The 115,343-nt window shown below is 37.8% G+C and carries 110 protein-coding genes, 16 tRNA genes, 3 rRNA genes and 1 riboswitch (1 of these 130 cut by a window edge); of the genes, 99 read left to right on the top strand and 30 right to left on the bottom strand.

The window, feature by feature from the left end:
- The 8 genes from FH508_RS20940 to FH508_RS20905 all read left to right on the top strand — a co-directional run.
- Positions 1-833, top strand: partial view of a lipoteichoic acid synthase gene (locus tag FH508_RS20940; protein ID WP_173479624.1) — the 3' portion only. The gene continues 1,114 nt to the left of window position 1, outside the view; only the last 833 of its 1,947 coding nucleotides appear in the window; its start codon lies beyond the left edge, outside the window; its stop codon occupies positions 831-833.
- Between the two features lie 402 nt (positions 834-1,235).
- On the top strand, positions 1,236-2,189 hold the full coding sequence (locus FH508_RS20935; protein WP_139860058.1) for a tRNA dihydrouridine synthase: 954 nt from the start codon (positions 1,236-1,238) through the stop codon (positions 2,187-2,189).
- Positions 2,190-2,321: 132 nt separating this feature from the next.
- Positions 2,322-3,953: a nickel ABC transporter substrate-binding protein gene (nikA, locus tag FH508_RS20930; protein WP_173479623.1), complete on the top strand. Its 1,632-nt coding sequence runs from the start codon at positions 2,322-2,324 to the stop codon at positions 3,951-3,953.
- A gap of 17 nt (positions 3,954-3,970) precedes the next feature.
- The gene (nikB, locus tag FH508_RS20925) at positions 3,971-4,915 is read left to right on the top strand and encodes a nickel ABC transporter permease subunit NikB (protein ID WP_173479622.1); all 945 of its coding nucleotides are present in this window, start codon (positions 3,971-3,973) and stop codon (positions 4,913-4,915) included.
- A complete protein-coding gene (gene nikC, locus FH508_RS20920) occupies positions 4,912-5,745 on the top strand; it encodes a nickel ABC transporter permease subunit NikC (protein WP_173479621.1) in 834 nt (277 codons plus the stop codon). Before nikB ends, nikC (FH508_RS20920) begins: the two co-directional genes overlap by 4 nt.
- A gap of 16 nt (positions 5,746-5,761) precedes the next feature.
- Complete coding sequence (gene nikD / locus FH508_RS20915) at positions 5,762-6,571, top strand: nickel import ATP-binding protein NikD (protein WP_173479620.1); 810 nt, start codon at positions 5,762-5,764, stop codon at positions 6,569-6,571.
- 47 nt (positions 6,572-6,618) lie between these two features.
- Positions 6,619-7,440, top strand: a complete 822-nt coding sequence (gene nikE / locus FH508_RS20910; RefSeq protein WP_173479619.1) for a nickel import ATP-binding protein NikE — start codon at positions 6,619-6,621, stop codon at positions 7,438-7,440.
- 61 nt (positions 7,441-7,501) lie between these two features.
- Positions 7,502-8,743, top strand: coding sequence for an MFS transporter (locus FH508_RS20905; RefSeq protein ID WP_173479618.1), 1,242 nt, complete (start codon positions 7,502-7,504; stop codon positions 8,741-8,743).
- A 434-nt stretch (positions 8,744-9,177) separates the two neighbouring features.
- Here FH508_RS20905 and FH508_RS20900 read toward each other — a convergent pair whose 3' ends face one another.
- Positions 9,178-9,378, bottom strand: coding sequence for an alpha/beta-type small acid-soluble spore protein (locus FH508_RS20900; protein ID WP_173479617.1), 201 nt, complete (start codon positions 9,376-9,378; stop codon positions 9,178-9,180).
- A 191-nt stretch (positions 9,379-9,569) separates the two neighbouring features.
- Between FH508_RS20900 and FH508_RS20895 the strand changes: the two genes are divergently transcribed.
- From FH508_RS20895 to FH508_RS20885, 3 genes are all read left to right on the top strand, one after another.
- A complete protein-coding gene (locus tag FH508_RS20895; protein ID WP_173479616.1) occupies positions 9,570-10,070 on the top strand; it encodes a YehS family protein in 501 nt (166 codons plus the stop codon).
- A gap of 152 nt (positions 10,071-10,222) precedes the next feature.
- Positions 10,223-10,417 carry a hypothetical protein gene (locus tag FH508_RS20890; protein WP_173479615.1) on the top strand — a complete coding sequence of 65 codons (195 nt, stop codon included), beginning with the start codon at positions 10,223-10,225 and terminating at the stop codon, positions 10,415-10,417.
- A gap of 190 nt (positions 10,418-10,607) precedes the next feature.
- On the top strand, positions 10,608-11,303 hold the full coding sequence (locus FH508_RS20885) for a hypothetical protein (protein WP_173479614.1): 696 nt from the start codon (positions 10,608-10,610) through the stop codon (positions 11,301-11,303).
- A gap of 39 nt (positions 11,304-11,342) precedes the next feature.
- On the opposite strand, the gene FH508_RS20880 is transcribed toward FH508_RS20885, so the two are convergent.
- Positions 11,343-13,037: a methyl-accepting chemotaxis protein gene (locus FH508_RS20880; protein ID WP_173479613.1), complete on the bottom strand. Its 1,695-nt coding sequence runs from the start codon at positions 13,035-13,037 to the stop codon at positions 11,343-11,345.
- A gap of 333 nt (positions 13,038-13,370) precedes the next feature.
- Positions 13,371-14,366, bottom strand: coding sequence for a M23 family metallopeptidase (locus tag FH508_RS20875; RefSeq protein WP_173479612.1), 996 nt, complete (start codon positions 14,364-14,366; stop codon positions 13,371-13,373).
- 200 nt (positions 14,367-14,566) lie between these two features.
- Between FH508_RS20875 and FH508_RS20870 the strand changes: the two genes are divergently transcribed.
- The 3 genes from FH508_RS20870 (at position 14,567) to FH508_RS20860 (ending at position 19,241) form a co-directional block, all read left to right on the top strand.
- Positions 14,567-16,462, top strand: coding sequence for a PrkA family serine protein kinase (locus tag FH508_RS20870; RefSeq protein WP_173479665.1), 1,896 nt, complete (start codon positions 14,567-14,569; stop codon positions 16,460-16,462).
- A gap of 165 nt (positions 16,463-16,627) precedes the next feature.
- Positions 16,628-17,794 carry a sporulation protein YhbH gene (gene yhbH / locus FH508_RS20865; RefSeq protein WP_173479611.1) on the top strand — a complete coding sequence of 389 codons (1,167 nt, stop codon included), beginning with the start codon at positions 16,628-16,630 and terminating at the stop codon, positions 17,792-17,794.
- A 49-nt stretch (positions 17,795-17,843) separates the two neighbouring features.
- Positions 17,844-19,241, top strand: a complete 1,398-nt coding sequence (locus tag FH508_RS20860) for a SpoVR family protein (RefSeq protein ID WP_173479610.1) — start codon at positions 17,844-17,846, stop codon at positions 19,239-19,241.
- Positions 19,242-19,314: 73 nt separating this feature from the next.
- On the opposite strand, the gene FH508_RS20855 is transcribed toward FH508_RS20860, so the two are convergent.
- Positions 19,315-19,749, bottom strand: coding sequence for a hypothetical protein (locus FH508_RS20855; RefSeq protein ID WP_173479609.1), 435 nt, complete (start codon positions 19,747-19,749; stop codon positions 19,315-19,317).
- Positions 19,750-19,960: 211 nt separating this feature from the next.
- Here FH508_RS20855 and FH508_RS20850 point away from each other — a divergent pair, with 211 nt between their 5' ends.
- A complete protein-coding gene (locus FH508_RS20850; RefSeq protein WP_173479608.1) occupies positions 19,961-20,845 on the top strand; it encodes a radical SAM/SPASM domain-containing protein in 885 nt (294 codons plus the stop codon).
- Between the two features lie 322 nt (positions 20,846-21,167).
- Here the strand turns inward: FH508_RS20850 and FH508_RS20845 are convergent, their stop codons facing one another.
- Positions 21,168-21,557: a helix-turn-helix domain-containing protein gene (locus FH508_RS20845; RefSeq protein WP_173479607.1), complete on the bottom strand. Its 390-nt coding sequence runs from the start codon at positions 21,555-21,557 to the stop codon at positions 21,168-21,170.
- Positions 21,558-21,772: 215 nt separating this feature from the next.
- On the opposite strand from FH508_RS20845, the gene FH508_RS20840 reads away from it, so the two are divergent.
- Positions 21,773-22,441 (top strand): restriction endonuclease subunit S, encoded by a 669-nt coding sequence (locus FH508_RS20840; protein ID WP_173479606.1) that lies wholly within the window; start codon positions 21,773-21,775, stop codon positions 22,439-22,441.
- Positions 22,442-22,514: 73 nt separating this feature from the next.
- On the opposite strand, the gene FH508_RS20835 is transcribed toward FH508_RS20840, so the two are convergent.
- A complete protein-coding gene (locus FH508_RS20835; protein WP_173479605.1) occupies positions 22,515-24,188 on the bottom strand; it encodes a ribonuclease J in 1,674 nt (557 codons plus the stop codon).
- A 158-nt stretch (positions 24,189-24,346) separates the two neighbouring features.
- Between FH508_RS20835 and FH508_RS20830 the strand changes: the two genes are divergently transcribed.
- The 4 genes from FH508_RS20830 (at position 24,347) to FH508_RS20815 (ending at position 26,095) form a co-directional block, all read left to right on the top strand.
- On the top strand, positions 24,347-24,571 hold the full coding sequence (locus FH508_RS20830) for a hypothetical protein (RefSeq protein ID WP_139860655.1): 225 nt from the start codon (positions 24,347-24,349) through the stop codon (positions 24,569-24,571).
- 43 nt (positions 24,572-24,614) lie between these two features.
- On the top strand, positions 24,615-24,824 hold the full coding sequence (locus FH508_RS20825; RefSeq protein ID WP_139860652.1) for a hypothetical protein: 210 nt from the start codon (positions 24,615-24,617) through the stop codon (positions 24,822-24,824).
- A 568-nt stretch (positions 24,825-25,392) separates the two neighbouring features.
- Positions 25,393-25,581, top strand: coding sequence for a hypothetical protein (locus FH508_RS20820; RefSeq protein ID WP_139860650.1), 189 nt, complete (start codon positions 25,393-25,395; stop codon positions 25,579-25,581).
- Between the two features lie 157 nt (positions 25,582-25,738).
- On the top strand, positions 25,739-26,095 hold the full coding sequence (locus FH508_RS20815) for a hypothetical protein (protein WP_173479604.1): 357 nt from the start codon (positions 25,739-25,741) through the stop codon (positions 26,093-26,095).
- Positions 26,096-26,193: 98 nt separating this feature from the next.
- Here the strand turns inward: FH508_RS20815 and FH508_RS20810 are convergent, their stop codons facing one another.
- A complete protein-coding gene (locus FH508_RS20810; protein ID WP_173479603.1) occupies positions 26,194-26,478 on the bottom strand; it encodes a hypothetical protein in 285 nt (94 codons plus the stop codon).
- Between the two features lie 197 nt (positions 26,479-26,675).
- Between FH508_RS20810 and FH508_RS20805 the strand changes: the two genes are divergently transcribed.
- The 5 genes from FH508_RS20805 to FH508_RS20785 all read left to right on the top strand — a co-directional run bounded on the left by FH508_RS20805 (position 26,676) and on the right by FH508_RS20785 (position 29,838).
- Positions 26,676-28,148 carry a helix-turn-helix domain-containing protein gene (locus FH508_RS20805; RefSeq protein ID WP_173479602.1) on the top strand — a complete coding sequence of 491 codons (1,473 nt, stop codon included), beginning with the start codon at positions 26,676-26,678 and terminating at the stop codon, positions 28,146-28,148.
- A 320-nt stretch (positions 28,149-28,468) separates the two neighbouring features.
- Positions 28,469-28,678 (top strand): hypothetical protein, encoded by a 210-nt coding sequence (locus FH508_RS20800; protein ID WP_173479601.1) that lies wholly within the window; start codon positions 28,469-28,471, stop codon positions 28,676-28,678.
- 16 nt (positions 28,679-28,694) lie between these two features.
- A complete protein-coding gene (locus tag FH508_RS20795) occupies positions 28,695-28,898 on the top strand; it encodes a gamma-type small acid-soluble spore protein (RefSeq protein ID WP_173479600.1) in 204 nt (67 codons plus the stop codon).
- Between the two features lie 84 nt (positions 28,899-28,982).
- Positions 28,983-29,165 (top strand): cysteine-rich CWC family protein, encoded by a 183-nt coding sequence (locus tag FH508_RS20790; protein ID WP_173479599.1) that lies wholly within the window; start codon positions 28,983-28,985, stop codon positions 29,163-29,165.
- A 94-nt stretch (positions 29,166-29,259) separates the two neighbouring features.
- Positions 29,260-29,838: a DUF305 domain-containing protein gene (locus tag FH508_RS20785; RefSeq protein ID WP_173479598.1), complete on the top strand. Its 579-nt coding sequence runs from the start codon at positions 29,260-29,262 to the stop codon at positions 29,836-29,838.
- A gap of 530 nt (positions 29,839-30,368) precedes the next feature.
- Here FH508_RS20785 and FH508_RS20780 read toward each other — a convergent pair.
- The gene (locus FH508_RS20780; protein ID WP_173479664.1) at positions 30,369-30,980 is read right to left on the bottom strand and encodes a metallophosphoesterase family protein; all 612 of its coding nucleotides are present in this window, start codon (positions 30,978-30,980) and stop codon (positions 30,369-30,371) included.
- Between the two features lie 293 nt (positions 30,981-31,273).
- On the opposite strand from FH508_RS20780, the gene FH508_RS20775 reads away from it, so the two are divergent.
- The 9 genes from FH508_RS20775 to FH508_RS20735 all read left to right on the top strand — a co-directional run bounded on the left by FH508_RS20775 (position 31,274) and on the right by FH508_RS20735 (position 44,166).
- Positions 31,274-32,770: a class I adenylate-forming enzyme family protein gene (locus FH508_RS20775; protein WP_173479596.1), complete on the top strand. Its 1,497-nt coding sequence runs from the start codon at positions 31,274-31,276 to the stop codon at positions 32,768-32,770.
- Between the two features lie 147 nt (positions 32,771-32,917).
- Complete coding sequence (locus tag FH508_RS20770; protein ID WP_228134169.1) at positions 32,918-33,901, top strand: C39 family peptidase; 984 nt, start codon at positions 32,918-32,920, stop codon at positions 33,899-33,901.
- 103 nt (positions 33,902-34,004) lie between these two features.
- Positions 34,005-35,237 (top strand): carboxylate--amine ligase, encoded by a 1,233-nt coding sequence (locus FH508_RS20765; RefSeq protein ID WP_173479595.1) that lies wholly within the window; start codon positions 34,005-34,007, stop codon positions 35,235-35,237.
- Positions 35,234-35,935 (top strand): cysteate racemase, encoded by a 702-nt coding sequence (locus tag FH508_RS20760; RefSeq protein ID WP_139860129.1) that lies wholly within the window; start codon positions 35,234-35,236, stop codon positions 35,933-35,935. The genes FH508_RS20765 and FH508_RS20760 overlap by 4 nt, the downstream gene beginning before the upstream one ends.
- Before the next feature lie 146 nt (positions 35,936-36,081).
- Entirely contained in the window at positions 36,082-37,230 is a 1,149-nt protein-coding gene (locus FH508_RS20755) for a DEAD/DEAH box helicase (protein WP_139860131.1), read from the top strand.
- 1 nt (position 37,231) lies between these two features.
- Positions 37,232-38,461 carry an aminopeptidase gene (locus FH508_RS20750; RefSeq protein WP_173479594.1) on the top strand — a complete coding sequence of 410 codons (1,230 nt, stop codon included), beginning with the start codon at positions 37,232-37,234 and terminating at the stop codon, positions 38,459-38,461.
- Positions 38,462-38,494: 33 nt separating this feature from the next.
- On the top strand, positions 38,495-39,427 hold the full coding sequence (locus FH508_RS20745) for an SGNH/GDSL hydrolase family protein (RefSeq protein WP_173479593.1): 933 nt from the start codon (positions 38,495-38,497) through the stop codon (positions 39,425-39,427).
- A gap of 504 nt (positions 39,428-39,931) precedes the next feature.
- Positions 39,932-41,089, top strand: a complete 1,158-nt coding sequence (locus FH508_RS20740; protein ID WP_173479592.1) for an exonuclease SbcCD subunit D — start codon at positions 39,932-39,934, stop codon at positions 41,087-41,089.
- Positions 41,086-44,166, top strand: coding sequence for an AAA family ATPase (locus tag FH508_RS20735; RefSeq protein ID WP_173479591.1), 3,081 nt, complete (start codon positions 41,086-41,088; stop codon positions 44,164-44,166). The genes FH508_RS20740 and FH508_RS20735 overlap by 4 nt, the downstream gene beginning before the upstream one ends.
- A gap of 106 nt (positions 44,167-44,272) precedes the next feature.
- Here the strand turns inward: FH508_RS20735 and FH508_RS23995 are convergent, their stop codons facing one another.
- Positions 44,273-44,395 carry a hypothetical protein gene (locus FH508_RS23995; RefSeq protein WP_255639590.1) on the bottom strand — a complete coding sequence of 41 codons (123 nt, stop codon included), beginning with the start codon at positions 44,393-44,395 and terminating at the stop codon, positions 44,273-44,275.
- Positions 44,396-44,426: 31 nt separating this feature from the next.
- Entirely contained in the window at positions 44,427-44,759 is a 333-nt protein-coding gene (locus FH508_RS20730) for a magnetosome magnetite crystal formation protein family (RefSeq protein WP_139860517.1), read from the bottom strand.
- Between the two features lie 128 nt (positions 44,760-44,887).
- A riboswitch (TPP riboswitch) is annotated at positions 44,888-44,995 on the top strand.
- 120 nt (positions 44,996-45,115) lie between these two features.
- On the opposite strand from FH508_RS20730, the gene thiT reads away from it, so the two are divergent.
- The gene (gene thiT / locus FH508_RS20725) at positions 45,116-45,676 is read left to right on the top strand and encodes an energy-coupled thiamine transporter ThiT (RefSeq protein ID WP_139860519.1); all 561 of its coding nucleotides are present in this window, start codon (positions 45,116-45,118) and stop codon (positions 45,674-45,676) included.
- 246 nt (positions 45,677-45,922) lie between these two features.
- A complete protein-coding gene (gene map, locus FH508_RS20720; RefSeq protein ID WP_139860520.1) occupies positions 45,923-46,678 on the top strand; it encodes a type I methionyl aminopeptidase in 756 nt (251 codons plus the stop codon).
- Between the two features lie 33 nt (positions 46,679-46,711).
- Here the strand turns inward: map and FH508_RS20715 are convergent, their stop codons facing one another.
- Positions 46,712-47,425, bottom strand: a complete 714-nt coding sequence (locus FH508_RS20715) for a hypothetical protein (protein WP_173479590.1) — start codon at positions 47,423-47,425, stop codon at positions 46,712-46,714.
- A 206-nt stretch (positions 47,426-47,631) separates the two neighbouring features.
- Here FH508_RS20715 and FH508_RS20710 point away from each other — a divergent pair, with 206 nt between their 5' ends.
- Together FH508_RS20710 and FH508_RS20705 are read left to right on the top strand one after the other, a co-directional pair.
- Positions 47,632-48,456 carry a polyphosphate kinase 2 family protein gene (locus tag FH508_RS20710; protein ID WP_173479589.1) on the top strand — a complete coding sequence of 275 codons (825 nt, stop codon included), beginning with the start codon at positions 47,632-47,634 and terminating at the stop codon, positions 48,454-48,456.
- A 113-nt stretch (positions 48,457-48,569) separates the two neighbouring features.
- On the top strand, positions 48,570-49,160 hold the full coding sequence (locus tag FH508_RS20705) for a GNAT family N-acetyltransferase (RefSeq protein ID WP_173479588.1): 591 nt from the start codon (positions 48,570-48,572) through the stop codon (positions 49,158-49,160).
- A gap of 265 nt (positions 49,161-49,425) precedes the next feature.
- On the opposite strand, the gene FH508_RS20700 is transcribed toward FH508_RS20705, so the two are convergent.
- Positions 49,426-50,175, bottom strand: coding sequence for a class I SAM-dependent methyltransferase (locus FH508_RS20700; protein WP_173479587.1), 750 nt, complete (start codon positions 50,173-50,175; stop codon positions 49,426-49,428).
- 141 nt (positions 50,176-50,316) lie between these two features.
- On the opposite strand from FH508_RS20700, the gene FH508_RS20695 reads away from it, so the two are divergent.
- Positions 50,317-51,393 carry a helix-turn-helix transcriptional regulator gene (locus FH508_RS20695; RefSeq protein WP_173479586.1) on the top strand — a complete coding sequence of 359 codons (1,077 nt, stop codon included), beginning with the start codon at positions 50,317-50,319 and terminating at the stop codon, positions 51,391-51,393.
- A 121-nt stretch (positions 51,394-51,514) separates the two neighbouring features.
- On the opposite strand, the gene FH508_RS20690 is transcribed toward FH508_RS20695, so the two are convergent.
- The 3 genes from FH508_RS20690 to FH508_RS20685 all read right to left on the bottom strand — a co-directional run bounded on the left by FH508_RS20690 (position 51,515) and on the right by FH508_RS20685 (position 53,770).
- Positions 51,515-52,075, bottom strand: a complete 561-nt coding sequence (locus FH508_RS20690; RefSeq protein WP_173479585.1) for a beta-class carbonic anhydrase — start codon at positions 52,073-52,075, stop codon at positions 51,515-51,517.
- A 182-nt stretch (positions 52,076-52,257) separates the two neighbouring features.
- Positions 52,258-52,392 carry a hypothetical protein gene (locus FH508_RS23990; protein WP_255639589.1) on the bottom strand — a complete coding sequence of 45 codons (135 nt, stop codon included), beginning with the start codon at positions 52,390-52,392 and terminating at the stop codon, positions 52,258-52,260.
- Between the two features lie 142 nt (positions 52,393-52,534).
- Positions 52,535-53,770 carry an aminopeptidase gene (locus tag FH508_RS20685; protein ID WP_173479584.1) on the bottom strand — a complete coding sequence of 412 codons (1,236 nt, stop codon included), beginning with the start codon at positions 53,768-53,770 and terminating at the stop codon, positions 52,535-52,537.
- A gap of 198 nt (positions 53,771-53,968) precedes the next feature.
- Here FH508_RS20685 and motA point away from each other — a divergent pair, with 198 nt between their 5' ends.
- Entirely contained in the window at positions 53,969-54,772 is an 804-nt protein-coding gene (gene motA / locus FH508_RS20680) for a flagellar motor stator protein MotA (protein WP_173479583.1), read from the top strand.
- Positions 54,756-55,532, top strand: coding sequence for a flagellar motor protein MotB (gene motB, locus FH508_RS20675; RefSeq protein WP_173479582.1), 777 nt, complete (start codon positions 54,756-54,758; stop codon positions 55,530-55,532). The genes motA and motB overlap by 17 nt, the downstream gene beginning before the upstream one ends.
- A 64-nt stretch (positions 55,533-55,596) precedes the next feature.
- Here motB and FH508_RS20670 read toward each other — a convergent pair whose 3' ends face one another.
- Positions 55,597-55,818 (bottom strand): DUF1128 domain-containing protein, encoded by a 222-nt coding sequence (locus FH508_RS20670; RefSeq protein ID WP_173479581.1) that lies wholly within the window; start codon positions 55,816-55,818, stop codon positions 55,597-55,599.
- A gap of 180 nt (positions 55,819-55,998) precedes the next feature.
- On the opposite strand from FH508_RS20670, the gene FH508_RS20665 reads away from it, so the two are divergent.
- Together FH508_RS20665 and FH508_RS20660 are read left to right on the top strand one after the other, a co-directional pair.
- A complete protein-coding gene (locus FH508_RS20665; protein ID WP_173479580.1) occupies positions 55,999-56,325 on the top strand; it encodes a YtxH domain-containing protein in 327 nt (108 codons plus the stop codon).
- Between the two features lie 24 nt (positions 56,326-56,349).
- On the top strand, positions 56,350-57,273 hold the full coding sequence (locus FH508_RS20660; RefSeq protein WP_173479579.1) for a YihY/virulence factor BrkB family protein: 924 nt from the start codon (positions 56,350-56,352) through the stop codon (positions 57,271-57,273).
- A gap of 244 nt (positions 57,274-57,517) precedes the next feature.
- Here the strand turns inward: FH508_RS20660 and FH508_RS20655 are convergent, their stop codons facing one another.
- Together FH508_RS20655 and FH508_RS20650 are read right to left on the bottom strand one after the other, a co-directional pair.
- Positions 57,518-59,422: a heavy metal translocating P-type ATPase gene (locus FH508_RS20655; protein WP_173479578.1), complete on the bottom strand. Its 1,905-nt coding sequence runs from the start codon at positions 59,420-59,422 to the stop codon at positions 57,518-57,520.
- Between the two features lie 343 nt (positions 59,423-59,765).
- Positions 59,766-61,307 (bottom strand): fumarate hydratase, encoded by a 1,542-nt coding sequence (locus FH508_RS20650; protein ID WP_173479577.1) that lies wholly within the window; start codon positions 61,305-61,307, stop codon positions 59,766-59,768.
- Positions 61,308-61,533: 226 nt separating this feature from the next.
- On the opposite strand from FH508_RS20650, the gene FH508_RS20645 reads away from it, so the two are divergent.
- A complete protein-coding gene (locus FH508_RS20645; RefSeq protein WP_173479576.1) occupies positions 61,534-62,334 on the top strand; it encodes a YwqG family protein in 801 nt (266 codons plus the stop codon).
- A 42-nt stretch (positions 62,335-62,376) separates the two neighbouring features.
- On the opposite strand, the gene FH508_RS20640 is transcribed toward FH508_RS20645, so the two are convergent.
- On the bottom strand, positions 62,377-62,562 hold the full coding sequence (locus tag FH508_RS20640) for an SE1561 family protein (RefSeq protein WP_173479575.1): 186 nt from the start codon (positions 62,560-62,562) through the stop codon (positions 62,377-62,379).
- A gap of 367 nt (positions 62,563-62,929) precedes the next feature.
- Here FH508_RS20640 and FH508_RS20635 point away from each other — a divergent pair, with 367 nt between their 5' ends.
- The 3 genes from FH508_RS20635 (at position 62,930) to FH508_RS20625 (ending at position 64,883) form a co-directional block, all read left to right on the top strand.
- A complete protein-coding gene (locus FH508_RS20635) occupies positions 62,930-64,111 on the top strand; it encodes an MFS transporter (RefSeq protein ID WP_173479574.1) in 1,182 nt (393 codons plus the stop codon).
- A 197-nt stretch (positions 64,112-64,308) separates the two neighbouring features.
- Positions 64,309-64,665: a hypothetical protein gene (locus tag FH508_RS20630; RefSeq protein WP_173479573.1), complete on the top strand. Its 357-nt coding sequence runs from the start codon at positions 64,309-64,311 to the stop codon at positions 64,663-64,665.
- Between the two features lie 14 nt (positions 64,666-64,679).
- Positions 64,680-64,883, top strand: coding sequence for a hypothetical protein (locus FH508_RS20625; protein ID WP_173479572.1), 204 nt, complete (start codon positions 64,680-64,682; stop codon positions 64,881-64,883).
- Positions 64,884-64,922: 39 nt separating this feature from the next.
- Here the strand turns inward: FH508_RS20625 and rlmD are convergent, their stop codons facing one another.
- The 3 genes from rlmD to FH508_RS20610 form a co-directional block, all read right to left on the bottom strand.
- On the bottom strand, positions 64,923-66,302 hold the full coding sequence (gene rlmD / locus FH508_RS20620; RefSeq protein ID WP_173479571.1) for a 23S rRNA (uracil(1939)-C(5))-methyltransferase RlmD: 1,380 nt from the start codon (positions 66,300-66,302) through the stop codon (positions 64,923-64,925).
- A 72-nt stretch (positions 66,303-66,374) separates the two neighbouring features.
- Entirely contained in the window at positions 66,375-67,193 is an 819-nt protein-coding gene (locus FH508_RS20615) for a polysaccharide deacetylase family protein (RefSeq protein WP_173479570.1), read from the bottom strand.
- Between the two features lie 83 nt (positions 67,194-67,276).
- Positions 67,277-68,176 carry a TIGR01777 family oxidoreductase gene (locus tag FH508_RS20610; protein ID WP_173479569.1) on the bottom strand — a complete coding sequence of 300 codons (900 nt, stop codon included), beginning with the start codon at positions 68,174-68,176 and terminating at the stop codon, positions 67,277-67,279.
- 100 nt (positions 68,177-68,276) lie between these two features.
- Here FH508_RS20610 and recX point away from each other — a divergent pair, with 100 nt between their 5' ends.
- From recX to FH508_RS20595, 3 genes are read left to right on the top strand one after another with little or no spacing between them, the layout of a single operon-like run.
- On the top strand, positions 68,277-69,080 hold the full coding sequence (gene recX / locus FH508_RS20605; RefSeq protein WP_173479662.1) for a recombination regulator RecX: 804 nt from the start codon (positions 68,277-68,279) through the stop codon (positions 69,078-69,080).
- Positions 69,077-69,406, top strand: a complete 330-nt coding sequence (locus FH508_RS20600) for a YfhH family protein (protein ID WP_173479568.1) — start codon at positions 69,077-69,079, stop codon at positions 69,404-69,406. The genes recX and FH508_RS20600 overlap by 4 nt, the downstream gene beginning before the upstream one ends.
- Positions 69,407-69,676: a YfhJ family protein gene (locus tag FH508_RS20595; protein ID WP_173479567.1), complete on the top strand. Its 270-nt coding sequence runs from the start codon at positions 69,407-69,409 to the stop codon at positions 69,674-69,676.
- 60 nt (positions 69,677-69,736) lie between these two features.
- Here FH508_RS20595 and FH508_RS20590 read toward each other — a convergent pair whose 3' ends face one another.
- Positions 69,737-70,723 (bottom strand): metal-dependent hydrolase, encoded by a 987-nt coding sequence (locus FH508_RS20590; RefSeq protein WP_173479566.1) that lies wholly within the window; start codon positions 70,721-70,723, stop codon positions 69,737-69,739.
- Between the two features lie 285 nt (positions 70,724-71,008).
- Here FH508_RS20590 and mutY point away from each other — a divergent pair, with 285 nt between their 5' ends.
- The 18 genes from mutY (at position 71,009) to FH508_RS20500 (ending at position 90,870) form a co-directional block, all read left to right on the top strand.
- Positions 71,009-72,040, top strand: coding sequence for an A/G-specific adenine glycosylase (gene mutY, locus FH508_RS20585; protein ID WP_173479565.1), 1,032 nt, complete (start codon positions 71,009-71,011; stop codon positions 72,038-72,040).
- 95 nt (positions 72,041-72,135) lie between these two features.
- Positions 72,136-72,318, top strand: coding sequence for a gamma-type small acid-soluble spore protein (locus tag FH508_RS20580; RefSeq protein ID WP_173479564.1), 183 nt, complete (start codon positions 72,136-72,138; stop codon positions 72,316-72,318).
- A 297-nt stretch (positions 72,319-72,615) separates the two neighbouring features.
- Positions 72,616-73,167, top strand: coding sequence for a nucleoside tri-diphosphate phosphatase (locus FH508_RS20575; protein ID WP_173479563.1), 552 nt, complete (start codon positions 72,616-72,618; stop codon positions 73,165-73,167).
- Between the two features lie 227 nt (positions 73,168-73,394).
- Positions 73,395-75,140 carry an ABC transporter ATP-binding protein gene (locus FH508_RS20570; RefSeq protein WP_173479562.1) on the top strand — a complete coding sequence of 582 codons (1,746 nt, stop codon included), beginning with the start codon at positions 73,395-73,397 and terminating at the stop codon, positions 75,138-75,140.
- A 335-nt stretch (positions 75,141-75,475) separates the two neighbouring features.
- Complete coding sequence (locus FH508_RS20565) at positions 75,476-76,489, top strand: ABC transporter ATP-binding protein (protein ID WP_173479561.1); 1,014 nt, start codon at positions 75,476-75,478, stop codon at positions 76,487-76,489.
- Positions 76,464-77,444, top strand: a complete 981-nt coding sequence (locus FH508_RS20560) for an ABC transporter ATP-binding protein (RefSeq protein WP_173479560.1) — start codon at positions 76,464-76,466, stop codon at positions 77,442-77,444. The genes FH508_RS20565 and FH508_RS20560 overlap by 26 nt, the downstream gene beginning before the upstream one ends.
- Before the next feature lie 31 nt (positions 77,445-77,475).
- Complete coding sequence (locus tag FH508_RS20555) at positions 77,476-79,092, top strand: ABC transporter substrate-binding protein (protein WP_173479559.1); 1,617 nt, start codon at positions 77,476-77,478, stop codon at positions 79,090-79,092.
- A 248-nt stretch (positions 79,093-79,340) separates the two neighbouring features.
- Complete coding sequence (locus FH508_RS20550) at positions 79,341-80,345, top strand: ABC transporter permease (protein WP_173479558.1); 1,005 nt, start codon at positions 79,341-79,343, stop codon at positions 80,343-80,345.
- 15 nt (positions 80,346-80,360) lie between these two features.
- Positions 80,361-81,254, top strand: a complete 894-nt coding sequence (gene nikC / locus FH508_RS20545) for a nickel transporter permease (RefSeq protein WP_173479557.1) — start codon at positions 80,361-80,363, stop codon at positions 81,252-81,254.
- Positions 81,255-81,703: 449 nt separating this feature from the next.
- Positions 81,704-82,318 carry a TerD family protein gene (locus tag FH508_RS20540; RefSeq protein ID WP_173479556.1) on the top strand — a complete coding sequence of 205 codons (615 nt, stop codon included), beginning with the start codon at positions 81,704-81,706 and terminating at the stop codon, positions 82,316-82,318.
- A gap of 24 nt (positions 82,319-82,342) precedes the next feature.
- Positions 82,343-82,924: a TerD family protein gene (locus tag FH508_RS20535; RefSeq protein WP_139859557.1), complete on the top strand. Its 582-nt coding sequence runs from the start codon at positions 82,343-82,345 to the stop codon at positions 82,922-82,924.
- A gap of 37 nt (positions 82,925-82,961) precedes the next feature.
- Positions 82,962-83,537 carry a TerD family protein gene (locus tag FH508_RS20530; protein ID WP_139859559.1) on the top strand — a complete coding sequence of 192 codons (576 nt, stop codon included), beginning with the start codon at positions 82,962-82,964 and terminating at the stop codon, positions 83,535-83,537.
- 150 nt (positions 83,538-83,687) lie between these two features.
- Positions 83,688-84,902 carry an HpcH/HpaI aldolase/citrate lyase family protein gene (locus tag FH508_RS20525; RefSeq protein WP_139859560.1) on the top strand — a complete coding sequence of 405 codons (1,215 nt, stop codon included), beginning with the start codon at positions 83,688-83,690 and terminating at the stop codon, positions 84,900-84,902.
- Positions 84,859-86,220 carry a phosphoribosyltransferase family protein gene (locus FH508_RS20520; RefSeq protein ID WP_139859563.1) on the top strand — a complete coding sequence of 454 codons (1,362 nt, stop codon included), beginning with the start codon at positions 84,859-84,861 and terminating at the stop codon, positions 86,218-86,220. Before FH508_RS20525 ends, FH508_RS20520 begins: the two co-directional genes overlap by 44 nt.
- On the top strand, positions 86,220-87,320 hold the full coding sequence (locus FH508_RS20515; protein WP_139859566.1) for a cysteine protease StiP family protein: 1,101 nt from the start codon (positions 86,220-86,222) through the stop codon (positions 87,318-87,320). Before FH508_RS20520 ends, FH508_RS20515 begins: the two co-directional genes overlap by 1 nt.
- 12 nt (positions 87,321-87,332) lie before the next feature.
- Positions 87,333-88,151, top strand: a complete 819-nt coding sequence (locus tag FH508_RS20510) for an HAD family hydrolase (protein ID WP_139859568.1) — start codon at positions 87,333-87,335, stop codon at positions 88,149-88,151.
- Between the two features lie 20 nt (positions 88,152-88,171).
- Positions 88,172-89,803, top strand: coding sequence for a YceG family protein (locus FH508_RS20505; protein WP_173479555.1), 1,632 nt, complete (start codon positions 88,172-88,174; stop codon positions 89,801-89,803).
- Between the two features lie 26 nt (positions 89,804-89,829).
- Complete coding sequence (locus FH508_RS20500) at positions 89,830-90,870, top strand: toxic anion resistance protein (RefSeq protein ID WP_173479554.1); 1,041 nt, start codon at positions 89,830-89,832, stop codon at positions 90,868-90,870.
- 59 nt (positions 90,871-90,929) lie between these two features.
- On the opposite strand, the gene FH508_RS20495 is transcribed toward FH508_RS20500, so the two are convergent.
- Positions 90,930-92,018, bottom strand: a complete 1,089-nt coding sequence (locus FH508_RS20495; RefSeq protein ID WP_139860018.1) for an FUSC family protein — start codon at positions 92,016-92,018, stop codon at positions 90,930-90,932.
- A 508-nt stretch (positions 92,019-92,526) separates the two neighbouring features.
- Between FH508_RS20495 and FH508_RS20490 the strand changes: the two genes are divergently transcribed.
- Entirely contained in the window at positions 92,527-93,024 is a 498-nt protein-coding gene (locus FH508_RS20490) for a phosphoribosylanthranilate isomerase (RefSeq protein ID WP_139860016.1), read from the top strand.
- 188 nt (positions 93,025-93,212) lie between these two features.
- Here FH508_RS20490 and FH508_RS20485 read toward each other — a convergent pair whose 3' ends face one another.
- Entirely contained in the window at positions 93,213-94,499 is a 1,287-nt protein-coding gene (locus FH508_RS20485; RefSeq protein WP_139860015.1) for a glutamate-1-semialdehyde 2,1-aminomutase, read from the bottom strand.
- Positions 94,500-94,630: 131 nt separating this feature from the next.
- Here FH508_RS20485 and bcp point away from each other — a divergent pair, with 131 nt between their 5' ends.
- The 4 genes from bcp (at position 94,631) to FH508_RS20465 (ending at position 97,210) form a co-directional block, all read left to right on the top strand.
- Entirely contained in the window at positions 94,631-95,107 is a 477-nt protein-coding gene (gene bcp / locus FH508_RS20480) for a thioredoxin-dependent thiol peroxidase (RefSeq protein WP_173479553.1), read from the top strand.
- On the top strand, positions 95,104-96,048 hold the full coding sequence (locus FH508_RS20475) for a D-2-hydroxyacid dehydrogenase (protein ID WP_173479552.1): 945 nt from the start codon (positions 95,104-95,106) through the stop codon (positions 96,046-96,048). Before bcp ends, FH508_RS20475 begins: the two co-directional genes overlap by 4 nt.
- A gap of 116 nt (positions 96,049-96,164) precedes the next feature.
- Complete coding sequence (gene perR, locus FH508_RS20470) at positions 96,165-96,608, top strand: peroxide-responsive transcriptional repressor PerR (protein ID WP_173479551.1); 444 nt, start codon at positions 96,165-96,167, stop codon at positions 96,606-96,608.
- A 236-nt stretch (positions 96,609-96,844) separates the two neighbouring features.
- Entirely contained in the window at positions 96,845-97,210 is a 366-nt protein-coding gene (locus FH508_RS20465; RefSeq protein ID WP_173479550.1) for a hypothetical protein, read from the top strand.
- A 64-nt stretch (positions 97,211-97,274) separates the two neighbouring features.
- Here the strand turns inward: FH508_RS20465 and FH508_RS20460 are convergent, their stop codons facing one another.
- Positions 97,275-97,628 (bottom strand): YgzB family protein, encoded by a 354-nt coding sequence (locus tag FH508_RS20460; RefSeq protein ID WP_173479549.1) that lies wholly within the window; start codon positions 97,626-97,628, stop codon positions 97,275-97,277.
- A 149-nt stretch (positions 97,629-97,777) separates the two neighbouring features.
- On the opposite strand from FH508_RS20460, the gene FH508_RS20455 reads away from it, so the two are divergent.
- The 22 genes from FH508_RS20455 to FH508_RS20350 all read left to right on the top strand — a co-directional run bounded on the left by FH508_RS20455 (position 97,778) and on the right by FH508_RS20350 (position 107,528).
- Positions 97,778-98,662, top strand: a complete 885-nt coding sequence (locus FH508_RS20455; protein WP_173479548.1) for a nucleotidyltransferase-like protein — start codon at positions 97,778-97,780, stop codon at positions 98,660-98,662.
- Between the two features lie 348 nt (positions 98,663-99,010).
- A 16S ribosomal RNA gene (locus FH508_RS20450) occupies positions 99,011-100,562 on the top strand.
- Positions 100,563-100,872: 310 nt separating this feature from the next.
- A 23S ribosomal RNA gene (locus FH508_RS20445) occupies positions 100,873-103,800 on the top strand.
- A gap of 116 nt (positions 103,801-103,916) precedes the next feature.
- A 5S ribosomal RNA gene (gene rrf, locus FH508_RS20440) occupies positions 103,917-104,032 on the top strand.
- The 16S, 23S and 5S rRNA genes sit together here with 16 tRNA genes alongside, the layout of an rRNA operon.
- A gap of 18 nt (positions 104,033-104,050) precedes the next feature.
- Positions 104,051-104,127 (top strand) — tRNA-Asn (locus FH508_RS20435).
- Positions 104,128-104,132: 5 nt separating this feature from the next.
- A tRNA-Ser gene (locus FH508_RS20430) sits at positions 104,133-104,224 on the top strand.
- Positions 104,225-104,247: 23 nt separating this feature from the next.
- A tRNA-Glu gene (locus FH508_RS20425) sits at positions 104,248-104,322 on the top strand.
- A 20-nt stretch (positions 104,323-104,342) separates the two neighbouring features.
- Positions 104,343-104,418, top strand: a tRNA-Val gene (locus FH508_RS20420).
- A 25-nt stretch (positions 104,419-104,443) separates the two neighbouring features.
- Positions 104,444-104,518, top strand: a tRNA-Met gene (locus FH508_RS20415).
- A 6-nt stretch (positions 104,519-104,524) separates the two neighbouring features.
- Positions 104,525-104,600: transfer RNA gene (locus FH508_RS20410), tRNA-Asp, on the top strand.
- A 19-nt stretch (positions 104,601-104,619) separates the two neighbouring features.
- Positions 104,620-104,692: transfer RNA gene (locus FH508_RS20405), tRNA-Phe, on the top strand.
- 10 nt (positions 104,693-104,702) lie between these two features.
- Positions 104,703-104,778: transfer RNA gene (locus tag FH508_RS20400), tRNA-Thr, on the top strand.
- 9 nt (positions 104,779-104,787) lie between these two features.
- Positions 104,788-104,871, top strand: a tRNA-Tyr gene (locus tag FH508_RS20395).
- Between the two features lie 13 nt (positions 104,872-104,884).
- Positions 104,885-104,958 (top strand) — tRNA-Trp (locus tag FH508_RS20390).
- Positions 104,959-104,970: 12 nt separating this feature from the next.
- A tRNA-His gene (locus tag FH508_RS20385) sits at positions 104,971-105,046 on the top strand.
- A 36-nt stretch (positions 105,047-105,082) separates the two neighbouring features.
- Positions 105,083-105,158, top strand: a tRNA-His gene (locus FH508_RS20380).
- A 4-nt stretch (positions 105,159-105,162) separates the two neighbouring features.
- Positions 105,163-105,237: transfer RNA gene (locus FH508_RS20375), tRNA-Gln, on the top strand.
- A gap of 5 nt (positions 105,238-105,242) precedes the next feature.
- Positions 105,243-105,317 (top strand) — tRNA-Gly (locus tag FH508_RS20370).
- A 7-nt stretch (positions 105,318-105,324) separates the two neighbouring features.
- Positions 105,325-105,398 (top strand) — tRNA-Cys (locus tag FH508_RS20365).
- A gap of 51 nt (positions 105,399-105,449) precedes the next feature.
- A tRNA-Leu gene (locus tag FH508_RS20360) sits at positions 105,450-105,530 on the top strand.
- Positions 105,531-105,875: 345 nt separating this feature from the next.
- Positions 105,876-106,226 (top strand): VOC family protein, encoded by a 351-nt coding sequence (locus FH508_RS20355; protein ID WP_139860770.1) that lies wholly within the window; start codon positions 105,876-105,878, stop codon positions 106,224-106,226.
- Positions 106,227-106,439: 213 nt separating this feature from the next.
- Positions 106,440-107,528: an S-layer homology domain-containing protein gene (locus tag FH508_RS20350; RefSeq protein WP_139860772.1), complete on the top strand. Its 1,089-nt coding sequence runs from the start codon at positions 106,440-106,442 to the stop codon at positions 107,526-107,528.
- A gap of 37 nt (positions 107,529-107,565) precedes the next feature.
- Here the strand turns inward: FH508_RS20350 and FH508_RS20345 are convergent, their stop codons facing one another.
- Complete coding sequence (locus tag FH508_RS20345) at positions 107,566-108,309, bottom strand: arylamine N-acetyltransferase family protein (protein WP_173479848.1); 744 nt, start codon at positions 108,307-108,309, stop codon at positions 107,566-107,568.
- Positions 108,310-108,506: 197 nt separating this feature from the next.
- Between FH508_RS20345 and nagB the strand changes: the two genes are divergently transcribed.
- Positions 108,507-109,220, top strand: coding sequence for a glucosamine-6-phosphate deaminase (gene nagB, locus FH508_RS20340; RefSeq protein ID WP_173479851.1), 714 nt, complete (start codon positions 108,507-108,509; stop codon positions 109,218-109,220).
- A 100-nt stretch (positions 109,221-109,320) separates the two neighbouring features.
- Entirely contained in the window at positions 109,321-110,223 is a 903-nt protein-coding gene (locus FH508_RS20335; protein ID WP_173479847.1) for a S66 peptidase family protein, read from the top strand.
- 153 nt (positions 110,224-110,376) lie between these two features.
- Here FH508_RS20335 and FH508_RS20330 read toward each other — a convergent pair whose 3' ends face one another.
- The 3 genes from FH508_RS20330 to FH508_RS20320 all read right to left on the bottom strand — a co-directional run bounded on the left by FH508_RS20330 (position 110,377) and on the right by FH508_RS20320 (position 113,445).
- On the bottom strand, positions 110,377-111,951 hold the full coding sequence (locus FH508_RS20330; RefSeq protein WP_139860307.1) for a catalase: 1,575 nt from the start codon (positions 111,949-111,951) through the stop codon (positions 110,377-110,379).
- Between the two features lie 280 nt (positions 111,952-112,231).
- Positions 112,232-112,741, bottom strand: coding sequence for a hypothetical protein (locus tag FH508_RS20325; protein ID WP_173479846.1), 510 nt, complete (start codon positions 112,739-112,741; stop codon positions 112,232-112,234).
- 14 nt (positions 112,742-112,755) lie between these two features.
- A complete protein-coding gene (locus tag FH508_RS20320) occupies positions 112,756-113,445 on the bottom strand; it encodes a B3/B4 domain-containing protein (protein WP_139860311.1) in 690 nt (229 codons plus the stop codon).
- A gap of 59 nt (positions 113,446-113,504) precedes the next feature.
- On the opposite strand from FH508_RS20320, the gene queG reads away from it, so the two are divergent.
- Complete coding sequence (gene queG / locus FH508_RS20315; RefSeq protein WP_173479845.1) at positions 113,505-114,635, top strand: tRNA epoxyqueuosine(34) reductase QueG; 1,131 nt, start codon at positions 113,505-113,507, stop codon at positions 114,633-114,635.
- Between the two features lie 14 nt (positions 114,636-114,649).
- Positions 114,650-115,123, top strand: coding sequence for a tRNA (uridine(34)/cytosine(34)/5-carboxymethylaminomethyluridine(34)-2'-O)-methyltransferase TrmL (gene trmL, locus FH508_RS20310; RefSeq protein ID WP_173479844.1), 474 nt, complete (start codon positions 114,650-114,652; stop codon positions 115,121-115,123).
- Positions 115,124-115,343 lie beyond the last annotated feature (220 nt).

The following is a 115,343-nucleotide window of genomic DNA, read 5'->3' as shown; positions in this document are numbered from 1 at the left end:
CTAGTTATTATGATACAGCCTCTTCAGATAACATGGCTGAATATGGTTTATTAGATAAACCATTCTTTGAACAATCTCAAAGTCTTTTAAGTTCTTTACCACAACCGTTTTATACAAAGTTAATTACGGTAGGGAATCACTATCCATATAAAATGAATCAAGACTTAGTAACAATCGATAAAGCTACTACTGGAGATGCAAGTGTAGATAATTATTTCCAAACTGCACGTTATGCAGATGAAGCAATCGAGCAGATGTTCAATCAACTAAAAGAATCAGGCTTATACGATAATACGATGATTGTTCTTTATGGGGACCATTATGGTATTTCAGATAATCATAATGCGGCGATGGAACAAGTTATGGGTAAAGAAATTACACCATATGAAAGTGCTAATTTACAACGCGTACCACTATTCATTCATGTTCCAGGAATGCAAGGTGAAACAAACCATACTTATGGTGGACAAACTGACCTTCTTCCAACATTATTACACTTACTTGGAATTGATACGCAAAACTATGTTCAATTTGGTTCAGACTTATTATCAGAAGAGCACAATGAAATTGTACCATTTAGAAATGGTGATTTTGTAAGTCCTTCGATTTATTCAATTAATGAAAAATATTATGATAACAAAACAGGTTTACTATTAGATGATAGTCAATTAGAGTCTGCGAAAGCTATGAAAAAAGAAGTAGACTTTAAATTAGGCTTATCTGATAAAGTAGTGAATGGAGATTTATTGAGATTTTATACACCTACAGGATTCACGCCAGTAGATCCGTCTAAGTTTAACTACAGCAAAGATGAGAGTGTAGAATCTAAATAATGACTAGAGGGCAGTTCAAGAAGAGGTATTAGATATTAAAGCGTTTATAATAAGACTGCTTTAGGATATCTTCCCGTCTACTTGAATTGCCCTTTTTTATATGAATACACACGGGGCTCTTCCTATTTTAATTTTCGTGAAAGCATAAAAAGCAGACGGTTTAAAAGTGCAAACATGCATTTCTAATTGGCTATCTGCTTTTATTTCTAAGTATCAAAATAAATCAAAATGAAAATCTAGTTAAAGATGAATCTGTGTGAAGATAAATTAAAAAAGCTAGGTTATACTATAATAATGACTTGCCTACTTGAACTTACAACATGGCATAACTGTGTAACAAGTAGAAGCATTATAGGGAGCAGAATGGAATAGTGTCTCCCATTATGAGAGGATTTGAAGGATATGACAGATAATTTTTGGCGGGATTTACCGCGACCATTTTTTGTACTTGCACCAATGGAAGATGTGACAGATGTCGTGTTTCGTCATGTAGTAAGTAAAGCAGGTAGACCAGATGTATTTTTCACAGAGTTTACTAACTCGGATAGCTATTGCCATCCTGAGGGTCAGAAAAGTGTGCGAGGTCGTCTACTTTTCACTGAAGATGAACAGCCAATGGTTGCACATATATGGGGAGACAATCCTGAATATTTCCGACAAATGAGTATTGGAATGGCAGAGCTAGGCTTCAAAGGCGTAGACATTAACATGGGCTGTCCTGTACCAAATGTGGCAACGAGAGGGAAGGGTAGCGGTCTAATTTTACGCCCAGACGTTGCTGCGGAGCTAATCGAAGCAGCTAAAGCGGGCGGCCTGCCTGTAAGTGTAAAAACAAGACTAGGTTTCACTGAAGTAGATGAGTGGAAAGAATGGCTAACACATATTTTAAAGCAAGATATTGCCAATCTTTCTATCCATCTTCGTACGAGAAAAGAAATGAGTCAAGTAGACGCTCACTGGGAGCTAATTCCAGAAATAAAGAAATTGCGCGATGATATTGCACCTAATACACTTCTAACAATCAATGGGGACATTCCTGACCGTGAAACGGGCATGAAGCTTGTTGAACAATATGGTGTTGATGGGGTTATGATTGGTCGAGGTATTTTTAAAAATCCGTTTGCTTTTGAAAAAGAGCCGAAAGAACATAGTAGTAAGGAATATTTAGATCTTTTAAGATTACAGCTTGATCTTCAAGACAAATATTCGGAGGAGCTACCACGTTCAGTTACAGCACTACATCGCTTCTTCAAAATCTATGTTAAAGGATTCCGCGGAGCGAGCGAATTAAGAAATCAATTGATGAATACAAAGACAACAGATGAAGTACGCGCATTGCTTGATAGGTTTGAATAAAACGTGTGCCAGTCACTCAAACAATTTTGAATTGTTTGAGTGACTGGCACCTTTTTTTTCTTGACAAAAAAAAATCACGTTTTTAATATATAATTGATAATGATTATCAATATCAATGAGGAGGTAATTTTAATGCTTTGTGCAATAAATAAATCGGGAGTTTTTTTAACATCTTTGTTTATTTTGTTGCTGTCAACAGTATTGTTTGGTTGTACAAAAGCTAATGAGGAGACTACACCTGCAACGGGTGAGAGCGAAGAGGTACAAAATATACTAACGATGGCTTGGCCAAGAGATGTAGGTGAAATGAATCCACATGTTTATAACCCTACTCAATTATTTGCCCAGTCGATGGTGTACGAACCATTAGTAAGCTATCAAAGCGGTGGTGAGTTAAAACCGCATCTTGCCGAGGCGTGGGATGTGTCTGAAGATGGAAAAGTTTATACATTTCAACTTCGTAAAGACGTAAAGTTTTCTGACGGATCAGATTTTAATGCAGAAATTGTGAAAAAGAATTTTGATACGATTATGAACAATCTCCAATTACATAGTTGGTTGGGTTTTCTTTCTAAAATAGAGCGTACGGACGTAAAGGACGAAAATACGTTTCAAATAACATTAACCGAGCCGTATTATCCAACAATCCAGGAATTAGCCGTCGTTCGACCTGTTCGCTTTTTAGCTGAGGCTGGATTCCCGAAAGATTCCGATACTTCAAAAGGTGTTGAGCAAGCAATAGGTACTGGCCCGTGGATTTTGGATGAACATAAGGTTGATGAGTATGCAGTGTACAAACGGAACGACAATTATTGGGGTGAAAAGCCAAAAGTGGAGAAAATAATGGTGAAAGTCATTCCTGATACAGAAACAAGGGTACTTGCCTTTGAAAAAGGTGAGGTAGATTTAATTTTCGGTGAAGGGGTTATTAGTTTAGATTCCTTCTTACAATTACAATCGACTGGTAAATATAACACTAGTATTTCAGAGCCAGTTGCAACGAGATTATTGGTGATGAATACAAAGGTAGAGCAGCTGTCTGATGAGCGTGTTCGCCAGGCTTTACATTATGGGTTTAATAAAGAATTAATGGTTGAAGGAATTTCCTCAGGTTTAGAAAAAGTAGCAGATCGTATTTTATCAACGAATTTTCCGTATACATCCAACATTGAAGTGAAGTCGATTCAATATGATGTTGAAAAAGCCAAGTCTTTATTAGACGAAGCAGGCTGGATTCTTCCAGAGGGCAAAACAATTCGTGAAAAAGATGGACAACAGCTTGAAGTGGAAATAATGTACAATTCTGCGGAAACGATTCAAAAAGTAATGGCGGAAACGCTGCAATCAGAATGGACTGCCATCGGTGTGAAATTAAATATTGTGCCGCTAGAATTGGCAGAACAAATTCAAAGATTCAAAGATAATAATTTTGCAATTAATTTCTTTAGTAACTATGGTGCTCCTTATGATCCGCATACATTTATTAATATTGTCGCAACAGAAGGCTTTGGATTTAGTGAAGCCATATCTGCTTATCCGAACAAAGATGAATTGCTAAAACAAATGACAGAAGTTCCTAAAACTACAGATGAAAAAGAGCGTCAACAATTATACGCAGCTATTTTATCATCTCTACAAGATCAAGGAGCTCTTGTTCCTATTTCCTATTTAAGCCAGACAGCGGTCTATCAAAAGAACGTCTCAGACTTCACATTCCCTGCTAATCGAGACGAGCACCCATTCACAGGAATTAGCATTAAATAGTGAGCTAGGGGGATTTGATGGGTACTTATATACTTAAACGAATTACGTCGATTATTCCCGTTTTTCTTTTGGCTACACTTCTTACATCTGGAATGATCCACCTTTCGCCTGTAGATCCTGCTGAGGCGTATTTAGCAGCAGCTCATATTCAACCAACAGATGAAATATTAGCTCAAAAAAGACAAGAATTTGGCTTAGATCAACCATTTTATAAACAGTATATAAACTCTATTATAAAAATAATTCAGCTGGATTTTGGTAACTCATATGTTTCGAAAATGCCTGTTTGGGACGAGGTTACATCTAAAATACCAGCCACTATTCAGCTAGCTCTAGGAAGTTTATTAATAGCGGTGGTGTGCAGTGTTCCACTTGGGTTCTTAGCGGGTGTAAAGAAGAACAGCGTGATTGATTATATTAGTCGATTACTTTCGTATATGGGAGCATCGATTCCTTCTTTTTGGCTAGGATATATATTGATTTTTTTCTTTTCTGTCAAACTGAATCTATTTCCAGTGGAGGGCATTGGGACATGGCAGCATCTTGTTCTGCCCTCCATTACATTAGCTGTCCCTTTAGTGGCGATGTATACAAGGCTGTTGCGTGCAAGTGTATTAGAAAATTTACAGGAGCCATATGTATTATTCGCTCGGACGAGGGGGATAAAAGAAACAATCATTATGGCAAAGCATGTTTTAAGGATTGCGATTTCTCCAATGATTACTGGATTAGGAATAAATCTTGGAAAACTTTTAACTGGTGCAATTATCGTTGAAACGGTGTTTTCTTGGCCAGGGTTTGGTCGCTATTTTATTGAAGCGATCTTAAATCGTGATATACCGATTATTCAGTGCTATGTGTTAATTGCCGCTTGTTTATTTATTATTAGCAATTTAATCGTAGACCTTATTCAAATGTATATTGACCCCCGTATTTCAAGGAAAGAAGGGCGTCTTCAATGAGAATAAGAATACGTACATTGTTGAAACATCAGAAAGCAATTACTATTTGTTCAATTATGTTAGCTATCCTATTTATTATCGCAATCTTAGCTCCTTGGATAGCACCAAATGATCCTGTTGCGGTTAATTTAGCTTTTAAGCTACAATCACCATCTTGGAAGTTTCCGTTAGGAACAGATCATTTAGGAAGATGTAACTTGTCACGGATATTATATGGTGCCCGCATTTCATTGGGCTTTGCTATTCTTATTTTTATTTCTTCATTAGTTATTGGTTTAATAGTAGGAACCATTTCAGGTTATAAGGGCGGATGGATCGACTATATGTTGATGAGATTATGTGATGGTATTTTGGCATTTCCCAATCTCATTCTTATTCTTGGTTTAGTGGGCATATTTGGCCCAGGTCTACCACAAGTTATTTTAGCGTTAATGCTTGTGCAATGGGTATATTACGCCCGAATTTTCCGAGGAATGGTCCTTAGTCTGAAGGAGCAGAACTTTATTGCAGCTGCAAAAATTAGTGGCTCCTCGCAACCAAAAATAATTAAAAAGCATATTATTCCTAATGTTCTTCCGCCACTAGTAGTAATTGGTACATTAGAAATTGGCTGGGCTATTATCGACATATCGGCGCTATCCTTTTTAGGCTTTGGGGTACAACCTCCTTTACCAGAATGGGGAGCGATGATTCATGAGGGCAAAGCATATATTCGGACAAATCCTGAATTAATGCTGTATCCAGGCTTGAGCATTATGCTTGTGATAATTACTTTTAATGTATTAGGAGAAGCTTTAGCGGAACGTTACGGTATTAAACGAAGATTTTAAAAAGGAATGAGAAGGTTTGGAAGCTGAACAAAGCAAGGTATTAGATGTAAAAAATTTATATGTCAAAGTTAAAACCCAAAATGGCGATGCTATCCTCGTTCGAGATATAAATTTTGAATTGAATCGCGGGAGAATACTTGGACTTGTTGGGGAAAGTGGAAGCGGTAAAACAATCACCAGTATGTCTATTCTTCAGCTTTTGGATAAGAAGACAACTACCATTGTTGGTAGCGTTGCACTACAAGGAAGAGAACTGAATGGCTTAAATGAGAAAGAAATGCGAAAAATACGTGGTAAGGATATAGCATTTATTATGCAAAATCCTATGAATGCTTTTACACCTGTTTTTACTATCGGTCACCATCTAATTGAAACAATACGCTCTCATACACAGTGGAGTAAAAAACAAGCTAGAGAGCTTGCTATTGAGGCTTTGCAACATGTGAACTTACCTAATCCTGTAAATATTTTAAAACTGTATCCTTTTCAATTAAGTGGCGGTATGCTGCAGAGGGTGATGATTGCTACTGCTGCATGCTTACACCCAGCCGTTATTATTGCAGATGAACCAACAACTGCTCTTGATGTAAACAATCAGAAGAAGGTATTGCATCATTTAGATCAAATTCGGTCTGAATATGGCTCAGCGATTTTATTAATTTCTCATGATTTAGGTGTTATTTCAGAAATGGCCGATGAAGTAGTAGTTATGCAAAACGGCAAAATAGTCGAACAGGCTGATGTGTTCCAATTATTTAATAAGCCACAGTCTGACTACACGAAGAGGCTATTAAATGCGCGATCAATTTTTCATTTAGATGAATAAGTTTGGTTCTTGAATGAATAATGATGGACATTTAAGAGGGGTGAAACATGAGTTTATTACAAGTAAAGGATGTATCACATAGCTATGGATTCGAATTCCGCACCTTTTTCAAGTGGAACAATCGTCCTAAAAAAGTACTTTCTAGTATATCTCTTTCAATTGATGAGGGCATTTGCTTAGGCATGCTCGGGACGAGTGGTGCTGGTAAAAGTACTTTAGGAAAGGTGATTCTTGGTTTGGAACGGCCACAATATGGACAAGTACTGTTTCAAGGGTATGATATTTACACAGCAGATAAGCATACTCGTCGAAAAATTCGCCGAAATTTACAAGCTGTTTTTCAAGACTCTTACTCGTCCGTTAACCCTCGAATGACGGCAGAACGTATTATAGCAGAACCGCTTGAAAATTATGAAAAGCTTACAATAGCTGAGCAAATGCGATTGGTTATTGAATTATTGGAAAGGGTAGGGCTTAGTGAAAACGATTTAAAAAAATATCCACATCAGTTTAGTGGTGGCCAATTGCAACGTATTAATATAGCAAGGGCCCTTTCACTTAAACCAAAGCTAATTGTTTTGGACGAATCTGTCAGTAGTTTAGATATGGTGAATCAAACGCTTATTTTAGGGTTGCTTAGAGACCTCAAAAAGGATTTTGGATTATCTTATTTTTTTATTACACATGATATTAAAGCTGCCTGTGCAATTAGTGATACATTAGGCGTATTAGAAAAAGGACAATTAGTCGATTTATATACATCAAAACAACAATTTTTTACTGCAGATCACCCTGTTGTAAAGGAAATGATAGGCTCTATGCTGCCTGAGCATCCACAACATCGGTGCCAGTCACTAAAACAATTCTAAATTGTTTTAGTGACTGGCACTTTTTCATATATTTTAGTAAAAGCCAATAGGAGTAGATTTAATGGACAAACAAAATAGCAAATACAGGTGGATTGTATTTGTTGTTGTATTGTTTACGTATTTGTTAATGGCAAGTCAGCGAACAGCTCCTGGATTAATTACAGAACAATTAATGCGTGATTTTCATGTCACAGCATCAACGATTGGCTTGTTAACGAGTATACAATTTTTTGTATATACGAGTTTGCAAATTCCAATGGGGATTTTAGCTGATCGTTATGGCCCGAATTTTTTCTTAATTATTGGTGCGACGCTTACAGGTTTCGGCACAATTATTTATAGTTTTGGTACCCACGAATTTGTCTTATTCTTTTCCAGAATACTTACGGGAATAGGGGATGCGACCATATGGGTTAATATGGTGCTTATTTTAGCTCAATGGTTTTATCGAAAGGAATTTGTTCGGTTAATTGGCATAGCAGGCATGACAGGGAGCCTTGGTTTTTTATTAGCGACAGTTCCTTTCTCCGCATGGATAGATTTACTTGGTTGGAGAGCAGCATTTTTCTCAGCGGGGTTATTATTATGTATATGTGGCATTGTTCTTTATTTTGTACTTGTAAAAAAGCCGAAATTACTTTTTAAGGATGAGCAAGTATTGGTCACAGCAGAGGGGCAACGAGAAAAACCATTTGTTTTAGTGAAAAGAATATTTTCACATCCGCAAGCATGGGCTCTATTTTTTTGTCATTTCGGTGTTGTAGGTGGCTATGTAGGGTTTATTAGCTCATGGGCTGTACCATATGGGACGAATATGTATGACATGACACGTTCGGATGCAAGTCAATTCATTATGGTAGGTCTTATTGGGGCACTTATTGGAGCGCCTTTAACTAGTTGGATATCAAGTAAGGTAGAAACAATAAAAAAGCCATATATAATCGTTCATATTACCGTTTTACTCGGATGGTGTTCGTTCTTACTATTCAAAGGGTATCCTTCCTTGTTTCTGCTCATGCTATTATTTTTTATTATAGGCTTTGGATACGGTGCAAGTGCCCTAACGTTTGCGGCTGTACGACAATCATTCCCGTTAAATGAAGCGGGTATAGTTTCAGGGTTTGCGAATACAGGTGGTTTTTTAAGTGCTGTCTTACTACCGATTATTTTCGGATATTTATTGGATTATTTTCAATCTACTACAGGTAATTTAGCTAATGGCTATTACTATGGATTTTTTGCGCCAGTTATTTTCTCCATTATTGGTTTGTTTGGCGTGTTGTTCTTTAAAGAAAAGCGTTGAGAACTATGACCTCATAAGGGAAATGTATACCCATTTAGTATAAGTGAAAGATTATAATTTACGTTTATCGGGAAAAATGAAATTAATGTGAATTAAAATAACGCTGTAGTTGGTAAAATTATTATAGTAATAGAGCAGTTTAGTTGAAGAAATAGAAGTAGAAGGGTATTTTAAATAGGTAAACTAAAGTGGTGGAATTTTATCAATTTCATGCATAGCGAAAAAATTTTGTTCCACTTTACGTATGGGAAGGAGCAACAACGTTTTGGGTATAACTAGTATGGTCGGATACGTAATTATAGGTGCGTTACTTATTCTTTTATTAGTCTTCGTTATTGTTATGATTAACGGAGCGAAGAAAAGTAAAAAATAAAATTAAGTGCCAGTCACTAAAACAATTCAGAATTGTTTTAGTGACTGGCACTTTTTTTAATTTAGTAACCTTTTGCTCTTTTTTCAGCCATTTCTACTAGTCGTTTTGTGATTTCGCCACCAACTGAACCATTAGCGCGAGAAGAAGCATCTGGCCCAAGTTGTACGCCGAATTCTTGTGCAATTTCATATTTCATTTGATTGACAGCTTCTTGTACGCCAGGTACTTGGAGCTTATTTGAACTTCGATTGTTGTTAGCCATTTTTCTCACCTCCTTGTGCTATTAGAATGGTCGCAAGCATGTTTTTCATACATTTTAAAAGAAGGAAATGTGCAAACTATATACTATAGTTAGGAATAACAGGAAAGCAGCTAAAAATGCAATTTACTCTGTTATAATAAATCCTGGCTCTTAAAATTAAGGATTAGCTAGAAGATCAAGGAGGTTTTGATATGACGAATAATGATATTTTAATTCGTTTACGATATGCGCTAGATATTAAAAATACGGATATGGTGGAAATTTTTAAGCTAGGTGGTATGAAGTTTTCAAAAGAAGATATATTAAACATGCTTATAAAAGTTAAAGATGAAGCAGAAGAGGACATTCCTGATAATTACATCAAATGTAATAACAAAATGGTAGAGGCATTTCTAAATGGTTTAATTACATTTAAACGTGGTGCCCAACAATCTAAACAAGGGCAACCAGAAGGACCTCCAGCAGTAACAGGAAATGAAAGCCCGAATAATATGCTAATGAAAAAAGTGAAAATTGCAATGGCTTTAACTACCGAGGATATGCTGGATATTTTATATGAAGGTGGCGTGTCCGTATCGAAAGGGGAACTCGGTGCAATTTTAAGAAATCCTAGCCATCGTAACTACAAAGAATGCGGTGATCGATTTGTAAGGAATTTTTTAAAGGGATTAACATATAAATATAGAGACTAAGAAACAAACATTCCATAAATAAAAAATATATTGTAAAAGTACCATTTTTTTCTTTTATCCATTGCAATATGTGACGAAATTGTGTACACTTGAATTGACACAAAGTTGTCACAAAAGGGAAAAGAAATGTTCATGAACAGAGGGGTGCTTTTATGATATTTTTTGATCTTATTTTAATTGTTGTTTCTTGCATTAGTATTCCATTAATAGTAGCTATCATGTTAGATATTTTTTATGCAGAACACAAAAAAGTTCGTTTTTCATTACGCCGTACTTCAGTATGGTATATGTTTGTTTTTGCTCTATCCTTTATTCCATCTGTGTTACTCGTAACACAATTTACATGATTTTCTTTAATAAACATTTAGGGGTAAGTGTTTATTACTAGCTGAGCAGCGACACGTTTTATCACGTGTTGCTGCTTTTTTGTATTGTTCAGCTATTTAAATGAAGAATGAAAAGAGAGATGACTGAATAAGATTTCTAATATAAAGTTGTATTTTCCTATCTATTATTCATATTGAGGGTGGAATAATAATGAAAACAGTCTTTCTACTATTGTTAGGTATAATTTATTTGTTTTTAGCAAATGCAATGGAAGCTATACTCATTAAAAAAACCTATTTTTTAATTGGCATTGCTTTAGTCACAGTCGGGACAATTCGTTATATTAAATGGAAATATCATACTTATAAATTAATGACAGAGCTAAAAAGAGCAAGTGAAGAAGAGTTAAACAATATCCCCCATACACATAGCACAATCGCCAGTAACGGTTTACAGGCGTTATTGCTAAATGAGCATACAAAAACATTATTAGTGGCGATGAAAGAAGATTGGGAAGCGGAGTTGACCAAGAAGGAAGTCCAATTTAATGAAATTTATGAAGTAGCCATAATGGAAGACGGTCATATTATTGCGAGAACAAGTAATGGATTATTTAATGAATCTTTACTAGAGGAAGACCATCGCTCTTTAGGAGAGGAAGAGGATATGGACGAGGATGAATCGGAGGAAATAGAGGAGATTTCACACTTAGCTATAAAATTGGTAGTAGATAATATTACTGCTCCGATTATTGAATATGCTTTTTTGGAATTGGAGGATGCAATATCTAAAGAAGATGATTCGTATCTAGAAGCAATGGAGTTATGTGAACAATGGTTTCAAAAAATCAGTATTATTATAAAGCGCTATGAGTTGGAAAGGGTGCCTATTCGGCGTTGGCAGTAAAAAAAGCTATCCGCAAAAAATCGGATAGCTTTTTAACTGTTATAAAGTAAATTTTTGTAGTTGGGTATTTAGCTCTTCAGCCATTTCTGCAAGCTGATTAGCACTCTTTGTAATTTCATCCATTGTTGCCGCTGTTTCTTCGACAGTTGCAGTTGTTTGCTCTACGCCTGCTGCAGATTCTTGTGAAATAGAAGCCATTTCATCAATAGAGCCATTAATCATTTCGGAGTGTTGCGAAATTTTTGTTAAGTTATTGGAAATGACATTAATATTGTCATTCATATCTTCAATCGCTTGAGAAATTTGATCGAACGTGTTATTTGTTTGATCTAATTGTGCAGTACCTTTTCGAACTTCCTCGTAGCCTGATTGTAGAGAACTCGTTACATTTCCTGTTTCATTTTGAATACGATGAACAATTGTAGAAATATCAGTAACAGAGAATTGTACTTGTTCAGCAAGCTTACGTACCTCATCTGCAACAACTGCAAAGCCTTTGCCATGCTCTCCTGCACGTGCTGCTTCAATTGCAGCATTTAAAGCAAGCAAATTCGTTTGGTTTGAAATCTCATCAATTACTGAAACAAGCTTTGAAATTTCAGCAGACTGTTCGTTTAAGCCTTCTACCTTTTTTACAGAATCTAAAACAATGTCATTAATAGTCGCCATTTGTTTTGTTGATTGGACCATTAATTTTTTACCTGACGTTGTTAAGTCATGTACATGCCCAGAATGTTCTTTTAACTCCGCTCCTTCTTGTGTTGTTTCATGAATGTTGCGTTGGAAAGTTGTCATTGTTTCTGCTAAATCACTAGCTGTGGACGCTTGTGTTTCTGTTCCAGTAGCCAGCTCTTGCATAGTATATGAAATTTGTTCTGTACCTGTTTGAACTTCGTTAGCAGATTGCGCTAATTCTTCACTGCTAGCTGCAACTGTTTCAGAAACATTATGAATAGAGCTAATCGTTTCCTGTAATTTATCATTCAAGTCATTGGCAGAAAGCATTAATTGTCCAATCTCATCTTGATTAGTAACTGAAAACTTATCATGTCGCAAATTCCCATCAGCTAATTCTCTCATACGATTGGAAACAATTTTAACGGGTTTAGAAATGCGACTTGCTGTAAAAATTGCTAAAAGAATGCCTGCAATAATTAGAATGAGACTGACAACAGACCCAATTGATTTATTGTTTGAACTTGTTGATACGACATCATTGCCGACTTGCGTAATCGAGTCATAGCGTTTATCAGACACTTCTTCATAGCCATCACGAACTTCATTTACAAGTTCATTCATAGCTGTTAAATTTTCTAATGCTAATTGTTTGTCGCCCTTTTTATAAACTTCAAAAACTTCACTATTAACACGGTTGCTCCATTCACGTGCCATCACTACTAGTTCTTCACGTTCTGCTGTTTTTTCATATTGCTCCACGATACTGTTATTATCCTCAGCAATTTGACGGTACTTATTAAAAGTATCTATGTATTTTTCATCGCCTGTTACAACATAACTTAAAGCTGCAGATAATCGTACACTTATAGACATAGACAAATTTTTACTTGCTTCTAAAACAACTAAATCTTCTTTCACAAGTACTTTTGCTTGTTTCTCCATGTTCGTGTTCGAAAAATAAGTATAAGTAGTAAAACACACAAATAATACTAATAAAATGATAAATCTACTTAAAATGCGTGCTTTGATTGATTTAAACTGAAATAAAGGGTTCATTTTTTCCATCCTTTAACTTTTTCTATAGAACGAGTCCTATCTTTTTATTTTATTACTATTTCATAAGAAAAGTAGAATTTTTTTGTTGAAAATACTAAAAAAGGTTTTTTGGCATAATTAATTTACATTATTATTATATTTTTGTTAGATTGCTAAAGGTGTATATCTATTTGCCTATGTTAATGTCATTTTTAGAAAGTGTAAAATTATTAAATTCCTACATCTGTGTAGACTGTCCATAAGGGAATTTTCAAAAAAAAAAGCAAGCCCTTGTGGAGCTTGCTTCTGCATCGTATTAATATCTAATGCTAATACTTGTACTTTGTAAATGCATTATTGCTTATTCTTTTTGGCTTGACGTTCCCATTGTAAAAGGGATGGGTATGGATCAAATGCCCATTCTGTACGGCCATTAAATTTGTATATTCCATAATGAAGATGTGGTGGGAATTTCCCTGAAGTTCCTTCTTTCCCATAGCCAGAGCTACCGACATAACCGAGTATTGTACCTGGCTCTACAACATCCCCAACCTTAATGTCCTTATTATAGCTGCCAAGATGGGCATAATAATGATAAGAATTATGATTATCACGAATCCCAATTCGCCATCCACCAAATTGGTTCCAACCTTTGATTTCGACTACACCATAGGAAGTGGAAAGTATAGGTGTACCATAGCTAGCAAATATATCTGTACCTTCATGGATACGCCTACCGCCCCAGCCTCTGTTATCGCCCCAAGTACCTCTAAAGCTGTAATTGTAGCGAGTTGGAATTGGGAACGTATGTGCATCTAGCTCAGTTGTTTTGAAATGTTTATACAAAGTAGAAATTGTTACAATTTGATTAACCGCTTCTTCGCTTTTGTAGTATTCCCATAATGCCAATTTGAAGTCCTCGTCGGTAGAACCAAATTTACTTAAATAGCTTGCCATGGAGTAAATAACATCTACATCATCTTTAGGACTGGCGATTCCATCATTATTGCCATCAAGTCCCATCCCACCGAAGTAACTGATTGTTTCGGGTATCGTATCTTCCTTGACAGGATTTAATGCGCCTGACCAATATTCATCAGAAAATTGAATGGCAATGTAGCCATCTCGCTTAGGGATGTCTTTCCGAACAGATTGGAGATTGCGCTCATATTGGTCGATTGCTGCTAAAAAGTGCCATGGAATCAGTAATTCATCGTATTGTACATAATAAGACATACGTTGTTGTAATATTTCTTCATTACTAGGTCCTTCATTTGCCAAAGTAACTGTTGGGAAGAAATAACTCCACACTAGCGTACATGTCAGAAGGAAAATAAAATGACGACTCAAAATTGAACCTCCTTTCTACAGATTAGAATAACCGAAATTTTATATTTCATAAGTCCGCTGTCAATACAGTAATTGGCTTTTTTGTAGCAAGAAAAAAAGAAACAATAAGAAGAAACTTAATCAAAGAAAAAGTAATGGGTATCATAATGTCTTTAACTTCATACTATGTTATAAATCAAGCCCTGAATGGAGGGAAGGCTATCAACATTTTAGATAAAGTGAAGAGCTATCGCGAAGAAGAAAATCGACTGAAGTGGGAAGGTACATTTGCAGATTATCTAAGCATTCTGAAGGAAAGACCTGAAGTTGCTCAAACAGCCCATTCTCGCGTCTACAATATGATTAAAAGCGCTGGTGTAGAGGAACGCGATGGGCAAAAAATGTATCAATTTTTCGGGCAAGAAATTTTTGGGCTTGAGTCAGCAATTGAAAGACTGGTGGAGGAATATTTCCATCCAGCAGCGAGAAGATTAGATGTTAGAAAACGTATTTTGTTATTAATGGGGCCAGTAAGTGGAGGAAAATCAACGATAGTGACTTTGTTAAAGCGTGGACTTGAACAGTTCTCGCGTACGGAAGAGGGAGCAGTTTATGCAATTAAAGGATGTCCAATGCATGAGGATCCCCTGCATTTAATTCCACATCATTTACGGAACGACTTTTTTAAAGAGTATGGAATAAGAATTGAGGGCAGCTTATCGCCTTTAAATACGATGCGTCTTGAAAAAGAATACGATGGACGTATTGAAAATGTCATCATTGAGCGTATCACTTTTTCAGAAGACAGACGTGTGGGCATAGGAACCTTTACACCTTCAGATCCAAAATCTCAAGATATTGCGGATTTGACAGGTAGCATTGATTTCTCAACAATTGGTGTATTTGGCTCAGAGTCAGACCCTCGTGCTTATCGCTTTGATGGAGAATTAAACAAGGCAAACCGAGGGATGATGGAATTCCAAGAAATGCTGAAACTAGATGAAAAGTTTTTATGGAATTTATTATCACTGACACAGGAAGGGAATTTTAAGGCAGGAAGGTTTGCGTTGATTAGCGCGGATGAGCTAATCGTAGCGCATACGAATGAAACAGAATATCGTTCCTTTATTTCAAATAAAAAGAATGAAGCATTACACTCGCGTATTATTGTAATGCCAATACCTTACAATTTAAAAGTGAGCCAAGAAGAACTGATTTATGAAAAGATGATTAATGAAAGTGATATGTCCCATGTGCATATTGCGCCGCATGCATTGAAGGCCGCAGCAATCTTTTCGGTCCTAACAAGACTGGAAGTTCCGAAAAAACAAGGTGTGGATCTTATAAAAAAAATGCGCTTGTACGACGGAGAAAATGTGGAGGGATTTAATTCCGTTGACTTAGAGGAGCTTAAAAAAGAGTTTCCGAATGAAGGCATGAACGGTATTGATCCACGGTATATTATTAATCGTATTTCTTCAGCTATTATTCGAAAAGAAATTCCATCGATTAATGCGTTGGATGTTTTGCGAGCACTGAAGGATGGTCTTGATCAGCATGCTTCGATATCGCAGGAAGATCGTGAAAAATATATGAACTATATAGCTGTAGCAAGAAGAGAGTATGATGATATTGCTAAAAATGAAGTGCAAAAAGCGTTTGTTTATTCGTATGAGGAATCTGCAAAAACGTTAATGAATAATTACCTCGATAATGTAGAGGCATTTTGTAATAAGAATAAAATTTTTGACCGCTTGACTGGTGAAGAAATGAATCCAGATGAAAAATTAATGCGCTCCATTGAAGAACAAATTGGGATTTCTGAAAATGCGAAAAAGGCATTCCGTGAGGAGATATTAATTCGTATTTCGGCTTACGCGAGAAATGGTAAGCGGTTTGACTATAATTCTCATGATAGATTACGAGAAGCGATTCAGAAGAAATTATTTGCTGATTTAAAAGATGTTGTAAAAATTACGACTTCTTCAAAAATGCCTGATGAGTCACAGTTGAAAAAGATTAATGAAGTTGTGGCAAGACTTGTCGATGAACATGGCTATAATACAACGTCAGCAAATGAATTATTACAATATGTAGGAAGCTTACTGAATCGATAGTTTTCATTTTAGTGGCAGCCACAATTATGCACTAGCGTAATTGATAGACGTAATAGGAGTGTCCCAATTTAAGGGCACTCCTTTTATTTCTCTAAAAAAGTTCAATAAAGCGGATTACTAGCATAGTATAGAAAAAGCGAATTTGATAGATGGGTGAGGATAAAAATGACTGAAAACGAAAATAAGGGTTTTGTCATCTCTCAGGAAAATTGGTCCCTCCATCGTAAAGGGCACCAAGACCAGCAACGTCATATGGAAAAGGTTAAAGATGCGATTAAAAATAATTTACCCGATTTAGTCAGTGAGGAAAGTATTGTCATGTCCAATGGTCGTGAGGTAATTAAAATACCGATACGCTCCCTCGATGAATATAAAATTCGATACAACTACGATAATTCTAAGCATGTCGGTCAAGGACAAGGTGATAGTAGTGTAGGTGATGTTGTTGCGCGTGACGGTAGTAAACAGCCAGGCAATGGAAATGGGAAAGAAGCTGGTGACAAGCCTGGTCAAGATTATTATGAAGCAGAAGTAAGTATGGAAGAAATTCAAAGTGTGTTATTTAAAGAGCTGGAGCTTCCTAATTTACAGCAAAAAGAAAAAGCAGATATTAAAACCGAAAAAATTGAATTTAATGATATAAGGAAAAAAGGGCTTATGGGGAATGTGGATAAGAAGCGTACAATATTGAATGCGCTGAAACGCAATGCCATGGAAGGGAAAGCACAAATTACACCAATTCATAATGATGATTTACGTTTTAAAACATGGGATGAAGTGGAGAAGCCTGAATCAAAGGCTGTAGTCCTTGCAATGATGGATACGAGTGGTTCAATGGGTGCCTTTGAAAAATATTGCGCTAGAAGCTTCTTCTTTTGGATGACGAGATTTTTACGGTCGAAATATGAAACAGTTGAAATTGAATTTATAGCACATCACACAGAGGCAAAAGTAGTGACAGAGGAAGAGTTTTTCACAAAAGGGGAAAGTGGCGGAACGATTTGTTCTTCAGCTTATATTAAAGCGTTAGAGTTGATTCGTGAGAAGTATAATCCTAGTCGTTACAATATTTATCCAGTGCATTTTTCAGATGGTGAAAACATTTCAATGGATAATGAAAAATGTTTAAAGCTTGTTAATGAATTGATGGACGTCTCAAGCATGTTTGGATATGGCGAAGTCAATCAACATAATCGTTTTTCAACATTAATGTATACGTATAAAAAAATTGATGATCCAAAGTTTAGGTATCATATTTTAAAGAAAAAAGGCGATGTCTATGATGCCTTAAAGAGCTTTTTCCAAAAACATGAGTTGCAAAATGAAAATTAATATTAGGAAGGTGCGAAGCATTCATTTTTCCAGAGGAGGAGGTTGAAAAATGGAGAAGGAGCTTCACCGTGCGATTGATGAAATAACAGAAATTGCAACAGGGTTTGGTTTAGATTTTTTCCCAATGCGTTATGAAATATGTCCTGCAGATATTATTTATACATTTGGCGCATATGGTATGCCTACGCGTTTTTCCCACTGGAGCTTTGGAAAGCAATTTCATAAGATGAAGCTGCAATATGACTTAGGGCTAAGTCAAATATATGAGCTTGTGATTAACTCAAATCCGTGCTATGCATTTTTACTCGATACGAATACACTTACACAAAATAAGCTAATTATTGCGCATGTGTTAGCACACTGTGACTTCTTTAAAAACAATGTACGATTCTCGAATACAAGGCGAGATATGGTAGAGAGTATGACGGCAACAGCAGAACGGATTGCTGGCTATGAAAGGGAATATGGTAAGGAAGAGGTCGAACAGTTTTTAGATGCGATATTAGCTATACAAGAACATATCGATCCTTCTTTATTAAGAACAAAGCTGGCTTCTGAAGAGGAAGAACAGGACGAAGAAATTATTGCTACCAAATCTCCGTATGATGATCTTTGGAGTTTAGATAATAAGGAAAAAGAACAGCGGTCGGTACGTAGAAAAATCAAGCCGTTTCCAATGAAACCTGAAAAAGATTTATTGCTATTTATTGAGGAGCATAGTCGTGAACTAGAGGGATGGCAGCGGGATATTTTAACAATGATGCGTGAGGAAATGCTATATTTTTGGCCTCAATTAGAAACGAAAATAATGAATGAAGGCTGGGCATCCTTTTGGCATCAACGAATTATGCGTGAGCTGAATTTAACGACAGTGGAGACGATTGAATACGCTAAGTTAAACGCTGGTGTTGTGCAGCCATCCAAAACATCGATCAACCCTTATTATTTAGGCTTGAAAATATTTGAGGATATTGAAAAACGCTATAATAATCCAAGTGAAGAAATGCTAAAACGTGGAGTACTACCAAATAGCGGACGTGAAAAGATGTTTGAGGTGCGAGAAATTGAATCGGATATTTCCTTTATTCGCAACTATTTAACAAAGGATTTAGCAAAGCAAGAGGATCTATATTTGTTCCAGAAAAAGGGCAATGAATATCGTATTACAGACAAAGATCATGAAATGGTTCGTGATCAGCTTGTATCGATGCGCGTCAATGGAGGGTTCCCATATATCGTTGTGAAAAATGGCGATTATCTCCGAAATGGAGAGTTATATTTAGTGCATGGTTTTGAAGGGATGGAGCTAGATCCTCATTATTTAGAAAATGTATTGCCTTATATTTATCAATTATGGGGGCGTCCTGTGCATTTAGAGACATTTGTTGAGGGAAAACCGATGCTCTATTCGTATGATGGTACAAAAAATTATAAGCGCTCGGTCTAAAGCAAAACTTCTATCAGGTAGGATGAAAATTCCTATAGATAGAAGTTTTACTTTTTTTATTGAGGTAATTTTATTAATTGTTTTCAGTGGGTTCATCTTCAACTGTGCCTTGTAGCTCATCTTCAACATCTAGGTGTTGAGTTGAAGTTGAATGTATATCACTATCGATTACTAAACTATCACGAACTTTTTGCCCCTGCTGTCCACCAGCTTCATCGTTATTATTTCCTGCGATACCACTTCTGCCATTGCCATCCGCAAATTGCGATTTAAGATTTCTTGTTTGGCTATGGTTCAGCGCATTTTGCCCACCTTGGTTAGCATTTGTGCCAACCTCCTTATTGATTTGCCCACCACCTTCAGCTCTTTGTTCAAAACGGTTTTCTGTGTTGCCAATATTAAAGGTAATATTTATGGTAATGTCATTTTTCGCTTGATTATTAGAATGATTTCTTTCAGGTTCATTAGGATTATGAGAATTTTTGCGGGGATTATAAAAACCTGTCATAGTTTTCACTCCTTTCTTTTAAGTATTATTATTAAAGTATTAATTTCTTAGATGTTTACTTGTACGTGTAGCCTTATACTTAAAAGGAAATATTAAAGATATTATGGAAAGCTGTAGTTATTCAAAATGAATTTCTGCAAGACATAACGAAAATTTGTTAAAATGAATAAGATTATATGAATATCTATGGAACTGGAACGGTGAATAAACGTTGAAAACATTTAAAAAGGTATATATAGAAATAACAAGTGTATGTAATTTAGCTTGTAGTTTCTGCCCGCCAACTGAGCGCGCAAAAGGGCTTATCAAGGTAGAACAGTTTAACAAAATTCTTGATGAAATACGTCCTCATACTAAATACATTTACTTGCATGTGAAAGGCGAACCACTTTTACATCCTCGTATTAATCAGCTACTAGATGCGGCGCATGACAAAGGCTTTAAGGTGAATATTACAACGAATGGTACACTTATAAAAAAGAATCGTGAAAAGCTATTGGGCAAGCCTGCACTACGCCAAATTAATTTTTCGTTACATAGCTTTGATGGTCATGAGGGCTCTGAAAATCGAGAAAAATATTTAGGGGATATTTTAGATTTTGTGCGCGAAGCAAAAGAATTTAACACAATTATTTCGTATCGCCTGTGGAATTTACAGCAGGATCATGTTTCAGATCTTGCTGCTAGAAGAAACCGTGAAACATTAGAGATTTTAGAAAATGAATATCATCTTGATTTTCGCATTGAGGAGAAAGTTCAGCCAGGTAAGGGCGTAAAAATTGCGAACAATGTGTATTTAAACCAAGATCATGAATTTAGATGGCCAAGTTTACTTGCGCCAGAGGATGAAGGCAAAGGCTTTTGTCACGCATTACGCAGCCAAGCTGCCATTCTTGTAGATGGTACAGTTGTGCCATGTTGTCTTGATGGAGAAGGTGTTATTAATTTAGGGAATGTACATGAGCAGTCCTTTAGTGAAATTGTAGAAGGCGAGCGTGCCAATAATTTAGTCGATGGCTTTTCACGACGAGAAGCGGTTGAAGAGCTATGCAAAAAATGCGGCTATCGTCAGAAGTTCGGTATGGAAGGCGAATAGGGTAAAAGAGAAACAGTTGACTGCAAAGTTGATTTGCGTTGCAGGCCAATGAAAAGAGCAATGTGAAGATGGCCTTACAGCTTTCAAAATGCTTATCAAGTTGATTGAAGCAACGGGAATTTTTCCGCTTTAGGAGCCACTCTTATGCCGCGGGGCTATGCGGTGTGCCAGTCACACATACAATTTCTATGCTTTGCATTTGAAACTAACAAAGGAAAAATCCACGTAGACTCTCGCGGAAAGCGACCGTCCCTAACAAATATCTACTAACACTCTGTGAAAGGTGCAGACAAGTCCTGTTTACAGTCGAACAGCTCCAATGTTAATCAACATTGGAGCTGTTTTTCTTTGATTGAGCATCAATTGTATTTAAAAAATCTCTTGTGATGCGTACTACATATTTTACTTCGTCTAAATTGCGCTCTCTTAATAATGAGCGATGAATGTCGAGCATAAGATTTTTCTCTTCAATATCAGTAACACCCGATAATCTTTGGAAATTAAAAAGTTCCTCTGGTGCAATATCTAACGCTTTCATAAGCAACTCTAAAGTACTTAACGTAATATTGGATTGCCCGTGCTCAATATTGGAAATGCGACCTTTACTAAAACCTAACTTCCCCGTTCTCTCTGCTACTTCTTCTTGACTAAGCCCTTTGGAAACTCTAATGATACGGAGTTGTTCACCTACTAGCTTTAAAAAGTCTGACATATCACTCACCTCTATGTAAAAAGCTAGTGAAAAACAATGATTATGCATATACCATTAAAGTTATATAATGTAGATAATGTTACATTAAAATGGTACAATAATCATTATTAAAATGTTATGCAATAGAATTTCTAATTTTTTGGACCGTCTTCCCATGCATTTTTTGATTGGTTGTGTGGGAATTTGAAAGCTTTTTAAGAATGGAGGATTTAAACTTGTTGGAGCGTTATAGACTTGATGAAGTAGCTCTTATTGTTGCTAATTTAACAACACCAAATATTTCAGAGTGCTCAAAAATAGGTCAACCTCTTATTACTGCAGAAACTTTAAAAGGGTTAGCGCTTGACGGTGATGTTCGTAAATTAACTAATTGGAATGCAGTAGATAATATGCTTTTTACGTGTACGAAGGTGCCAGCAAAAACAATTATTCTTGCCCGAAATGACTTGGGTAGTGCTAAAAAATATATATTTCATTGTGAACAAGAAGTATATATTACGAATGATGTAGTTGCGATTATACCGAATGCATCCATTCTATTAAGTGAGTATTTATATTATTTCCTCCAATGGTATGAGCCAAAAACAGATTGGAGACAATTGCATCATATAAAATTAGATGTACCATCTTTAGAAATCCAAGAACATATTGTAAAGCTGCTTAAAACAAGTCAGCTTTTATTGAAAAATAAAAAATCATTGCTTGCTGTTGTCGAGGAGCTACCAATGCATTTTCAAAACATTTCAAAGCAAACTGAACAACATGCTAACCAACTAAAGGACGGGTTTGACCAACTTCAAACGTTATATCATTTGGCACTACACAAAATCTTTACTGGAGAGCTATTTCAGTTCCAAAATAAAAATTGTAAAAGAAAGACTTGAGATGACATTAAAAAATAAGTCGGTGTTAAAAGGAATACCGCAACACCGACTTGCTAACATAAACGATATGCAGTTAAATTTCAATTATAATAGGTAAAATCATCGGTTTTCGTTTCGTTTGCGCAAACAAATATTGACCAACGGCTTTTTTAATTTCGCGTCTTAAAACAAATAGTTGTTGTTTATTTACCTCTTGTAACTCGTTAATTGTAACTTTTACAAGATCATTCACTTTATGAAGAAGTTCCTCTGACTCTTTTGCATAAACAAATCCTCGTGATGTAGTATCAGGTTCTAAAATAATTGATCCATCTGTCTTGCTAAGTGTTAACACGATGACGAGCATACCATCCTCCGATAGTTGTTTACGATCACGTAATACAATGCCTTCAACTTCACCAATACCAATACCATCAACATACGTATCACCAGATGGGACTTTTCGTGTTTGCCTAGCTTTCGATTTTTCGATATCAACAACATCCCCATTTTTCATAATAAAGGTATGTCCTCTTTTGACACCGACAGATTCTGCTAACAAACGGTGCTGATGGAGCATGCGGAATTCTCCATGGATAGGTATAAAAAACGTTGGTTTCATAAGTGTCAGCATAAGCTTTAAATCCTCTTGATAACCATGTCCAGAAACGTGCATGCCAGTGTTACTGGATGAACCATAAATGACTTTGGCCCCAAGCTGAAATAAATTATCGACAATTCGCGAAACACCTTTTTCATTACCTGGTATTGGAGAGGCAGCTAAAATAACAGTATCGTCTGGCAAAATTTTTACTTCACGATGATTGCCACTAGCTAAACGAGAAAGTGCGGCTAATGGCTCTCCTTGACTCCCTGTACATAACACAACTACTTCCTCTGGTGGGAGATACTTCACTTCACGGGCATCAAGTAACAAATCATCGGGCATCGTTAAATATCCGCGCTCTAATGCAACATCTAATACATTGACCATACTACGACCTAACAATGCTATTTTCCGATTCGTTGCAATAGTGGCGTCTACAATTTGTTGAATTCGATTCACATTGGACGCAAACGTAGAAATGATTATTTTACGCTCAGCATGAAGAAAAGCCTCTTCAATATGATGCCCTACAAGCTTTTCTGATGGTGTTAATCCTGGACGTTCAGCATTTGTACTTTCAGAAATTAATAACAATACACCTTCAGATCCGATAGCTGCCATCTTGTGGATGTCAGCAAACTGATTATTTACTGGTGTTAAATCAAACTTGAAGTCCCCAGTATGCACAACATTGCCTTCAGGTGTTTTGAAAACAATACCTAAACAGTCAGGAATACTATGATTCGTTCTGAAGAAACTAACATCTATCTGTCCGAAATGTAGCGAGGAGTCAGAGCGAATCTCTATCAAGTCAGTCTCTCTTAGTAGCTTATGCTCTTTTAGTTTTAACTCAATTAGCCCTAATGTAAATCGGGTAGCGTAGATGGGCACATTAATTTTCTTTAAAAGGTACGGAATACCACCTATATGATCTTCATGCCCATGAGTGACAATCAAACCTTTAATTTTTTCTTTGTTCTCCTGTAAGTATGTGATATCAGGAATAATCAAATCAATGCCGAGTAGGCTTTCATCTGGAAACTTTGCGCCACAATCGACTATAAGTAAATCATTTCCGTACTGTACAACATACATATTTTTTCCGATTTCGTTAATACCGCCTAGGGCAAAAATGGATAATGCATTATTTGCTGCGTTCAATTGAATACCTCCGTTTAAACGTTTTCCGATACGTTTTAGTATTGCTCGCGTTTTCAATCTTATACTTTTGTGGGCCTTTAAAATGTTTCTTATATAACAGAGAATGACAAAAACAGCTATTGGATATGATAAGTGCATTAATGGAGGAGTGTTGGAGAATGAAGGAATTTAAAATAACCTATTTCTTTGATGAGATTCATTATGTTAGACGATTTATTCATATTGAATCACAAGAAAAAGCACAGCAATTGGTTAAAAGTGAACGCGATCAATATATTGCTTTTACAGATAGCAGAGGAATATATCATGAATTACACACAAGAAATGTTCGAGTTATCCAAGTTTCCGAGTATCATCGGGTTGATAAAACGAAGGACACATAATCTTAGTATGTTTACACACATTACTATAAAGGAGTGTGACAACATGGATAAAGAAAATGTGCCACCTGAGAAAAGAATGTTTATGAACTTATCAAGCAAAGACAAGCCTGATATGGTTGATTCGGATACCATTAGTATTTTTGATTTGCATGAAGATATGCAAACAGTCGATATTATTCCAATTGAAGAGCTCAATAAAAGGGTGAAACGAGAAGGCGATGAATTGATTGAAATGCAGCCAGATGAATTATAGAGAGGAAGAATGCGCTTTTGTCATTCAAATGAAGAACTAAGAGAAACCTAACATAAATGGCAGTGAAGTTTAACATATAAATAGCAAAAACGAAAACTGGACTTAAACTGTCCAGTTTTCGTTTTTTTATTTTGGGCGGCTCATCCTACTTCCGCATTAAAAGGCCAATTTTTTATCAAAAATAAAAAATTAAAAAGAGAAATATGATTTTAAATATAGTCAAAATTATATGATGTAAATATTATTTAAAAACTTTAAATAAAAATAATATTTAATTTTAATAAATAAGTAGTAATTTTGCCTTTTTAATTTTCTCAAAAAAAAGATATAGGGGGAAAAAATAAGATTCTTCCGTGCTATTAAAATAATATATAGTTCAGATAATTGCAGAAATGAAAAAATAACTGCAGAAAAATTTAAGGAAGGGGTCTAGTAATAGAATGAAGAAAAAAAGAAATAAATTTAAAAAACTACAATTTTTGCTGCTGCTGCTGCATTAGTAACACCAGCAATAGTAACTCCAATTAACGCGGAAGCCACTAAGCATAATCAACAGCGGACATTTGAAGTGAAAACAGACCTTCACATTTTAATGAGAATAGACGGTGAAAAGGTGACTGGTCAATGGTGTGGCAGAACGCTGCGTTTAGTCAATACAGCTGACGATAATGAATTTTATACAAATACATTACCGAATGAGCCTACAGTAGATAAAGAGGGAACATATTACATCTATGATTTAACAGACGCTGATTAAGGAGTAGATATTCATAAAAAGTTAAAATCAGGCGGTAAAATTACAATTCACAATAGTAATGGTATTACTGCTGTCCCTACTTTAGATTACTATACGGTAACATTTTATGGAGACAGTGAGTGAAGAGAACAAAATACAAGCCGAGGAGAACAAGTTATTGGCTGAAGAGAACAAGTTACAAGCTGAGGAGAACAAGTTACTGACAGAGCAGATCGAGGTAGTGGCTGAACAGTATTTGTTACAAGCCGAACAGAATGAATTACTAGCTAAACAGGATGAATTACAAGCCGAACAGAACGAATTACTAGCAAAACAGGATGAATTACAAGCTGAACAGAACGAATTACTAGATCAACGGAACGAGTTACAAGCTGAACAGAACGAATTACTAGATCAACGGAACGAGTTACAAGCTGAACAAGACGACTTACTGGCTCAACAAAAAGAGTTAATAGCTGAAAAGGATGAGTTACTAACGCTACAGAACGAGTTACTAACTCATCTAAACAAATAATATTTTTTGCAGGAAGCAAAGTTAAGGAACTAGCTATTTTTTAATGAAAGGGAAGACAGAGGTGGTAGCTCATTTGATGTCATTTAATCAATTACTGATCAAAAGGAAATCTTCTCTGTATGGAGCGAACCAGTTGCTGACAAAACAACAGTATCAGCAACCAAATCAACACAATCAATTGCTGTTACAACAAAACTACTTGTTGCTACAGCAAAATCACTTATTGACGTAACAAAACCAATTATTGAAGCAACAAAATCAGTTGTTGGTCCAACTACGGAATCCTTCACTGAGCCACCAACATCAGTTGCTGGCTCAGCGGTGGGAGTATGTGCCGTTGCAACTACAACAGGTGTCGATACAAAAGAAACGGTTGTTGGCACAACAACAGTATCAGTCGCTGACTAATCGGAAATATTTACGAGAAGAGCAGTATCAAATACTGATTTAACCTTCTTTTAATATTGTAATAAACTATTTTTAATATCCTTTACATAAAGACAAAGTCGATAATGGCTTTGTTTTTATGTTTTTTAAGAAACTTTAGTATTTAGATAAAATAAAAAGGAGCTGATAGATTATGGAAAGATTTTTAGATCGCCCAGAAAAAATACTGATTTATCTTTATTGTAAAAGCGGACAAGCGAAGATCGATGAGTTGGCAGAACATTTACAAGTTGGACGATCCACTATAGAAAAAGAACTTCATTTTTTAATGGAAACATTAAGTAACACAAGTTTTTTTATAAAATCTGGGGAAGTCCATTTGGATATTGTTTCTCCTTCACTAATTGATGATGCATTGAAGTTACTATATAAAGATAATGTATTTTTAAAAATAATAACAATAATCTTCGAAAAAAATGTATATTCTGTAAGTGAAATTACACAACTCCTCAATATGAGCAAATCTACAGTGTACCGTAAATTTAAAGTTATAAAAGAATGGCTACAAGAACATAAATTAAAATTAGTTACTACTCCAGTGCTAATGGTACAAGGTGATGAAAAAAATATTCGGAATTTAATGCAACAATTTTATGATTTTTACTTATCTCGTTCTTTATCGGAAATAAGATTTTTTAACAAGGAACTCTTTGTGAAGAAAATTGATGAAATTTGTATTATAAATAGTTTTAATTTGACACCACAAGGTCTACGAAAATTGTCCATTTCCATGGAAATTTTGCATATTAGAAGTCGACTTTCAAAGTATATACAATATGAAAGTTTCCCTACTGAAGAAAATTCTCTTTATATAAACATAACAAAAAAGCTACAATCATTTTTTCCTAATTATATGGATAAAAACACTAAACAATGTGAGTTTATTTATTATGCAACGAATTTATATAACTATTTAATACGCGAGAGAAAGCTCACTATAGGTGAAATTTATTCTTTAAAAGAAAGTAATTTGCGTTATAGTATGATTTTCGATTTTTTAGAGTATATATCCGAAAATTTTTATTTTGATTTCTCTTCTGATATAAGACTCGTTGAAGGGTTAAGTAGGTATACTGAACTCTACTATATTGATTTACGTTTAGGAACTAATAATAGGTTAAATGAGTTAAGTGGTTACATAAATATTTGTAAAGATCATCCTTTTTATTTTCTAGTGAAAGAAGCAGCTTTAAAGTTATTTAAGCAATATAATTTTCTCCCTGAAATTAAAGAAATTGATATATTTGCGCTGTACTACTTTCTTTCAATAAGTCAGCTTAGAATAAAAAAGATACAAACTGTCTCAATCGCTATTATAACGGAATCTGAAATTGAACAAGAAAGTATATTAGAATACTTAACGTTTAAATATGGGACAAATATACAAGCATACTCATTGAACTTATACGCTTTTAAAAAGAATATATTTTATCAAGAGTATGATTTGTTAATAAATATGGAAAATAACAATAGTCTTTTCAAAGGCGTTGAAAGCCTAACGATCTCTCCTTTATTAAGTAACGCCGATAAAAGTAAACTTGATTATAAAATAAACGAACTTTTAAATAAAAAAATGACTAAATATACTGATCTAATAGTATTTTAACGTAATCTCGATATGCCATTTACATTGGATTTATCCTAATGAATTTTAAAATTGCCTAACGCAATCTCAAGCTAGATGTAAAAGAGCAATTATCCCCTATTTTCTGTTTACTCTAATAGCCTTGCAATCTACACGAACAATGAATTTAGTCTTTATTCAACTTTCTGTAGTAGTCAATTTTTTTGATGATTTTTAAATCTAGAAAACATGGAAAGTTCACGTTATGCATGTTTTAAAATACTATAAGGTGGATAAACAATAAAGAAGTACACATAATCTATACACTTTTACACACATTAACGATAAAGGAGTTTGACAACATGAATAAAGAAAATGTGCCACCTGAGAAAAGAAAATTTATGAACTTAGAAAGTAAAGATAAACCCGACATGGTTGATTCAGATACAATCAGTATTTTTGACTTGCATGAAGATATGCAAACGGTTGATCCCATTCCCGTTGAAGAGCTCAATAAAAAGGTGAAAAGAGAAGGCGATGAATTGATTGAAAAGAAGCCTGATGAATTATAGAAAGGAATGAATTTGCTTGCAAAATAGGGATGAAGAGCAACTTACGGCGTCTGGTACGAATATTAATGATGTAAAACAGAAAAATGCAGAAGCAGGTCTATCCTATAATGAAGTGAAAGAGCTACTAGCTAAAACGGGTGGGTATGGTACTGGCAAATATAGTGATACAGATAGTGAAGAAGTGAGAGCGCAAAATAATCAATCAATGCGTAATATGTAATAGTGGAAGGAGTGCGAAATATAGTCTGTATTTCGTGCTCCTTTTGTTGTACATTACAACCATCGTAGAAAGGAGTGTCATGTAATGCAATATGAAGAAAAAAGTTGCCCTTTATGTGGGAAAGACAATCAATGTGGTGTAGCAGAAGGCCAGGATGCATGCTGGTGTATGAACGAAAAATTTCCTGAAGATATAATAGGGGCAGTCTCTAACGAACCTAAGAAGTGCATTTGTCAAAATTGTTTACTTACATATAAAAACATCTAGCTTTCTCTGTTTCATTATCTTGGTGTCTGTTGGTACAAATGTCTATCGCACAACAACCTACCTGGCATACATTACTCTGAAAGGAGTGTGTCTAATGTCGAAACCAATTCCACTTAGTAATGTAACTCAGGCATATTTAGAGGAAAACAAAAGAATAATCAATAAGATGATGCAAGGTATGACTTATGTAACAATAACATGTAGCATATCTGAAAATTTCATTAAACAGATTATTCCCCATCAAATAGCGGCAATTAGAATGTCAGAAAATGTGTTGCAATATACAACGAATATACCTGTTCAAAATTTTGCATTAGAAGTTATCCAAACTCATACTGAAATCGTCGAAAGTCTAGAAGCAATACAAAATAGATGCTGTATCGTACAAAATACAGAATATGAATTATATGAATATATGTGTACATTTAAAGAAATTGCTGAAACGATGTTCCAAGCATTATGCTCACCACCAACCTCTAATAGTATTAATATAAATTATCTTCAAGATATGATTATTCATCATCAAGCTGGTGTACGATTAGTGCAAAACGTTCAAAGATTCTGCATATGCCAAGAGTTAATTCCAATTCTTCAATGTATGATGCAAACATTATGTTGTCAACTTGAAGAAATGCAAAAATTACTTGATGCGCTACAAGATTGTGATTGTTAAAAATAAAACGCTAAAATTGTTCGCAATTTTAGCGTTTTATTTTGCTGATAATAGAATTAAATGGCTTCTTATGGACTCGTTCCAGCGGGCATTTAGCTCAAGCTACTCGTCCTAATAGAGTCGCCACTGTCGGCTAAAGTAAATGGCTTTTTTTATGGAGAAAGAATTGAAGTTCTCTATTTTTTGCATGGTTGTCCTAGAGGATTAATTTTACTGTGTGAAAGGTCGTTGCGAAATTATGTAAGTAGGTGGTGCTAGCAGATTGGAGTGGAAGGCGTGACATTTCTACAGGAACAGCAAGAGCGGAAAATTCATTTTTGTGGCGATTTGCTGCAAAAATTAGTTGGAGCCGTACCTGCGGAAAGGGAGCGTCTGGAACGGCAATCAACTTGCACTAAAAAAGGGTGGTACTAATAACTTGCAACACCTTGGCAGACATCAATGTCCGAGCCTTATTAGTTGTAGTTTCCCGCTGTTTGAGAAGTTATCCGTGTTTGAGGGACTTCTATTATTCTCTAAGTATCGGTCATTTAAATGCCGACTGCATCTTTAGCTTCGAAAGACGATGCACACATAAATGTGACAGTTCGTTTGTCACTATCATATAGACACCATTCACGATGATCAACTACTGAGCCAACATTGATGCGATATTGCTTTGCTTGCAACTCAATTGGTTCTCCAAAATGAATACGGATCGGCAACTTTTTATTTTGACGATATATTCCTGATTCATGACTATGTCCGAAAAAAAGAAGCTGCTTATCAATCGAAGGAAACTTCGGCTGCCAGGAAACACTCCATTGGAATTGGTGTCCATGAATTAGCATTGCCCCTTCAATATCCATTGTTTCAGGCAAAGTTATAAAGCGCTCAATTCCTGTAACGTGTGTAATGCGTTCTTCTTGATTGCCTCGAATAGACGGGAATGTCAGCAGTTTTTCAAAATCATCATCGATAATCGCAGCTTTTTGCAAAGGCAATCCTGATATTGTTTTTGCTTTTTTCTTACTTACTTTACATTCATATAAGTCGCCTAATCCTATTATTTCAGCATCTTTCGCTGTTTGTTGTATATGAGCTAATACTGATTTTGTATCATCAATATTAGAATGTAAATCTCCTAAAAGTGCATACAGCATAATAATCACGCCTTTCTTTTTCAAAATATTTTACAAGTATCATACACCTAACAGAATTTGATAGAAAAGTAATATGTATAAGAATATTTTGTGACACAACTTACATATTTTGAATGTGTGGGAAAATTGCTAACAAATAAGTTGCTTGATAAAATAGTTTGTGTAATCTAAATTTTCTGAAAAAAGTTAGTAGAATTGTATTTTAAAGCTTTTAATTAGCTTTAAAGCGTTTGATACGCTCGAAAAATCAAAAGCCGAGGTGTACGTAAGGACTAAAAATGAGGGGGTATAAGATGACGGTATTTATGACGGATATTTTACAAAAGTACGCTACAGAGCAGACGGATGCGATTGCAACGATTTATGAAGGTAAAAAGGTAACTTATGGCGAGTTTAATCAGTATGCAGAAACGTTTGCAGCCTATTTACAAGAGCAAGGCTATGAGAAAAATGATGTCATTGCGCTATATACACTTAATTCCGATTTGTTTTTAATTGCTTACATCGGTATCCAGCTAGCGGGTTATGTTGTGATGCCTATCAATACAAAGCTTGCAGCACGAGAGGTTGACTTTATCGTCAATCATTCACAAGCAAAAGGACTCATTTATGATGAGAGAATAGAAGAAGTACTAGCGGATGTTCCGTATTCATTTCAACATGTAATCGGATTGAAAGATATGAAAGAGGTTATCCAAAACTATAAAGGGCAAAGGAAGATACTACAATTACAAGCGAATGATACATCTGTTGTTATGTATACGTCTGGTACAACTGGGAAGCCAAAAGGGGTAATGCTGACGCATCAAAATATTGCTTCGACAGCGGATATTTGGTCAGCATCGATGAATATGACGAACGAAGACAGCATGTTTATTTGTACGCCTTTGTTTCATTGTGCAGGCCTCCATGTATTTGCGATGCCAATGTTCTATAAAGGCGGCGCGGTCATTATAGAGGAAAGCTTTTCACCGAAAAATACGTTACAACAGCTGATAAAAACAGAGGCTACTATTTTCTTTGGAGTACCTTCCATGTATACGATGATATTAAATACCCCTGAATTTAAGGATCATTCCTTTATGAATTTACGTTTATTATGTTATGGTGCAGCACCGATGCCATATGAGCTTGTGAGGCAAGTTAAAGAAGCATTGCCGAATGTAAAAGTTCAAAATCTATATGGTCAAACAGAAAATTCACCTGCTGCAACCTCTCTTTTAGATGCAGATGCATTAATCAAAATTGGTTCAGTCGGAAAGCCGTTAGCACAGACAGAAGTGCGTGTTGTAGATAGCTATGGGGAAGCTGTACCAGCGGGCGAAGTTGGTGAAATTTGCGTTAGAGGGCCACAAGTCATGAAAGGTTATTTACGCAATGATGAAGAGACCGCTCGTGCAATTCAGGATGGTTGGCTCTATTCAGGTGATTTAGGACGCTTTGATGAAGAAGGTTACTTATATATCGTCGATCGTAAAAAGGATATGATTATTCGCGGTGGGGAAAATATTTATCCGATTGAGATTGAAGAAGTGTTATATCAGTTGCCAGCCATTTTAGAGGCAGCTGTTGTTGGCTTACCACATGAAGTGTATGGTGAAGTACCAAAGGCATTTGTCGTCTTAAAAGATGGGCAACTGATAGATGAAGCATCCATATTAGCCTATTGTCGTTCGCAGCTTGCAAAATATAAAGTGCCTTACGAAATAGAATTTTTAGAACAGTTACCACGCAATGCATCAGGAAAGGTGTTAAAGCATACGCTTCGACCACAAATAGCAAAATCTTAAAAGTATAGGATTTTGTCAATCCATTGAAAAGTAGCAGGATAAAATATGAACACCTATTAAATTAGCGTATAATAAAGCTACGACAAATTGTAAAAATAGAATAGAAGATTATATATTTCTTCGAATGAGATAGGAGCGGAATTTGTCTTGTGGAGTGATTATAAACGACTTTTAATAGTGAGTATTATGATTATCATGCTACTTTCTGGTTGTAATCAATTAACACAGCAGAGTCGATCAAAGAATCAATTAACTGTTTTAACGGTAGAATTTAATAGTGGTGCACCAATTCCGAGTCTCTATATAACAATGACAGATACGGAAACAGGTAAGAAAATTGAAGAAGCGGTAGGCTCTGAAGAAGGAGAGGCTACTTTTTCAAACCTTGTAGAGGGTAGGGAATATACGATTACGGCAACAACGCTAAATAGCAATGGTGATAACGGCTATACGACAATTGAAAAATTTACGTATGATGTGACGAAGCCTTATTATCGACTGCCGACGCATTCCTCAAGAGCAGAGCAGGAGCTTGCTGTTCCTGTAATCATGCAAAAACCAGAGCTTCCACAAGGTTGTGAGATTACGGCACTAACAGCTGTTTTAAATTATTACGGCATGAATATTTCAAAGCTTGAAATGGCAGATAACTATTTGCCTAAGCAAAATATATATATATCAGCTAATCAACGCTACGGACCGAACCCAGCGCTTGCATATGCTGGTAATCCACGTGATAAGGCAAATGGTATGTATGTTTTTGCAGCACCCATTGTCAAAGCTGCGGAAGCTGCTATAGCAGATAAGCAGGCAAATTTACGTGTAACGGATATGAGCGGTGCATCTCAGAGTGAGATTTTAGAGCTTGTAGAGGAGGGAGTACCTGTAGTTGTATGGGTTACCCTTGATTTATCGACACCTAAAACATCTGCAAATAAAGGATGGATTTATGAAGGTGAAACGGAAAAACGTGAAGCCTACATCAACTTACATGCCGTCGTATTAACTGGTTATTCAGATCAGCAAGTTGTCGTTATGGACCCATTACAGGGCAATGTATCCTATAATGTTGACGAATTTTTCAAGAGCTATAAGGAGCTAAATATGCAAGCAGTAGCAGTTCATAAATAAGGAATGGCGCATGTTTCCTATAGAAAGGAATGCTATTGGAACGCAGTTTTGACTGTAGTAAAATATGTTACACTAATAAAAAAACTAAAGTGAGTTGAGTAGAATGGCCATTGAGCACGCTTTTTTACCAGTTTTATTGGGCGATGAAATGAATGCTTACGGCATGGCGCGAGCATTTTACGAGTCCTATGGCGTCAAACCACTTGCATTAAATCATACGAATATGGAAAAAATTCAACAAAGTGATTTATTAACTTTTCGTGAAGTACCAAGATTGCACATTGAAGAGCGCTTTGTTGTTGCTTTAAAAGCAATCGCAGAAGAGTTTACAGATAAAAAATTATTGCTTTTAGCTTGTGATGAGTTTTATGTAAAAAAAATTGTAAAGCATAAAGAGGAATTATCGAGTTTTTATGTAATCCCTTATGTCGATGAATCACTTGCCAATCAATTACTAACACGTGAAAGCATGTATCAGCTTTGTGCAGCATATGGCTTCCATTATCCTGCAATGCATGTTTGTACGGTAAATGATTATGAGCAATTGACGATGCCATTTGAATATCCTATTGTCATCAAGCCTATGAATATGACGAAGTACGCAAGTTGTATTTTCCCAGGTAAGAAAAAGGTTTATACTGCACATAATGAGGATGAAAAAGATGCTATTTTTCACGCGATATATAAGGAATCTGCCTATCGGGATGATTTAATGGTTCAGCAATATATTCCAGGTGAAGATGCCAATATGCGTGTTGTAAATGCTTATGTTGGACAAGATCACAAGGTCAAGCTACTATCAGTAGGAAACCCAATTTTAGAAGAACATTCACCTGATGGTATTGGACGCTATGTTGCCATTATGACGACTTACAACAAGGAACTAATGGATTGTGTTAAAACGTTTCTTGAGGCGTTGCCATTTCAAGGCTTTGCTACATTCGATATGAAATATGATGAACGAGATGGGCTGTATAAATTATTAAGTATGGAATTACATAATGAACTATCGAATTATTATGTGACAGCAAGCGGCTATAATTTAATGCAGTATGTAGCGGATGATTTTATTCGTGGAAGTAAACAGCAGCTAACATATGTGCAAAACAAGCACCTTTGGACGATCGTGCCAAATGGAGTACTATTTAAATACGTATTAAATGAACAACTTGTAATTGAAGCTAAAAGTCTGATTCGACAAGGGTTAGCAACGGATTCTATCTTTAATTATAAAGATATGAATGCGAAGCGTTGGTTGAATGTAACACTTGATAATTTAAGCTTCTATCGCAAATATAAGAAATATTTTAACAACAAAGGTCTGTCTAACTCATGAAAAAACAAACTTTAGGTATAATTGGTGGCGTCGGTCCACTTGCAACAATGTTTATCGGCGAAATGATTGTAAGACGTACGAAAGCAACAAAAGATCAGGAGCATGTACATACGATTATTGATAATGATACAAATATTCCTGATCGGACGGCTTTTATATTAGATAAAACAAAAGAAAACCCTGTTCCAGTTTTAATTGAGGATGCAAAAAAGCTAGCCTCTGTTGGAGCAAATTTAATTGCCATTCCGTGCAATACGGCACATACCTTTTATGATGAATTAGCACAAGGCTCTCCAATCCCTGTGTTACACATGATTCGTGAAACGGCGAAGCGTGCAAATGATTTAGGGGCAAAGCGTGTTGGTATTTTAGCCACAACGGGAACATTAACGTCACGTATGTATCAAGATGCATTAGAGGAGTTTGGCATAACACCCGTAATTCCCGATGATCAAATGAAGGAAAAAGTAATGGCGATTATTTACGATTATGTGAAGGCTGGTAAGGATGTCACACAGGAAGATTGGCTGCCTATCGAAGAAGCGATGCTAGCCCTGGATTGTGATCGTATTGTGCTAGGCTGCACAGAGTTGTCAATCGTCAATCGAGATTTAAAATTAAGTGACAAATATATAGACTCATTAATCGTCTTAGCTGAATGCGCTATTTTAGCGTGTGGCTATGAATTAGTGGAGTAACATTTGGCTCACCTGTTGTAATAGGTGAGCTTTTTTAATCCATGTCTAAAAATAAAAGAGTATCGCACAATATAAAGAAGGAAAATGCTTGTACACAGCTAGTGTGTTAAACTAATGTCAAGCAGGATAATAAGGTGGGAATTAACATGTCAGTAATAAATTTATTAAAAGAAGAATTACAAGCAAAATGGAACTTTGAAGAACCGATGAAAATTCAAGAAGAAATGATTCCAGCAATGCTTGAAGGCAAAGATATTGTAGCAGAATCACCAACAGGCTCAGGGAAAACATTGGCCTATGTGTTGCCTTTACTTAATAAAGTAAATGGATCGAAAAAGCAAACACAAGGATTGATTGTTGCGCCATCTCAGGAATTAGCAATGCAAATCGTTGAGGTCATTCGTGAATGGATAGCGGGAACTGATATTACAGTACAACAGCTTATTGGTGGTGCAAACTCTGCACGACAAATTGAGAAGTTAAAGAAAAAGCCAACAATTGTAGTTGGTACGCCAGGTCGCTTAAATGAGCTAGTGCGTTCAGGTAAATTAAAATTAAAAGAAATTGAAACAGTTATTTTAGACGAATGTGATCAGCTATTAAGCCGCGAGTATCGCGTCGTGGTGAAATCATTTATCGAAGGGGCAGCATTCGGTCGCCAAGTAGTTGTTGTTTCTGCCACAATTACTGAGGAAATTGAATTAGTCGCAAGCCGTATGATGTTTGAGCCATTGCGCTTTAAAATTAAACCTGAAGATATGGTAAAGTTCGGTAAAGTTGTGCATTCGTTCTTGAAAGTAGAAGAACGTGATAAAACAGACTTCCTACGTAGACTATCACATACAGAAGGCTTACGTGCCCTTGCTTTCGTCAATAATATCGATCAATTGTTAATGAAAGAAACGAAGCTACAATATCGTTCAGCACCAATTGTGACATTACATTCTGACATGAAAAAGGAAGAACGTAAAAAAGCGTTAGACGCATTCCGTAAAGGAGATGCGCGTGTTTTAATTGCCACAGATATTGCGGCCCGTGGTTTAGATATTGCTGGTTTAACACATGTTATTCATGTAGATGTTCCACGTACAATTGAACAGTATTTGCATCGCTCTGGTCGTACAGGTCGTGCAGGGGCAGATGGTGAAGTACTAACATTGCTTTCATACCATGATGAAAAAACTTATAAAAAGTGGACACGTGAAATTCCAGGCAAACCCGTGCAGAAAGTATGGCATGATGGCGAGCTCGTAGAAGGAAATTCAAAAACAATTGGGCAAAAGCGAGGGAAATAATATGACGTTTGAAGAAAAATTACAAGCATATGCAGAGCTAGCAGTTAAGGTTGGTGTCAATATTCAACAAGGGCAATACTTATTAGTGAATACATCGGTGGAAGCTTTAGACTTTGCTCGTCTAGTGGTGAAGGAAGCCTACAAAGCTGGAGCTGGTCGTGTTCATGTTAATTTTTCAGATGATGAAATGGACCGTGCTTATTTCGAGCATGCGTCTGACGAGGAATTTAATCGTTTCCCAGAATGGGTTGTTAAAATGCGTGATGAGCTAATCGAACGCAAAGGGGCATTGTTATGGATAGATGCTGCAGATCCTGACAAATTAACTGGTATTCCAGCCGACCGTTTAGCAACACATCAAAAGGTATCAGGCGCTGCATTGAAAAACTACCGTAATGCTGTCATGAAGGATTTAATCGCATGGTCTATCGTAGCCGTACCTTCTCAAAAGTGGGCAGAAAAAGTATTCCCGAATTTAGAAGTTGAAAAACAAGTACCAGCACTTTGGGAAGCCATCTTTAAAACGGTGCATATTGGTGAGGGGAATGCGGTTGAAAACTGGCGTACACATGTTGCAAATTTAGAATCGCGCGCTGCATTATTGAACAATAAAAAGTATGCAAAACTTCATTATACTGCACCAGGTACTGATTTAACGATCGCATTAGCACCTCAGCATAAATGGCTTACAGGTGGTAGTAAAACACCTGATGATACCATTTTTATCGCCAATATGCCGACGGAAGAAGTATATACGTTGCCAATGAAGCAAGGTGTAAATGGCTATGTTAGTAATACAAAGCCATTAGTATACCAAGGCAATATTATCGATGGCTTTAAGCTTACATTTGAAGAAGGAAAAATTATTGATGCACAAGCACAAGTTGGGCAAGATCTTTTACAAGAGTTAATTGCAGTGGATGAAGGTTCTTGTTATTTAGGTGAGGTAGCACTTGTTCCACATGAGTCCCCAATCTCGGCATCAGAAATATTATATTTCAATACATTATTTGATGAAAATGCTTCAAACCATTTAGCTATCGGTGAAGCTTATCCAACTTGTTTAGAAGGTGGAAGAGATTTAGAAAATGGTCAACTTGAAGCGTTAGGTGCGAACATTTCTGTTACACATGAGGACTTTATGATTGGTAGTGGCGAAATGGATATTGACGGTATTTTACCAGATGGTACTGTGGAGCCAATTTTCCGTAAGGGTAGCTGGGCTTTTTAATAGACTAACATTAATAAAATGTGAGGTGAGCAGATGAAACAACTATTGAGCCTAGTAAGTATAACGGTGCTTTCGTTGACACTTGGTGTTTCATCTGCTTTTGCACGGGCTGAAAATTATGTGGCGCTTGGCGATTCATTGGCAGCTGGTCAAACACCGTATCAGGAAATTGATGCAGGCTATAGTGATCTTATCGCGATGCGTTTAGGAAAGATGGGGCAGCTGAGTGCCTATACGAAAGAGCTTGCGTTCCCAGGCTTTACAACAGCGGATGTTTTAGAGCGAATAAAGTCAGAAGAGGCACGTACAATCTTAGCAAATGCTACACTTATTACGATTTCTGCAGGCGCCAATGATTTACTTCGTTTAGTGCAGGTCAACCCAACTGCTGGTACATTAGCGTTTTCACAGCTTCAAGTTGACTACGCTTTAAATATGGCACGAAAAAATATGGCGGATATATTGGCAGAGTTAAATTTACGTGCACCAAAAGCGAAGGTATATATTATGGGCTATTATTTTGCTTATCCAAATGTGCATGCAACACAAAAAGAGGGAACAAATGCACAACTCTTAAAGTTAAATACAATTTTAGAGCAACAAGCTGAGCAGGCAGGGATGACCTATATAAATGTCTACGATGCTTTTGGGTTGCAATCTAATCACTACTTGCCAAATATTGCAGATGTCCATCCTAATTTTGAAGGCTATCGGCAAATGGCGAATGCCTTTTTAACATCTTATAGTGGTAGCGATATGCTCGCAATCTCTACAACAGAATTACCAAATCCTAATCCAATGACATTTCAGGAAATCTTAGAAAAACAGGCTAAGTCTAAGGAAAAGTCAGAAGAAGCGAAACAGGAGAAAGTTTCAACTGCAAGAAACATTCAGGGCTTTATTGGCTATGCTGCTTTTATAGAAAAAGCCAAAGCTAATCAGCGCTCGCAACTAAGACAAATCTAGGACATGAAAGATACAAAAAGCTGTAACGTAAAAAAGTATGCTAAGTAAATGAACTGCCTCCTAATTAGGGTCAATTCAAGTAACTTAGCATACTTTTTTATTGCAGGACAGGTGACAGTCACCAAAACAATTCTGAATTATACGAGTGCCAGTCACTGACACAATTCTGAATTTTGCTAGTAGGGCATTTCTAATAACCAAGTAAAAATCCACGAAGACTGCTGGGGAACAGCACACGTTGTAAGACGCGACAGACCGCGCGACAGCGAGGGTTGCGGCTTACACTGTGCCCGCGGAAAGCGCAGTGGATTTTTACGAAATAGAAGGCTAAAACATTGTTAGGTGTTCCGAGCAAAGTGCCAGTCACCGAAACAATTCTGAATATTACCAGTGCCAGTCACAGAAACAATTGAGGCTTTTTCCATATAAAAGATGTTGCCTTAAAGCAAGAATATAGTTAAATGCATGATAAAATAAAAGAAAAAGACAGGAGGCGCAAATACAATGAAATTATTCCATACTGCCGATTGGCATTTAGGCAAGCTTGTACAAGGGATGTATATGACTGAGGACCAACGCTATATTTTACAACAATTTTTGCAAGCCATTGACGATGAAAAGCCGGATGCAATTATTGTAGCAGGCGATTTATATGATCGCTCAATGCCACCTGTAGAGGCGGTTAATTTACTAAATGATGTTTTAGCAGAAATTGTACTAGAAAAGAAAATTCCTGTGTTAGCGGTCGCTGGAAATCATGATAGTGCAGGTCGATTAAATTTTGGTAGTCGTGTTATGCGTGATAGTGGATTACATATAGTAGGTCAGTTCACAAAAGAACATTCGCCTATCGTACTAAACGACGCGTTCGGTGAGGTGCATTTTCATCTTGTACCGTTTGCAGAGCCAGCCTCCGTCCGTACTATTTTAGAAGATGATACGATTCAATCACATCAAGATGCGATGCAAAAAATTATCGCACATATTAAACAAACGATGGATACAACAAAGCGGAATGTATTTATTGGACATGCCTTTGTTACGAAATACGGCTATGAGGAAGAAAACACGAGTGATTCAGAACGCCCACTCTCTATAGGTGGTTCTGATTGCGTCGATGCAGCGCTATTTAAACATTTCAACTATACGGCACTTGGACATCTTCATAAATCCCATTTTGTATTGAATGAATCGATTCGATATGCAGGTTCGCCATTAAAGTACTCGTTGTCTGAACATCTACATGAAAAAGGCTTTTTAATTGTAGATTTAGATGCAAGTGGGCACGTTGAAGTCACTAAACAAAAATTAGTGCCAAGACGTGATCTACGAGTGGTAGAGGGCTCGATGGACGATTTATTAAAACGCCCACCATGCGAAGATTATGTTTTTGTGCGTTTAACAGATACGACGCCAGTTGCTTCACCGATGGAGCGAATTCGTACTGTATTTCCACATGCGATGCATATTGAACGAAAGGCGTCTCGCATGCAAGAAGACCGTGAAATACAAGCAATTGATATAGAAAAAGTAGAGGATATTGATTTATTCCGTGGCTTTTATGCTGATATTTTGGGTGAACAGCCCGATGCAGATACTGAGCGTCTATTTATAGAAATGTTACAGGAATTATTAGATGAGGAACGGGAGGCAGTGCGATGAAACCACTCAAGTTAACGATTACTGCTTTCGGACCTTATAAACATACAGAGGTTATTGATTTCCAACAGCTTGGTGAGTATCGGTTATTTGCTATATCAGGCAAAACGGGTGCTGGCAAAACGACAATCTTTGATGCCATTTGTTATGCACTCTATGGATCAGGGAGCGGAGAGGACCGTCAGGATACAGCAATGCTTCGAAGCGGTTTTGCTGCAGATGATGTATATACTTCAGTAGAATTAGTTTTTGAAATGAGAGGTAAAGTCTATCAAATTGTACGGCAGCCTGGTCATATTAAAGCAAAAAATAAAAGCGTTACAGGTAAAAAAGTTGAGTTAGCAGAAATGAAGGACGGTAAACTTGACTTTAGTATTGTAGAGAAGCAGCAAACAAATGAAGTAGATAAAAAGTTGTTGGAAATTATAGGGCTAACAAAAGATCAATTTAGTCAAATTGTAATGTTGCCTCAAGGAGAGTTTCGCAAACTTTTAACATCAGACTCTACCAATAAAGAAGTCATTTTACGTAAAATATTTAAAACAGATCGTTTCAGTGCGATGACTAAAAAGCTGGATATAAAAAGGAAAGAAGCAGAAAAGGATTTAGAACATGCCCAGCAATTAAAAGAGCACTTACTGGGGCAAATTGCAGGCGTTTTACCAGAGCGACCATCAACACTGTTTACTTGTATAAACAATAATACAGACAATATGCATCAGCTAAAAAATGCTCTAGAAGAGGAGCAATTCTATTATAATGCTAGTATTCGAACGGAACAAATGCGCTATGAAGAAGCTTATGCCAATCATCAAAAAGAACAAGAATATTACAGTATGGCAAAAGCGCTTAACGAACAATTTGATCAACAGGCACAACGACAAGCACGTTTGCAATTGCTGATGCAGCAACGAGAAAAATATACTTCGATGGAACAAGAAATACAGTTAGCGGAGCAAGCAAATCGTCTCATTATGCTCGAACAACAGTGTGTGGACTTGCGGACAGAACAAAATCGTAAAGAACAGCTTTATCAGCAGGCTACAATTAATCATCACAATGCAGTAGAACAGCTAAAGAAAGTGCAACAATTGTATACAGAGGAAGAAGCAAAAGAGCCAGAGCGTCAGCACATATTGCAACAGGAAATAGAGCTACTAGCGTTGGTGCCGAAATTTGAAGCATTTGAAAGTACCCAGCAAAATTTGGGGATAATTGAACAGCTTGTTGAAAGTTCAAAACGTGCAGTAGCTGATAATCTTGCTATTTTAGAAAAAGAACAGATGCTAGTTCGGCAATTAACCGCAACAATTGAGCAATATGAAAAGCAGATGGAACCTTATGCAGGCTATTTAGAACAGCTTCCTATACTTAAAGAACAAGTAACACTATTAGCTCAAATTGAAAAATATGAGCGAGCGTGTAAGGAAGCTGAGCGAGCTATGAATAATGCCCATGAGCAATACCAAGAAAGTAAGCAAGCGCTTCAAACAAAAGAGCAACAATGGATTACGGGACAGGCTAGCATATTAGCCGCTAAGTTGAAGGACGGAGATCCATGCCCTGTTTGCGGTAGTACAACACATCAACTCACACATAGAGAACCGTTAGAAGTAGTAGATGAAGCAGAGCTAGAATCTTTACGAACGATGACCAATGCAATGGAGCGTAAATATTTGGAGCAAGATGCGACGTTAAAAACAACTAAACAACTGCTTCAAGAGGCAACAGAGCAATTAAATGCTTATCATATTTCAATAGATAATCGATTAGAACTGACATCTTCTTTACATTTTATTGAACAACAAGTTACAGTTTTAAAAATAGTGAAGGATCAACTGTCTGTCGCACGAACTAAGCTAAAGGGACAACACGAAAAAAATGAACAGCTTCAACAAAAACAACTACAATTAGAGCAACATTTTGCAGAGCAGTCGAAAGAGTTAATAAAACAGCAAGCGATTGTAGAAGAACAGCAAAAGCAAATTCCGAAACACATACAGTCATTACAAGCGTTAAAACAAACGATTGCAGATGTAGGTTCGCAAAAAATGGCGTTACAGTCAGCTTGGAACGCGATTCAGCAAAATTTACAGGCGACTAAGGAAGCAACAAATAAGGCTTCTATGACAGAAGAACTTGCAAAAACAGCCTATGAGGAATTGCTAAATAAACTGAATGAAAAGCGTGAACAGTTTTTAGTAAGCATGAAAGATGTGGGGTTTGCAGCCTATGAAGAATACGCTGCTGCAAAGCGAAGTGATAGTGAAATCGAAGACTTACGGAAAGCATGTCGTGATTATGCCTTACAATCACATTCCTTACAGCAACAAATTGCAGATGGAGCAAAGCATCTTGAAGGAAAAGAAAAGCAAAATCTAGAGGAATTAGAGGAAAAGCTTGAGATGCTCCGTGCCACATATGAGGAAGCATTTAAAACTTTGCAACAGACGCAAAGCTATGCAAAGGCATGTGCTGATTTTATTGTTAAAGTAGAGGATACTGCAAAGGAAATACGTGTACTTGAACAAGAGGCAGGACGTGTAAAAGAGCTTTACACAGTGTTGAATGGCCAAAATCCGAAAAAACTTTCCTTTGAGCGATATATTCAAATTAATTATTTAGATAAAATCACTGCAGCAGCAAATATCCGATTATTCCACTTATCCAATGGACAGTTTGAATTGCGCCGTTCAGATCGATTAGAGAAGCATGCGAAGCAAAGTGGACTTGGCTTGGATGTCTATGATGCGTACACAGACCAATTAAGAGATGTTAAAACATTATCAGGTGGGGAGAAGTTTAATGCATCATTAAGTCTTGCATTAGGTATGGCGGATGTAATTCAAAGCTTCCAAGGTAATATTCGTATCGAAACAATGTTTATCGACGAGGGCTTCGGTTCATTAGATGAGGAAGCGTTAAATAAAGCAATTGACACGCTAATTGATTTACAAGACTCTGGAAGAATGATTGGCGTTATTTCACATGTAGCTGAGTTGAAAGCTGCAATGCCTGCAGTATTACACGTCGAAAAAACGTTGAGCGGACATAGCACAACCCATTTTGAAGTAAAATAAGTGCCAGGCACTCAAACATAGTAAAAACCCACGAAGACTCCTGCGGCTTACATTGTGCCTACTGGAAAGCGATGTGGGTTTTTACGTTATAGGAGCCCATTGGCTATTATTTTTTGTGTGTCGTTACGTTAGGTGTTGTTCCTTTTTTTGCTGCGACCACTTTTTTGACAATCGGAATAACGATGGGCGCTAATTTTATTGCAGTTTTAACTACCTTCGATACTTTCATGAATACGACAGCTCCTTAATACTAAAAATTTTTAACGAATAACTCGTACAGCTTGAACAATATTCCAAATGACAATGCCTAATGAAACTAGTAAATAAATGCCAAAAGATACAAACCATATGATAATAAATGTATTCCCATTAGAAGAAGGATCAAACGTGTTCAATGATATTGTAGAAAATACAAAGACGATAAAGAAAATGATACCGAAGATAAATGGTATTAAGTGAGATATAAGTGCTCTAATGGAATGTCTCTTGACATCACTATCTTTTGATACAAAATAAACGATTACTGGAACGATAAATGGTGCAAAAAAAATACTGAGATAACTAAAGGCAGATAAAATTTTTTGATTCTCCATAGTAGTCCCTCCTTTTAAATTATTTACGCATAGAAAACGCGAAAGTTTCAAAAAAATTAATGTGGAAAAGGTTGTAATTGCATAAGGGTTTACGTACAATGAGGATGTTCAACAAAATAATAAGATGTAACGACCACAAGGGGAGCTGATGATGTCAGCTGAGACTGGGCACGTAATGCCTTTACTCTTCGAACCTGTAAGTTAACGCTTGCGTAGGGATGTGGATAGAAACCGACACTTTTACGATGTGAGGCTCTGTCCTGGCATCGTTTTTTTATGCCAGTTGACATGCATATCAAAAAGATTTCTATTCCTGCTCTTGTATCCTACATCGGAACAAAGGAGAGAATAATAAAATGGACAAAAAAAGATTACTCATGTTGATGGAAATTGCAATTTTTGCAGCGCTAGGACTTGTACTCGATCAAGTTTCTTTTAAAGTATGGGCGCAAGGTGGCTCCGTAAGCCTAGTAATGATACCGATCATCTTAATGGCATTACGTTGGGGGCTCTTAGCTGGACTAACAACAGGTTTACTAATTGGAGTTATGCAAACGATGTTTGGCGCTTATATTGTGCATTGGCTACAAGGCTTACTAGATTACGGTGTAGCATTTACGGTCGTTGGTTTAGCGGCAGTAGTACGTGGACCTATATTTAAAGCGACAGCCGCTTTGAACAAAAAGAAAATGGCCCTTTACATTGTAATCGGTACAGTATTAGCAGGTTTCCTACGTTATTTAGCCCATACAATTGCAGGGGCTGTATTTTTTGCAGAATATGCAGGCGAGCAAAACGCATGGATTTATTCAATCATATACAATGGAACATACATGCTTCCAGCAACAATATTAACAGCGATCGTTGGTGTGATATTATTTACAGCTGCACCCCAATTAATGCAACGAAAATCATAAACACGATAAGACTGTCCCAAAAGTGAAAATAGTATGCTAAGTGTAACTTAGTGTGCTATTTTTTTTTATATTTCAAGACAATTGGGTCGCTGTTGTTAGTACCAGAACTTCTAAAAGGGTCTGTTTTTTACTTGTCTGGTACTTATGAAATAATGTTAGCATAGAATAATTAAAGCGTTTGGCGTTATGGACATATAAAGTTATGTTATATTAATGAATAGATATTAGATGAAAGGGACGTTATAAATGATTGTAAAAACGCAAGAAGAAATTGAAGCCTTTAAAAAAATTGGTCGCATTTGTGCAGAAATTCGTGAGGCAATGAAAGTAGCTACAAAACCTGGTGTGACAACACTTGAATTAGATGAAATTGCAGGCCGTATGTTTGCTGAAGCAGGAGCTATTTCTGGTCCTAAAGGTGAATATGATTTCCCAGGATACACATGTATTAGTGTGAATGAGGAAGTTGCCCATGGTATTCCAGGACAACGAGTTATTAAAGAAGGGGATATTGTCAATATTGACGTATCAGGTTCTCTAAATGGCTATTTTGCAGATACAGGTATTTCATTTGTAGTAGGTGAAGGGTACGAAGATAAGGAAAAACTTTGCCGCGTAGCAAAAAGTGCCTTTGACCGCGCTATGACAAAAGTAAAAGCTGGTTCTAAATTAAACCAAATTGGGAAAGCTGTAGAGCGTGAAGCTTATGCAAACGATTTAACTGTCATTATGAATTTAACAGGTCATGGTTTAGGGCGTTCATTGCATGATGAGCCAAACCATATTTTAAATTATTACGATGCTTGGGATTCAACAATTATGAAAGAAGGAATGGTGCTAGCTGTTGAGCCGTTTATATCAGCGAAGGCAGAACATATTGTTGAAGCTGGTGATGGCTGGACATTCGTTACACCTGACAAATCATTAGTTGCCCAAATTGAGCATTCTATTATTGTTACAAAAGACAAACCAATCATTTTAACTTCGTTAGATGAAGCATAAAATAAAGGCTAGATGAAAAAGCAGTTTACCGATTTATTTTCGGTAAGCTGCTTTTTTTTTAACAAATAGGATACCAACAATTAGGACACCACATAAAAATAATGCCGCTGTCGTCACAAGTAATTCATCAAGATGATTATGGAGCGCAATACCAATAAATGCCCAAATAAACACGCTAGGATAGACAATGTCGTAATAATGGTAACGAATATGTAAGGCGATAGCTACACTGATTGACAGTAAAATAACTGCCCAAAGTGGGTTGCTAAGTCCAAAACCATGCCATCCATAAGATGTTAATGTAAAACTTGCATTTGTCATCATGATAAATGTAGACCAGGCAAAATAAAGTGATATGGGTAGTCGGCCAGATAAAGTATTATTTGTATACGGATAAGTACTATAAAGTAAAAATAAGTACAATACTAATATGACAGAGCAGCAAATAAAGACTATGAATAATTCATAATGCCAAAATAAAATAGAGAGCGCCTGTAATATGCAAACATTGCTAAAGAGAACAGTCTGTTTAATAGATGTCTTTTGAAAATTCATAACTAACCAATAAGCAAGTAAAATGTAAATTAATATCCATATCATATAACTAATATTAATAGGTGCAAACATTACGGGAAAACGATTTGAGATTTCTAACGAAGATTGACCATTTATTTTTATAAAATAGGATGAAAAGGTTAGGATGAGTGAGACAATAAAGGTTATTGTCATTAAAATAATCTTAGGCAAGGCTTCCTCTCCCTTCGTGTTAAATTGTATAGGGAAAAGACAAATAAGTATATGACTGTCACATAATATCTATTTCATTATAGCGGAAAACCCTTACAATGTATCAATGAATTTGCTTTAAAAAAACTACAATTTACCATTTGAATATGCATCCAAATATTTCTTTAGTACAATAGAAATAACCAATTTGAAGGAGTGAAATTTTTATGGCCCAAAATCTTAAAAATCTTGACCTATCGATTGAACTAGACAAAAAACTGTATAAAAAGAAATTAAAAGTACTTCAATATGAAATGTTAAATGCACAGCAATTTTTACTAAACAATAAAATCGGACTTATTCTAGTATTTGAAGGAATGGATGCAGCGGGTAAGGGTGGTGCTATTAAACGTCTGATTGAACGTGTAGACCCAAGAGGTTATATAGTCCATCCAATTTCAGCTCCACAGCCTCACGAACTACGCTATAACTACTTGCAACGCTTTTGGAGAAAGTTACCACAGCATGGACAAATCGCTATATTCGATCGTTCTTGGTATGGACGAGTGCTCGTAGAGCGTATTGAAGGATTTGCAACTAAGGATGAATGGTCTCGTGCATATGAAGAGATTAACAACTTTGAAAAGATTTTAACTGCGGGAGACTACATTATTATAAAGTTTTGGTTACATGTTTCAGATGAAGAGCAGTTGAAGCGTTTTAATGAGCGCGCGCAGGATCCATATAAATCATGGAAGTTAACGGATGAAGACTGGAGAAATCGTGAGAAATCTCCTGAGTATATAGAAGCGGCAAATGAAATGTTTGCTAAAACAGATAAGAAAAACGCTCCTTGGATTTTGGTGGCAGGAAACGATAAAAAACATGCGCGAGTACAGGTGCTACAAGAAACACTTGCACATATTGAACGCGAGGCACAAAAAAGAGGTCTACATCTATCAAATGTATTGGATAAGTCCCATTTAGAGGATGAAGAATCTTCCAGTATTGAATTACAAATACATTCTAAAAGAACAAGTAAAAACAAGTAAATAAATTGATTAGTGCTGTGATAACAAGACAAGACTGTTTTAGTTGTAGCAGCATCTTTTTTTACATACAATGAATATGTATTTACATTTATCGGAAGGCTTGTGGGGGAGAAATGGTGCTTAAAATTTGGAATTTATTAAGGAAAAAGGGTGGAAATGTGGTATCGATTCAAGGAAGAAAATGCTACGTTCGCACATTCCAAGAAAAAGATGCACAAAGCTTAATGGGTCTAGTAAGTCGAAATAAATATTTTTGGTCTACATATGAACCGTTACAGCGTCCTGAATACTATACAGTTGAAGCACAATATAAAAAAATTCAAGAAAGTTTATATTTAATGAACTCGAAGAGAGAATTTACTTTTGGTATTTATGAGCTCGGTACAAATAATTTAATTGGGCATATTTCGTTGTATGCTATCAAGCGTTTACCGTATTCGAGTGCATTTGTTGGCTATGCAATGGATGAAATCTATGTTGGGAAAGGGATCGTTTCAGAAGCTGTAGAATTAGTTGTACAATTTGCCTTTGAACAAATTGGGTTACATCGAGTAGAGGCATATGTATCAACTGAAAATAGTGCATCTATTCGGGTCTTAGAAAAATCAGGTTTTCAACAAGAAGGTTTGTTAAGAAAATTATTGTATATTAACGGTCAATGGGTAGATCACTATATGTATGCCCGCTTAGAGCCAACAGTATAAATACGATATAAGCTATAAAAAGTGAAATGTGTTCGGGACAAAAGAGTAAAAAGTGTTAGATTGATGGCAGTCTAACACTTTTTTCTATGCCATTGTTGTGCGCTACGGCGGGCGCTTTCCGCGGGCACAGCGTAAGCCGCAACCATCGCTAACGCGCGGTTTGTTGCGTCTTACGTTTTGTGCGTTCCCGCAGGCCGCCTTCGCTGTCAACTACTCATTCTTTAATAAGTTCAAAGAACACATGCTCATTTGGCTCATCGACCATTCATTTAACAGCTTCGAATGTAATGACTTGATTTCGATTTGTTGGGTATTGCTGATAGCAATAGTCTGCTGAGATAATGATATCTTTAAAGCCAATTTGCATTAAAAGCCTTTTAAATTCATTGATCCCATACCATTTCAATGTGAAGATTTCAAATTCGCTGTCGATACAGGTACCATCTTTCCATTTATCATAGCGATGATGGGAAGTAGTCGTTTGTTTGATATGATTCATTTCAGATTGTGTTATTTGTAATGTAATCAATTCACCTTGTTTGTTTGTAAACGTTCGATAATGAGAGCTACCTTCGCTAAATTCTGGTTGTAAAAATAAATCGACTATTAATCTGCCATTTGGTTTTAAATGATGATAAAAATTAGCTAGTATATGCATAGCTTTGTCATCATCATCAATTAACAAAAATGTTCCTGCAGGGAGAATAATTGCTTCATAATGGGATTCTGACTGAAAGGTCTCCATATCGGCTAGAAAGATGTTTGCTTCTTTATTTGCCAGTGTTAAATTGTCTCGACAGTAAGTTAACATTTCTTCAGATAAATCAAACCCTTCGATTGACAACCCTTGCTCAAGTAATGGAATTAAAATACGCCCCGTTCCAACGGCTGGCTCTAATATTTTTCCTTTTACCTGAGAAAGTCTTTCGCTATAGTATTCAACATCTCCAAAAGAACTTCCAGTTGGTTTATCAAGGTTATAAACTTCTGCTGAAATAGAATGATAGGATTGCATATGTTCCTCCTATGAAATTATTTATTTTTCTATTTATAGAAATATTATACATAATTTAGTTGAAAGTATTTTAAAAAAACACAAGAAATATCATATAAAAGAAATGGATGCTATTTATAATTTTATTTGGGGGTGAGACAAATGGATGAACAGATCCAATTGATGATTGAGTGGATTGAAGGTAATTTAAAAAATCAATTCTCTTTGAATAAACTTGCTAATTTCATGGGCTATTCGCCTTACTATTGCTCTTTTAAATTTCACCAAGTAACAGGTATTAGTATACGACGGTATATTCATCTTAGAAGATTGTATTTATCTACAGAAGATTTGGCGATGAACAGGAGAATAGTGGACATCGCCTTTGAGTACGATTATTCTTCACAGGAAGCATATAGCAGAGCATTTAAAGCTATTTTTGGAATCAATCCTAAAGAATATCAACTTAACAAAATGCCTGTTCAGTCCATTGTTAAACTTACTATGAATAAAGACGGGAAATGGTGTGAAATGCATAGTAATCAAACAACTGAAATAGAAAGGTTACAAAATACGAATAAGGAGTTATTTGAGAGGGACGTACTTAACATTTTGAACGGACAAATGATGTATGAGGAATTTAAGAATAATAGGCTAATGGAAGATTGTGATTACGCTCCATTTAACGAAGCTATGTGTGTAAACGCTACTACAACACAAGTTTTTAGTAAAGCATTTATAAACGAGCGAGCTTATGGACACCATGATTCCGTAGAAAATTACATTCAAAAGGTTATTGCTCCATTAGAAAATCTTTTTAACAAAGAGTATAAATATATCGTTTTATGGTTTGGTGAAGACATGTTTTGCCAAATGAACCTCCTTACACTACTATCTTATCTTGAACAGTCAGGCTATAAGGGGAAAGTGTTCTTAAATAGTTTCAGAGAGGACGAGTTTAAAGTTAATCAAACGGAACTGCAATTAGGGCATTATAATGCAGTATACAAGGAGGTATTGAATAACCACAATAAGCCATCGAACGACGTACTACCTGTAATGTATCAGGCCATTAATATCTATTTGGATATGTTAAACGAAGATAATGCAGTAGTAAAATTTATTACCAAAAATAAAGACTTGCCAACAGCCGAATTGTTGAAGCAATGTTTTGTCCTATTTTCAACAGTAGGCTATGGTGATTTACAATATTTACAGCTTATCAATAAAATCAAATAGGATAAAAAAATGTGTCTATCATTCGACCTTTCGATACGATAGACACATTTTTTATTATATATTGAATGATTGTCTGCCAAAAGAACAGTGAGCTCTAAATAAGCTCAGTAATGTGTGTATATTATTTGCTACCATCGTCGATTAAATCAAGACGACCAGTATTCGGGTCAATTACTAAACCGTGAACAGGTACAGTTTGTACCATTAGTGGGTGATTACGAATGGTATCGACACTTTTCTTAACGCTAGTCGCTACATCGCCGAAACCACGTAAAAAGTCTTTTAAATCAATACCCGAGTATTCCATCATTTTAATCGTTTCTGGTTTAATACCTCGGTTAACCATTTTGCTAAGCATTGCATCTGGATCAACTGCGCTCATACCACAGTCGTAATGTCCAACTACGTACACCTCATCAGCTTGTAGTTCATAAACAGCAACAAGTAAACTACGCATTACTGCACCAAATGGGTGACTTACTAAAGCACCAGCACTTTTTACAATTTTTACGTCGCCGTTTCTTAAGTTCATCGCTTTTGGTAATAGTTCTACAAGGCGCGTGTCCATACAAGATAAAACAACGATACGCTTATCTGGGTACTTTGTTGTAATAAAAGGCTCATATTTTTTTTCTTGAACGAAATCTTCATTGAACTTTAAAATATCTTTTAACATTGTCATGAAATTTTGCTCCCTTCCCTACAGAAATATTTTAGAGCAAAAACGTAAATATGCAAATAATAATAACAATATTCATGCAATTTTATGAAAAAAAAAGAAGTTTGCTTAGTTAATTAGCGAATCCTAAGGCAATCCGTAAATGCAAAAAAACAGCTACATAAAGTAGCTGTTTTGATTATGAATTAATATTTTTCTTTTGGTAGTGGGTCTACAGTTACTGAAGATTTAGAATCTAAGCCAACTTGTAGGTAATGAATGAAAAATCCAAGAGAAATTAATAATACGGCTGTGAAGCCAACTACAGTTGTGATGAACATTATAAAAGCTCCTCTCTACTTAAATAATCTACTATAAGAACTACATTAATTATACAATAGGTTGCTAGGAAAATGTAAGGATAATTTATGACATCCATAAGATACCTAGACTAGAATAATATTATCAGGAACGACTATTGTCTTAAAATGCCCAGTTACCATTGCGGAAAATTGGTTCGATTTGACCATCAATTGTAATTCCATCAATATCCATTTTAGCAGAGCCAATCATAAAGTCAACATGAGTTAAACTCTGATTCAACCCATGTTTCAGTAGTTCATCCGAAGACATTTCTTTGCCGCCCTCTATACAAAATGCATAAGCTCTACCTATCGCTAAATGGTTAGAAGCATTTTCATCGAATAATGTATTGTAAAATAATAAATCAGATTGCGAGATAGGTGATTGATGGGGCACAAGTGCTATTTCACCAAGATAATGAGCCCCTTCATCTGTCGCTACAAGCGAGGCTAAAATTTCTTGCCCTTGCTCAGCCTGAATATCGACGATGCGACCATCTTTAAATGTTAATTTAAAGTTATTGATAATATTGCCACCATAGCTTAAAGGCTTTGTACTGGATACATAGCCATTCGCGCCTGTCTTTAACGGTGCTGTGAAAACTTCCTCTGTTGGCATATTCGCCATAAATGTCTGCCCCTGTATATTGACGCTACTACCACCTGTCCATACATGCTTTTCAGGTAATTCAATTGTTAAGTCTGTTCCTGGAGCTGTATAGCGAAGGGATTTATATTGCTTCCCATTCAAATAGTCAGCTTTATTATGTAGCTGTAAATCGTGAGCTTTCCATGCGCTGACAGGTTGTTCTTGATCAATGCGTGTTGCAGTAAAAATGGCTTCCCATAATGCATCAACTTGTTGTTCTTCGGGTAGTTGTGGAAATACTTTAGCAGCCCATGATTTAGAAGGAGCTGCGATAACTGTCCAACTAAATTTGTCTGCCTGTAGCATATTATAATAATTTACTAGTGCTTTACCTGAGGCTTTTTGGAAAGTCATAATTTTTTCATGATCTATATCCTTTAAAAGGTCAGGATTTTGCGAAACGATACTTAAAAAGGCAGCACCTTGTTCAGCAAGCCATTCACGTTCTTGTATTTTCCATGGCGGGAAGAAATCGAATGAGTCTTTTGGAGCTTTTTCATAGCGTGTTCGAACAAGTTTATCATCCGATAAATCGACAAATACCTGTTTTGCACCATTTTCGTAGGCAATTTTAGTAATTATTTCTGCTAATTTTAAGTTATCGGTCGAACAACTCATATATAGGTATTGATTTTTCTGGATATTTACTCCTATTTTCACAGCTAATTCGGCATATCTTAGTAATTTTGTGTCAAATGATAATAACAAATTCTTAACCCCTCTCGATTATAGACAATTTAGTGTATTATTCTTAATTCAATATAATCAAATATGGTCGAAATGTGAATAAAAAGCATTTATTTCATCGAAAAATTAGTGAAATACATTTATACTATATAATATCTTTATTTAAAATATGGAAAATTGGACGAAAATAAGTAGGATAGAAGATTTGGAGGTTCGAGAATGGATTTATCGTCAGTAGTAGGGGTAATATTAGCGTTTATCGCCCTGTTAACAGGGATGGTCTTAAAAGGTGTAAATTTAAGTGCCTTTTATAACCCAGCGGCTATTTTAATTATCATCTTCGGTACAATATCTGCTGTAACAATTGCCTTTCCAATGAAGGAATTAAAGCGGGTGCCAAAGCTGTTTAAGATTCTTTTTAAAGAAACAAAACTAGCGGATGATATTGAAATCATTAAAATGTTTTCACAATGGGCCGATTTAGCACGCCGTGAAGGTTTGTTAGCGTTAGAAAGTAAGGCTTCAGAAATTGAAGACCCATTTTTGAAAAATGGTCTTACATTAGCAATTGATGGTCAAAACGCAGATTATATTCGTGACGTATTAACGGAAGAAGTAGAAGCGATGGAAGACCGACATACAAGTGGCGCAGCCATTTTTACACAAGCAGGTACATATGCCCCGACATTAGGGGTACTCGGTGCGGTAGTAGGGTTAATCGCAGCGTTAGCAGATATGAACGATATTGAAAAGTTAGGACATGCCATTTCAGCTGCTTTCATGGCAACATTATTAGGTATCTTTACAGGGTACGTACTATGGCATCCATTTGCCAATAAGTTAAAACGTAAATCAGCAGTTGAAGTGAAGCAAAAACGTATGATGATTGAAGGAATCCTTTCTGTTTTAGAAGGAGAAGCTCCACGTGTTATTGAACAAAAATTATCTTCTTATTTAACGATGGAAGAGCGTCGTCAAATTTCGGGTGAAAGCGGGGCGGGCGGCCTTGGCAAAGAAAGCTAAGAAAAAAAAGCATGAAGAGCATATTGATGAGTCTTGGTTAGTACCGTATGCTGATATTTTAACGTTATTACTAGCGTTATTTATCGTACTTTTTGCATCCAGTTCAGTTGACCAAGAAAAGTTAGATCGAATGTCAGCAGTATTTAATCAGGTTTTTGATGGTGGTACGAGCTTTTTAGAACAGCCATCTCCACTGCCAACGCCTGATGCAAATAATGACCAAACACCGCAACAGCCACAGCAAAACTCAGCGTATTTAAAGGATCAACAGGAGTTAGCTGAAATTAAAGATAGTGTAGATAATTTTATCGCAGTAAATGAGATGGAAGGTCAGTTTGCAACTGAAATGACTGATGAAGGATTGCTAGTAACAATTCGAGATAGCATCTTGTTCGACTCAGGGAGAGCAACCATTAAGCCGGAGTATAATACAATAGCTAAGGAACTTGCAGGTGTGTTAGTATCTGATCCTGCTCGTAGTATTGTCATTACTGGTCATACCGATAACGTGCCTCAAACAGGTCCTGAATTTGCTTCAAACTGGGAATTATCGGTTATGCGTGCTGTGAACTTCTTGAAAATTTTAGTGGATAGTAACTCAAATCTTGATCCAGTTTATTTTAGTGCAAAAGGTTATGGTGAATATAAAGCCATCGCACCAAATAATACGGCTGAAGGTCGTGCAAAAAATCGTCGTGTCGAAGTGTTAATTCAACCACTTGTTGCTGAAGACGGTTCTGCTGCGATAAACGCGCAGTAATTAAAAAATGCTATTAGCGAAAGACTTGAAGTCCTTGCTAATAGCTTTTTTAATGCCTGTACCATTATTTGCGTAAAGACCCTAATTCGGCAACGATAGCTTGCATTTCGCTTGGGCTAAATGTGTCACGTTTCATTACCATTTCGTACAGATAGACTAAATCTTCATAATTTGCTTCATCAAAATTCTCTGATTTCATAGCATCTACGTTTACCATGCGGAGCTTATCTTTCATTTGTTCGACCATATAAATAACGTTTTCTTTTGACGGTACTGATAAATCCATTCAATTAAACCTACCTTTCATAATCCTAGCCAATATCATTTCATTGAATAAAAAAAATGTCAACACTGTAATTGGGCGTTGCTTTAAAAATGCACTGTTATTGGGTAGAATAAGGGCAGTAAGCTGTTTAGTTATTTTAAAAATGGGAATATCATTAAACAAGCAGGGGGTATATAAAATATGGGACAAAGTAAATTATTAGCATCAATCGTTGTAGGGGCAGCTGTAGGAGCTGCAATAAGCATGTTTGATCGAACTACACGAGAAAAAACAGTCGCTACAACAAAAAAAATGAAAGAAGCGGTATCTTATTACGCCTCACATCGAAGTGAATTGCAAGACCTCATTGAAGAAAAGGTGTTAGCAGCAAAAGTACTTTGCGATAGCGTATCAGAAAATGTGAACACGCTAGCCGAGAAAGTTGATGAGTTTAAAGAATTGCCTTCTACAATTCAAGGTATGATTAGTGATACCAAATCAGCTTTTACTTCACCAGATAAAGAATAAGCTGTATTAAACGGAGGGGATTAAATGGAAAAGAGAAAAGCATCAATACATTCAACGATTGGTGAGGTGAAATCGTTTTTCTCACCAGATGAAGATGCGGTAGATGTGATGACATCGAAGGGCTTTATTCAAGATTTAATGCTTCGCATACAACGTGTTGAAATATCAGCTCTTGGCGCACAACTTGCTTATTTCTTTTTACTTTCTTTCTTCCCCCTATTAATTTTCCTTGTTACCCTATTGCCATACTTAAACCTAGAGACGACGCAAGTTTATTCGTTTTTAGTCAATTTAATGCCTGATGAAGTATATAGGCTGATTGAAAGTACACTAAAAGAAGTATTAACAAATCGTAATAGTAGTTTATTATCGATCGGGGTACTTGGGACGATATGGTCTGCATCAAAAGGAATAAATGCGTTAATAAGAGCTCTAAATAAAGCCTACGATACTGAAGGTAGGGTAGGTTTTGTGGACAGAGGACTGTCCCTTGTATTTACGATTGCTTTAGTAATTGTAATTGCAGTAGCTCTTCTATTACCTGTCTTTGGACAACAAATTGGACACTTCTTGTTTTCGATTGTTAACATTGAAGATGAGTTTGAATCTCTTTGGCGAAATATTCGATGGTCCATGCCACCATTACTTATCTTTTTAGTGTTGATGGCAATCTATTGGTTAGTACCAAATACAAGCCCGCGATTAAAAATTATGGGTGTATGGCCAGGTGCCATTTTTTCAACGCTTGCTTGGCTCGTTGTGACATATGGTTTTTCTTTTTATATTAGTAACTTTGGAAACTATTCTGCTACATACGGTAGTATTGGTGGCGTTATTATTTTAATGCTATGGCTGTATTTTACAGGGATGATTTTAATTTTTGGTGGTGTGTTAAATGCCACCATGCAAAAAAGAGCCTTGCTAAAAGCGGAAGGTGCTATCAAATAATGAGAAAGGGTGGTCTCGGTTTGAGACCACCCTTCAATCTTTTTAGATTTAACTGCCGTTGTTTCACGCTTCAGCTCCTCAACCGTAAAAATCCACTACACTTTCCGCGGGCACAGTGTAAGCCGCAACCTTGTTACGTCTTACAACTGTTGCTGTTCCCGCAGGAGTCTCCGTGGATTTTTACTTGGTAAATCACAGAGTGTCTGGTAAATTGTTTGAGTGCCTGGCACTTCAGCGCTTTTTTCTATACATTTTTATTAAGCATTCGTAAGCCGTTTAAGATAACAAGAATTGTGCTACCTTCATGTCCGATAACACCTAGTGGTAAATCGACAGCTTGTAAAAAGTTCGAGGCAATAAGCAAGACGATGATACCGATTGAAAAGAAAATGTTTTGTTTAACAATTCGTTGCATTTTGCGGGATAGGCGTACTGCATAAGCAATTTTTGATAAGTCATTTTTCATTAACACAACATCTGCTGTTTCTAAAGCAACATCCGTACCTTCTCCCATGGCAATCCCTGTAGTAGCTGTTGCTAATGCAGGTGCGTCATTAATGCCATCACCAACCATCCCTACAAAGTTATGTTGATTAAGTAAACGTTTCATTTCCGTAACTTTTGTATCGGGAAGACACTCTGCAACGTATTCTGTGACGCCAGCTTCTTTCGCAATAACCTTAGCTGTTTTTTCATTATCGCCAGTAAGCATGATGACATCAATGCCCAATTCTTTTAATAATGAGACGGCTTTTTTTGCTTCATCACGAACAGTATCTTTTAAAGCAGCAAGTGCGACAATGCCTTCTTTGTCACGCATGAAAATTACCGTTTTACCTTCTGAAGTAAGCTTTGCTAAAGCGTTATTCGCAAAAGCATTGGCTTCATCCTCACCTACAAAATCAGGTTTACCAATAAGATACTCTGTTTCATTAACATAGCCCTTCATGCCCCAACCAGGGATATCTTCTATCGTAGCTTGCGCAAACTGTGAAATATGTTGTGCTCTTGCGTAGCTTGTAATTGCTTGGGCTAATGGGTGATTGGACTGTGCTTCAATACCTGCCAGAAGTGCTAATGCTTCTTCTCGATTAATGCCTTCGCGCACGATAAACTCAGTAACGACTGGTTTTCCTTGTGTAAGAGTCCCTGTTTTATCGACAGCTAATGCACGTAATACACTTAGATGCTCTAAGTGCAAGCCACCTTTAAATAGCACACCGTTTTTAGCACCATTTGAAATAGTTGCTAATGTTGCAGGCATTATTGAGGCAACGAGAGCACAAGGGGAGGCAACAACTAAGAGCACCATTGCTCGATAAAATGTCGTCGTCCAATCCCAACCGAGTAAAAAATGGGGAAGGAACATCATAAGCGCTACAGATAGTAATACGAACTTCACATAAGTGCCTTCAAATTTTTCGATAAATTGCTGTGAAGGTGATTTTTCACTTTGAGCATTTTGTACAAGCATAATAATTTTTTGGAATAATGTTTCGGAATTTGGTTTCGTCATTTCCATCGTAATGGCACCATTTAAGTTAACTGTCCCTGCAAATACTTCATCACCTTTTAATTTGGCAATAGGTAGTGGCTCACCACTAATTGCTGATTCATCTATAGACGACTGTCCTTTAATAATAATACCGTCTGCTGGGACCCGCTCACCTGGTTTAATGAGTAAATGGTCGCCAATTTTTAATGTGGAGACAGCAACTTTCAACGGTTCAAATCCGCCACGTACTAGCCAAGCCTCTTCAGGTTGTAAATTCATAAGTGCTGAAATTTCGCGATGACTTTTGTTCATAGCATATGTTTCGAGAGCACCACTAACAGCAAATATGAAAATAAGAATTGCGCCTTCTGTCCAATAGCCAATAGCTGCTGAACCGATTGCAGCTAATATCATTAGTAGTTCTACATTCAATTTCTTTTCTTCTAGTGTTTCTTCAATGCCTTCTTTTGCTTTAGCAAATCCTCCGACACAAAAAGCAACAATATATAATAAGACAGAAGCTGTTGTTTGATCATTTGAATCTAAACGCCATGCAAGCAAAATAAATAATCCTGCCATTACGGCAGCAATTAGTTCAGCATGTTCTTTTACATTCTCAATTAAACTTATATTTTCTCGATTAGAGTATTCCATCTATATCCCCCCTGATAATGAAAATCAATATCAAAACCCTTATTAAATAAGGAAGTAATAACATTTGTGTAGTTGATAATCACTTTCATTTACGTCTTTTCTAATTTAGAATTATTATAACAAAGGTTTTTGGAAAATGAAAGCAATAACTTTTCGAGGTAATGGAATAGGACCAATCATAATTAAATATAATAATGTGTTCAACAAACTGTTTATTGTTTTACCCATCTTGAACATGTGTTAAAACAGAAAAAGACACAGTATATTCTCTAGGAATATTCTGTGCCTTTATATTTTGTGTGCGCATTAGATAAATCTTTTATGTGAAAAATGTTTTGCTAGATTAGAAAACTCTTTCTGCATGTTGAGCAAGTTTTTCTAGAGAAGATTTGTCCACATCAGCGTGAAGTGAGTTACCGTGAGAGTCCATTGTTACAACAGCTGTGAACCCTTCAACATTTAAATGCCACATAGCTTCTGGAATACCGAATTCCATTAAGTCTACACCATCTACACCTTTAATGCAGTCTGCGTAGTATTGAGCAGCACCGCCAATTGCATTCAAGTAAACACCACCATGTTCACCTAAAGCAGCAAGTGTTTTTGGACCCATACCACCTTTACCAATAACAGCACGGATACCGAATTTTTTCATAATATCGCCTTGATATGGCTCCTCACGAATAGAAGTAGTTGGACCAGCAGCTTTCACTGTCCAGTTACCTTCTTCATCTTTAGCCATTACAGGACCACAGTGATAAATAACTTGACCGTTAAGATCAACTGGTGCATCATGGCTCATTAAATGATGGTGAATTGCATCACGGCCAGTGTACATACGGCCCGTAATAGCTACAACGTCACCTACTTTAAGTGAACGAATTTGTTCTTCTGTAATTGGAGCAGTTAGCTCTACTACATTTGTTAAAGTTTCATCTGTTGTTGCAGCAACTTCTTCATCTTCTTTAAATGTAATTTTTTCACCTTCTTGGTAGTGCCAGTTGATGATTTCGCCTGTTTCAGGATTAATATCAACTGCCATACGACGGTATGCCCAACAGTTATATGCTACAGATACGTAGAATGAAGCGGGAATACGGTGCATTACGCCAATTTTACAGCCAAGTAAAGTTGCTTCACCACCGAAGCCCATTGTACCGATACCGAATGTGTTTGCAGTTTTCACCACATATTCTTCTAATTTTGCAAGATCAGGATTTGAATTTGTATCTTCTACATGACGGAATAATTGCTCTTTTGCTAAATCGTATCCAGAAGAGCGATCGCCACCAATACCTACACCGATAAAGCCAGCAGAACAGCCTTGTCCTTGTGCTTGATAAACAGAGTGTAAAATACATTTACGGATACCATCTAAATCACGACCAGCACGGCCAAGACCTTCTAGTTCACATGGTAGGCTATACTGGATGTTTTTGTTTTCACAGCCGCCACCTTTAAGAATTAATTTAATCGTAATATAATCTTTTTCCCATTGCTCGAATTTCATAACTGGCAGACCATCACCAAGGTTATTACCACTGTTTGCACCAGTTAAAGAATCAACGGCATTAGGACGTAATTTTGCATCAGCAGTTGTATCGTTAATCGCTTTTTTAATCGCTTCTTTAATCTCTAATTGGTTTACGCCAACAGGAGTGTAGATTTTAAATGTTGGTAGACCAGTATCTTGACAGATTGGTGATACATTGTCTTCTGCCATAATAATATTATTTGAGATTGTTTCTAAACTCATTGCTGCGCGAGTACCAGCATTTTCAGCTTCTTTAGCTTTTTTAATGGCACGACGTACATCTTTTGGTAAGTTTGTTGATGTTTCAGTAATTAAATTGTAAAGACTTTTCTCCAAAGTTTGAAGATTCATTTTGATATTGCCCCCCAATGAAAATTTGATGATTTCCACGAACCATTATACTCTTTTCCACTAATGAAAAAAAGAGTCCATCTAATTGTGGTAGGAATTAGCGATTATTAGTATAGAATGTGTAATGTTTACTGATAAACCTTTAAATGTTCAAAGAAAATAGTAATTGATTATTAGGAACATTTGTTCTAAAATAGAATTAACTTTACTTTAAGGAGGATATTTCATGTCTGAAACAATATCGTTGAAGTTACCAAAGGAAGTTGAGCAATTTCGAAATATAATAGAAGGAACAATGAAACCTGTTGTTGTAATTGAAACGCAAGAAAAGGAAACGACATTATTTGAAAGTAAGTTTGCAGGTAATCCGTATTTTCCACTTTCTAAGGAATATCCAAAAAATGAGGACCAACAACCATTAAAGCTTTTAGCACAAATTAATTTTGCAGATGTACCTAAGCATTTACCTCATTTCCCTAATGAGGGGATATTGCAATTTTATATTGATGGTTATGATGATGTATTAGGAATGGATTTCGATAATGGGAAAAATCAAAATGGTTTTCGAGTTATTTTCCACGATACAATCGTCAACGATGAATCGCAGCTTATTCAAGATTTTTCATTTATAGAAAGTGCAGAAGAAGAAATGTATTTTCCAGTAGAAAAGGAAATGGGCTTGTCTTTTAAAGCAAAATATGAACCTTTATCTATGGATGATTTTAGAAGCAATGAATTATATGCAAGCATCGTAGAAGCTACTGAAGAAGATGAGGAGCTGACAGATGTATTATATGATGTATTAACTGGTGATGGACACAAAATGGGGGGATATCCTTTCTTCACACAGGAAGACCCTAGAGCATACGGTGATTATACAGATTCAACAACGATGTTACTTCAAATAGATAGTGAAGGCGATCATATTATGTGGGGAGATTGTGGTGTTGGCAATTTCTTCATTACAGAGGAAGAACTAAAAAATAGAGATTTTAGCAATGTAGTGTACAATTGGGATTGTCATTAAAAAGCAAGCGAGCATAGATTGCTCGCTTGCTTTTCATTGGTATTATTGTTCACGAGCGTTGAATTGCTCCATTTTATCTTCTAAATCATCCATCATTTGAATTAAACGATCAATATCTTGTAATTCAGTCTTTTCTGGGTCGATGGCATCTAATACTTCTAAAAACATTTCAAGACGTTCCTTTAAGTAAGTCACTTGTTGTTCTTTATCCGTGATTGGCTTTGACATGCATACACCTCATTTCGTCCCTTACATAGTAGCTGATTTGGGACTAAATTTCAATGCCTAGGTTAACACCTAGGACTTAGCGATTATTTTTAAAAATCAATAGACAGAATATTTACAATATTGATTGTATATGTTAAAGTTATTTTAAGAAATAGTAAAGGAGCTGATGGTACAAAACGGTGAACTCTAACTCGAAAAGGAGGGAGTTTAAACAAGTAATAGGCAAATAAAAAAGCCGAAAATCGTGTTTATACAAGTTGAATGATAATAAGTGTTAGTTAGGCCTTAGCGTAAAATCACATGTGGTGAGCGCTAAGGCTTTTTGGTATGCTGTAATGTGGAAGATGACTTGAAGTTGGAGGAAAAAATGAATTACTTCTCAGATTACAGCAAAAAAAGATTTACTATTTTAGTGTTAATCGTATCTATATCTGGGTTTTCACAAGGGATGCTATTGCCACTTATCTCGATTATTTTTGAGCGTGATGGTGTATCGTCCGCTTTAAATGGTCTAAATGCGACGGGACTATACATAGGAACTTTATTAATTTCACCCTTTATCGAACAGCCTTTACGAAAATGGGGCTACAAACCAATCATTTTAATCGGCGGAGCATTCGTCTTTGTATCACTTATTGTATTTCCTTTATGGAAAAGCGTCACATTTTGGTTTGTATTACGTTTACTAATAGGTGTTGGAGATCATGCGCTACATTATGCTACGCAAACATGGATTACGAGTACATCTGATCATAAGAGCCTAGGTAAAGGTATGGCTATTTATGGTTTATCGTTTAGCATGGGCTTTGCGGTAGGGCCATTAATGGTACAGCTTATAAAAATTGCAGAGGCATTGCCGTTTATTGTGTCATCTATAATGTGCTTAATAGCTTGGTCATTTGTATTTTTCTTACGCAATGAAAAGCCAGAGCGTTTAACAGGTGATATGAAGGCACGAGGATGGCATCGTTATAAGGTGGCAATTGTATTTGGATGGATAGCATTTTTAGGTCCGTTTGTTTACGGCTTTTTAGAATCTTCATTAAACGCTTTATTTCCAGTTTACGCTTTACGTATCGGTTTTGATGTTAACATGATTCCGATTATTTTATCTGTCTTTACATTTGGAGGGATTTTAACGCAAGTGCCACTTGGTGCATTGGGAGATAAAATAGGGCGACGCAACATTCTGATGTTCGGATCATTTGGAGGCGCTATTCTTTTTAGTATTGCTAGTTTTTTAGAGCACTCGCAAATGGCTGTAGCCATCGTGTTTTTCTGTGCTGGTACATTAGTCGGTTCGATGTTTTCTCTAGGTATTACATATATGGCTGATTTAACGCCTAAAGAGTTGCTACCAACTGGAAACCTACTTTGTGGTATTGCCTTAAGTATCGGTAGTCTAACAGGACCATTTTTAGGTGGAGTGTATTTAGAGTTTGTGAAAAACTATAGCTTCCTTTTACTTGTAGCACTTCTATTGCTAGGTGTTGCGACAGTTCTACTCGTATTCGGAAAAAATAAAAATAAGCGACCATTGACAGTTTAATGTCATGGTCGCTTTTATATACAAAATAAAAGAGCGGGGCTCATCTCCCGCTCATAAAACAAAAAACGCCCAGCAAATCCGTGCTGTAATGGCGTTTTTCGGTGTGACACGGATGTTCCGTCCATGCCACGTAGGTTTGGCACCTAGAAATACATTATACAGACAAGCTTCGTTAAAAGCAATTAGATAATAATTCCATGCCCAAGGGAACGGGTAGTGATTCCGCGAAAGCAGGTGATGATTCCGCGAAAGCGGGTGATGATTCCGCGAAAGTGGGTGATGATTCCACGAAAGCGGGTGATGATTCCGCGAAAGCAGGTGATGATTCCGCGAAAGTGGGTGATGATTCCGCGAAAGCGGGCAGTGATTCCGCGGAAGTGGGTGGTAATTCCGCGGAGGCGGGTGATGATTCCGCGAAAGCAGGTGATGATTCCGCGAAAGTGGGTGATGATTCTGCGAAAGCAGGTGATGATTCCGCGAAAGCAGGCAGTGATTCCGCGAAAGCGAGCGGTGATTCCGCGGAAGTGGGTGGTAATTCCGCGAAAGGGCGTTGATTCCGCGGAAGTGGGTGGTAATTCCGCGAAAGGGCGTTGATTCCGCGAAAGTGGGCAGTGATACCGCGGAAGTGGGCAGTGATTCCGCGGAAGTGGGCGGTGATTCCGCGGAAGTGGGCGGTGATTCCGCGAAAGTGGGTGATGATTCCGCGAAAGCGGGCAGTGATTCCGCGGAAGAAGGTAGTGATACCGCGAAAGCAGCAGTTATATGTTATTAAAATAAAAAAGCATCTCAAAACTAATTGAGATGCTCCAATTTATTTATTTTTCAACACAAGCTTAGCGACGCATTCGACTTGAGCAGTCTGAGCGAACATATCCACTGGTTGAATATATTCAACATCATAAAGTTTTGATAATTCCTGTAGATCTTTGGCTAATGTAGATGGATTACAAGATGTATAGACAAAACGCTTTGGTTTTAGCTTAAGGACAGTGCGGATAAATTCTGGTGCAAGTCCTGTGCGTGGTGGGTCTACTGTAATAACATCTGGTGTGAAGCCTTCTTTACGCCATTTTGCTAAAACACTTTCAGCTGTGCCGATTGCATATTTCGTATGTTTGAAGCCATGGTTACGCGCGTTTTTGCGTGCATCTTGAATGCTTTCTGGAATGACGTCCATACCACGAACTTCTTTCGCCTTATCCGCTAACCATAAACCGATTGTACCAACTCCACAATAGGCATCCACAACGGTTTCTGTGCCTGTTAATGCCGCTGCTTTTTTGATTTCATTGTATAGATATACTGTTTGTGTTGGATTCAATTGGAAGAATGCACGAGCAGATAGGTCAAATGCTAATTCCCCAAGCTCCTCATGTATTGTTTCCTTGCCGTCAAGAACTATCGTTTCATCACCAAAAATAAGTGATGTTTTTTCCCGATTAATATTTTGTGCAATCGATACGATACTTGGATCGATTTTTTTAATGCGTGTGATAAGCTCGGCAAGGTGAGGAATTTCTTTTCGTGTTGTCACAAGGACCACTTGTGTTTCACCAGTTCGAATGCCTGTACGTACAACAATCGTACGCACTAAACCATCGAGCGTACGACCGTCGTAAATCGTAATATTTAGCTTTTGTAAGATTTTACGTGTTGCTACAGTAATTTTAGAAGTGATGGGATGTTGTACAAGGCAATCATTAATATTCAGTAGCTTGTTGCTGCCTTCTGAAAAAAGCCCTGCATAGACACGTTTGCCTTCTTTGCGTACTTGAAATTGGCTTTTATTGCGATAATTCCAAGGGTTGTCCATACCAAGTGTGTGACGAACTTCTACGCTTTCTGCTAAAGGCTTAGCATAGCGTTCTAACGCTTGAATCACGATATCCCGTTTTTCAATTAGCTGTTTTTCATATGTCATATGTTGAAGCTGACAGCCACCGCATTCATTGTAAACAGGGCACGGTGCCTCCTGACGAAATTGTGAAGCTTTGCGAATAGCAAGTATATCTGCTTCTGCGAAATTGCGTTGTGTTTTCGTCACTTGTGCGGTAATTTCTTCTCCTGGTATAGCGCCCTTTACGAAGACGACGTTGCGTTTATAAAAGCCAACACCCTCGCCATTAATACCAAGTCTTTTTATAGTTAATGGGAATTTTTGTCCCACTTCCATCGTTGTTTGTTGCGTCAAGCGATCCACGTCCTTTAACTTTGTTCAGCACGTAGGTAGTGATAACATGCTGATGTCATCTCCCCATTATAACTAAGGAGTGGACGATTGCATAGTGACAGGGAAATCTTCATATTCCAATACTAAATCGTCAAGCGATAAAAAAGTATAGCCTTGCTTCTTCGCTTCAGCAATGAATAAAGGTAGGGCCTCCGCATTATCTTGCGCTACTGTATGCATTAAAATAACAGCGCCAGGATGAAGTTGCTCCATTAACGCATTATAAGCATAATCTGCTCCACGGCGCTCATCTTTTAGCCAATCTTTAAAAGCGACAGACCAGAAAATATGACGGTAACCTTCTGCATTGCCAACCTCTAACAACTTCGCATTGAAAATTCCTTCTGGTGGTCGAGCATAAGTTGTACGGTCTATGCCTGTTAATTCACGTAATTTACCATCAAACTTACGCCATTCTGCACGCATACCATCTCTCGTTAACTTTGCCATATTCGGATGACCGTAAGAATGGTTACCGATTGTATGACCGTCTTGCACCATACGCTTGACAAGGTCACCTGCGCTATCTAAATAATGGCCAGTTAAAAAGAAGGTTGCTGGTGCTTTTTCCTTTTCTAATGTATCCAATATACTTTCGGTAAAGCCATTTTCATACCCGTTATCAAATGTTAAATAAACCACTTTTTTATCGGATTTTCCTTTATAAATTGCTCCATATTGGTCGAGTAGTTTATCAAGCTGTGCTCCTGCTTGTGCAGGTTCACCATTCTTTGCTCGTTTAATGCCCCAATGATATTCATCCGAGCCTGAGGCAAAGTATGGATTAATGCTTATTGCTGCGGCAATAATAAAAGTAGCAATTACTGCACCTACAATATGTTGTTTCCACATAAAAACGCATCCTTTCCTTTTCTTTTAGGATGCGTTCTTTTCAAAAATTTATCCTGCTTCTTGTTTCACTTTGCGCACGGATTTTATAATAAATTTTCAAGTGCTTCTTTTAAATAAGGATAGTTAAATTCAAAATTTTGTTTTTCTAAAACAGTTGGTAATACATGCTGTCCTTCTAAAACGAGCATACTTTGTTCTCCGAGAGCTAAACGCATGGCAAAACTAGGGACTGGCATCCAATGACGGCGTCCCATTACTTGTGCAATTGTTTGACCAAATTCCTTCATACGTGTTGCGTGTGGAGCGGTCACATTAAATGGTCCGCGAATTGATGAATTGTTAATGGCAAAGTAAATAGCCCGAGCAACATCTTCTACATGTATCCATGAGAGCCATTGTTCACCTGAACCAATCGTACCACCAACATGCAATTTATAAGGCAAAACCATGGAGGGAAGTGCGCCGCTGTTCCGACCCAAAATCACACCAAAACGAGCAAGTGCTACGCGAATACCTAATTTTTCAGCTCGCTTCGCATGACGTTCCCAATCGTGAACGGTCCAACCTAAAAAATCTTTTGCATAGTCGCTAACGTTTTCACTATAGGTAGCCGCTGTGGAAGGTGGGTAAATTCCAACTGCACTGGCATTGACAAGTACTTTAGGTTTCTCTTTAAATTGCTCCATAATACGTACAATTTCTAGCGTAGCTTCCATACGGCTTGTATATATGGCTTTCTTTTGCTTTTTTGTCCAACGCCCATCATTTAATGACACTCCTGCTAAATTAACGACAGCATCGATATCTTCATCCAATTCCTTTTCTGGTCGTGCGCCATCTTTTAGCCATTGTACATAATGAATACCGTTTTCATATCTAGAATTGCTACGGGATAAAACGAATAACTCATGACCTTGTTGTTGCAACAAATTCGTTAAAGCCTGCCCAACAAAACCAGTACCACCAGCAATGACAATTTTCATAAAAACCCCTCCTTTTACCAATAGATGTAACTCAACTATACACAAAGATAGAAAAAAAGAAAAAGATGTTATAATGATTAAGCAAAGAGGTGATTTCGCTATGCGTGTTATTACAAAAATTGCGCGTCAAAAAAATAATCCAGAACGCTATAATATATATTTGAACGAGGAATACGCTTTTCCTGTAGACGAAGCGATTTTAATACAGTTTGGTCTGACAAAAGGAAAGGTGCTTGAAGAATTTGATATTCAGGAAATTGCCTATGAAGATGAAATTCGTAAAGCATTTAATAAAGGGCTAAATTTTCTATCTTATCAAATGCGTAGTGAGCATGAGGTGAAGAAAAAGTTAAGCTCATTAGAGTTTGGAGAAGCAGTGATATTGGAAGCGATTCAAAAATTAAAATCATATGGATTTTTAAATGATGAATCCTATTCGAAAGCATTGCTTGATACAAAAAAAGCTACGATGAAAAAAGGCCCTCGAGCAATTCGACAAGATCTCATTAAAAAAGGGATTGATAAAAATTTGCAAGATGAGGTGCTTGAAACATATAGCCATGAGGAGCAAGTCAAGCTTGCAATACAGCTTGCTGAAAAAGTAATTCGTTCTGAAAAGAAGAAAACACCAACGCAAATTAAGGCAAAAATTCAAGATTACCTTATGCGAAAAGGATATTCTTTTTCTATTGTAGATGAAGTGCTTGGACAGGTTGAAATTGAGCAAGCTGAAAATGAATGGCAGTCCTTGCTAGATGTGCAAGGCGAAAAAGTTTGGAAAAAGTATGTGTCGAAGTATACTGGTTATGAATTAAAAATGAAAACGAAGCAGGCGCTTTATCAAAAAGGATTTCCTGTAGAAGTGATAGATCGTTTTATTGAAGAGAAGGAGAATGGGGAATGAGTGAAAAAAACTATGCTGCAATGACAGAGCATGAACTACGAGAAGAAGTAGCGAAGCTAAAAGAGAAGGCACGCAAGGCAGAACAGCTGGGTATACTTAATGAATTTGCGGTGTACGAGCGTAAAGCTTTAATGGCAGCGGCTTATTTAGTTGATTTAGATACAATTGTCCCTGGAGAAATGTACAGAATCGATGGCTCGGACAATAACTATTTCCAAGTGGATTATTTAAAAGGACGTTTTGCATGGGGTCATCGCCTAGGGGGCGATAAATATCAGGAAGCGTTGCCAGTTTCGATTTTATCACCGATAAAGGCGGGGAAATAAATGCAAGAAAAAATCGATAAACTAACAGCAGAATTACTAGAGAAAAATCCTCAAATGTCAGCAGGGCGTGCACGTGTATGGATTGAGCTTTTATGGAGTGATTTTGAATCTACATCTGCCAAAGCTGGCTATAATTATCGTGGGGCGGATTATACGGAAAATTTAGTGCGCCAATTAATCGCAAGCTACGGCGATAAACTCCATCAATTTGCAGGGCGCAATCCAAAATACGCTCATTTACTAGATGCAAGTGATGATATGGTACAATAACTAATAGGAAAAACATAACAAAGCCGGTGTTCCCTTTTTAGGATACTCCGGCTTTATTCGTTAATTGCTTGCGCCAATTTGTAATTTTTTTTGAAGTTTATCCTCGGTAAAAATCCAACCAGTGTATGAGGTAATAATTTCGTTGTCTTCGTTCAAATGAGCAACTGCAACGAAAGGATAGCGATTGTCACTGCGATAACGTAAATCAATTAACCTCACTTCTGTTAAGTCATTTTCAAGCTCGGAAATTTCCCAACGATACAATGGTGAAAAAGATACAAAGGCAGCAAGATTAGGGTCTTTCATTGCTGCTTCAACAGTAGGCGTTTTTGGCAATGGTTTGATTTCGAATTTATCGTAAATATTAACAGTTCGCCCATATGCACGGCCGACATAGTAATGGGTTTTCGATTTCGCGGCGATGCGCCAGTGGAAAAATCGCATCGTAGGCGCTACAATGACATAATCTTCATCTTGAATTGTACTGTGCACTGCTTTTTTAACTGCTTTTTGAACAGCAAATCTAAAGAAATAATAGACAACTATAACGCCATACATGACGCTAAATGTCCAGACTGGATTTGCCCCGAATGCCCATAGTAATATTCCAAGGCAATGTAGGGAAAAAATAATCGGATCAAATGTATTAATAACACCAAGGGCTACCCACTTTCTAGAGAATGGGCGAATAGCTTGTGTTCCGTATGCATTGAAAATATCAACAAAAACATGAATAGCTACAGCAAGAAATGTCCAAAGCCATAAATGTAACACATTTGCGTCCTGAATAATTAGTGATAACACGATTGTAATTAAGATCGGCCATAAGGCTACTGCTGGTATTGAATGTGTAATACCACGATGATGTCGAATGTAAATCGCATTATTGCGTAGTTTTAATACAGTATCAACATCAGGTGCTTGTGAGCCAATAATGGTACCAGCCATAACAGCAGTAAAAGTCATTGAATGATTGGCGACTACAGGGTCGGCTAAAGCTAGACCACCGAGTGCTATTCCCATAACGAAATGTGTACCTGAATCCAAAATTATCCACTCCTTGTATGCGTGAAAAAGTCGTACAATGCATACATGTATATTTCATTTCAATAATGGTATTGCTTATAAAATTTGCTTTTCAATCTCTAAGTATTCACTCGCACAAGAGGTAAATAATGGAGTTTGATTGTTTCAGCAAAAGTCCGCGACAGCGGCAGATGTCATGCGTAGGTGTAATAAATTTATACGTTTTTGGCATATTATGCGAATAGCTTTTCTTAATTGTATACCCTTTTAAACATAAATTAAATCGTAAAGACACGGGAGGTCACTGTGAAATATCCATATGTAGCAGAATTTCGACAATCTTTAGTCGAATGGTTTGAAGAAGAGAAACGAGATTTACCTTGGCGGCATACTAAAGACCCTTATAAAATTTGGGTATCTGAGGTAATGCTACAGCAAACACGAGTTGACACAGTTATTCCTTATTACAATCGCTTTATGGAAAGCTTTCCAACTTTAGAATTATTAGCTGAGGCACCACAAGAATATTTATTAAAACATTGGGAAGGCCTTGGCTATTACTCACGGGCGAGAAATTTGCAAGCAGGCGTTCGTGAGGTGTTAGAAAACTATGGCGGAATCGTACCTGATAATCGCCATGAAATTTCAAAGTTAAAAGGGATTGGTCCTTATACCGCAGGTGCTATATTAAGTATTGCCTATAATAAGCCAGAACATGCGGTTGATGGTAATGTCATGCGGGTTTTAAGCCGTGTACTTAATATACATGAAGATATTGCACTACCAAAAACAAAGAAAATTTTCGAAGAAGCTGTGGATGAACTCATTGATCCTCATAATGCATCATCCTTTAATCAAGGTTTAATGGAGCTTGGGGCGCTTATTTGTTCACCAACTTCTCCTAAATGTTTACTATGTCCAGTCCGTGAATATTGCACCGCATTTAATGAGGGAGAACCAGAAAAACTACCTGTGAAAACAAAAAAAGTCAAGATGAAGCATATTTCATACGACGTTTTTGTTTGTGAGGATGAGCAAGGGCGAATTTTAATGGAGCAACGGCCAGCAGTAGGATTACTAGCGAATATGTGGCAATTCCCGATGCTTGAACAAGCAGAGGACTCATTATTAAAATTTGCTCAGCACTATAAAGTTGAAACACAAGCACAACAGGAAATTTTAACATTTAAACATGTTTTCTCACATTTAACTTGGCATGTGAATGCTTATTATATGAAGTGTAAATCATTTGAAGAGGGTGAATGGCTAACTCGAGAGCAAATCGAATTATTACCTATGCCAGTGCCAATGTTAAAAATATGGCAAGCAATAAAATAGTGGCTATACCATAATTAAGCAATCGAAAATAAAAATTAATGAGCATAAAAGTAATCACCTCTGTACACAATAATTAGCGTGGAGGTGAATGACAAATGAAGAAAAATCAAAACACAAACCAACAAGCAAATAAAAACATGCAACGCCAAAGTGAAGAGTTTGGTTATGAAACGGACTTCAACGAAGTGCAAAAGCAAAATGCTAAAGCTGAGCAAAATAAAGCTCAAGCTTCAGGCAAATATGCAAAGAATAACCAAAACACGAACGCAAGTGAGTAATCACTTTGTAACTGCATAATTGCATTTACCTTCTAAGGGGCTGTCTAAAATCGAAAAGATGAAAAGGACAGCCCTTTTCTATTTTTCCTCACAAAAGCATAAGCTTATTACGTAAGAAATCTCATTTGAATTTTGCAGTAATGATGGAAATAGCAATTAATTTTCGAAAATTTGTACATAAATAACACGACACAGTGAAATTTGTAGTTTTCAACTACACCTTTCGCGTACAGATTGCTATAATATACTAGAGACTGCTAGATTTAGGTAGCATAGACGAAAAGGTGGGCTTCAAAAATGGCAATACCAGTAGAAGGAGAAACGATACAAATACATAGTTATAAGCACAATGGCCGCATCCACCGTGTTTGGCAAGAGACAATGGTGTTAAAAGGAACTAAAAACATTATAATCGGTGCGAATGAACGAACACTTGTGACAGAATCCGATGGTCGTACGTGGCTAACGAGAGAGCCTTCTATTTGTTATTTCCATGCGGAGCACTGGTTTAACATCATCTGCATGCTGCGTGAAGACGGTGTGTATTATTATTGTAATCTAAGCTCACCATTTGTTTTCGATAATAATGCCATTAAATACATTGACTACGATTTAGATATTAAGGTTTTTCCGGATATGTCGTATACCCTTTTAGATGAAGATGAATATGAACAGCATCGCCAGGAAATGTCTTACCCAGATGTCATCGATAAAATTTTAAAGCGTAATGTCGAAAAATTAATTAGCTGGATTCAACAAAAAAGAGGACCTTTTGCACCTGATTTTATCGATGCTTGGACAAGTCGTTATAAGTTTCAGCTCGATATGCAAGCAGATGATAGTCAGTAACACCTATTAGTTAATCTAATGGGTGTTTTTTTGCATATATGGGGTAATTTATAAATAGGGAAATCGATGAAAGTAAAAAATAGTTAGGATTAAAAGCTAACTAACTGTACTTCATGCTGAATATTGCTATAATACGTAAGGGCATTCGTCGTAGAATGTCTGTTTCTTTTTTTAATGTATAGAAAGCCACATAAAGAAGAGGTTTTCTAATAAGGAAGTGATGAAAAATGGGTAGTATAAAGCGTTATATGCGTTTTGTAAAACCATACACATGGGAAATTATTTTAACGGTTTTAATTGGTATTGTGAAATTTGCCATCCCGTTATTTATTCCACTGCTCATAAAAATAGTCCTTGATGATATTATTGGTGCGGAAGATTTGACGGATACTGAAAAAACAAAAGAGTTGTTTTACTGGTTAGGCGGTACAATAATTGTATTTTTCGTTATACGACCACCGATAGAATACTATCGTCAATATTTTGCACAGCATGTGAGTAATAAGGTTCTTTTTGATATTCGTAAAGAAATTTACGCACATTTACAGCGCCTTAGCTTAAAGTATTACGCTAATACAAGAGCTGGTGAAGTTATTTCACGTGTAATTAATGATGTGGAGCAAACGAAAAACTTTGTGATGACAGGATTAATGAATGTATGGCTGGACTTGGCAACGATTGTTATTGCCGTCTTTATTATGCTAGCAATGGACGTTAAACTAACACTTGTGGCACTTATCGCATTTCCGTTTTATGCAATAAGCGTTAGGTTCTTCTTTGGGAAACTTCGAACTTTAACACGCAACCGCTCACAAGCACTTGCAGGTGTTCAAAGTTATCTTCATGAACGAGTAGCTGGCATGAGTATTATTAAAAGCTTTACGCTCGAAAAGCACGAACAAAAATTATTTGATGAAGCAAACGGCGAGTTTTTAGAAAAAGCATTGGATCAAACAAAATGGAATGCTAAATCTTTTGCGGTCGTCAATACGATTACCGATGTAGCACCATTACTTGTGATTGCTTATGCAGGCTATCAAGTAATTAATGGATCTTTATCGGTCGGAACAATGGTTGCTTTTATTGCTTATATTGAACGTCTTTACGGGCCTCTTCGCCGATTAGTAAGTTCATCGACAACGTTAACGCAATCAATTGCCTCGATGGATCGCATGTTTGAACTAATAGACGAGCCTTATGAGGTCAAAAATAAAAAAAATGCACTAGCATTATCGCCTGCAACAGGTGAGGTGCGATTTGAGAATGTCGCTTTTCAATATGAAGTGGATGGTTCGCAAATATTAAAAAATATGAATTTCACCATAAATCCTGGGGAGACAGTCGCATTTGTAGGAATGAGTGGCGGTGGGAAATCCACCATTATTAGCTTAATTCCACGCTTTTATGATACGTCAGACGGAGCGGTATATGTAGATGGTCATGATGTGAAGGACGTTACAATCCAATCATTACGCGCTCAAATTGGCATCGTGCTACAGGATAATATTTTGTTCAGTGATTCGGTAAAGGAAAACATACTGATGGGCAAACCTGGAGCGTCGGAGGAAGAAGTGATTGCTGCTGCAAAAGCAGCGAATGCACATGACTTTATTATGAGCTTGCCAAATGGCTATAACACGAAGGTTGGCGAGCGTGGTGTAAAATTATCGGGTGGACAAAAGCAACGTGTTGCCATTGCCCGTGTATTTTTAAAAAACCCACCGATTTTAATTTTAGATGAAGCAACATCAGCGCTCGATTTAGAAAGTGAAGCACTTATTCAAGAATCGCTCGATGCCTTAGTGCATGATCGAACAACTATTATTATTGCGCACCGACTTTCTACAATTACACATGCTGATAATATTTTTGTTATTGATCATGGTCAATTAATTGAAAAAGGAAATCATGAGCAATTAATGAAGGAGCAAGGCACATACTTCAATTTATTCCAAGTACAACACTTAGATTAAATTGTTTGGGTGCCTGGCACTGGCCTTTCATTCCTAGGTGAATGAAAGGCTTTTTTGTATGCAAGGGCTTATTTAGCAATAAAATGAACGGCTGCTTTTATAATTACATGTTAAATGGAAACTATTTCTGTAGAAAAATATCGTAAAATTACGAATTTTTTATATAGAAGGCGGAAAATGTAGAAAATATATGCTATTGGTAGAAAAATAATGATTGAAAGAGAGGGGAAATTTAGTTAGAATTATCTGAAAATAGAGAATTTATTGATAGTTAGTATATAATAAACTATAAATTTGTAAAATTAAAAAATATTGGTAGGATGGGGCGGTTGAACATGCGAAAAAAGCTGTTAGAGATTAAAGGTTTACAAACAACCTTTTTCACAGATGATGGACAGATTCCTGCCGTTGACGATATTGATTTTTCGGTCCATGAAGGGGAAATTTTAGGGATTGTTGGAGAATCAGGCAGTGGTAAAAGTGTGACATCTTTGTCCATTATGGGCTTAATACCATCGCCACCTGGAAAAATCACAGGTGGACAAGTACTGTTAGATGGCAAAAATTTAGCGAAATTAACTGATAAGCAAATGCAAAAAATTCGTGGGAAAGATGTGGCGATGATCTTTCAAGAGCCGATGACTTCCTTAAACCCTTTATTTACTATAGGGGAGCAATTGAAAGAGGCTATTTTAATTCACAATCCTAAGTGGTCTAAAAAGAAAGCTTTTGCACGAGCGATAGAAATTATGAAACTAGTAGGGTTACCTCGTGCGGAGGAGTTATTAAAGGATTATCCACATCAATTGTCAGGTGGGATGCGCCAACGTGTCATGATTGCCATGGCGCTTGTCTGTGACCCGAAGGTACTGATTGCCGACGAACCGACAACAGCGCTAGATGTGACAATTCAAGCGCAAATTTTGCAACTAATGAAAGATTTGAACAAGCGGATGAATACGGCTGTTTTATTAATTACCCATGATTTAGGTGTCGTAGCAGAAACTTGCGAACGCGTTATCGTTATGTACGCTGGACAAATTGTTGAAGAAGCGTCCATACAAGAAATTTTTAAAACGCCAAAGCATCCTTATACACAAGGGCTTATTAAATCAGTACCAGATATGCGTTATAAAAAAGACAGTCTTTATTCGATACCTGGTAGTGTGCCAAAGCCAGGCACGATTAAAGACGGCTGTCGATTTGCAGCACGCTGTGAATTTGCGATGGAGCGTTGCTTACAGGAAACACCACCTTTATATGAAGCGACAGCGCAACATAAGGCAAGGTGCTTTTTATTGGAAGAACAGGAGGTGGTTCAATATGTCGAAAGTGTTGTTGAAGGTTGATGGTTTAAAAAAGTATTTTCCTATTCGGAAAGGCTTCTTTAATTCACAGGTTGGTGATGTAAAAGCTGTAGACGATGTTTCCTTTGAAGTATTTGAAGGCGAAACATTAGGTATCGTAGGTGAATCGGGATGTGGCAAGTCAACGACAGGTCGCCTATTAATGCGCTTGCTTGAGCCGACAGCAGGTAACATTGAATTTGGAGGCAAAATGATATCCACATTGTCCAACAATGAAATGCGGAAAGCGCGAAGAGATATCCAAATGATTTTCCAAGATCCTTATGCTTCGTTAAATCCACGCCATACGATTGGCAAGATTTTAGAGGAACCGCTCATTGTACATGGTATGGGCAATGCCAAAGAACGAAAAAAGAAAGTCATTGAGCTTCTTGAAATCGTTGGATTAAATGAATATCACGCAAAACGTTATCCACATCAATTTAGTGGAGGTCAAAGACAGCGTATAGGCATTGCTCGTGCGCTAATGACCAATCCTCGTCTTATTATTGCGGACGAGCCTGTTTCAGCACTGGATGTATCGATTCAAGCTCAAGTTTTAAATCTAATGCAAACATTGCAGAGGGAATTAAAGCTTACTTATATTTTTATCTCACATGACTTAGGGGTTGTTCGGCATATTAGTAATCGTGTCGGAGTTATGTATTTAGGCAAGTTAGTCGAGTTAACAGATAGTGAGAATTTATATGCAGAGCCGCTCCACCCATATACGCAGGCATTACTATCTTCAGTTCCTGTGCCTGATCCAACTTTTGAACGTGAGCAGCTTATTATATCTGGGGATATCCCGAGTGCATCTAATCCGCCAAGCGGCTGTGCATTCCATACAAGATGTCCATTTAAGAAAGAGCAATGCTCAAGCGTTGTTCCGAAACTGCAAGAAGTGAAACAGGGTCATTATGTTGCTTGTCATCTTTATGATGCACTTCAACATTAAATGATATAAAAAAGTTTTAGGGGGAAATTAAATGAAGAAAAAGAAGCTTTGGTCATTAGGCGTCATGCTAATCCTTGTTCTCTCGACAATCTTAGCTGCGTGTAGTGGTGGCTCTGATGGCAAGGATACAGGTTCAAAAGATACGTCTACTGGCGGTGATTCAGCTAACGGCAGTGAAAAAACATTAGTATATGGTCGAGGTGGGGATTCCACTGCACTTGACCCTGCAACAGTAACAGAAGGTGAATCTTTTAAAGTTACAGTGAATATCTATGAAACACTGATTAACTTTGGAGATGAAGATGTTACATTGCACCCAGGTTTAGCAAAATCTTGGGAAGCTTCAGAAGATGGGCTAACTTACACATTCCAACTTGAAGAAGGTGTAAAGTTCCACGATGGTTCTGATTTTAACGCAGAGGCAGTTGTGAAAAATTTCGAGCGCTGGAAAGCTGGCGCTGATAAGTTCCCGTACTTCATGTCCCAATTCACAATGGGCGGTGAGCAAGTAATTGAATCAATTACAGCAGAAGGCGATTCAACGGTTGTATTCAAACTGAAGCAGCCACAAGCACCATTCTTGAAAAACTTAGCAATGTCACCATTTGCCATTGCTTCTCCAAGTGCATTTGAAGCAAATGACGATGCGCTTATCGATAAGCCAGTAGGAACAGGTCCATTCAAATTTGTAAGTTGGACACGTAATGATTCTATTACAATTGAGAAAAATCCTGACTATCGTGTTGCAGGATTCCCGAAATTAGATAAAGTAATTTTCCGTTCGATTCCTGATAACTCTGCTCGCTTAAATGCACTAAATAATGGCGAGGTAGATGTTGTCGATGGATTAAGTCCATCGGATAAAGGATCAATCGAATCAAATGGTGATTTACAATTAATCGAACGTCCTTCTATGAACGTTGGTTACCTTGGTTTAACAGTAACACGCCCACCATTTGATAATGTGAAAGTTCGTCAAGCAGTAAACTATGCAATTGATAAGCAAGCGTTAGTTGATGCTTTCTATGAAGGATTAGCTCAGCCTGCGAAAAACCCGATGCCACCAGTTATTGCTGGCTACAACGATGATATTACAGGTTACGCATATGATCCTGAAAAAGCAAAAGCATTATTAAAAGAAGCAGGCTATGACGGTAAAGAAATTGAATTATGGGCAATGCCAGTACCACGTCCATATATGCCAGATGGACAAAAAATTGCAGAAGCTATTCAAAAGAATTTAGCTGATGTAGGCATTCCATCTAAAATTGTTTCATTCGAATGGGCTACGTATTTAGAAAAAGCTCAAAATGGTGAAGCGGATGCGTTCTTACTTGGTTGGACAGGTGATAACGGCGATGCAGACAACTTCCTTTACACATTATTAGACGCTGATAATATCGGCTCAAATAACTACACGTTCTATGACAACCAAGAGTTACACAAATTATTTGTTGCTGCACAAACAGAAGTAAATGAAGACAAACGTATTGAACTTTACAAACAAGCGCAAGCAATCATTTCTGAGGATGCTCCATGGGTTCCACTTGCACACTCAATTCCTATTTTAGCTGCAAGTACAAAAGTTTCAAATTACCATGCACATCCAACTGGCTCTGACCGTTTAGAAGCAGTAGATATGAATTAGACAATAGAGAAATGAAAATTGTCGCTTACTCATAGTGACGTAACAAGATTTTTACAGCTTTGGACTTTGTCTAGCGTTGTAAAAACGGGTTGTGACTATGTTGGTCGCAACCCGTTTTTCTGTATGAAAGACAAACTATCTAAACGGCTATCGTTTGTTGAAGGCTGTCCCTTTCTACAGTATGTGTATAGACTTCAATGCTTTTCATAGCAAAAGTATAATTAGAAAATTACAGAGAGGTGAAAAAGATGCTTCACTATATGGGAAGGCGTTTATTTCAATTAATCCCAGTTTTGCTTGGAATGACTTTTATCGTCTTTATGTTAATTCGTTTAATTCCTGGTAACCCCGCGCAAGTGATTTTAGGTCAGCAGGCGACGAAAGAGGCGGTTGAGGCATTAAACGCAAGTTTAGGATTAGACAAGCCATGGTACACACAATATTTTGGCTATTTAGGTGGTATTTTTCAGGGCGATTTAGGTGTTTCATTGCGTACAAAGTTACCTGTGTCACAAGAGATATTTCCTTATTTAGCGGCAACAGCAGAATTAGCCTTATTTGCAATGATTATTGCAATTGTTGTTGGAGTCAATGCAGGTATTATTTCAGCTTGGTTCCAAAATTCATGGTTTGATTATGTAGCGATGGTCATTGCTTTAATTGGGGTATCTGTGCCAGTCTTTTGGCTAGGTTTAATGGAACAATGGGCGTTTAGTATAAACCTTGGATGGTTCCCAACATCGGGACGTGATAATGTCCGTGACCCTATAACCGCCATTACGCATTTTTATTTGCTAGATACACTTCTTCAAGGGAGATTTGATCAGTTTACGGAAGTGTTAAAACGTTTAGTATTACCAGGGGTGGCACTTGCTACAATTCCAATGGCGATTATCGCAAGAATTACTCGCTCTTCCATGCTGGAGGTTATGCGCTCCGATTATGTTCGTACAGCTAGAGCAAAAGGACAAAAAATGTTTATCGTTGTTTATAAACACGCACTGAAAAACGCAGTTATTCCAGTGTTAACAGTAATTGGTTTACAAACAGGGTTACTGCTTGGTGGTGCCATTTTAACAGAAACCATCTTCAGTTGGCCAGGTATTGGTCGTTATATTTACGATGCCATTGGCTTCCGTGATTATCCAGTTATCCAATCAGGTATTTTAATCGTTGCGTTTATTTTCATTATGATTAATTTAATTGTCGATCTACTTTATACAGTGATAGATCCACGCATTAAATATAAATAGGAGGGAGATGCGATAATGACTGGTGCGATAGATATAAAAAAAGAAGCAGTAGCAAGTCGAGAGCGTGCGGCAGGTCCTTGGAGAGAAGGCTGGCGTAGCTTTAAAAAAAGTAAAATCTCCCTAGTTGGTGCTGGGATTGTAGTATTTTTTATACTTCTTGCTGTATTTGGTCCGTACATTGCACCACAAGGAATTAATGAACAGGATTTATCAAAGCGCTTATTGGCACCTTCAAGTGCGCATTGGTTTGGAACAGATGACTTTGGGCGGGATATTTTTTCTCGGATTATTCATGGTGCACGTATATCGTTAAGGATCGGATTTTTTGCCGTTATTCTTTCGGTAATTGTCGGAAGTACACTTGGAATTCTTGCAGGTTATTATGGAAAATGGATTGATACAATTATCTCTCGAATCTTTGATATTATGTTGGCGTTTCCTAGTATTTTATTAGCAATTGCTGTAGTGGCTGTACTTGGGCCGTCATTACAAAATGCTTTAATTGCGATTGCCATTATTAACGTACCAAACTTTGGGCGGTTAATTCGATCGAAAGTGTTAAGTGTAAAAGAAGAGGAATATATCGTAGCAGCAAAAGCGATAGGGATGCGAGATTCGCGTATTTTATTTTCTCATATTTTACCTAACTCTATGACGCCGATAATTGTACAGGGAACATTAGCAATTGCAACAGCGATTATTGAAGCTGCTGCACTAGGTTTCTTAGGATTAGGGGCACAGGCGCCAGCACCCGAATGGGGAAAAATGCTTGCGGATGCTCGAATCTACTTATTAAAAGCGCCATGGACAATGATTTTCCCAGGGTTGGCGATTATGTTAACCGTACTCGGCTTTAACTTAATGGGTGATGGTTTGCGAGATGCGCTTGATCCAAAAATGAAAAACTAATATTAAAATAGCCTTCTACTGAAAAGTTAGAAGGTTTTTTAATTGTTAAGATGAATAAATATCATAAATAAAAATTTACAATTTCATCCTGGAGCCATTATTTGAATTTTATGTAATATTATTTTAGACTTAATTTATGCTGACATACATACTTTATTGACGTAACTACTGCTCTTTAATGGAGGGTTACAAGAAGCGTAAACCTAAAGTATTTAAAAGTTTATGCTGTAACACTGTAACAAGCCGTGTTGATTAGGAAAATATGTATGGATTAATCGTTATGCTATAAACTTTCTATAAAAATCTATGATTTATAGCAAAGGGCTATCACTTAGCGGAAAACCCCTTTACTATTAGTTTTATAATTGGATAAAATTAGTTAATAAACATATTAGATATTGTTAGTATTTTTTCAGCAGAGGTACATTCAATTAAGGAGGGCATTAAAAATGGGGATTAATTTACAAAAGGGACAGCGTGTAGATTTAACAAAAGGGAATGCTGGTTTAAATAAAATTAAAGTTGGCTTAGGGTGGGACCCTGTAAGCCAAGCAAAAAGTGGTGGCTTTTTAGGCGGCTTATTTTCTAGTGGTAAAACAGCAGGTAGAGATGTTGACTGTGATTCCTCAGTTTTAATGTTGCAAGATGATCGTATCGTTGCAGGAGATGATGTAGTTTACTTCGGCAAATTAGCAAGTAAATGTGGATCTGTTATCCATTCTGGTGATAACTTAACAGGAGACGGTGCTGGTGATGACGAAGTAATTACTGTTGAGCTAGGAGCAGTGCCTGCTCAATATAATAAATTAGTATTTGTCGTGAACATTTATGATGCAGCTGGACGTAAGCAACACTTCGGTATGATTCAAAATGCGTATATTCGCGTGTACGATGACAAGACAGGCAATGAACTAATTCGTTATAATTTATCTGATGATTACTCGAATTTAACAACACTAGTGTGTGGTGAAATTTATCGTCACGGTAACGAATGGAAATTTGCTGCTATTGGTAACGGTACAAATGATGTAAAACTTGGTGATGTAGTTCGAAGATATCAATAATTATAAATTTGAGGAGGAATACAAATGGGTATTTCATTACAAAAAGGTCAAAAGGTAGATTTAACAAAAACAAACCCAGGTTTATCGAATGTAATTGTAGGTTTAGGTTGGGATACAAACAAATATGATGGTGGACATGATTTTGATTTAGATTCCTCCATTTTTTTACTTGCGGATACAGGTAAAGTAGCAGATCAAAATGACTTCATCTTCTACAACAATACTATTGGTGGTAATGGCTCTGTAGAACACTCTGGCGATAACTTAACAGGAGTTGGCGAAGGGGATGACGAAATCGTTAAAGTTTCGTTAAAAGAAATACCTGCACATGTTCAACGCTTAGCTTTCACTGTTACAATCCATGACGCAGAAGCACGTAGCCAAAACTTTGGTATGGTGTCTAACGCATTTATTCGCATTATAAATGCTGCTACAAATGAAGAAATCATTCGCTATGATTTAGGTGAAGACTTTAGTATTGAAACGGCTGTAGTGGTAGGCGAACTATACCGTCACAATGGAGAATGGAAATTTAACGCGATTGGTGCTGGATACCAAGGCGGTTTAGCTGCACTTTGTAATGATTATGGCTTAAGCGTAAACTAACGGTTTAACTTTACACGAGAAAGGGAGTTTTTTTCTAATGGGTATTCAGTTAAGTAAAGGACAACGCATTGATTTAATGAAACAGGATCCAGGCTTAAATAATGTTGGGATTGGTTTAGGCTGGGATGTTAAACAATTCGATGGAGGAAGTGACTTTGACTTAGATGCATCTGTATTTTTATTGGATGCATCCGGAAAATGCCGGAATGAACAAGACTTTATTTTCTACAATAATCTAACAAGTCCTGATAAATCTGTCCAGCATATGGGTGATAACCGTACTGGTTTAGGTGACGGAGACGATGAAAAAATTCTTGTAAACTTAAAGCAAGTATCCCCTCAAATTGAAAAGATTGTTATAACAGTGACAATTTATGATGCTGAAGGTCGCCGTCAAAATTTCGGACAAGTTCTTAATGCATATGTTCGTTTAACGAACGAAGAATCTGGTTCAGAAGTTCTTCGCTATGATTTAGCAGAAGACTTCAGTATTGAAACTGCGGTCGTATTTTGTGAGCTATATCGACATAATGGCGAATGGAAATTTGCCGCTGTTGGCTCTGGCTATCAAGGTGGGCTCGCTTCGTTAATCAATGCTTATGGTCTAGAGTAATAAAAGGAAGATGGATATCAATAGTGGCCACTAGTAGGCATTAATTTATATCATGATGAACTTAACGGAAGGCACTGTATTAGTCTGTATAAACAGGTTGATGCAGTGCCTTTTTTACAAAGATCATTCTTTGATGAGGGAGAGAATTGGATGCAATATTTTGCAACAGAAGCGGAGACGATTTTTTATCAACGACCACGCACATTTACAAAACTAGATTCACCTGATATTTTATCGTATGCATTAGGTGCAACGTTATATATGCCTGCATCTAAGCCTAACATTATTGATATGGTACAATCACAAAAATATCAAGATTTAAAATCGTTTGTCATAGATTTAGAGGATGCAGTTGGGGATGCAGAGTTAGCGAGCTGTGAGCAAAAAATAATTGAAGATATAAGTGCTCTCTACACACTTTATGTCCATAACGAAATTTTACTTGAAGATTTGCCACTACTATTTATTCGTGTGCGAAGCGTTGAGCAATTTAGACTGTTGACTTCCGTATTAGGAAAGCGACAGGAAGTGCTTACGGGTTACGTATTTCCTAAGTTTACAGCTATCCAAGGAGCTGCCTACTTTGAATTGCTGGAGCAAACAATTGAACAGCATCAGCTAACATTGTATGGGATGCCTATTTTAGAAAGCCGAGATATTTTATACAAAGAGTCTCGAATGGAAGCTTTATTTGCAATTAAAGATGTGTTGCATCGATACAGAAAACGTGTACTTAATGTACGAATCGGTGCTACTGACTTTTGCGGGATTTATGGAATTCGTCGCCGAGTAGACTCAACAATTTATGATATAGCCGTTATTCGAGACTGCATTGCAGATATCGTCAATGTACTTGGTCGTGAGGATGAGGACTTTGTTATTTCTGGACCAGTATGGGAATATTTCAGCAATGAACGGGTATTGAAACCAACGCTAAGAGCAACACCTTTCAGTGAAAAGGGAGCTTTATATGCACGTAAGGCATTACTTGATGATTATTTGGATGGCTTGATGAAGGAAGTAATTTTAGATAGACAAAATGGCATTTTAGGTAAAACAATTATACATCCCAGTCACATTCGTATTGTCCATGCACTGTATGTTGTCTCTTATGAAGAATTTGTAGATGCCACTAGTATTATTGATAATGAAGGGCAAAAGGGTGTTTTAAAAAGCCAGTATGCCAATAAAATGAATGAAATGAAGCCACATATGAGATGGGCACAGAAAGTTTTACGCCAAGCACATATATATGGTGTATACAATGAATCTGCAGATTTTGCCTCTCTATTATTGAATGCAAGTGTAGGAGGAAATACGGATGACGAAACGCAACAACAAGTTGAACATTATTCAAGATTATAATATTGATATCAAGATTACCCACAACCTTTATAATTTTGCTATGACGGATTTATTCAAAATGGCGACACGTATTAATAAAAAGAGACAATTTTTATTTGTTAGTACTGTCCTTGGCAAACATTTAGCAGTTCGACCACAAGTGCCAATTCTTACTGGTACACTTTTAGCAATGATGTATCATGAAAAACTGGTTGGTCGTGAATCTTTATTAGTACAGCCAGTTGTACAGGCAATACAAAAGCAGCAAAACATGCAAGAGGTTTTACAGCAAGTAGAGGAGCAAAGACTGGAGCTATTGGAGGAAGTTTTATTTATCGGCTTTGCTGAAACAGCAACAGCTCTTGGGCATGCAGTTTTTAATGCTTTTAAGTCCAATGCAACGTATGTCCATACGACGCGAGAACTACTGCCAGAACTCGAGCCATTTGTCACTTTCGAAGAAGAACATTCACATGCGACGAGTCATCGCGTGTACTGTGAGCAACCTGAAAAATTACTTCAGGCAAAACAGATTGTGCTCATTGACGATGAAATAACAACGGGAAATACAGTGGTCAACATTATTGAAACACTACGCCAAAAATTCCCTACTGTTGAGCGTTATTCCGTTTTATCGATTTTAGATTGGCGTTCTCCACAGCAACAAGCAATGTTTGCGGAGCTAGAAGTTAAGTGGGGGGTAACGATTGATTTTGTATCGATAATGAGTGGTCAATTTATTTGTGAGGGTACACCACTATTAACAAATCATCAGGTACAAATTACATCGCAAGCAACAACTGAAATGAAGTTGCTTTCGGCGAATGAAACAGGTGCACAGAAACATTACTATTCTATCGCTGAAAACGGTGTGATAAATAAGGCTCCGTATATATTAGCAACAGGTCGTTTAATGCTAACGACTGAGCAACATGTGGTACATAAAAAGATGTATCAAACGATCGCAAACCAGTTACGAGCCCTTCGTACAGGGGGACCAGCACTTGTTATTGGTACAGGGGAGTTTATGTATGTGCCTATGCAAATAGCAAGTTGTTTAGGAGAGGATGTTTATTTCCAAGCGACGACACGTAGCCCAATTTATTGTGCAAATAATCCATCCTATACAATAACAGAAAAAATTGCTTTCGAAAGTCCAGAAAATAATGGTGTAGAAAATTACTTATATAATTTAAATAGCCATTCTTATTCAGAACTTTTTTTAGTTGTAGAACGTATAGCCAATAAAGAGGTAGTAGCACGTGCAGTACATGCATTAAAATCTGTTAGTAACGCAAATATATATGTGATTTGTATGCATGAATGGGGGACTGAATAATGCCTGAGATGAAGCAACCAGATAAAATGGGAAGCTATTCTGCAGAAGATGTTGTTTTTTTACTACGAGATATTAGTACCATTCACTTAGAAATAGCTAATGAACAGCGTGAACGACTTATTCAATCGGGTACCCACTATTCAGAAATGTTGCCAGTAGAGTATCTTCCTTCTGAAGCGTATATGAAGCTGTTTTATCGAACATTAGATGATTATGCACAACGTATTGCGCTTGCGGTTGGATTAGTAGCACAACAAATTGTAGAGCGTAGAGGCTTAGATAATTTAGTGCTTGTTAGTTTAGCGAGAGCAGGAACACCTATTGGCATTTTAATTAAACGTTATATAAAAATGCATTATAACGTGAGCGTTCCGCACTATACGATGTCGATTCTCCGAGGTCGGGGTATTGATGACTACGCTATACAATACATATATTCTCAGCACCCACTTGCACAAATACAATTTATTGATGGATGGACAGGGAAAGGCGCGATTACGAGAGAATTACAACAAGCTTGTGAAAGCTATAATGAGCAAAATAATGAACAATTGGATGCGACATTAGCGGTGCTTGCTGACCCAGGCCATTGTGCTGCAATCTATGGTACACGTGCTGATTTTTTAATACCATCGGCATGTTTAAATTCAACTGTGTCAGGCTTAGTTAGCCGCACAGTATGGAATGCACAGTTCATGGATGTAAATGACTTTCACGGAGCGAAGTTTTATAAAGAACTTCAGCATGCGGATGTTTCCAATTTGTATATTGATCGTATTAGCGCCTATTTTTTACAAGTTGAGAAAGATGTAGAGCAACAGCTTCGAGCACGAATACCTTCTACTATTACATGGAAAGGGTTGGAATCGGTTATTGCAATTCAACAACATTATGGCATAACAAATAGTAACTTTGTGAAGCCAGGAGTTGGAGAAACAACACGGGTATTACTTCGCAGAGTCCCATGGAAAATATTAATTAACCCTACCTATGTGCATGAATTAGCACACATTTTACTTTTAGCAAAGGAAAAGAATGTTGAAATTGAGGAATATCCACAAATGTCCTATGCATGCTGTGGCTTAATAAAAGAAGTGTAGAGGAGGGAAGACATGCTACTATTTACATCTGATTTAGATCGTACGCTTATATACTCTCAGCGCATGATGGATAAGTATCCACCCAATACAGCCCCAATTACGGTTGAGCGAAAAAATGGGGAAGGACTTAGTATGATGACAGAAGATACAATGTCATTATTGCAACAGGTTCACCAACAAACATTATTCGTACCTGTTACAACACGTGCATTACATCAATATGAACGAATACATGCAATAAAAGAGTTGTGTCCTACTTTTGCAATTACGAGTAATGGGGGTACAATAATAGAACAAGGACGCCCTAATGTGGAATGGGCCAAAATTTTACGCAAACGAATTGAAGATTCTTCCATTCCACAAGCAGATTTAGTACGCCAATTCAATAACATAAAATCACAATGTTGGCTTCAACAATCGTTCTATGTTGATGAGTTATTTTATGTACATTATGTGGATTGTCATATTTTGCAGCATGACGATGTGCAGGCTATGATTCAAGACTTTGCGGTACATGGTTGGCATGTACTCTTGCAAGGACGAAAATTGTACTTTATGCCAAAGGTGCTTACAAAAGAAGCCGCAATTTCGTATTTGAAGGAGCATTGTACATATACTATACACTTGGCAGCGGGTGATTCCATAATGGATTATGGAATGCTCGCTTTGGCAGATAAAGGCTACACGCCATCGCACGGTGACTTAAAAGACAAACAACCACAAATACTAAAGAACACCCTATATTCGGCACATAGTGGTGAAGCATTTACAAAACATTTATTGGAAGATGTTTTACAATTGGCAGCCATGCAACCAATTGTGGAAGTATGATGTAAGGAGGTGATGCTTGTATGCAAACAGTCACAATTGAATCAGTATTAGAAAGAGATTCTTATGATTGGCTACAAGCCTTCCAAGAAGCAGCTAATGTGCGAGCAGTTTACGAGGTGACAGAACAACACGTTCGTTTTAGCCGTATTGCTGTACGTATATTAGGTGTCCCGCTAGAAGAAGATGAATATTTTAATTCTTTATATACAATGTCACAAAATCCAAATATCCATATTTTAAGCGAAGAATTAAATAAACATATTGAGCAAAAAGATTTTCAGGCATTGCAAACGATTATAGAGCAACATCAGCAATCCCCTAAAGGCTTGTCGATTAATCGACTAATTGCCATGATGTATGGTCATCAACTTATTCCTAAGCATGATGATCCTTCGATGAATCGTCATTTGCAGCTCGTGACGATGCGAGTAGTGGAGCGCTTCAGAGATCAGCAATCACTTGGATTACTAGCGAATGACTTTCGACGCTTTTTAATTGATATGGTGAAGTGGTTAAAAAACCATTGGATTCAGTGGACAAAAGCGATGAAGCCGACAGATGATTTCCCGAAGGTCATTTGGTATGGTGAAACAACAATTAGTCAGCGCTATTTCCTCCTATTATTAATGGAGCTTGGTTGCGATGTGTTAATCTTCCATCCAGCAGCGATTGATGAATTTGCTACAGTGGATTCAACAGATGCATTTTCTGTTACGCACTCCTATGTAAGTCAAACAACGCTACAGCCATTCCCTGATAAATTACGAGATCGTCAAGCAACAGTGGGCTATAGCTCTAGCCAACATTTTGAACAATTAATGCATGACCAGCATTCGGGTGTTTATCGACCATGGCAATTTAAAGACCATTTGCCGCGTTCACTAACACTACGTATGACATATGATGATATTTTTATTTATGAAAATGAAAAGGCGATGGTTCGTCCGAAATTTGAGGTGCTTAAAGATGAAGTCATCATTCCAGTAATTTTCGCAAAAGTTAGTGGCGTATCTAGTAACCGTGAAGAATATTGGGGAAATATGCATCGATTGCTTGCAAGCCCACAAGCGGTATTTGTGCAGGCGTTTCCATATGCGAAAACGAGTAGAGCTAATTTTCATTTTCATTATCAGCATTGTTTAGTGAATGGTGAACTATCTACAGAGCGGATTATGCAAAGTGATTGGTGGCAATATGAGGATTTGACATTGGAGCTACAATCAGCAATTGCTCATACAATGAAAACGTCCTGTGAGCAGCCTATGCTTAAACTGCAGCCAAATGAATCACAGTATGATTTGCAATTATTTATATTTAAGCAAATGACGATGATTCCAAAGGACATATTGCGCTTATTACAAAGTTTTGATTATGCTCAGGAAGTGCCAAAGCTAGTGCTCTATCAAGCACCGCAGCAGCCAGTATTATCTCGTGAAGATATTGCTTTATTAGCGTTTTTAAATCGTTTTGGTGTAGATATTATTTTTTACAATCCAACAGGTAAGCTTGATTTAGAAAAACATTTGCTAGAGGATACGTTTGATGGACATCGTTTAGAGCATATGGTGTTTGACTTACAATTTGAAGAGCCAAAGCAACAAAAGTCAAAGCCTGATAAAATGATTAAAAAATTATTTAACCGTTTCTTCTGACGGCTAGGAAAGGAAGGAGGAACATAATGTCAAGTAGAGCGATTGTACTTGAACGATTAACAGCTGAAACAGCAGAACAAACAAAACAACAGCTAAGTCATAGTCCAGAAGTACAGCATATTGCAAACCAAATCAATATAAAAAACAAGCTTGAATTGACGGAGCTCGGTAAGGAGCCAGCAGTTAAACTTTCACGTTTTTCAGACCAAATTTTAAGAACGATTGCCCATTCAAAAGTAAATGAATCCAACGAATTATTAAAGCAGCTCGAAGCCCTAATGTCTAAGTTTGATAAAAAGGAAGTCATTGAACAACAAGGCTTTTTAGGGAGATTGTTTAAACGTGCGCCGAAAAATAAGGAAGATTTATATGCTAAATATAATGTTCTTGGAAGAGATATTGAAAAAGTACATTATCAATTTGTCCTAATGGAAGAAGCATTGGCAAATGATAATCGAATGCTAGCTCGTCTTTATAACGAAAATTTGACTTATTATATGGAGCTTGAAAAATATATCGTTGCCGCTGAGATGAAACTAGATGAGATAAAGTCAACATTAATTCCAATGTATGAAAGACAAAGTGAAGCGGGCAATCAAATTGCAAAAATGGAGCTTACAACATTACAAGCAATTGCCGAAACATGTGCCCAAAAAATTGATGAGCTTGAGAAATCGAGAATGGTAGCGATTTTAGGGGCAACCCAAATGGATATGCTACGCAATGGCAATAGCGAGTTAATGGAGCAAATCAATGGAGCGTTTGTCACCACAATTCCTGTTTTTAAAATGGGGATTATGAATGCGGTGAATGAAAAGCGCCAACAGCTACAACAGGAATCTGCTGCTGCTTTTGAAAAGCGTATGAAGCAATTTGGTGAAAACAATAGTCATGCTGTTTTACAAAGTGTGGAATATGCTCAGCAAAGTGAGTCGACAATGACGCTCGAAGAAATGTGGGAAACGATTGTTACTGGTATTACAAGTTATCGTCAGTTACGTGCGGAACAAGCAACGAAGCGTCAACAAATAGAGCAGCAACTAATGGCTTTAAATAATGAAGCTTAAAAAAGCTGACACCATATTAAGGTGTCAGCTTTTTTAATAATTGTGTGAGTGCCTGGCACCTAAATAAACTCTTCTTCGATTTCCAAGTTGATTTCTTGGCCGTGATAGCTTTGATATGACACGATTAAAGTATCTAAGTGCTCTAAGTTTTCCTCGTAATCTAAAATCCGCGACAAAATATATAAAAGGTGATAGCTCGAAAATTCTGTATCGCCTTCTTGGTGTGCATATGTCACTTGATGGATAAAGATTTCCATTAACTGATTGCGTTGAATGTAGTCGATATGTGTGCTCCATTCGGAATGCTCAGGCTTTAATTTCCCAGTATATTTTAGCAACAGCTGCTCATGGTAGGTAAGCAGGAAGTCTAGACGCTCTTGAATCATTAAATGGAATTGTGTCGGTAAATGCGCTAATTCGTTTTCATGTTTATGCAGACGATGTAACAATTCTAGACTCTTTTTTGAAGTCGTAATCATTTGACGGTAAACTACTAATTTTCTTGCTTTAATGTATTTTTTGTTTTTAAAGTAATTTCGTTCTTCCTTGAAAAACTCATAGAGTGTATCGACTCTAAGCATACGTTCTCTAAATTTGTTTAAAGCAGTTTTAGTAGAAGTATGCTCAGATGCTTGACGAACAGCTAATCTCGTCCAGCGAATAATATCATCCTGTAAAAAGTAAATTTTACGGAAAAGCTTTACTTCGTATTTTGGTGGTAAAAACACAAGATTTACAACAAATGCTGCTAAAACCCCAACTAAAATTGTAAGAAAGCGAAATAAACTAAATGTAAGAAAGTCATCACCTTGAATCTCCATAATAGCGACAACGGAAACAAGTGCTAGAGAAAGTGATTTTTCAAGCTTGAATTTTAACATCAATCCTATTGCGATAATGACAGCAATACCTACAGCCACGACGTGATGGCCGAAAAGTAAACCGAAGATTACGGCAATGGAAGCTCCGATAATATTTGCTTGTACTTGTTCAACGATCGTTTGATAAGAGCGATAAATAGATGGCTGAATCGCAAAGATTGCTGCAATTCCAGCAAAAACTGGAGTTGGTAATTGCAGGAGCTCTGCAATAAATAGTGCAAAGACAATAGCTACGCCAGTTTTAAATACACGGGCACCTAATTTCATAATAAAATCGATGTCCTTTCTGTCTAATATTTTTAACTTGGCTCCTCTTTTAAAAGTGAGATTTAATCAAGTTAAAGGTCTCTGCGCAAGTCACAGAATTTAAAAGTAGCTTTTTTAAGAAAGCTCACAAAAATCTGGATACCATTATGCTAAGTCGTAATGAATGCTTCTTTACATTATAGAAGGAAGTTCTTAGAAAATACATAGATTTGTATATCATAATATAAAAAAGTTGACTCCTACTAATCATGCACAACATTGTTTAATCTACAAGCACAAAGGGAACAGCCAAAATGTCGACCCTCCCTTTAATATTAAACAAATTTTCGTAAATTGAAACCAAATAATCGTGTTGAAAGTGTACAACGAACATACATAAAGCTGTCGACAAAGACATTAGCATAAAGATTAATTGTTGCAAACAGTAGTCACTATTTAACGAAAATAATCTTTTTGAAGGTACTAGATGGCATATGTGAAATTTTGGAGATGAAAATTGGAGGGTTAAATGAATAATCAAAAATTTGATGAGTTTATTAAAATAGCTAAAAAACTAAATGATATTAAAATTATTCCATTGTTAATGGGTTCGGTTGGCTTAGAAGTAGTTACAGGGGAAAATTGGAAAGCTCAAGACTTAGATATTCATGTACCTGGTGATAAAAGAGGGTGGGAAGTTCCCCCTGAAATATCCATACATAACTGGATTGATATTGTGAAAATCATGGAATCAATGGCATATAGCTTAATTGATTTGCATGAACATGAATTCACTAAAGAGGGGCTATCAGTTCAGTTCGGTATTATTGACACTTTACCAAATTTCGCAGGAGTACAATTAGATGATTTAGAAATGCAGCAAAAGGAAGAGGTCAAATATTACTTATTAAATCCTGAGCAATATTTATATGTTTACAAGGCCTCATCTAAGGATAGTTATAGAGCAGACAAAAATAATAATAAAGATTTAATAAAAATAGATTTCTTAAAAAACATGAGATGCTAATTTAATGGTCCTAATAAGTGCTTTAATTGAAGAGATAACAAAATTGGCGTAGCAGTAAATTTGATTGCTGATGTACAAAAAGGATAGATGTAAGCAGGTATCCACCCGTTTCATCTATCCTTTCTTTTTTAGCTATATGTTGTTGGACATTATAACTATCCTTTCATTATAACGTCCTTTGTAGTTTCTTAAAGTTGAGAAAATGCATAGTCGACAGCTTCGATTGTTTCACGAATATCTGCTTCTGTATGCTCAGTTGTTAAAAACCATGCTTCATATTTAGATGGTGCGAGGTTAATGCCTTGTCCAAGCATTAGTTTAAAGAATCGACCGAAAATTTCTCCGTCAGAATTTTCGGCTTGCGCATAGTTTTCTACTTTCACATCTGTAAAGTAAATCGTTAGTGCACCTTTTAGACGATTTAAAGTAATCGTTACGCCATGCTTTTTGGCAGCAGTTAAAATACCTTCTTCTAAAATCGCACCAAGTCGATCCATTTCATCGTAAACACCTGGAGTGGCTAATACTTCTAAGCAAGCTATACCCGCTTGCATCGATGCAGGGTTTCCAGCCATTGTCCCTGCTTGATATGCTGGTCCAAGTGGAGCAACTGTATCCATAATTTCTTTACGACCACCGTAAGCGCCGATTGGTAAACCACCGCCAATAACTTTTCCTAGTGCAGTAAGGTCTGGCGTTAAACCGAGTAGTGTCTGTGCACCACCGTAATGGAATCGGAATGCCGTAATCACTTCATCATAAATTGTCAGTGCACCTTTTTCTTTCGCTGTTGCATGCACTAATTCTAAAAATCCAGGGTTCGGTTCAACAATACCGAAGTTTCCTACGATTGGTTCAATTAAAATCGCAGCGATTTGGTCACCCCATGTTTCCATCGCTTCTGTAAATGCTTGGGGATTGTTAAATGGTACCGTAATGACTTCTTCTGCTGTTGCAGTTGTTACACCTGCTGAATCTGGTGTGCCTAATGTAGCTGGACCAGAGCCAGCCGCTACTAATACTAAGTCAAAGTGTCCGTGGTAGCAGCCAGCAAACTTCATAATTTTTGTACGGCCAGTATAGGCACGAGCAACACGGATAGTTGTCATCACTGCTTCTGTACCTGAATTGTTAAAGCGTACTTTATCCATTGAAGGGATGGCTTCTTTTAGCATTTTAGCAAAAGTGACCTCATATTCAGTTGGCGTACCAAATAATGTACCGTTTTCAGCGGCATTAGAAATCGCCTTTGCAATATGTGGATGGCCATGACCTGTAACAAGTGGACCGTATGCAGCTAAATAATCAATGTAACGGTTGCCGTCAACATCCCAAAAATAAGCGCCTTTTCCTCGAGCCATTGCAACGGGCGAGCCCCCACCGACTGCTTTATATGAACGAGAAGGGCTGTTCACACCACCAACGATATGTAAAAGCGCTTCTGCGTGTACTGCTTCAGATTTTGAGTGATTCATAACTATGCCTCCTAAGTAATTATACTTAACCTATTGTAGACCTATCAGTGTAAGAAATCCAAAGAAAATAAGGGATATGACTTGATTTGTTACTTAGAGTAAAATAAGAAATGCAAAAGGAGGAGATTGTTATGACATTAGTAGAAGGACAGAAAGCACCGAATTTTTCACTTGTTAATGACAAAGGGGAGCATGTGCAATTAGCAGATTTTAGGGGCAAAAATGTCATTTTGTATTTTTATCCGAAAGACATGACACCAGGTTGTACAACAGAAGCATGTGATTTCCGCGATAAGCATGAAGACTTTAGCCAGTTAAATGCTGTTGTATTAGGCGTGAGCCCTGATAATGCACAAAAGCATACAAAATTTATTGATAAGCATGGGCTACCTTTTTCCCTTTTAGTGGATGAGGATCATGCTGTAGCGGAGGCTTATGGCGTTTGGGTATTAAAGAAAATGTATGGACGCGAATATATGGGGATTGAACGTTCAACCTTTTTAATTGATACAGCTGGTAATCTTATAAAAGCGTGGCGCAAAGTACGCGTGAAAAATCATATCGAAGAAGTGTACACATATTTAGCAAATCAGGAGGAACATTCATGAGAATTTATTTTACATTTGAACCAAGACCCGATTTACGTGAACCGTTAGTAGAGGAATTTTCACAATGTGATTTCGTTTTTGAAAATGGTTTATCTACGGATGAACTTCAAAAAGCAGATGTACTAGTTACATATGGCGAAGATTTAAATGATGATAATATGCAGTATGCCACGAAACTAAAATGGATTTTCGTTGCTTCCGCAGGAGTAGAAAAAATGCCTGCTCAAGCAATTATTGATCGGGGGATTTTAGTATCTAATGTACGAGGTATTCATAAGTCACCTATGGCTGAGTCGATGCTTGCTCATATTTTAGCCATTAAGCGTGCATTACCATGGTTATATGAGCATCAAAAGAAAAAAGAATGGTCGAAGAAAGGAAAGCAAACGGAATTACGAGATAATACAGCCCTTATACTAGGACCTGGAGCGATTGGCTCGGAAGTAGGTCGCTTATTACAAGCATTTGGTGTAACGACAATTGGTTGTAACCGTTCAGGTAAAGCTGCGCCTCATATGGATGAGATGGTAAGTTTCACTCAGCTAACAGAAGCTTTGCCAAAGGCAGATATCGTTATTTCCGTATTGCCAAAAACCGAAGAAACAACGCATTTATTGAAGGAAGAGCATTTTAGTGCAATGAAAAATGAAGCCATTTTCATGAATTTTGGACGCGGAAATTTAGTAGATGAAAAGGTTCTTATTCATGCTATGGAAACAGGTGAAATAGGCTATGCCGTATTAGATGTGTTTGAAAAAGAACCACTTAGTGCAAATAGTCCATTATGGACATGTCCGAATGTCATAGTATCTCCGCATGTTTCAAGTCACTCTTCTCGCTATGTAGAAAGAAGCTTAGCTATTTTTAAGCCGAGTTTGACAAAATGGTTAAATGGCGAGACAGCACTAGAAAATGTCGTGGATTTATCGAGAGGATATTAAAAAGTAATTTAATTTAGCTGATGCATAGGACGAAAGTTGACAGATGTTAGCTTAATTCGATACACTAATTGTAACAATTATAAATTAATAATACTTATGAAAAGGGGTGCATGACGATGTCTATACCGCATTTACAGGATGCACTTGACACGTTAAAAACAACTGGTGTACGCATTACTCCTCAGCGTCATGCTATTTTAGAATATTTAATTCAATCGATGACACATCCAACTGCGGATGAAATTTATAAAGCGCTTGAAGGAAAATTTCCAAATATGAGTGTGGCAACTGTCTACAATAATTTACGTGTTTTCCGTGAAGTAGGATTAGTAAAAGAGCTGACTTATGGGGATGCCTCTAGCCGTTTTGATTTTGTTACAAATGATCACTATCATATGATTTGTGAATGCTGTGGTAAAATTGTCGATTTCCATTACCCAGGTTTAGATGAAATCGAACACTTCGCCTCACAAGTAACAGACTTTGATGTGCATACACACCGTCTAGAGATTTATGGTACGTGTCCAGCATGTAAAGATGTAGCAGCGAAAGTACAATAAGTTTTCTTGGAGTTTTTACGCAAGCGTATGAATGAATACGATTAAAAAGCAAGTGGGCAATTAGCTCGCTTGCTTTTTATTATGGCGTGCGAGAAATACTCTTAAAACAGACTGGAAATTTTCGATATTAATAATATGGGTGATGACACGAAGGTGAAGGGCTTTTTATTATACTGCGTCGAGGTTGTAGCTTATTAAACAAGTATCTCTTAAAACAATTAATTAGGAGGGATTTAATGAATGTACAATTAGGGAGTAGTAATTACTTTAGTACAGTAAAAAAAGAAGAACGATTGTCTGACAATTTATTTTTAGCAAACAAAAAAAGAAAAGCAACATACGAAATAATAAAAGAGAATGGTTATGTACGTCATATAGTAACGAAGGAAAATGGTGAAAAAGTAATTGTTAGAGAAGTGAAGATTCCTAAACATGAAATACAAGATCAATCCTCTGGTGACATCAACGATATGATTACGCAAAAGTTAGTAGCACAAATGATTAAATCGTTCGATGACAGACAGCACCTGCAAAATTCTTTTAAAACTGGCATAGCTGGTCAAAAGGAAAAACAAATTTCTAAATATATAGTGAGCATATAATTCGGTTATTGCTATTAATAGTAGTGGTTGTCATACTAAAAAAATTCCTAGCTCTTATATGGGGCTAGGAATTTTTTGCTTTGTTATTATAAGATTGATCAAACTCTTTTCCTTCAAGTGTTGGATCTAGTGTTAATGGTTCGTTACAGTACATGCACATATCGACACGACCTAAAACTTTCGTATGCTTATGGCAATTTGGGCATTCTACTTGAACTGCTCTTGTTGAGAGAAGTCCGATCCAAGCATAGACAACTGTACTACCGATAATACATAGTAAACCAAGCGTCATGAAGATTAAGACAAGGATGGGATTGTTTTTGAAGAATATTCCCCCATACATAACAACAAAGCCGATGAAAATAAGTGCTAATGCAAAAGAACGGATTTTATTAATTTTACTTTTGTAAGGTTTCATACAATATCTTGCCTCCCAATCTAAAATCTACTATAACATATAAGAACAAAGTATTTTAGTTTTGACTAAAAGGCAAAGAAGGAATACTTTCAGAGTATGTCGAAATTTTAACGAAATAAAGTCATATAACAAATAGAGGAGGACTGAACATGGAGCAAGTTTTGCGCCCAATATATCAAGAACGTGCGAGTCAGTCTAATACGTTAGGTGTCATTTTAATGGAGAAGCGTGAGGAACAAAGTAATGTTACTGACACATTCGATACCATATTACTCATTATTGTAAAGGAAGCGGAGCAACCTGTTTTCTCAAAGCATTATTTATATGATGGGAATAAGGTGGCCTTACATACTGTTACAGAAAAATTGTTACGCAAGTGGTTACTAATTGGCTCTAACAAAAAAGTAGTTGATTGGATTTTCTTTGGCAGAGTATTGTTTGATCGTAATGAATTCCTTCATAAATTAAAAATTGAACTACAAGAGTTTCCGTTCAGCGGTAGGAAAATTAAGACGGGTATTCAATTTTCAAAGTTAATTCGACGCTATTTAGAAGGAAAAGAATATTTTGATAAGGGAAGCTATTTAGATGCCTACAATCATGTTGTTGATTCTTTGCATCATTTAGGGCGATTGTCCATTATAGACAGTGGGTTATATCCAGAAGTTACAGTATGGGCGCAAGTGAAAAAGATAGAGCCTGCTATTTATAAGTTATATGAAGAACTTGTTTTGAGCAGTGAGCCAATTGAAAAGCGATTAGAGCTTTTATTTTTAGCAAGTGAGTTTTTAATTCATTCACGAACACAGGATGGAGCTCAACATATATTAGAAGTCATGCAAACAAAAGAGACATGGACGATTCAAGAATTACATGATCATCATGAGCTTGTGAACTATTCCGTAGACTTAGAAGTATTTGTAGAGTATTTAGTGGATAAAGGCTACATTCTTATTGAACCTGTCGTTGCAAAAAGCGAAATGATTTTCCATCGACACTATAAGGTGAACAAAGAGTCTATAGAATTTAAATAAGCCATATAGTATGCTAGTAATCGAGGTATAAAAAATACCTCGATATTTTTTCAAAAAAAGTATTGACGATTAATATATTGATATTGTATTATATTAATTGTCGCTAAGACATAACAAAAACACTTAGAAAAACGAGTGAAAAAACTTTATAAAAGTTGTTGACACAAAATGAGTGAGAAGTTATTATAAAGAAGTCGCTGAAAAACGACGAACAATATGAACCTTGAAAACTGAACAAGCAAAACGTAATCAATATAGTTTTTAGTAGCTAACTTCGTTAGCGAACAAAACAAAATTTTGGACATCAAAATTGATGCCAGCAAAACAATTTGAGCTAATCAAATTTCTTTTATGGAGAGTTTGATCCTGGCTCAGGACGAACGCTGGCGGCGTGCCTAATACATGCAAGTCGAGCGGACAGATAAGGAGCTTGCTCCTTTGACGTTAGCGGCGGACGGGTGAGTAACACGTGGGCAACCTACCCTATAGTTTGGGATAACTCCGGGAAACCGGGGCTAATACCGAATAATCTTTTGTCTCTCATGAGACAATTCTGAAAGACGGTTTCGGCTGTCGCTATAGGATGGGCCCGCGGCGCATTAGCTAGTTGGTGAGGTAACGGCTCACCAAGGCAACGATGCGTAGCCGACCTGAGAGGGTGATCGGCCACACTGGGACTGAGACACGGCCCAGACTCCTACGGGAGGCAGCAGTAGGGAATCTTCCACAATGGGCGAAAGCCTGATGGAGCAACGCCGCGTGAGTGAAGAAGGATTTCGGTTCGTAAAACTCTGTTGTAAGGGAAGAACAAGTACAGTAGTAACTGGCTGTACCTTGACGGTACCTTATTAGAAAGCCACGGCTAACTACGTGCCAGCAGCCGCGGTAATACGTAGGTGGCAAGCGTTGTCCGGAATTATTGGGCGTAAAGCGCGCGCAGGTGGTTTCTTAAGTCTGATGTGAAAGCCCACGGCTCAACCGTGGAGGGTCATTGGAAACTGGGAGACTTGAGTGCAGAAGAGGATAGTGGAATTCCAAGTGTAGCGGTGAAATGCGTAGAGATTTGGAGGAACACCAGTGGCGAAGGCGACTATCTGGTCTGTAACTGACACTGAGGCGCGAAAGCGTGGGGAGCAAACAGGATTAGATACCCTGGTAGTCCACGCCGTAAACGATGAGTGCTAAGTGTTAGGGGGTTTCCGCCCCTTAGTGCTGCAGCTAACGCATTAAGCACTCCGCCTGGGGAGTACGGTCGCAAGACTGAAACTCAAAGGAATTGACGGGGGCCCGCACAAGCGGTGGAGCATGTGGTTTAATTCGAAGCAACGCGAAGAACCTTACCAGGTCTTGACATCCCGTTGACCACTGTAGAGATATAGTTTTCCCTTCGGGGACAACGGTGACAGGTGGTGCATGGTTGTCGTCAGCTCGTGTCGTGAGATGTTGGGTTAAGTCCCGCAACGAGCGCAACCCTTGATCTTAGTTGCCATCATTTAGTTGGGCACTCTAAGGTGACTGCCGGTGACAAACCGGAGGAAGGTGGGGATGACGTCAAATCATCATGCCCCTTATGACCTGGGCTACACACGTGCTACAATGGACGATACAAACGGTTGCCAACTCGCGAGAGGGAGCTAATCCGATAAAGTCGTTCTCAGTTCGGATTGTAGGCTGCAACTCGCCTACATGAAGCCGGAATCGCTAGTAATCGCGGATCAGCATGCCGCGGTGAATACGTTCCCGGGCCTTGTACACACCGCCCGTCACACCACGAGAGTTTGTAACACCCGAAGTCGGTGAGGTAACCTTTTGGAGCCAGCCGCCGAAGGTGGGATAGATGATTGGGGTGAAGTCGTAACAAGGTAGCCGTATCGGAAGGTGCGGCTGGATCACCTCCTTTCTAAGGATTTTAACGGAATGTTTCGTTTAGGACGAAACAATGATTACGTCTTTGCTGTTCAGTTTTGAAGGTTCATTCTTACGAATGAAATACTTCGAAATTTGTTCTTTGAAAACTGGATAAAACGACATTGAAATTGTAACAAACACATTTATTTTTTAAGTTTTTTTATAGGCTTAATAACATTAAAAGGTTTCGAGATACGAGTAAGACAAGGAAGCGATTGAGTGAGTGAAGGAGCGTACTTTCGTACGTGACTGATTGAACGAATGAAGCTGACGCTGTATTACGATGTATATCGGAAGCTGTAGGTTAAGTTATTAAGGGCGCACGGCGAATGCCTTGGCACTAGGAGCCGAAGAAGGACGGCACTAACACCGATATGCTTCGGGGAGCTGTAAGTGAGCTTTGATCCGGAGATTTCCGAATGGGGGAACCCACTACGTTTAATCGCGTAGTATCTTGACGTGAATACATAGCGTCTTGAAGGCAGACCCAGGGAACTGAAACATCTAAGTACCTGGAGGAAGAGAAAGAAAAATCGATTCCCTGAGTAGCGGCGAGCGAAACGGGAAGAGCCCAAACCAAGAGGCTTGCCTCTTGGGGTTGTAGGACACTCTATACGGAGTTACAAAGGAATGAGTTAGATGAAGCGACTTGGAAAGGTCCGCCAGAGCAGGTAAAAGCCCTGTAGTCGAAAGTTTATTCCCTCCAGAGTGGATCCTGAGTACGGCGGAACACGTGAAATTCCGTCGGAATCCGGGAGGACCATCTCCCAAGGCTAAATACTACCTAGTGACCGATAGTGAACCAGTACCGTGAGGGAAAGGTGAAAAGCACCCCGGAAGGGGAGTGAAAGAGATCCTGAAACCGTGTGCCTACAAGTAGTTAGAGCCCGTTAATGGGTGATAGCGTGCCTTTTGTAGAATGAACCGGCGAGTTACGATTACGTGCGAGGTTAAGCTTTAGAAGGCGGAGCCGCAGCGAAAGCGAGTCTGAATAGGGCGAATTAGTACGTGGTCGTAGACCCGAAACCAGGTGATCTACCCATGTCCAGGGTGAAGGTGAGGTAACACTTACTGGAGGCCCGAACCCACGCACGTTGAAAAGTGCGGGGATGAGGTGTGGGTAGCGGAGAAATTCCAATCGAACTTGGAGATAGCTGGTTCTCTCCGAAATAGCTTTAGGGCTAGCCTCGTGATGAGAATACTGGAGGTAGAGCACTGTTTGGACTAGGGGGCCATCCCGGTTTACCGAATTCAGACAAACTCCGAATGCCAGATATTTATACACGGGAGTCAGACTGCGAGTGATAAGATCCGTAGTCAAAAGGGAAACAGCCCAGACCACCAGCTAAGGTCCCAAAGTAATCGTTAAGTGGAAAAGGATGTGGCGTTGCACAGACAACCAGGATGTTGGCTTAGAAGCAGCCATCATTTAAAGAGTGCGTAATAGCTCACTGGTCGAGTGACGCTGCGCCGAAAATGTATCGGGGCTAAACGATTCACCGAAGCTGTGGATTGACATCTACGATGTCAGTGGTAGGAGAGCGTTCTAAGTGCGTTGAAGTCAGACCGGAAGGACTGGTGGAGCGCTTAGAAGTGAGAATGCCGGTATGAGTAGCGAAAGACGGGTGAGAATCCCGTCCACCGTATGACTAAGGTTTCCTGAGGAAGGCTCGTCCGCTCAGGGTTAGTCGGGACCTAAGCCGAGGCCGATAGGCGTAGGCGATGGACAACAGGTTGATATTCCTGTACCACCTCCTCACCGTTTGAGAAATGGGGGGACGCAGTAGGATAGGGTAAGCGCGCCGTTGGTTGTGCGCGTCCAAGCAGTAAGGCGTGTGTGTAGGCAAATCCGCACACTGTAACGTTGAGCTGTGATGGCGAGTCCGTATGGACGAAGTTCCTGATTTCACACTGCCAAGAAAAGCCTCTATCGAGGTGAGAGGTGCCCGTACCGCAAACCGACACAGGTAGTCGAGGAGAGAATCCTAAGGTGTGCGAGAGAACTCTCGTTAAGGAACTCGGCAAAATGACCCCGTAACTTCGGGAGAAGGGGTGCTCTTGAGCGTGCAAGCGCACGAGAGCCGCAGTGAATAGGCCCAGGCGACTGTTTAGCAAAAACACAGGTCTCTGCAAAACCGTAAGGTGACGTATAGGGGCTGACGCCTGCCCGGTGCTGGAAGGTTAAGAGGAGTGGTTAGCGCAAGCGAAGCTGCGAATTGAAGCCCCAGTAAACGGCGGCCGTAACTATAACGGTCCTAAGGTAGCGAAATTCCTTGTCGGGTAAGTTCCGACCCGCACGAAAGGCGTAACGATCTGGGCACTGTCTCAACGAGAGACTCGGTGAAATTATAGTACCTGTGAAGATGCAGGTTACCCGCGACAGGACGGAAAGACCCCGTGGAGCTTTACTGTAGCCTGATATTGAATTTTGGTACAACTTGTACAGGATAGGTAGGAGCCAGAGATCTCGGAGCGCCAGCTTCGAAGGAGGCGTCGGTGGGATACTACCCTGGTTGTATTGAAATTCTAACCCATGCCCCTTAGCGGGGCAGGAGACAGTGTCAGGCGGACAGTTTGACTGGGGCGGTCGCCTCCTAAAAGGTAACGGAGGCGCCCAAAGGTTCCCTCAGAATGGTTGGAAATCATTCGTAGAGTGTAAAGGCACAAGGGAGCTTGACTGCGAGACCTACAAGTCGAGCAGGGTCGAAAGACGGGCTTAGTGATCCGGTGGTTCCGCATGGAAGGGCCATCGCTCAACGGATAAAAGCTACCCCGGGGATAACAGGCTTATCTCCCCCAAGAGTCCACATCGACGGGGAGGTTTGGCACCTCGATGTCGGCTCATCGCATCCTGGGGCTGTAGTCGGTCCCAAGGGTTGGGCTGTTCGCCCATTAAAGCGGTACGCGAGCTGGGTTCAGAACGTCGTGAGACAGTTCGGTCCCTATCCGTCGTGGGCGTAGGAAATTTGAGAGGAGCTGTCCTTAGTACGAGAGGACCGGGATGGACACACCGCTGGTGTACCAGTTGTCTTGCCAAAGGCATCGCTGGGTAGCTATGTGTGGACGGGATAAGTGCTGAAAGCATCTAAGCATGAAGCCCCCCTCAAGATGAGATTTCCCATTACGCAAGTAAGTAAGATCCCTCAAAGACGATGAGGTAGATAGGTTCGAGGTGGAAGTGTGGTGACACATGGAGCTGACGAATACTAATCGATCGAGGACTTAACCAAAAAAGTTTGTAACATTCAATGAACCGTTTATCCAGTTTTGAAAGAATAAAAAAGTATTTCTTAGATACTTGTAATTATAATACTATATGTTATAATAGGTAATGTCTTTCAAATAGTCTAGTGATGATGGCAAAGAGGTCACACCCGTTCCCATACCGAACACGGAAGTTAAGCTCTTTAGCGCCGATGGTAGTTGGGGGCTTCCCCCTGTGAGAGTAGGACGTCGCTAGGCTATACATAATAAAATCATTCCGAAGTAGCTCAGTTGGTAGTAGCACCTGACTGTTAATCAGGTTGTCGCAGGTTCGAGTCCTGCCTTCGGAGCCATTCTTGGAGAGTTGTCCGAGTGGCCGAAGGAGCACGATTGGAAATCGTGTAGGCGGTTAACACTGTCTCAAGGGTTCAAATCCCTTACTCTCCGCCAGCACTTACGATTCCAATTAGTAAGGCCCCTTGGTCAAGCGGTTAAGACACCGCCCTTTCACGGCGGTAACACGGGTTCGAATCCCGTAGGGGTCACCATTTATAACGAATACCCAGATGGAGGATTAGCTCAGCTGGGAGAGCATCTGCCTTACAAGCAGAGGGTCGGCGGTTCGAGCCCGTCATCCTCCACCATTTTATAAAATTAAATTAGTATTGTCGCGGGGTGGAGCAGTGGTAGCTCGTCGGGCTCATAACCCGAAGGTCACAGGTTCAAATCCTGTCTCCGCAACCAAATAAAGGTCCCGTGGTGTAGCGGTTAACATGCCTGCCTGTCACGCAGGAGATCGCCGGTTCGATCCCGGTCGGGACCGCCATTTTTTAAATAATAAATATGGGTCAGTAGCTCAGTTGGTAGAGCATTAGATTGAAGCTCTAAGTGTCGGCGGTTCGATTCCGTCCTGACCCATCGTTTTTTTGCCGGTTTAGCTCAGCAGGTAGAGCAACTGACTTGTAATCAGTAGGTCGTGGGTTCGATTCCTATAGCCGGCACCATGTTTTCCCGGAGGGGTAGCGAAGTGGCTAAACGCGGCGGACTGTAAATCCGCTCCTTAGGGTTCGGCGGTTCGAATCCGTCCCCCTCCACCAGTTTTTATTTAATAGGGGCATAGTTCAACGGTAGAATAGAGGTCTCCAAAACCTTTGGTGTGGGTTCGATTCCTACTGCCCCTGCCAATTAATTTTATGGCGGTTGTGGCGAAGTGGTTAACGCACCGGATTGTGGTTCCGGCATTCGTGGGTTCGATTCCCATCAGTCGCCCCATTAATATAAAATTAAAATTAAAACTATAAAGCAATGGCGATTGTGGCGAAGTGGTTAACGCACCGGATTGTGGTTCCGGCATTCGTGGGTTCGATTCCCATCAGTCGCCCCATTGTTGGGGTATAGCCAAGCGGTAAGGCAACGGATTTTGATTCCGTCATGCCCTGGTTCGAATCCAGGTACCCCAGCCATTTATGCGGAAGTAGTTCAGTGGTAGAACACCACCTTGCCAAGGTGGGGGTCGCGAGTTCGAACCTCGTCTTCCGCTCCAATAATATGGCGGCATAGCCAAGTGGTAAGGCACAGGTCTGCAACACCTTTATCACCGGTTCAAATCCGGTTGCCGCCTCCATATTTTTTTCTTAATCGGATACTCCGATTTTTTTTATCTCTAAAGTATTATGCCGGTGTGGCGGAATTGGCAGACGCGCACGACTCAAAATCGTGTTCCTTTGGAGTGTCGGTTCGACCCCGACCACCGGTATCCAAAGTGAATTTAAAAGACTTCAACAACTTTGTTGAGGTCTTTTTTGTTTTTAAATAATGGCAGATTACAAGCGCAAAGTAATAGGTATTTGATATAATAAAGTTTGTATATTCAGAATTATTATATTTTTAGATGTTAGGTTTGGAGGTAATACTTATGAAAAATAAACTATTATCATTTTTACTACTCTTAGCAGCTATTTTTTTATTTCTAGATGCCTTTACAAATATATTTAGCGATTATGCAATGGTTAAAAAATAGTTGCTATCGTGCTTATTTGTTTAGCAGGTACTTTCATCTATTTTTCTTTAATTTTTACAAGTGAAAAAAGGGGGAGATGAATTGGGTCGAGTAATAGGGTTTGAACTAAATAGTCAAGATCCTGAAAAAGCAGCGAATTTTTATTCTAAAGTTTTTGCATGGGAAATTGCGGAGCCTCGTTGGGATTACTGGGCTGTCACAACAGGTGCCAGCGAGCAAAATGGTATTGACGGTGGAATTGGTAAAGGTCCAAGCGATTATCCACATGGAGTACGTGTGCAAATTGAAGTAGATTCGATTGATGACTCTATTGCGAAAGCTATGGAGAATGGGGCTACTATTGTCCGAGAAAAAATGGAATTTAATGATTTTTTTCTTGCCTATTTAGTAGACCCTACTGGACTAGGTTTTGGTTTAATTCAAAATAAGTAAAATGAATAAGCTTTAACGCCTCTGCAAAGTTGCAGGGGGTTTTTTATTTTACAAGAGTTATGAAGTCTATTAGAAGTGTAAGCGTATTTTGAAACGGGTATGGAATGATTAGTGTTAATTGCAAGAAAACTATTAAAAATATCTTTTTAGTTAATATTTATTTTACTTGATGAATAGGATAACAAGGATGGGAGTAAATATAGGGGGAATAGCATGAAGAAAATAAGTAGGATCTTAATTGTAGTTATGATTTTTGGGTTATTACAGATTCAGCCCGTATACGCAGCTAGTTTTAAAGATGTGTCATCTGACAATACGTTAAGTACCGAAATAGATTACTTAGTTGAGCGGGGGATTATTAAAGGTTATCCTAATGGCACTTTCAAACCAAATGACTATGTAACTAGGGCACAGGTAGCTGTCATGTTAACTCGTGCGGTAGGGTTGAAAACGACGAATGTTAAAAATCCAAAGTATCAAGATGTGCCGACTTCACATATCTATTATAAAGAAATCGCTGCTACCCAAAATGCGGGGATATTTGAGGCAACGAAAAAATTTAATCCGAATGGGACGCTGACGAGAGCAGATATGGCTGTGGTTTTGCAACGTGCATTTAAATTAAAGGGAGCGAGCCCTTATTATTTTACAGACGTTACAGAGAAGACGCCAGGCTATAAAGAAATATTAGCGGTAGCGAATAATAATATTACGAGCGGTTATCAGGATGGTTCATTTAAACCAAAATTGCCGTTAACACGTGCGCATTTTTCAGCATTTGTTGCACGTGCCATGACCCTTTCAAAGCCGAATTTACAAAAGGATCCTGCATATAAATACACTTATGCATTTTACTCACCAGATGATGGCTTACGATACACATTAAATTATCAATACAGCCATAATGATAATAAAAACGATGTTTGGTCAATTGCTAATACAACGAATAATAAGCAGTTTAATGATGAGTTATTATATTATGATGGCTCTGTATATGCACAAGCAATTGCTCAGGAATATAGCTCACATTACGACTTTTATATAGGGCTACCTCTTAGAATTGGTGTAATAGTTCACGAAGACGATGAAGGTCCAGTTAACGGCAATCGTATAACAGTTCAAACGACGGATGGAACGGTTCGAGCAGGTGGTGTTAACTATAAAAATGTAGCTGTATTAGAAGAAAGTTTTAAATATATTGATGTAGTGAAAACCTATTATTTTGTAGACGGTATTGGTTTAGTCAAGGAACTGCACAATGGCGAAGTAGTATATGAGTTGCTAAAACGAACAGCAAATTAAAAGCGTAAAAGGATGCATCCAACAATGCATCCTTTTTTTAAGTGATCGATATATGAAAATAACGTTCAAGTGCTTGTTGCCACTCTTTCTCAGTGTGGGTTGTATACGTAGTTAATGAGTGCCCTTCATATATACGGAATTCATTATTGAACATAGTATGTCGACCTGAAGAAGTGCGAATCATTGCGATTTTATTTTTTTGTTGAGAAAGTCGTGGGGCAAAATTAGCATCATTATCGTTATCTGTGAAGTTATAAAGTAGGCGCCAATTGTGTGGTGTTTGCTCATAAAGCATCCATCCGTACGTGTCATCCCATTCAATTTTATATAGCTCTTTCTCTTCTCGATGTTCATGGTGAGCAATTAATGGAACTGGTTTACAAGGGGCTAGTGCACCTACTCCAACGTCCGAGATATAAGGTACGCCGTCAAATTGGACGAGAAGTAGCTGATGCATAGGAACTTCTTCAAGTGGTGTATCCGCATCCATATTGCGCCAAAATTGTGCATAGCGATTTGTTACAGAAAAACCGAGCTCACGAAGTAACCAGCTATATAAAATATTTAGCTCGAAGCAATTGCCTCCGCGTTGTTGAACGATAATTTTTTGAAAAAGATCAGGAATAGCAAAGGAGATGCCACGTTTCAAGGCAACGTCTATATTTTCATAAGGTATCGTATGTAGATGTTTTGTTTGTAATTGACCAAGTAGTTTTATAGACGGCTCTATAGATCCTTGAAATTGAAGATAATTTAAATATTGTTGTATTTGAGAATTCATAAAATCGCCTCACTTCCTTACTATTTAACATAACCGAAATAGCAATAGAATACACGTAAAAAAATTGATAAAGAAAATAATAGAAATGCAGCTAAATAACTTGTAAAATTAATATATTCACTACTAGATAGTAATGAATTTCCCATTTTTAGTTAAAAATAACGATTCTAAAGGTAGGTATATAAATGACGAATGCAATAAAGTGGATAGAAGTAAATTCTTACGATGAAATGAGTGAGGTAGCTGCACATATTTTTACTGAGCAACTACAAGCAAAACCAGCAAGCATTTTAGGACTAGCAACAGGTGGTTCACCAGTTGGAATGTATAAAGAATTAGTGAAGCATCAACAAGCTGGTAATATTTCCTTTAAGGAAGTTACAACATTTAATCTTGATGAATATGTAGGTATAGAACAAACTAGCCCTGCAAGTTACTGGACGTTTATGCATGAGAATTTATTTAATCATGTAGATATCAATGAGGAAAATATACATTTACCAAATGGTAAGGCAGAAGATTTGGCCGCTGAATGTGTAGCATACGATGCACGGATTGCAGAGGCTGGTGGAATTGATTTACAGCTGCTTGGTATTGGGGTAAATGGACATATTGGCTTTAATGAGCCTGGTACATCATTTGATTCGCTTACAAACATTGTAGAACTTACAGAATCAACTAGAACTGAAAATGCCATTTATTTTGATCGTCCAGAAGAAGTACCTACACATGCGATTACAATGGGTATTCAATCTATTATGAATGCAAAGGCAATTGTTTTAATTGCATTTGGGGAAAAGAAGCTAGAAGCTATTGAAAAGCTACGAAGTGGGGAAGTGACAGAAGCGTTCCCAGCTAGCAGATTATTAAATCATCCGAATGTTACTGTGATTTATGGTGGTACAAAATAAAAAACAATGCGTAGACTTCATTTTGTAGTCTACGCTTTTTAATTTTAGTCTGATAAATGATGCGTATGCTAGAATGAGAGATAGAATTGGAGGGGGTAGTGTGATAAGTACAGTTGCACATTTAGAAAAAGGCGATACAGTTGGACTAGTATGTTTGTCCAGTGTTATGGAACCAGAAAAATTAGGGGATGCATTAGCGTTTCTAGATGAGTTAGGCCTCCGCTATAAAATAGGGGACACGATTACGGCAAAGCATGACTACTTAGCAGGTAGTGATGATGTGAGACTTGCTGATTTTCATGCAATGGTTCAAGACCCTGAGGTGAAGGCAATTTTTTGTGTAAAAGGTGGATATGGCTCTGCTCGTATTGCTAGCAAAATTGATTATGAGCTATTAGCGGAAAATCCAAAAATTTTCTGGGGCTTCTCTGATCTTACTTATTTGCATTGTGCAATAAATGAATATGCAAATATCGTAACCTTCCATGGACCAATGCTAAAGGCTGCAAATAAAATGGATGAGTTATCGAAAAAAATGTTTTTACAGCTATTTTCTCCAATGGAAATACAGTATACAGAAAGTATTTCTCCATTAACAACGATTGCACCGGGGATAGCACGTGGACCTATTATTGGTGGTAATTTACGTCGCCTTGTCAGCACCTTGGGCACAAAATTTGAGGTTCGTACTGAAGGTAGAATTTTATTGATCGAAGACATTGGAGAAACGATTCCACGGATTGATTCGATGCTACAGCAGTTAAAGCAAGCAAGAAAGCTAGAACAATTAGCAGGTGTCGTTATTGGCTCATTTACGCAAACAGAAGCAAGTGACGATGCTCTGCTATTGTTAATGAAAGAGTATTTTAGCGACTTAGGGATACCAGTCGTCGCAGGTTTTAAAATCGGGCATGAAACAACGAATATTGCCATTCCATTAGGTGTCGAAGCCATTTTAGATGCACAGGAAAAAGCGCTCCGTCTTTTACCTGGTGTTTATTAAAATTGTTTGAGTGCCTGTCACTTTAATTTCAAAAGAAAGACGCAACCATCGCTAATGCGTGCTGGTTGCGTCTCACATTTTGTGTGTTCCCACAGGTGTCTAAATGAATCATGTTTGTTCTGAAAATTCAAAATTGTTTGAGTGCCTGACACTTTAATATGGTTCGGCATCGTGCCCTTTGTCGACAGCCTCTTTCGGTGCATTGCCACCGTCAATATTACCGAGAGGCTTTGCAGAAGATGCATTTGTTTGCGCCATTTGTAAGCCTTCATTTAATAAGCGTCCGTATTCTTCATCGGCCTCAGAAGCTAATGCAATCATCGCCTCTTGAATAGCGGTATTACAAGTCGATAAATCTCGGATTAAGTTTTCCAGCAGTTCATCTCGTTCCCATTGCTCAAAATTACGATAGGTTTCACCTGCTTGTTTCGTATTGCTTTGGCGATCAATAGATTCTCGAACAAGATTTCCTTCAATAAATGGTGTATATTCCTTGGCCGTTTGAGCGGCTTCTTTTAAGCCATTTAACATCGATGGCTCGTAGTTAATATGTGGATTTTGTCCAGGTGCTAAATCACGTTTATACATCATTTGCCCACCACTCTGATTGGTTGCTACTCGCTTCTTAGGCGCATTAATAGGAAGTTGTAAATAGTTGGCACCAACTCGGTGACGCTGCGTATCAGAATAAGAGAAGGTACGCCCTTGGAGCATTTTATCGTCTGAGAAATCCAAGCCATCGACAAGGACACCCGTACCGAAAGTAGCTTGTTCGACCTCAGCAAAGTAGTCTTCAGGGTTTTTATTTAATACCATTTTTCCTACTGGATACCAAGGGAACTTGTCATTAGGCCAAAGTTTCGTATCATCCAGTGGGTCAAAATCAAGCTCGGGATGAGGGCCGTCCTCCATAATTTGCACGTTTAACTCCCATTCAGGATAATCACCACGTTTAATAGCATCGTATAAATCTTGTGTAGCATGGTTGAAATTTTTCTGTTGGATTTCTTCTGCTTCTTTTTGTGTTAAGTTTTTAATGCCTTGTATTGGCTCCCAGTGGTACTTAACGAGAACAGCTTTACCCTCACTATTAACCCATTTATACGTGTTAACACCAGAGCCTTGCATCATCCGATAATTGGCTGGAATGCCCCAAGGTGAATACACAAAGGTTACCATATGGAAGGATTCTGGAGAACTTGCGCAGAAATCAAAGAAACGCTCAACATCTTGAATATTTGTAATCGGGTCGGGCTTAAACGCATGAATCATATCAGGGAATTTCATAGCATCACGAATAAAGAAAATTTTTAAGTTGTTACCAACCAAATCCCAGTTTCCATCTTCCGTATAAAACTTTACTGCAAAGCCTCGCGGATCGCGTAAAGTTTCTGGAGAATGCCCTCCATGGATAACTGTAGAGAAGCGGACGAAAACGGGTGTTTGTTTGCCTTTATCCTGAAAAACTTTTGCTCTTGTATACTTAGAAATGGGGTCATTACCGACAACGCCGTATGTTTCAAAGTAGCCATGTGCTCCTGCTCCACGAGCATGTACGACACGCTCAGGTACTCTCTCACGGTCAAAGTGACTTATTTTTTCAAGGAAATCATAGTTTTCAAGCGTCGCTGGCCCTCGATTTCCAACAGTTCGTAAATTTTGATTGTTTGTAATCGGGTGGCCTTGGCGATTTGTTAATGTATCATCTTTTTCATGAGAATGGTTCATTACGATTGCTCCTTCCAATTGTACTAAGCAAAGTTTGTCCAAGTGATTGGCAAAATAGACATAAAAAAACTCTCCTACACACAAGGTGCAAGAGAGCTTACGGATGGCGTTTTTTTAATGATTATATGCTCGAGTTTTGTTATGCCTTTGCCAATGGTTGGTTATAGGTCATCGGTCATAAAGTAACAGGTCACATGTTATTGGTTTATTCTAGTTGTCTACCTAAGTAGTTTTGAAAAAACAGCCATCCGACTCGGTTTGGAGTCTCACCGCCCCGAGCTTAGAAATAGCGAGAATCGTCGAATTGTATTTCAACACTATAGTTTTTGGCATTAATTAAATTAGAGAGCTTATGTGCTTCTTTCTCAAGTTGAAGAGAACGTTCACGGTATGCATCAGGTTCGTACATAGCAATATCATAGAGCATTGTACTTTCGCCATAACCCATGCGTACACTTTCTTTCTCATGTGTGCCAAAATGTTTACATAGTTCTGCTTCCGCGCGAAGCTGTGAAGCCAATTCGATTGCCTCTACAAGTGCGAGCTTCTCGCCCTTAAAGTCTACCGTATTTTTAATATTCGCTTCATAGACAAGACGATCTAATGTCCGTATATCAAGACGTACTTGAGCTAGCTCACTTTCAACAACAGTCATGGGACGATTGCTCGTTTTAGGTGCTTGTCCTTTTTCAACAGTCACAAAGGCACTACGGTGTAACTCACTAATAAGTTCCTGAACCTTTTTGGCTAAAATGCTTTTAAGTTTAACTGCTTCTGCAAGATTAATCATGAAAACACGTCCTTTTATAGAGTAGTAGATGGTGTTGTAGTCGTTAAAAGGGCAATTTGATAGTCTCCACCATGAATTTGGTTGAACATTTTACCAGCAGACGCAAGAAGCTTTTGCGCATCCTCAGTTGAAAGAGAGGGGCGAAGATAGAAAATATGTAGCGCTTCCGTTGTCGCCTCGGAGACCGCCGTACGTTTTGAATCGACGAAAGGTGAACCAAATGGTCCCACCTCATCACGGCTAAACATTATATTATTCAACGTATTAAAGCGTCCATTTAAGCCTTCATAGCCAGTTTCTTCATTGCCAAGTGCAATTTCAACGTTACCTTTGAGATGAGCTAAATCATAGATGCCAACGGGAATTTCATATTGAAGAGAGAAAAAATTATTTACATCTACACCTGAATGAAACGGTGTTAAATAATTTTGCTTACTAACTCTGCGCATTAAGCTTTCCGCTGAGTGACGATAACGGTTCGGATCTGCGCCAAGCTTTTTCCAAAGTTGTCTCCATTCTGCAATGCCTGAGCGCTCTGTTACAGGTTGTTCCTGCATTTCTAAATAGAGGTTTTCTTGATACAATTGCAGGCGACCTTTAATCATTTGGGGCGATTCTGCTACGACAATTTTGGTATAATGAATAATGCCGATTTTCAGCTCTGGAAGTTGCGTTAACAACGATGGATTAAGTGATACTTCCATAAAAAATCACCTACTTTATTTATTTTAATTATTATATCATGTAAGGAGTTGGAAATAAAATGAACATACATGAACTGCAACGAGAATTTGTGGCGTATGCAATGTCCATTGGCGTTGATAAAATAGGTTTCACAACGGCAGCTCCCTTTACAGAATTAAAGAATAGACTGCGTCGTCAACAAGAGCTCGGTTTCCAATCAGGCTTTGAAGAAAGTGATATTGAAAAACGAACGGAACCCCTTCGATTGTTAGACAGTGCAGAAAGTATAGTCGCTATAGCGGTCGCCTATCCTTCGCGGATGAAAGATGCACCTATTGGTAAAAAGGGCGCTCGACGCGGCATATTTTGCAGAGCTTCTTGGGGCATCGATTATCATACTGCATTACGAGAGCGTTTAACATTACTAAAAGCTTGGCTGGAAGAACGAGTACACAATGTGCGCATTGAGTCGATGGTAGATACAGGTGCGCTTTCAGATAGGGCAGTTGCAGAGCGTGCAGGTATAGGCTGGAGCGGGAAAAACTGTTCAATTATTACTCCAGAGTTTGGCTCATACGTGTATTTGGGAGAATTAGTGACAAATATCCCTTTTGCGCCAGACAAGCCAATGGAAGATGAATGTGGTGATTGTCGTTTATGCTTGGATGTTTGTCCAACAGGTGCGCTAATCGAAGGTGGGCAGCTAAATTCACAGCGTTGCATTGCCTTTTTAACACAAACAAAAGGGTATCTTCCAGACGAATTCCGCTCACATATAGGGAACCGCTTATATGGCTGTGATACTTGCCAAACCGTTTGTCCAAAAAATAAAGGGAAAATCAATTGGATACATGAGGAATTTAAACCTGATCCAGAGCTTGCAAAGCCTTTACTAACACCCCTTTTAACAATTTCCAATCGGGAGTTCAAAGAAAAGTTTGGACATGTATCGGGCTCATGGCGTGGTAAAAAGCCAATTCAACGTAATGCTATTTTAGCGTTAGCTCATTTTAAAGAGGAAGCGGCAGTACCTGATTTAGTTGGGCTTCTGGAAAAAGATGAACGACCAGTGATCCGTGGAACGGCAGCATGGGCATTAGGCAAGATTGGCGGGGAGCAAGCAGAAATAGCATTACTTGCTGCAAAGAAAAAGGAACAAGACGAGGAAGTCCTCGTTGAGATAAACAAAGGATTACAATTTTTTAGTTAAGGAAGTGTGTCGTTATGCCATTGCATATCGTTTTATATCAACCAGAAATTCCAGCAAATACAGGGAATATTGCACGTACTTGTGCTGGTACTAATACCTCACTACATTTAATTCGTCCACTTGGTTTTTCGACGGACGATAAAATGCTTAAACGTGCTGGCTTAGATTACTGGCATAGTGTCAACGTGGTGTACCACGATTCACTTGAGGATTTTTTAGATACATCTAAAAATGGTGATGTATATTTAATTGAAACATATAGTGAAGAACCATTTACAACGCATGATTTTAGTAATAAAGATCGGGACATTTACTTTATGTTTGGCAAAGAAACAACAGGGTTGCCTAAGGATTTTGCCTATGAGCGCAAAGACATGTGCCTACGAATTCCGCAAAGTGAACATGTCCGTTCATTGAATTTATCGAATACAGCTGCCATTGTTATTTACGAGGCTCTACGACAACAGGGCTATCCTGGTTTACAGTAAGAAAAGAAAAAAGTGTTAGATTGACTGCATTCAATCTAACACTTTTTTGCTTCAGCAGAGTGCATAAGTTGATGGTAGTAAAGGCGGTGATTCCTGCGGGAACGCATGCACCGTAAGACGCAACAAACCGCGCGTTAGCGAGGGTGGCGGCTTACGGTGTGCCCGCTGAAAGCATCCGCCATAGCGGACATCAACTATAGCAAAAACTATGAACATCTTT

It is taken from the genome of Lysinibacillus sp. CD3-6 (assembly GCF_006351725.2).
Classification (GTDB): Bacteria; Bacillota; Bacilli; order Bacillales_A; family Planococcaceae; genus Lysinibacillus.
Note: the sequence above shows the minus strand (reverse complement) of the source record. Positions and strands in the feature narration are given on the sequence as shown.

What these genes read in the sequence shown, in the direction of transcription:
- FH508_RS20935 (WP_139860058.1), top strand. Translation starts at nt 1,236, where the DNA reads ATGACAGATAATTTTTGGCGGGATTTACCGCGACCATTTTTTGTACTT.
- nikA (WP_173479623.1), top strand. Translation starts at nt 2,322, where the DNA reads ATGCTTTGTGCAATAAATAAATCGGGAGTTTTTTTAACATCTTTGTTT.
- nikB (WP_173479622.1), top strand. Translation starts at nt 3,971, where the DNA reads ATGGGTACTTATATACTTAAACGAATTACGTCGATTATTCCCGTTTTT.
- nikC (WP_173479621.1), top strand. Translation starts at nt 4,912, where the DNA reads ATGAGAATAAGAATACGTACATTGTTGAAACATCAGAAAGCAATTACT.
- nikE (WP_173479619.1), top strand. Translation starts at nt 6,619, where the DNA reads ATGAGTTTATTACAAGTAAAGGATGTATCACATAGCTATGGATTCGAA.
- FH508_RS20905 (WP_173479618.1), top strand. Translation starts at nt 7,502, where the DNA reads ATGGACAAACAAAATAGCAAATACAGGTGGATTGTATTTGTTGTTGTA.
- FH508_RS20900 (WP_173479617.1), bottom strand. Translation starts at nt 9,378, where the DNA reads ATGGCTAACAACAATCGAAGTTCAAATAAGCTCCAAGTACCTGGCGTA.
- FH508_RS20895 (WP_173479616.1), top strand. Translation starts at nt 9,570, where the DNA reads ATGACGAATAATGATATTTTAATTCGTTTACGATATGCGCTAGATATT.
- FH508_RS20890 (WP_173479615.1), top strand. Translation starts at nt 10,223, where the DNA reads ATGATATTTTTTGATCTTATTTTAATTGTTGTTTCTTGCATTAGTATT.
- FH508_RS20885 (WP_173479614.1), top strand. Translation starts at nt 10,608, where the DNA reads ATGAAAACAGTCTTTCTACTATTGTTAGGTATAATTTATTTGTTTTTA.
- FH508_RS20880 (WP_173479613.1), bottom strand. Translation starts at nt 13,037, where the DNA reads ATGAACCCTTTATTTCAGTTTAAATCAATCAAAGCACGCATTTTAAGT.
- yhbH (WP_173479611.1), top strand. Translation starts at nt 16,628, where the DNA reads ATGACTGAAAACGAAAATAAGGGTTTTGTCATCTCTCAGGAAAATTGG.
- FH508_RS20860 (WP_173479610.1), top strand. Translation starts at nt 17,844, where the DNA reads ATGGAGAAGGAGCTTCACCGTGCGATTGATGAAATAACAGAAATTGCA.
- FH508_RS20855 (WP_173479609.1), bottom strand. Translation starts at nt 19,749, where the DNA reads ATGACAGGTTTTTATAATCCCCGCAAAAATTCTCATAATCCTAATGAA.
- FH508_RS20845 (WP_173479607.1), bottom strand. Translation starts at nt 21,557, where the DNA reads ATGTCAGACTTTTTAAAGCTAGTAGGTGAACAACTCCGTATCATTAGA.
- FH508_RS20830 (WP_139860655.1), top strand. Translation starts at nt 24,347, where the DNA reads ATGAAGGAATTTAAAATAACCTATTTCTTTGATGAGATTCATTATGTT.
- FH508_RS20825 (WP_139860652.1), top strand. Translation starts at nt 24,615, where the DNA reads ATGGATAAAGAAAATGTGCCACCTGAGAAAAGAATGTTTATGAACTTA.
- FH508_RS20805 (WP_173479602.1), top strand. Translation starts at nt 26,676, where the DNA reads ATGGAAAGATTTTTAGATCGCCCAGAAAAAATACTGATTTATCTTTAT.
- FH508_RS20800 (WP_173479601.1), top strand. Translation starts at nt 28,469, where the DNA reads ATGAATAAAGAAAATGTGCCACCTGAGAAAAGAAAATTTATGAACTTA.
- FH508_RS20790 (WP_173479599.1), top strand. Translation starts at nt 28,983, where the DNA reads ATGCAATATGAAGAAAAAAGTTGCCCTTTATGTGGGAAAGACAATCAA.
- FH508_RS20785 (WP_173479598.1), top strand. Translation starts at nt 29,260, where the DNA reads ATGTCGAAACCAATTCCACTTAGTAATGTAACTCAGGCATATTTAGAG.
- FH508_RS20780 (WP_173479664.1), bottom strand. Translation starts at nt 30,980, where the DNA reads ATGCTGTATGCACTTTTAGGAGATTTACATTCTAATATTGATGATACA.
- FH508_RS20775 (WP_173479596.1), top strand. Translation starts at nt 31,274, where the DNA reads ATGACGGTATTTATGACGGATATTTTACAAAAGTACGCTACAGAGCAG.
- FH508_RS20765 (WP_173479595.1), top strand. Translation starts at nt 34,005, where the DNA reads ATGGCCATTGAGCACGCTTTTTTACCAGTTTTATTGGGCGATGAAATG.
- FH508_RS20760 (WP_139860129.1), top strand. Translation starts at nt 35,234, where the DNA reads ATGAAAAAACAAACTTTAGGTATAATTGGTGGCGTCGGTCCACTTGCA.
- FH508_RS20755 (WP_139860131.1), top strand. Translation starts at nt 36,082, where the DNA reads ATGTCAGTAATAAATTTATTAAAAGAAGAATTACAAGCAAAATGGAAC.
- FH508_RS20750 (WP_173479594.1), top strand. Translation starts at nt 37,232, where the DNA reads ATGACGTTTGAAGAAAAATTACAAGCATATGCAGAGCTAGCAGTTAAG.
- FH508_RS20745 (WP_173479593.1), top strand. Translation starts at nt 38,495, where the DNA reads ATGAAACAACTATTGAGCCTAGTAAGTATAACGGTGCTTTCGTTGACA.
- FH508_RS20740 (WP_173479592.1), top strand. Translation starts at nt 39,932, where the DNA reads ATGAAATTATTCCATACTGCCGATTGGCATTTAGGCAAGCTTGTACAA.
- FH508_RS20735 (WP_173479591.1), top strand. Translation starts at nt 41,086, where the DNA reads ATGAAACCACTCAAGTTAACGATTACTGCTTTCGGACCTTATAAACAT.
- FH508_RS23995 (WP_255639590.1), bottom strand. Translation starts at nt 44,395, where the DNA reads ATGAAAGTATCGAAGGTAGTTAAAACTGCAATAAAATTAGCGCCCATC.
- FH508_RS20730 (WP_139860517.1), bottom strand. Translation starts at nt 44,759, where the DNA reads ATGGAGAATCAAAAAATTTTATCTGCCTTTAGTTATCTCAGTATTTTT.
- thiT (WP_139860519.1), top strand. Translation starts at nt 45,116, where the DNA reads ATGGACAAAAAAAGATTACTCATGTTGATGGAAATTGCAATTTTTGCA.
- map (WP_139860520.1), top strand. Translation starts at nt 45,923, where the DNA reads ATGATTGTAAAAACGCAAGAAGAAATTGAAGCCTTTAAAAAAATTGGT.
- FH508_RS20710 (WP_173479589.1), top strand. Translation starts at nt 47,632, where the DNA reads ATGGCCCAAAATCTTAAAAATCTTGACCTATCGATTGAACTAGACAAA.
- FH508_RS20705 (WP_173479588.1), top strand. Translation starts at nt 48,570, where the DNA reads ATGGTGCTTAAAATTTGGAATTTATTAAGGAAAAAGGGTGGAAATGTG.
- FH508_RS20700 (WP_173479587.1), bottom strand. Translation starts at nt 50,175, where the DNA reads ATGCAATCCTATCATTCTATTTCAGCAGAAGTTTATAACCTTGATAAA.
- FH508_RS20695 (WP_173479586.1), top strand. Translation starts at nt 50,317, where the DNA reads ATGGATGAACAGATCCAATTGATGATTGAGTGGATTGAAGGTAATTTA.
- FH508_RS20690 (WP_173479585.1), bottom strand. Translation starts at nt 52,075, where the DNA reads ATGACAATGTTAAAAGATATTTTAAAGTTCAATGAAGATTTCGTTCAA.
- FH508_RS23990 (WP_255639589.1), bottom strand. Translation starts at nt 52,392, where the DNA reads ATGTTCATCACAACTGTAGTTGGCTTCACAGCCGTATTATTAATTTCT.
- motA (WP_173479583.1), top strand. Translation starts at nt 53,969, where the DNA reads ATGGATTTATCGTCAGTAGTAGGGGTAATATTAGCGTTTATCGCCCTG.
- FH508_RS20670 (WP_173479581.1), bottom strand. Translation starts at nt 55,818, where the DNA reads ATGGATTTATCAGTACCGTCAAAAGAAAACGTTATTTATATGGTCGAA.
- FH508_RS20665 (WP_173479580.1), top strand. Translation starts at nt 55,999, where the DNA reads ATGGGACAAAGTAAATTATTAGCATCAATCGTTGTAGGGGCAGCTGTA.
- FH508_RS20660 (WP_173479579.1), top strand. Translation starts at nt 56,350, where the DNA reads ATGGAAAAGAGAAAAGCATCAATACATTCAACGATTGGTGAGGTGAAA.
- FH508_RS20655 (WP_173479578.1), bottom strand. Translation starts at nt 59,422, where the DNA reads ATGGAATACTCTAATCGAGAAAATATAAGTTTAATTGAGAATGTAAAA.
- FH508_RS20650 (WP_173479577.1), bottom strand. Translation starts at nt 61,307, where the DNA reads ATGAATCTTCAAACTTTGGAGAAAAGTCTTTACAATTTAATTACTGAA.
- FH508_RS20645 (WP_173479576.1), top strand. Translation starts at nt 61,534, where the DNA reads ATGTCTGAAACAATATCGTTGAAGTTACCAAAGGAAGTTGAGCAATTT.
- FH508_RS20640 (WP_173479575.1), bottom strand. Translation starts at nt 62,562, where the DNA reads ATGTCAAAGCCAATCACGGATAAAGAACAACAAGTGACTTACTTAAAG.
- FH508_RS20635 (WP_173479574.1), top strand. Translation starts at nt 62,930, where the DNA reads ATGAATTACTTCTCAGATTACAGCAAAAAAAGATTTACTATTTTAGTG.
- FH508_RS20630 (WP_173479573.1), top strand. Translation starts at nt 64,309, where the DNA reads ATGCCCAAGGGAACGGGTAGTGATTCCGCGAAAGCAGGTGATGATTCC.
- FH508_RS20615 (WP_173479570.1), bottom strand. Translation starts at nt 67,193, where the DNA reads ATGTGGAAACAACATATTGTAGGTGCAGTAATTGCTACTTTTATTATT.
- FH508_RS20610 (WP_173479569.1), bottom strand. Translation starts at nt 68,176, where the DNA reads ATGAAAATTGTCATTGCTGGTGGTACTGGTTTTGTTGGGCAGGCTTTA.
- recX (WP_173479662.1), top strand. Translation starts at nt 68,277, where the DNA reads ATGCGTGTTATTACAAAAATTGCGCGTCAAAAAAATAATCCAGAACGC.
- FH508_RS20600 (WP_173479568.1), top strand. Translation starts at nt 69,077, where the DNA reads ATGAGTGAAAAAAACTATGCTGCAATGACAGAGCATGAACTACGAGAA.
- FH508_RS20595 (WP_173479567.1), top strand. Translation starts at nt 69,407, where the DNA reads ATGCAAGAAAAAATCGATAAACTAACAGCAGAATTACTAGAGAAAAAT.
- FH508_RS20580 (WP_173479564.1), top strand. Translation starts at nt 72,136, where the DNA reads ATGAAGAAAAATCAAAACACAAACCAACAAGCAAATAAAAACATGCAA.
- FH508_RS20575 (WP_173479563.1), top strand. Translation starts at nt 72,616, where the DNA reads ATGGCAATACCAGTAGAAGGAGAAACGATACAAATACATAGTTATAAG.
- FH508_RS20570 (WP_173479562.1), top strand. Translation starts at nt 73,395, where the DNA reads ATGGGTAGTATAAAGCGTTATATGCGTTTTGTAAAACCATACACATGG.
- FH508_RS20565 (WP_173479561.1), top strand. Translation starts at nt 75,476, where the DNA reads ATGCGAAAAAAGCTGTTAGAGATTAAAGGTTTACAAACAACCTTTTTC.
- FH508_RS20560 (WP_173479560.1), top strand. Translation starts at nt 76,464, where the DNA reads ATGTCGAAAGTGTTGTTGAAGGTTGATGGTTTAAAAAAGTATTTTCCT.
- FH508_RS20555 (WP_173479559.1), top strand. Translation starts at nt 77,476, where the DNA reads ATGAAGAAAAAGAAGCTTTGGTCATTAGGCGTCATGCTAATCCTTGTT.
- FH508_RS20550 (WP_173479558.1), top strand. Translation starts at nt 79,341, where the DNA reads ATGCTTCACTATATGGGAAGGCGTTTATTTCAATTAATCCCAGTTTTG.
- nikC (WP_173479557.1), top strand. Translation starts at nt 80,361, where the DNA reads ATGACTGGTGCGATAGATATAAAAAAAGAAGCAGTAGCAAGTCGAGAG.
- FH508_RS20540 (WP_173479556.1), top strand. Translation starts at nt 81,704, where the DNA reads ATGGGGATTAATTTACAAAAGGGACAGCGTGTAGATTTAACAAAAGGG.
- FH508_RS20535 (WP_139859557.1), top strand. Translation starts at nt 82,343, where the DNA reads ATGGGTATTTCATTACAAAAAGGTCAAAAGGTAGATTTAACAAAAACA.
- FH508_RS20530 (WP_139859559.1), top strand. Translation starts at nt 82,962, where the DNA reads ATGGGTATTCAGTTAAGTAAAGGACAACGCATTGATTTAATGAAACAG.
- FH508_RS20525 (WP_139859560.1), top strand. Translation starts at nt 83,688, where the DNA reads ATGCAATATTTTGCAACAGAAGCGGAGACGATTTTTTATCAACGACCA.
- FH508_RS20520 (WP_139859563.1), top strand. Translation starts at nt 84,859, where the DNA reads ATGACGAAACGCAACAACAAGTTGAACATTATTCAAGATTATAATATT.
- FH508_RS20515 (WP_139859566.1), top strand. Translation starts at nt 86,220, where the DNA reads ATGCCTGAGATGAAGCAACCAGATAAAATGGGAAGCTATTCTGCAGAA.
- FH508_RS20510 (WP_139859568.1), top strand. Translation starts at nt 87,333, where the DNA reads ATGCTACTATTTACATCTGATTTAGATCGTACGCTTATATACTCTCAG.
- FH508_RS20505 (WP_173479555.1), top strand. Translation starts at nt 88,172, where the DNA reads ATGCAAACAGTCACAATTGAATCAGTATTAGAAAGAGATTCTTATGAT.
- FH508_RS20500 (WP_173479554.1), top strand. Translation starts at nt 89,830, where the DNA reads ATGTCAAGTAGAGCGATTGTACTTGAACGATTAACAGCTGAAACAGCA.
- FH508_RS20495 (WP_139860018.1), bottom strand. Translation starts at nt 92,018, where the DNA reads ATGAAATTAGGTGCCCGTGTATTTAAAACTGGCGTAGCTATTGTCTTT.
- FH508_RS20490 (WP_139860016.1), top strand. Translation starts at nt 92,527, where the DNA reads ATGAATAATCAAAAATTTGATGAGTTTATTAAAATAGCTAAAAAACTA.
- FH508_RS20485 (WP_139860015.1), bottom strand. Translation starts at nt 94,499, where the DNA reads ATGAATCACTCAAAATCTGAAGCAGTACACGCAGAAGCGCTTTTACAT.
- bcp (WP_173479553.1), top strand. Translation starts at nt 94,631, where the DNA reads ATGACATTAGTAGAAGGACAGAAAGCACCGAATTTTTCACTTGTTAAT.
- FH508_RS20475 (WP_173479552.1), top strand. Translation starts at nt 95,104, where the DNA reads ATGAGAATTTATTTTACATTTGAACCAAGACCCGATTTACGTGAACCG.
- perR (WP_173479551.1), top strand. Translation starts at nt 96,165, where the DNA reads ATGTCTATACCGCATTTACAGGATGCACTTGACACGTTAAAAACAACT.
- FH508_RS20465 (WP_173479550.1), top strand. Translation starts at nt 96,845, where the DNA reads ATGAATGTACAATTAGGGAGTAGTAATTACTTTAGTACAGTAAAAAAA.
- FH508_RS20460 (WP_173479549.1), bottom strand. Translation starts at nt 97,628, where the DNA reads ATGAAACCTTACAAAAGTAAAATTAATAAAATCCGTTCTTTTGCATTA.
- FH508_RS20455 (WP_173479548.1), top strand. Translation starts at nt 97,778, where the DNA reads ATGGAGCAAGTTTTGCGCCCAATATATCAAGAACGTGCGAGTCAGTCT.
- FH508_RS20350 (WP_139860772.1), top strand. Translation starts at nt 106,440, where the DNA reads ATGAAGAAAATAAGTAGGATCTTAATTGTAGTTATGATTTTTGGGTTA.
- FH508_RS20345 (WP_173479848.1), bottom strand. Translation starts at nt 108,309, where the DNA reads ATGAATTCTCAAATACAACAATATTTAAATTATCTTCAATTTCAAGGA.
- FH508_RS20330 (WP_139860307.1), bottom strand. Translation starts at nt 111,951, where the DNA reads ATGAACCATTCTCATGAAAAAGATGATACATTAACAAATCGCCAAGGC.
- FH508_RS20325 (WP_173479846.1), bottom strand. Translation starts at nt 112,741, where the DNA reads ATGATTAATCTTGCAGAAGCAGTTAAACTTAAAAGCATTTTAGCCAAA.
- FH508_RS20320 (WP_139860311.1), bottom strand. Translation starts at nt 113,445, where the DNA reads ATGGAAGTATCACTTAATCCATCGTTGTTAACGCAACTTCCAGAGCTG.
- queG (WP_173479845.1), top strand. Translation starts at nt 113,505, where the DNA reads ATGAACATACATGAACTGCAACGAGAATTTGTGGCGTATGCAATGTCC.
- trmL (WP_173479844.1), top strand. Translation starts at nt 114,650, where the DNA reads ATGCCATTGCATATCGTTTTATATCAACCAGAAATTCCAGCAAATACA.